Here is a 115,343-nt window from a genome sequence, read left to right on the forward strand (position 1 = left end):
CCAGCGAGTCGTCGACGGCCGCGATAATCGCCGCGGCGGCCACGTTCTCCGTCCGCACGTCGAAGGTGAGGTTGCGAGCCACGAACGCGCCCGCGTCACCCGGCGTTCCAGTCCCGAGGTCGAGGAACTGCGGCATCTCGGGGTTCGTACAGCGGACTCGGGCCCGCGGTTTGCCGACGATGCCGAAGGTGTCGAACGAGCGAAGCGTGACGGGCGTGTTCCACGTGTACGTCCCGTCGGGCAGGTGATAGACGACGCCAGAGACGTCCTCGCGGGCCGCGTGGCGCTGGATGAACGCCCCGAGGTCGGCGTCCGACCCGGGTTCGATGCCCTGTTCCCGCACGTCCACGACCTGCCAGCTATCGACCGAGAGGCCGCCGGTGGCGACAGTCCCCTCCACGTCGAGGGACGGCGCGGTGCGTCCGTCGGCCGTCGGTCCCCTGAGTGGGGCGTTGAACTCGACGGCACCCGGGGTGCCGGGCGTCCCTTCCGTCGCGCGCACGGACCAGTCGTCCGCGGCCGCGTCCCAGATTTCGATGCAGGCGTCCCCGGTTCCCGGCGTCTGGAGGGCCGGCCGGTCGGCGTTCATTCCGATAGTCCCCACGTTCAGGATGCTGTTCCGGTTCAGATTCAGGTCGCCGTCGAGGATGGATGACCCGAGCGACGCCGAGTGGTCCCGTGCGCGCCCGGTACCAGCCAACCATGGCAGTCCGACCAGTCCCGCGAGCGTCAGCACCTCCCGCCGCGTCCGTCCGCCGTCGCCATCCTGTCGCTGTTCGGGTTCGCCACCGTCATCATTGTGGTTAGATGACATGTACCATACGACGGCAAACGTAGTTCTTGTTATTCACAGAGTATCGCTAAATGCGAAATTAAGTGGTCAGAGCGCCCGGAGAAGGCACTCTCATCTCTCCCCGCTCGGGCTACGCTTTCCCCGCCGGTCGGACGTGACTCCGTCGGGCCCCGACTAGAAGCCCGGCCCTCTGGTCGTCCAGTTCACCTGCTCACCGGCCAGCGTGGTCCCGTCCATGAACCTGTTGTCGACGACGATGGCGTTCTCCGTCGTCGCTCTGCCGTACTGGAAGAGTTCGCCGCGCTGGAAGTCGCAGTTTTTGAGTCTGAGAAAGTCCGCGCCGTCGTCCAGGAGGAGGTCGAACCCGTTGTCGGTGTGGTCGAACTTACAGCCGTTGACGTCGACCCACGGGGCGTCGATGATGAGGCCGTGACGTTTGCCGTCGCCGGCCGGGTCGATAGTGACGTCCCAGTTCTCCAGCACGACGTTCGGACGGGCGATACGACCGAGTTGCGCGTTCGACTGGGCACTCCCGGTGTCCCCTATCGTCCAGTTTGCCGCGACGACCTGTCCGGTGGTTTGGCCGCTGCCGGTGAACTCACAGAGGTACTGGTTCGCCTCGCTCTCGATGTCGATGTTCGAGAGGGTGCAGTGGTCGACGTCGGAGTTCACTCGGACCAACTCGGAGGGCGTCCGTTGCCGGGAGACGATTTCGATGCTGTCGGCGACGGCGTGTTCGGCGTTCGTCACCCAGAGGGCGGCGTAGGAGTAGCCCCGGTCCTCGGCGTCGTCGTTGACGAGTTTGCACTTGTAGGCGTAGTCGCCGTCGCCCAGACGGAGCATCCCAGCGCCGCAGTTCTTCACAGTGGTGTTCCGTATCGCGACTTTCCCGTTGTGGCCGGCGGAGTAGATGCCGTTGTTGATGAACCCCGCGATGTCGCTGTTCTCGACGATGAGATAACCCTTGTGAGCGCGTTCGATTGCCAGCCCCATCGGGTGGGACTGTTCGCTCAGACCGGGGTCGAAGAAACTCCCGTCGGTCATGGTGACGGAGACGTACCCCTGCCCGCTCTCGGTCAGGAGGGTGGGAACGAACGAGTAGAACGGCGGGACGATGCGGTCGAGTCGGCCGTCGAGTTCGCAGTTATCGATTTCGAGATACTCGTCGACGGAGGCCAGAATCGCGGAGGCGGCCACGTTCTGCTTCTGGACGTCGAACGTGACGTTGCGCGCGATGAAGATGTCGGCGTTGTTCGCCGTGTCGGTGCCGAGACTGATGAAGTACGGCATGTCGGTGTTCGTACACCGGACTCGGGCCTGTGGCTTCCCGACGATGCCGAACCCCTCGAACGACCGGGACGTGACGGGAGTGTTCCACGTGTACGTGCCCTCGGGCAGGAAGTAGACGGCACTGGAGACGTCGTCCCGGTCGAAGTGGTCGTCGATGACCGCACCGAGGTCGGTGTCAGAGCCGGGTTCGGCGCCGAGTTCGCTCACGTCCACCACGTTCCAGCTATCGATGGACGCCCCTTCGATTTCGGCGCCGCCTCGGATAGTGCCGACGTCCAGTATGTCGTTCCCGTTGAAGTCCACGTCGCCGTCGAACTCCTTGGCGACGCTGGACGACTGCATTCGCTTGGGCCCGTCCGACGGTATCGAGTTGAACACTTCCCCGGAACCGCTGCATCCCGCGAGCATCGAGGTCAAACCGCCCAGACCGCCCATCAACGTTCGTCTGGTCGTCTCTAACCCTTCGGATGGTTGCCCGCCCATGTTCTCCGACTTATTATTTTCATCTGACGACATAACCGACTATTCCTGCTTTCTGGTATTCATTATCTGGTTGCTAAGAATCAAGATTGATATTCGGATGGGGTGGCACGAGACTGAAGGTCGGAAAAAGCGCAAAAATTTGCATTACTGCCCCTCAAATCGGGTCGAATAAATAAAAAGCCGCAGACAGCAACGGTATCAAAGTTGATATCTGGATGCCCTCTCGACGGGATATCTCGACGCCGGGGCGCGGAAGGCTCTGGTCGCCTCGCTGTCGGCCGCTATCTCCTCGCTGGAATCCGCTAGCCATCCTTCTCGATTCGCCTGTGAAAACTGTCCACGAACGTCGATTGTGGGTCATGGACACTATCAGGCGCATAATATAGGGGGCTGTACCGCTACGTGGAGGCACCATGGAACGGCCACGCTCATCCCTCTCGTCCCAGATTCGCCGGGGCGTCCGCGAACCGCATCTCGTCGTCCGCCGACTGAACGAGATGTACTTCGACATGCACCACCAGTACCTCGACAGCACGGACCGCGTCGACTTCTTCGAGGAGGACTGGGACAACCTCCTCCTCCTCGACGCGTGCCGGTACGACACGTTCGCCGACGTGGTCGACCTCCCGGGGCGTCTGGAGTCGCGCCACTCGAAGTCGAGTTCGACCATCGAGTTCCTCGCCAAGTATCTCGACGGCCGCGACCTGACCGACACCGTCTACGTGACGGCGAACCCCCAGCACTACCGCAAGAGCGACCGGGACTTCGTCTCGGTCGACTTCCACGACGTCGTCGAGATTTGGCAGGAGGACGGGTGGGACGAGACGTTCCGCACCGTCCGGCCCGAGACGGTCGCGGACGCGACCGAGCGCGCGGCCGAGAAGTATCCCAACAAGCGACTGCTCGTCCACTTCCTCCAGCCTCACTACCCCTACATCGGTCCGACGGGGCAGGAACACTTCGACAACGACTCGCTGGACTTCTTCAACCGCGTGATGAACGGGGAAGTCGACATCGACGAGCACGTCCTCCGGAAGGCCTACCGGGAGAATCTGGAGGCCGTCGTTCCGAGCGTCGAGCGCCTGTTCGACTCTCTCACCGGGAAGACGGTGGTGAGCGCCGACCACGGCGAGATGTTCGGCGAGCGCGCGTTCCCGCTGCCGATGCGCGAGTACGGCCACCCCTCGGGCATCCACACGGAGGAACTGACGAAGATTCCGTGGCACGTCCACGACGAGGGGCCGCGCAAGGACGTCGTGGCCGGCGAGGCGTCGGCCACGGACACCGAAGACGTCGACACCGACGTCGTCGAGGAGCGCCTCCGCGACCTAGGGTACGCTTGAGAACGCCCTCTCCCGACGGATTCGTCGGGTAGCCCCGCCCTCCACGTCGTCGCGTCGGATGCCGACACTTACCGGCTCTATAATAAACACCCGAGGGTGCGATGGGTCGAGACAGGAGCTCAGTGCCTATGTCTCGCTCGTCCGCCCCGGCCATCAGTCGCACTCTGGACAGCGACGAGGCGGCGACGGGAGCGGCGGGCACACTGACACGACCATACGACAACCCATATGCGACGAAATATCTTGAGCGGCGTCCTCTCGGTCGTCTCCGGGAAAGTGCTGACGCTGCTCGTCACGCTGGTGACGATGCCGCTGTTGTATCGAATGCTCGGACCGTCACAGTTCGGCGAGTACACGACGGTGATGTCCATCCACGCCCTGTTCATGATATTCGTGAGTTCGGGCATCACGAACGGCGTCCGCAAGTTCGTCGCCGAGGACAGGTCGCTCAGCGGATGGGAGGACAACGTCGTCGGCTTCTACTTCCGCATGGCGACGCTGTTGGGGCTGGCTGGCGCGGCGGGGTATCTCGGTGCCGTGCGTCTGGGCCTCGTCTCGTGGTACTTCTCGCCGGAGTTCGAGCGGTACTTCAAACTCATGGTACTCATGGTGGTCGCCGCCCAGTTCTGGGCCTATGCCCGGCGGACGCTCATGGGCTTCGGTCTGGAGCGGTACTCGGAACCGCTGAAGGTCCTCTACCACGTGACCTTCGCGGCCGCGGCGCTCGCACTCGTCCACTTCGGCTACGGCGTCCTCGGTGCGCTGTCTGGACAGATACTCGGGACGGCGGTGGTCGCCGTCATCGGCGTGGGGATGGTCGTCAGACGGGTGTCGATTCGCTCGTTGCTCGTGCCGGCGGGGTCCGAACTACCTCGGAAGCGGATGCTGACCTACAACACGATGGCAGTGGCCCTGACGGTGTTCCAGATGTCGCTGTACCACGTCGACATCATCATGCTCCAGTCGCAGGCCGGGAGCGCACAGGTGGGCAACTACAAGACCGCGCTCACGCTCGCGGAGTTCCTCTGGTTCGTACCCATGACACTTCAGACAGTTTACGTACACTCGACATCGGAATTGTGGTCACAGGACCGGACCGACCGGATCGCGAGTCTCGCCTCGCGGACGACGCGCTACACCCTCCTGTTGACAACCGTGATGGCGCTCGGACTGGCGTCGCTCGCCAACATCGTCGTGCCCCTCTACTGGGGGGCCAAGGCGGCGCCGGCGGTGACGCCGCTCCTGTTGCTCCTGCCGGGTGCGCTCGGCTTCGCCGCCGTCCGGCCCACCATCGCCATCGAGGAGGGTCACGGGACGCTTCGGTACTCGGTCATCGCCACCGGGTCGGCGGCCGTCCTCAACCTGACGCTCAACTACCTGCTCATCCCGCGCTACGGGATGAGCGGTGCCGCAGTCGCGACGAGCATCGGGTACGCGTCGATGTTCCTCTTCCACATCTGGAGTTCGCGCAAACTCGACTTCGACCCGCTGGCGGACGCGCGCCTGTCCAGAATCGCCCTGACGGTCCTGCTGGCCGCCGGGCCGATTCTGTACCTGCCGCGGTACCTCGCCGCGAATCCGATTGCGTCGGTGCCGGGGTTCCTGCCCGAGGGGGCCGTCCAACTCGCAATCGTCCCGCCGGTCGGCCTCGGGGTCTTTCTCACCTTCGCCTTCCTCACGGGGGCGCTCGAACTCAGGGAGTGCGTGGACCTACTGTCGGCGTTCCCCGACCCAATCGGGAGCAACGTCCAGCGCCTGGACAGGCGGGTGAGTAACGTCGCCATGTCTGACTTGATACCGGACGGCGGGCAGTTCTGGTTGCTACTGGTCGGTCTCCTCCTGTTCGCGTCCGGGACGGGTATCGCCGTCGTGGACATGGTGTCCGACGGCAGTGCAGTCGAGATGCCGGGCGGTGGCGGCAACGCCACTGAGACGCCGGCCCAGACAACCGCGACGCCGAACAATAGTCAGTCCCCGACGAACAGCGACCAGTCCTCCTCGACTGGCACCGCGACGCAGTCTCCGACGGGGGGGCAAGCGAGCGAGACCACCGGCGGCGGTGGAACAACCCAAGCCACGCAGACGGACACGTCCACCGGCACGGGTACGTCCACCGACGCGAACGACGGTGGGTCCACAGGGACGACGCAGACGTCGACGCCGACCCAGACGGACGACGGCGACGGTGGCTTCTTCGACGACGACCCGACGGAGACCGAGACGGAGACGACCACCACGACCGAGACCGAGACGGAGACCCAGACGGAGACGACCACCACGACCGAGACGCAGACGCCGAGCGAGACCCAGACGGAGACGACCACGACGGACGACGGAGACGGTGGCTTCTTCGACGACCCGACGGAGACCCAGACGGCAACTTCGACTGAGACGTCGACCACGTCCACCTCGACGACTACGACGACCACCTCGGAGACGACCACCTCGGCGACGACTACCTCGACCACGACGTCGGACAACACCTCCACCACGATGTCCACGTCGGACACGACCGAGACGTCCACTGCGACGACCACGAGTCCCACGTCGACCGAGACGACGACAGACGACGGTCTTCTCAGTCTGAAAGGGATGGCGTTCGGGTTCGTCCCGTTCTCCGCGCTGGCCTCGACGGCACTTAGTGCAGTGTTGCTCGGGCGGAGTCGACGACGGGGTCCGAGTGAATGAGACGAAATATCTGAAAACAGATAGTTAATAACCGCTATGGTGCTGTATAATAAAATTACCCCCCGCCTTGGCCCCGCCTGTGCAACCCAACGACTTAGCGGCAGCACGAATCAGTAGGCGGTCCTTTATGCAGACGGTAGGCGCGGGGGTCGCTGCTTCAGGCATCGTCGGCACAGCAACAGCGGACACGATAGACGACGAATATCGCACAGTAATCGACGTAACTGACGCGGGGGCGGACCCGAGCGGGGACGAATCGGTGAGTAACGTTCTGCAGGACGTCATCGACGACGACACCCTTCTGCGGTTCCCGTCAGGCCGGTACTACATGGACGAGCAGGTCCGGGACTCGGGCGTCTCGAACGTCGGCCTCGTCGGCGACGACGCGACGCTGGTTCCGGCGAACTACCACGACTTCGACGGCCCGCAGTATCGCCTGTTCCGACTGGGCACGCACTACGACCCCGCGCGTGACGTCACCATCAAGAGCTTCGACGTGGACCAGCGAGCCGAGGACACCGGCATCCGGGCGTTCCACGTGAGCGCGGCCGACGGGCTGGAGGTGAAGAACATCGACATCGTCGGACGACACGACAGCGGGACGTGGGGGCCGGCGCTGTTCCGCATCACCGACTCCGACGGGAGCGGGCACATCAACGGCTTCCGAATCTCCGACGGTGCCGACTGGCAGTCCGAGACGCCGGGTGACCTCTGGCGCGGACCGACCGGGATGCTCATCAACAAGCATCAGGGGGCGCTCCGACTGGAGCACTGCATCGTCCGAAACTATCCGGACAACGGGGTGTACGTGACCGGCAACGGGTCCGTCTCGGTCGTCAAGGGCCTGTTCCAGAACAACGGCCCGGTGAACGTCCGTATCGGTGCGGACCGCGCCACCGTCGTCGGCGCGGATTTCGTCACCGACCAGCAGTCGCCGTACTACCTCGCCCAGATTCCGATGCGGTTCGACTACGCAGACCAGGTCGAAGTTCGGGACGTGGACGTCGACCTCTCGGCGCCGAACGGCGACGCGATTCAGATACAGGGCGACGTCGGCCAGACGAGCATCACCGATACGGACATCGACATCGCGGACATTCCGGCCTCGGGTGTCCTCGTCCAGTCGGGGGCCGGCCCGACGTCCCTCGTCAACGTGGACGTCGACCTCGACTGTAGCGCGAACGCGCTCCGGTTCCTCGGAGACGGGGGCGGCGTCGTCGTCCAGAACAGCCGCATCGGCGGCGGGGCGGAGGGCGACAACTTGCGCCACGCCGTCCGGTGTGAGCGGGACAACTGCGAGTTCCGTGACCTGACGGTCGACCAGTGGGGCGGCCAGAAGCGGCGCGGCCTCGCACTCCTCGGCGAGGACTACACCGTCTACCAGTGTCGCATCAGGACCTCGGACCGTCCCGTGAGTGCCAACGGCGACGACATCTGGATAGAGGACAACTACCTCGACTCCTACAGCGGCGACGAGTCCATCCGCATCGGTTCCGGCGCCAACTCGGTTCGCATCAAGAACAACGAACTGCCCGACGGTATCGTAGACGCGGGCGGGAGCGACGTCGTCGTCACCGGAACGACGTACTGAGGCCGGAGGCGGCCGCTTACCCAGCGGGTAATAAACACCCCGTGGGGCATCACGTCGGATATGCCGACAGTCAGCGTCGTCATCCCGACGTACAATCGCTCTGACGTCCTGCCACGCGCGGTAGACAGCGTCCTCGCACAGACGTACGAGGACTTCGAACTGGTCGTCGTCGACGACGGGTCCGACGACGGGACGCTCACGCTACTCGACTCGTACGACGACGAGCGCGTGCGAGTCATCACTCACGGGACGAACAAGGGCGCAAACGTCGCCCGCAACACCGGTATCGAACACGCGAACGGGGAGTTCATCGCGTTCCTCGACTCGGACGACGAGTGGCACCCGGAGAAATTGGGCCGGCAACTGGCCCGCTACGAGTCGGCCCCCCCGGAGTGCGTCGCGGTCTACTGTGACTTCCAGTACGACCTCGACGGGACGATGGGGCACTTGTTGTCGTCGGCGGCCTCCCTCCTCTCGATGGCCGACGACGACGACCGGCCCAAGGAGGGCGGAAAGGAACTATCCGGCGAGATACTCGCCGATTACCTCCACTCCGGCGCGGGGTCGACGCTCCTCGTCGAGACGGAGGTTGCGCGAGCGATAGACGGGTTCGACGAGACGCTCGACCGGTTCCAAGACCCCGACTTCCTCCTGCGCGTCATCCAAGAGGGCTACCTCGGGTACGTCGACCGACCGCTCGTGACGCGCCACGAGACCGGGTCGCCGCCGGCTGAGACGGTCGAACGCGCCGACGAGCAGTTCATCACGAAGCACGCGTCGCTGGTCCGGGCCGCCGAACGGGACGGCTACAACGTACAGGCCGCCCACGACCTCCTCCTGACGAAACTCTACTTACAGGAGGGCGCGTTCCTCGACGCCGCGAAGTACCTCGAGAACGCCCGCCTCGAACCGCGCCACGTCCCGGGGGTCCTCTGGAGCGCCGGGTCCGGCCTGAAGCACACGGCAAGTTCGGCGTAGGCACGAGCAAGTGTCACACGGTCAGCTCTCGTCCCGGTCGCCCGAATCGCCGGCGGGTCGCTTATTCGCCGGATAATAAGGCCACCGGGGGTAGTACGACGTAGCAATGTCACCACTGGACCGCTGGTACGTCGACCTCTCGCTGGTCGCGTTCCTGACGGGATTGGCCGTCCTCACAGTGGCGTCGGGGATAACCGGCGTCGTCAGGACGGCTGTTGTCGTCCCGCTCGTAACCGTCCTGCCCGGATACGCCTTCGTCTCGCTCCTGTACCCGACGGTCGGCAACCACGCCGTGCGCACGTTCGACGAGAACGAACGCGGGTTGCGAAACCCCCTCCCGACCAAGGAAGGAGTGGACCCGCTCGAACGGTTCGTCTTCGCGGTGGTCGCGACGATAGTCATCGTCCCGGTCGTCGCGCTGGTCGCGAACTTCACCCCGTGGGGAATCACCCTGTTGCCCATCCTGTTCGGCCTCACCGGCCTCACGCTACTGTTCACCATCGGCGGTCTGATTCGGCGCTACCGGCTCCCAGCGGAGCGACGCTACACGCCGCAGTTCTCGCAGGTCGTCTCGAACCTGACGTACTCCGACGCGGGGAACGCGTTCGGAACCGGCGATAGCCGACGGCGAGTGTTCAACATCGCGTTAGGCGTGAGCCTCCTCCTCCTCGTGTCGAGCGTCGGGTACGCCGCAGTGAACCCGCCGCAGGCCGGCGGTTTCACCGAGTTCTACGTCAACACCGACAACGTCACCGGGGACACCCAGTCTATGTACCCCTCGCAGTTCGTCTCGGGGGAGACGCGCACGCTGTCGGTCAACGTCACCAACCAAGAACACGAGCAGACGCGGTACGAGGCGGTGGTCCAGATACAGCGGACGAACGGCACCGGCAACGACGCGCAGGTGATAGAGAGCAGTCGCGTCGGCAGTAAACGGGCCACGCTGGACCACGGTGAAACTGCGACGATGAACTTCCAAGTGTCACCTTCGATGCGCGGGTCGGACCTGCGGATGATGGTGTATCTCTACCAGGGCGACGCACCGGCGAATCCAAGTACCGACAGCGCTTACGACACGCTCAGACTCCCGATCACCGTCGCCTGACCTCGCAAAACCATGACGATATCTGCACCTCACTGTGCGGCCGTAGCGACTGATGCACCGCCCCCGACCACCTCGCGGACACGTCGGGCCTGACCACGATGTGGCCGTGGGAACACGTCGCCGTCGGTTACCTGCTGTACTCGGCGTACGTCCATCTCCGGTACGGCGAGTCGCCCGGGCGGCTCCCGGCGCTCGCAGTCGGGTTCGGGGCGCTGTTCCCGGACCTCGTGGACAAACCGCTCGCGTGGACGTTCGATGTGGTCGGTAGCGGCGTCTCCGTGGCTCACTCCGTGTTCACGGCGACGCTACTCACGACGGTCGCCGTGCTGGCCTTCGGTCACTTCGGCCGCCGGGAGGTCGGGACGGCGTTCAGCGTCGCCTACCTCGCGCACATCCCCTCGGACGCCGTCTATCAGGTGGTCCTCGGGAGCCAGTTGCACCTCGAATCGTACGTCTGGCCCCTCGTCACCGTCCAGAGCGCTGCTCAGCGGGGGTTCCTCGACAACTTCCTCTACTACTTCGTGAAGTTCGTCGTCTTCCTCGGGACGCCCCGCGGCCTCGTCTTCCTCACGCTGGAGGTGGCGTTGCTGGGGACCACCCTGCTCGTCTGGTACGCCGACGACTGCCCGGGGCTGGGGATACTGCCGTTCCGTCACTCGGCGCCCTCGTAGTCCCCTCGCCGTCGATTCGGTGGTGGGGATTTCGCCGTCACAGGCGGACGGACGGCCGCGCGGAGTGGTCGACGACGCGCATTACCGCCACAGTAAGTAATCCACGACTGCTCGAAACGGCGGTATGGCCAGACCGTACACGCGCCGTCACGTGCTCGCCGCTGCTGGCGTCGCCCTCACGGGCGCGATTGCGGGGTGCGGACAGTCGGACGACCAGACAGGTACCGACTCGTCGACGACCACGGCAGGCGAGACCGCGACGCCGACGGACGGCACGGAGACGGACGCCGGGACTGCGACACAGACCGGGGCGTCTGGTCCACGAGACGTTTCTTTCGAGTCGTCGAGCGGTGCGACCGTCGAGGGGACGCTCTACGGGAGCGGGTCCTGTGCCGTCGTCCTCGTCCCGCAGATTAACCTCGACCGGGAGAGTTGGCAACCGCAGGCAGAGCGACTGGCCTCGGAGGGGTATCTGGCGCTCGCCATCGACGAGGGCGAGGACCGCGTTTCGGCCGTCCGTGGGGCCGTCGAGTACCTGCGGACCGACCGGGACGCCGCGACTGTCGTCCTCGTCGGCGCGAGCACGGGCGGGGCCGCCGTCCTCGGTGCCGCGGCCGCAGTCCCGGATCGCGTCGACGGGGTCGTGACCCTCTCGGCGGCCGGCGGTGCACAGCATGCCGGGCCACTCACCGGCGAGAAACTGTTCGTGGTGAGCGAGGGGGACGACCAGCGGTTCGTGGACATCGCGTCGGACCTCCACGCGGGGGCATCGGAACCAAAGCGGCATCTGGTGTTCGAGGGGTCGGCTCACGGCCAGCGACTGTTCGAGAGTTCGCACGCTGACACGCTCTGGGCGGCCATCCTCGAACTGCTGGCCCGCACCTGTTGAGGAAACGGGCCGCTCACAGACCATGACGTATCGGTTCGAGGCGGCCTCGTCGAAACGCACAACCAGTGACAGCTCTCGGTGGCCGTGCTGGATGCATCGCGCAAGTCGGTCGTAGGAATTTTCGTATATCTTTGTCAATACTTTGTATGGTCGATTTCGTCCCTGTGCTATTGTTCGTGTTTGGTCTCGTCGCGGTGGGAAAACCAGAATGGATTGCTGCTATCGACCGCCGCCAGAAGGCGACCGGGACAACCCGTAGTCCTGACGAGGTGGGAATGAGCGAGACGTATTATGCCGTTGTCAGACTCGCCGGTGTCGGCTTTACGCTATTTGGACTACTGTTCATCGTCCGAAGTTGGTAAGCCTCTATCTGTTTTCTGCGGGTTTGGTACCAACACGGCAATGCTGTAACAGTACTTTTCCGAGAGCTCTTGCTGACTGCATCCTCTGAATCTTGCACGCCCCTACTGACAGCGCCCCGGTAGTTCGTTGAGCCTTTGCTGCATACACAGCGCGTGTCGGTCAGTCGACGTCCGTTTGGTAAATCCCGTGCATCCACATCGCTGTGCGATTTTTCTTCAGGAAAACCGAGCAAGTCAAACCGGCACGATGACAACAACCGATTCAGTGAAACGATGTCTCTTGAACTGATTGCGCCGGGTGTCTTAATATCGATATTGCTGGGTATCGGGTACCTGTTGGTGTTCCGCGTCGAGAAGGCGATCGCGTTCCAGAGACGATATGCAGAGGCGCTAAGTTCGACCCCACCCTCGGAGAATCCCGAGTTCTACGAGGAAACGTACGACCACCGGAAAGCAGTGTTTCGTCTCGGTGGGGGCGTCCTCCTTGCGGTCGGTGTATTCCTGCTCGCTATAATGGTGTACGGGACAGTTGTTGTCGATTCATCCCCATAGTTGTACGTTCGCTTCTGCATCAGCCGCCCCAGTGACCGGAAAGACTTCGATAACCGATGAACGGTGGATCAGCTAGCTCGAGAGCGAATACATCACTGGCCATCATGCTGGATTTATCCTCTGTATCGGTCACACCACTACTGACAGATGTTGACCAGTTCACAAAAGCTGCTGCAGTCAGGGCACGTATCGGTCACTGGCCAACGTCAACATCAGTAATTTCGAAACGGGCACCACCGCTCTTTCCTTCCCTAGCAGCAATCTCCCAGCCGTGGGTTTTACAGATCCCTTCCACGATGGAGAGTCCATAGCCGGTCCCCTTCTCCTGGGTCGAGAAACCGGACTCGAAGACCAGTTCGCGGTCTGGACCCGGAATTCCAACGCCGTCATCCTCAACGTAGATCCTGCCGTCGGCCACCCCGACTCGGATGGTTGACGCATCTCCGTGATCAAGTGCATTCCAGAAGAGGTTCTCGAACAGGCGACGGAGTTGACTCTCGTGTGCTTCGAACTCCGCATCGTTCTCCATAATAAGTTTCGCCTCGTCGGAGGTAACCGTATCCCATGCAGACTCGGCGATTGTCGCTAACGAAACGTCTGTGAGCGCAAGGTCGTCGCCCCGAGCGACCCGCAAGAGTTCATTGATGAGATTTCGCATCCGATTATGTGCTTGTGCCACCTCTTCAAGATGCTCGAAGTCTCCCGTCTCCTGAGCCAGTTGGAGTCTGCCTTCAGCAACATTTAGAGGATTCCGGAGATCGTGCGAGACCGTGTTCGCAAACGACTCCAAAATTCGATTTCGCCGTTCGATTTCTTGTTCGCGTTCTTTCTCGTCAGTGATTTCACGTGAGTGAACGAACAGTCCTTCCTCGACCGGAAAGACGCGGACGCTGACCCAGTAGCCGTGGGGTTCGTAGTACGTCTCGAATTCTACCGATTCACGGGCTTCCATAGCCTCCCGATAGTGGGCGTAGAGATCTGTTCCCTTTGCTTTGGGAAACGCATTGAGAAATGACTTACCGAGTACACCATCAGTTCGTTGGCCAGTTCGCTTGCTCATCTGCTCATTCCAGTAGGCGATAGTCCAATCTTTGTCAAGAATAAAGAACCCGTCCGTCTGTTCGTAGAGTTCGAGAAGTCGATTTTTCGCCACTTCCGCCCGACGTTCTGACCGTTTATGGCCAACGGCATTTTGGATGCGATTGACGAGTTGCTCGTACACTTCTGTCCCACCTTTTTGAATGTACGACGTCACACCGGCGCTTATCGCTTCAGACGCTACTTCTTCACTTCCTCTACCAGTCAACAAAATGAATGGTAGGTTGGGATACTCTTTCCGTACTGCCTGCAGGAATTCAATCCCGTTCATACCAGGCATCTGATAGTCACTCACGACGCAGTCAATATTCTCCTCCGGGATAATGTCCAGTCCATTACTGGCGCTTGTCTCCGTGACGGTCGTGATATCTCCCCCAAGGCTTTCGAGATACATCGATACTAATTCCCCGAATTGCGGTTCATCGTCAACGTGAAGGACAGTAATCGGACGTGCACCCTCCTCGTGTCCTATTTCGTTCTTCAAAAGGGCCATTTTATGTTAGTTCTATCTCGTTTGGGTCCACCCAGATGAGGAAATCATCGTCTCGTTTGACTATCCCGCGGAAGAAATCGATATCCGTGATTGGGTTCGTTTCCACACATTCTTCCGATATGTGGGTCACTTCAGCGACATCAGAAACTATCCACCCCATCGGCCCGTCGGTCTCAACGGTGTCCGGGTCGAAAATAACGATACGGTTGGAGACTTTTCCACCATCGGAGATCATTTGATTTGGCGTTCCATTTGCGCTGTTGAGTAGGACTTGAGGATCGACAATGGTGGTCGTCCGCCCTCGTAGATCCATCACACCAGCAACGTGGTCCGTGGTGTTCGGAATGGACGTCATTTCCCCGCTATCAACGATTTCAGTCACGTACTCAATTTCGACACAATACTCTTCGTCGCCAAGACTAAACTCTAGTACTTGCACCCCACTTGTGGTTTCGGTGGCGCTCATCGCTCACACCCTGTCATCGGTAGTCTCGCTCGTGGTACTGTTCTTAGAAAACTCAGAGACGAGTCTGTCTACGGCCTGACTGATGTCTGTAACCAGGTCGGTCTGGTCGTCGATCTCGTCGGCGATTTCGGCAGTTTCGGTAGCAATCTCGTCGGCCGCCGTTGTGGTCTGATCGACCATACTCGCGACTTCTTCCGTGGAGGCCGCCTGCTGGTCGGTCGCGGTAGCTACTTCCGTAATTCCCTCGCTGACCTCCGAAACAGCACCGTGGATATCGTCCAGGATCGTAACTGCGTCATCGACGGACTCGATACCTCGCTCGATACGTTTATTATTCTCCTCGAGTGACCCGACGGCGTTCTCCGTGTCCGCTTTTATGCCATCGACCATCTTCTCGATCTCGCTGGCGTGGTTCTGAGACTCTTCGGCGAGCGACTTCACCTCGTTCGCGACGACGGCGAATCCTTCACCAGCTTCGCCAGCGCGGGCTGCCTCGATAGAGGCATTGAGCGCGAGCATGTTCGTTTGGTCCGCGATGTCGTTGATCACCTCCACGATTTCGTCGATTTCAGTAACGCTGTCCTGGATTTGCCCGACGTCCTGTGAGACGTCGTTAGCTGCATCCTGAATCTCGGCCATGGCTTCCCGGACTTCTGTCGCCGATTCCTGACCTTCGTCGGCGAGATTCCGTGCCTCCTCACTGGCAGTCGAAACCTCTTCGGATGACGCAGCGATTTCCTCAACAGCCGCCGAAAGATTCGAGATCTCCTCCGCGACCTGCTCCATTCCTTCGTATTGCTCGGCAGTCCCTTCACGAATCTCGGCGAGACGCCGTGCGATCTCAACAGAGGAATCGTGTAATTCGGCAATCGATGTCTGGATATCGCTTGCAGCCTCGTGATTGTAGCCTTCGTCACGGCTGATATCTTCCTTGATATCGCCGATGTCAGTCTCTAAATCGCCACCGACCTCGTCGCTGATGTCCTGTCCCAGGTCCTTTGTCTCCTCGTATTCGTCATCGCTGTCCTCTGATAGGGATGTCATCCTCTCAAGCGTAAGAAGGGATACATAAAAACACCAGTGTCCAATTATACTCGGTGATAATGGGTATATGTATATCATTAGCCATAAAATACTTCTTTATAATAGTAACAACAGCCCCTGGATGAATATCTGTATATTTATGCTCGCGGCAGATAATCTGTACATGAGATGCATACAGGCCGGGGGGAAAAACAAGCAATAAATAAGTTACAAGAATTGGGCCTCACGGAGTACGAGGCGGAATGCTTCGTTTCCTTATCCCGTATCCCATCCGGAACGGCCAAAGATATCAGCGAAATATCTAACCTGCCACGGACACGGGTGTATGATCTCGCGGAAAGTCTTCAGGAACGAGGATTAGTCGAGATACAGGATGGAAACCCCCGAAAATTCAGAGCTGTTTCAATAGATCTGGCCATCGAGAGATTACAGCAGACGTACAAAGGGAGTCTTGAAAAAGCAGCTGAAGCACTCCGGTCGATTCCTACTCTCGACAAGGGGGAATCGAAGAACGAGATCTGGAGAGTGGAGGGACAGGAAAACGTAATCACAAGGGGGCAGTATATTTCAGCCCGTGCGGAGTCCGAGCTGTTCGGCTTTTTCACCGATAAAGCGACATTTCAGGACAAATGTTTTGACCAAGCGCAAAATGCTATTGACCGTGGTGTTGACGTCGTCTTTGGTTCATCGGACGACGTACTTCGCGATGAACTTCGCTGTCAGCTCCCGGGTGCAACCGTATGGACTCCCTCTCTTGACTGGGACACGTTAGAAAGTCAAGGTTCCCAGTTGAGCCGCCTCATCATGGCAGACCGCAGTATAGTGATGCTTGCGTCTATCGGAACTAGGGGTCCAGATGGTGAATGTGAGGAAACTGCGATCTGGGGCGAGGGAATCGATAGCGAATTAGTCATGCTTTGTCGACAGCTCATCGGCTCACAACTTGATGATAGGGCGACTGACGGTAATGGTACAGAACCACCTTTGTAAGACATCGCCGCTGTTAACGACAGTAGCGAAGACTACCCCCAGGTTGGTCAGCAGTATCACGGGCTGGCGTGAAACATCTGTGTCTGAAGGTGTCTGCTATCCATGTCGGAAACTGGTCGGTCCTTTCGTACGGAGGACGACCAAGGTCAGCGGAATATGAACAGTCGGTTATCGGCGGTTGATGAGAATATCGCGACTTTACTGTACTCATCCTCTGTATGCAGCAGGCCGTTTCTGACAGCTTCTTCATGAATTACCGTAACCGTGCTGAATAGCGCACGCAAGTCTTCCAACCGGAGAGGGCTTTCTATGATGAATTAGAGACGGGTTTTTCCCAGAGAAGAATAACTGCCGAACCAGTAACGAGGACGGCTCCGGCCACAGCCAGCGCAAACATCGGCGACACGACGTCGGAGATGACTCCACTGCCTAGCTGGAACGGGATTACGGTTAATCCACTCACCATCGCCATCGCGCTCAGCACCGTTGCCCGGCCGACTGTCTCAATGCGGTCGTTGACATACTGCCCGGCGAACGACCGTGTGACGTCGGCAAGTCCTCGCGCAACCAGGAACGTCGGAAGAGCCAAGATTGGAACAAAGTACATCCCTATCAATGCGGCACCAACAGCGAACGGAAGGACGAGAAACCACGTTTGGATACCGATGTACTCCTTGATTGTACCCGTATAGTAACTGAGAACTGCGCGAACAGACTATACGCCGCATAGAACCACCCAAGGAGCGATTCAACTTGACCGGGCGAAATTCCTAGATCCACCACGACCGTCTCGAAGATCGGCTGCAAGAACACGAACACGAGATACGTGACAGCAGCATACAGAACGTAATAGTAGAGAATGAGTGCTCGGATGTTTCGCCGTGATAACGTGTCCGTGACGATTTCGAGAATCTGTCCAAAGCTCAGTCCCCCAGTGTCTGTCTTCTTGTAGGTCTCTGGTTCGTCCAAAGTAAGAAGAACGACCGCACCAAGACCGGTGACAGCTGCGGCGACGAACCACGGTAGCGAGAGGTTGATACTACCGAGATACCTCCCCGAGGATAGCAGCACCAGCACCAACGGCCAAGGAAACGGACTCTCCACGTCCACGGACGTGGGCGAACTCACCATCCGAGAGTTCGTCTGTGAGCGTGTCGTACAACCATGCATCTTCACTTCCGGATCGGAAATTGTATCCCATCGACCAGACCGCATACAGAACAGCGAGTGCGTAGAAGGACTCTGAGAGACTGATTCCGACGAGCGTTACAGTGATGAGTCCAGTCCCGATGAGGAGGCTATTGCGTCGGCCAACGCGGTCACCAACGTACCCTGTTGGAATTTCACCTAAGACGGTTGTGAGATTGTAAATTGCCTCAAGTATAGCAATTTGCGTGAAGTTGAGTCCTTGTGCGAGAAAGAAGAGATACATAATTGGCCGGTAGAACTCGACTGCCTTGGTGGAGTTGTAGAGATAATACTTGAGAACGCTCTCCGGTGCCGCCAGAATCCGCCTGTGTGAAGACACGTCCTCCATCAGCAAACAAGTACCACGAGTCGGCTAATTACCTATCGTTATTACATTTCTCACCCAGCGTATCACGGGTCGAGAATCTGGATCAATTACAGAATTCGACCCCTGATCGAGGCATCTCCTTTTCGGGAAGGATTGTCGTCAGAGATGATCGGTCACTGGCAACGTCTGTGACCGATACACCCTCTGTATCGGTCACATCCTTTCTGACAGCGGTCGAGTAGTTGGCGAACACACTGTAGCATTCACGTGCGGCTACCTCGGACGAGCACAGCGTTGTGCATGGGTTCGGATTGAGAACCCAGCGGGTGGTTGCGTCCGTGGTCTGTCACCGACGTCCGGTGTGCGGCCGATTGGCGAGCGCCGACCGACGCGATGACTGGTCGGGGCGTGCGTACGTTTCCGGTCTCGGGTTTCCCTTGGTAGCTATTCTCGTCCTCCTGATGGCCGAGGCCCTGAATCGTTCATATCGTCCCTGGCGTGAATCTTGGCCTGTTCGCGAGCACTGGGATTGACTGACTCCTTGAACGGAACCTTCGCTACCGTCGCATATACGGGCTCGCCGGCCTCCTCGGCGTACTCGTCCGGGAGGTGGACTTCGAACTCCACGTCGACTTCCGCGTCGTATATCGAGTCGTCGAGTGGAACGTCGGTCGCGGCCTCCAGTTTCGCCGACGGCACGAATCCGAGGCCGATATTGGTGTCGAGCTCCGGATTCCACCACGCCGACGTCAGGTAGCCACACTCCTCGCCAGTCTCCGGATCCGAGACGATCCAGAAGTCCGGGGCGTAGTCCTTGATCGGTTCGCCGGCCATCTTCAGGCCGACCAGTTTGTGCGTGAACGGGAACTCGCCGTTCTCGATGGCGTCCTTCTGCTGTTCCAGTTCGCTTTTGCCGATGTAGTCCGCGTCCTTGTCGTCGGGAACCTGATAGCCGAGGTTGACCTGAAACGGTGACGTCTGGTCGTCCATGTCCTGTCCCAGCGACATGATTCCGGCAGCGATACGTCGTTGATGAGAGATTCCCGTTGTCGTACCGCCGTGGGCTTCGACCGTTTCGAGGACTGGGTTCCACACCGCTTCGGCGTTCGTCGTCGCCTCACGGACGTATATCTCGAACCCCGCCTCTCCCGAGAAGCCGGTCTGACTCACTAACACCGGGACGTCGTTGACCGTGGCTTCCATCAGTCCGTAGTACGGGATGTCTTCGACCACGTCCCCGACGAGCGACTCCATCACAGCCGGCGACTTCGGGCCCTGGATTTGCATCGGCGAGACGTCGATCTCGTCGATGTCGACCTCGAAATCGGAGTGGACCGTGACTCCTTGTAGCCACTGTTTCAGGTCGGCGTCTGCGATGGAGAACCAGAACTCGTCGTCGGCGAGTCGCAACAGGACGAAGTCGTTGAGGATACCGCCGTCCTGGTTGCAGCAGATGGCGTACTTCCCACGCATCGGCTCGATATCGGTCGCGTCTCGCGTGATGACGTGGTTGACGAACGCCTCGGCATCCGGCCCTTGGACTCGGATCTGGCGCTCGACCGCGACGTCCATCAGCGTCACCTCGTTGACCAGCATGTCGTATTCGGCGTCTAACCCGCCATCGTCGGGGTCGATGTACGACCGCGGGTGGTACATGTGATTGTAGACCGTCGCCTGCCGACAGCCCGCCTCGACGGAGAGGTGCCAGAACGGCGACTGCCGAACTCGCGTAGAGATCAGAAGGTCGACGTCTGCGTCGCCTGTCTGACGGAGATTTCTGGGGATGGTACGGTCCGATTGGTCGACGTCCGGGTGATTCGGATGCTGTTGGTTACGCGCCATTATTGATCTATTCCGGTCCTCCGGCGTAACGGTCGAACAGCGTCGTACAGATTCCTCTGAACCGACTGGCGTTGAATGCCGTGATGACCCCTTCGGGGAAGGAGAATTGTGATTCAGTAGCTCTGGCTCGCTCGCCGGCATTGGTGTTAAGTACCATACTATTGATTAGCATGGCCGTGACTGCATCACTCTGTAGCTTATTCGTTTAACCCGTTTATACGGGGGCGGAAGACTCCGTGTACCCCTGACCCCTTCCGTACGTCGCTCGATTGGTGCGGTCAGAACAGCGAGGGGAAGTAGTAGCTGACGACTATCGTCACGACGAACGCTCCGAGAATCCTCGGGTGTGCGTCTATCCTCGCTCTGAGTCGGTCTGTCACTGGCTTCGACGGTTCGCTGTCCCCAGTGACCGTCGGATTCGCTACTAACAGACCAGTGCCCGACTGCTGTATACAGCCTCTAAGTTCAGCACGAAGTTTCTCGCAGCCTTCCGTCAGGTCTCTGCGACCGTACTGAATACAGAGCACATAGTCTGTACCCGTCAGGAGCGGGCGAAATACAGCGTGCCCGCTCAGGATATACGTGGAAAGCACTTATTAGTAGGCGGAGACGTCGCCGACATGGACGTCAGCACCCTCCCTCGTCGACGGCCGGTACCGTTCCTTACGACGGTCGCATTCCTCGTCACCTTTGGAGTGACGGCAGCGTACTACGCTGGACTCGTTCCCGGTGTTCGGAAGACGCTTCCCGTCTTCACCCAACTCGTGACGATAACGCTCGTGTCGTTCGTTGCCGTGCTGGTCGCATGGCTACTCTCATTCCTCACCGAGTAGAGCGTAGGTTCGGCATCGCTCCCGATTGGACAGTAAATCTCTAACGGATGTTTAGTCGGACCAGCCTAATCGAATGCGCCTTGACTGAACTCACTCTCTCTATCGCTCACGCCGTTACTGACAGGCGCTGAACAGTTCGAAAAGGCGCTGCCGCATACACGGCGCGTATCGGTCAGCGACCTTCCGTCACGTAGCGGGATGACGGATCCCTCGACCCAGAAGATAGATTCAGTGCCGACCACCGCTCGGATTTCGGCGCACTGGAACCTCTCGCAGCAGTCTCTGTAACGTTCGGAAGGGACAGGAACTCACGGAATATTCCAACTCCGGTAAAAGTATGTTATCCAGTTAACCTGCAGAAAAATACAATTGCGGAGTTTTCTAATTCTTATGGCTGTTGGAGACCTAGTGTTGACGGGGTTGATGGCCGTCCTCCTCGTCGGTATCGCCGCGTTACTCACGCGCATCGAGAACTGGCGGTCGTACACGCCGCTCGCGGGCGGCGGCACGGCGACGGGCGAAACCGTCGTCCACCGGGAGAAGCCCGCAGGTATCGTTCGGTGGCTGACGACAGTCGACCACAAAGACATCGGCATCCTCTACGGCGTCTACGCCGTCATCGCTTTCGCGGTGGGTGGCATCATGGCGCTGCTCATCCGTCTGCAACTCGTCACGCCCGGCGGTGCCTTGCTGGGTGCGAACGCCTACAACTCTATCCTGACGAGTCACGGCATCACGATGCTGTTCCTGTTCGGGACGCCGATGATTGCGGCGTTCGCGAACTACTTCATCCCCTTGCTCATCGGGGCCGACGACATGGCGTTCCCGCGCATCAACGCCATCGCGTTCTGGTTGCTCCCGCCGGCGGCGCTGCTCATCTGGGCCGGGTTCTTCCTCGCGCCGGTCACCGAGAACATGATCGAGCCGGCACAGACCGCGTGGACGATGTACACGCCGCTGTCCGTCGAGCAGGCCAACCCCGGCGTGGACCTCATGTTGCTGGGTCTGCACCTCTCGGGCGTCGCCGCCACGATGGGTGCCATCAACTTCATCGCGACTATCTTCACCGAACGTAGTGAGGACGTCAGCTGGGCGACCCTCGACATCTTCTCGTGGACCATGCTCACCCAGTCGGCGCTCATCCTCTTTTCGTTCCCGCTGCTGGGGAGCGCTATCGTCATGCTCCTGCTGGACCGGAACCTCTCGACGACGTTCTTCGCCGTCGAGGGCGGTGGTCCCCTGCTGTGGCAACACCTGTTCTGGTTCTTCGGCCACCCCGAGGTGTACATCCTCGTGCTCCCGCCGATGGGGCTGGTGAGTCTCATCCTGCCGAAGTTCGCCGGTCGGAAGCTGTTCGGCTTCAAGTTCGTCGTCTACTCGACGCTGGCCATCGGCGTCCTCTCGTTCGGCGTCTGGGCCCACCACATGTTCTCGACGGGCATGGACCCCCGCTTGCGGGCCTCCTTCATGGCTGTCTCCATCGCTATCTCGATACCCAGTGCGGTGAAGACGTTCAACTGGATCACGACGATGTGGAACGGGCGCCTCCGACTGACCACGCCGATGCTGTTCTGTATCGGCTTCGTCTCGAACTTCATCATCGGCGGCGTCACCGGCGTCTTCCTCGCCGCGATTCCCGTCAACCTGGTGCTCCACGACACCTACTACGTGGTCGGCCACTTCCACTACATCGTGATGGGTGCTCTCGGATTCGGTGCCTTCGCGGGCATCTACTACTGGTTCCCGGTGTTCACCGGTCGGATGTACCAGCGGACGCTCGGGAAGGCTCACTTCTGGCTGTCGATGGTGGGGACGAACGTCACCTTCTTCGCGATGCTGGCGCTGGGCTACCTCGGGATGCCGCGCCGTTACGCGACCTACCAGTTCGACGGGGCCATCGCGCCACTGGCACAGGTCCAGACGTACCACCTGCTCGCCACCCTCGGCGCAATCATCCTGTTCGTGGGACAACTCATCTTCGTCTGGAACGTCGTCCAGTCGTGGCTCGAAGGGCCGAAAGTCGAGGACGGCGACCCGTGGAACCTCGAACGCGACGGGATGCTCGACCGCGAGTTCCAGTGGTTCGACCGCAAACTGGAGACGGCCGTCACCGACGGCGGCGAGGACGAGGGGCAATCGGCGCTGACCGACGGCGGCCAACCGACCGACGACTGACGCTGCAGACGTTCTCCTTCGAGTCTTCGGCTTTCACACAGTATATGTTTGAACTGCTCTGCATTCAGAACGCGATTCGTGTCAGCCGTTGCGGATTTCAACAGGGCCAGACGGGTAGGAGAACGAACGAGCCAGAACGGGTGGTCGAACGGCGCGGCGGAACGCCCTCTCAGGCGTTCGACGCCGGCGACTGGGTACACATCTCGACTTGGTCGTTGCTGTAGATTATCGCCTGATTGGGGCGACAGAGTCGCTGTTGGGGGATGTTCCGCGACTCGCCGAAGCCGCGACTGTTGATGAAGTAGGTCGCCGCCTCGGTCTGTTCTTTCCGGTAGACCGTGATGTCGTGGGAGACCGGTTCGCTGTCGTTTATCCGGGCCGTGTCGGCGGGATAGGACCCGGTCCGCTTGAACAGCGTCTGGTACGGGTGGTCGGTGAACACCACTTGGTCGGGCCGGAGGTTGTCTCCGTCTGGGGACCCGGTCATGGCTCCGAAGGTGTAGACGGCCTCAATCTCGGCCTCGGTGTAGGACAGCTGCGCCTCCTGATTCTCGAACATCGGGTTGTCGATGGTCCCGTTGCTCGACATCACCATCGCGCTGGGGAACACCAACACGAAGATGAGGGCCACCGCGGCGATGGTCCGGCGGTCCAGTTCGATGGTGAGGTGCCGGAGGCCGATGACCGTCAGGAGCGCCAGCGGCGCGTAGAGGAACGCGAACCACCGCTGGGGGATGAAGTTCCGGATGCCGAACATCGGCAGGCCGAGGACGAACACGAGCATGACGGCCGACGCCAGCAGGAGCGTGAACACGGACTGCTGTGCCCGCCGCCGGTTGACGACGTAGAGACACCCGACGAAGGTTCCGAACAGGAGTAGGAGGAACCCGGTCGTGTCGATGTAGGTCGCGATTTGCTGGATGAGGGTCGGGCCCTGACTCGCGGCGGCCCCGGACGAACTACTGGACGACGGCCCGGCGAGGTCCAACACCCCAGCGCTGGAGGCCAGCGTCTCCTGTAGGTAGCTCAGCACCGTCACGAGGAACGAGTTCCCGTTGTACGGCGTGAACGACCAGAGGAACGTGATGAACCCCGCGTCGAACGCGAGCAGTCCCCCGATGTTCATCGGGTTGCGCACCCTGAAGACGTCCGAGTCGAGCGGCGACTGGCGGAAGATGCTCAGTTTGAGCACGAGGTACGAGAGCAACCCGGCGCCCAGCAACACCAGCATGATGAACGACGACACCTGGTGGGTGAGGATGACCGCGGCGCTGGCCAAGACGAGCAGCGCGAACTCGCGGAGTCCGTAGTCCGTCCGCATGACCCGGAGGAGGAAATAGAGGACCGTGAGGAACAGTATCAGCCCCATGCTGGTCGGGATGATGTGGATGCCCCACTCGATGACGTAGTCGCCGAACGAGAACAGGAGCGCGGCCAGCGCTGCCCACCGCGGTTCGACGAGCAGGTTCGCCATCGCGAACACGACGAGTATCGCGACGGGCATCGCCAGTCCCAGCGAGAGGTACAGCGCCAGTCGCAGGGGGACGTCGGCCAGCAGCGACGTGGCGACGACCAGCAGGTGGTACAGCGGCGACGTGTAGTGCTTGTTGGTCGAGATGGCCTCCAGCGTGCCCTGTGCCTTGATGCTACCGGCCAGTTGGGTTATGTGGGTCCAGATGTCGATGCCCACGAGGCCCGGCGTCACGTACAGCGCGCTCAACCGGACGACGGCCGCCAGCAGCACTATCTGGAACAGTATCTGCGTCCGGTTGAACGACTTCTCCCCGGAGAACAGTATCTGGGCCATCAGGAGCGTCCCGGCGACGCCGGCGAGGTCGTAGAACAGCACCGACCGCTCGCCGGCCTCGACGGCGATGATGACCAGCGCGGCCGAACAGAGCACTACCAGTATCGGTAACAGTCTGAGGATGTCCCGAGACAACGTCGGGAGGCCATTGATGGTGCTGTCGTCGCGGACGCTGGCGATGAGATACAGGATACAGGCCAGTCCCAACACCAGCGGAATCGTCTTGATGTATATCTGTGAGGCGAAAAACCGGAGCGGGAACAGTGCGAGGGCCATGAGCAGGCCCGCGACCGCGGCACCGGTGTCCAACTGCGTCGGGAGCCACCGACGAGCGGTTCGCTGCGGGTTCATGGCAGACCTCCCGTGCCGTTCAGCGTCGCGTCGTACACCTGTTCGAGGCGTCGGCCGAAGTCGTCAGGGTCGAGGCCGTCCAGTTGCCGGCGTGCATCGGGTCGCCGGTCGTTCTCGAGGATGACTTCGAGCGAACCGACCAGTTCGATGTCGGACCTGCAGACCGCCGACTGCCCGACGTTCTCCAGCGTCTCGCGGACGAAGCCCACGTCCGTCGAGACGACCGGGACGTTACAGGCCGCGGCCTCGCGGACTACCATCGGCCCGCTCTCGCGCTCCGAGGTGACGAGGACGACGTCGCTCGCGTTCAGGTAGTACGGCATCTCCGAGTAGGGCTTGCCGGTCAGCGTCCTGAGTTCGGCGTCGACGTCGGCGGCGCTGACGACCTTCTCGGCTCGCTCGTAGTCTTTTTCGGGACGACTCGGGTCGTAGGGGAACAACACGATTGTCTCGTCGTGGTCCCAGCCGACGTGTTCGCGTGCGGCCGCCCGGTCCATCGGTTCGAACCGGTCGGTGTCGACGGGGAACGGGACGTGCGTGTGTTCACAGTCGATGTAGTCGGACATCGCTTGACTGGGGAGTATGACGCGGTCGGCCAGCGAGGCGCTGTGCCTGCTCATCCCGGCGACCACGCCGTGGTCGCCCATGAGGTCGCTCCCCCAGTAGGTGACCACGATGGGTCGGGTCGGCTGGCCGAGCGCGAAGGGAACTGTCAGTCCGTGGTTCGCGTGGACGAGGTCGTACTCGCCCAGACTGTGCTCTAAAACCTGCGGATAGTACTTCAGGTAGTCCGTCACGGTACGGGGGTCGTCGGCCGAGTAGTCTCCCGGCACGTTGAGGACGGTACAGTCGACGCCTCGGGAGCGGAGCGACTCGATTTGCTGGTCGAAGAACGACCGTCGACCCGTCGTCAGGTGTAGTGTTCGCATGTCATCACCCCACGTTCCGTGCCGGTATCTCGCGTGTCTCTGTGGCGTCGGGCGCGGCGTCCTGCCCGCCGGTGAGTTGGTCGATGATGAGGTCCGTCGGGTTGACCTTCTCCGTCAGCAGGTGCATCCGACGGCGCTCGAACTCCTCGGCGGGTTCGGACAGCATCGACCGGGCGGCCTCGGTGGCCGTGGCCGTGTCGCCGTCGCCGGCGCAGTTGACGACGAGGCCGTACTTCGATTCGAGTTCGTCGAGGTAGCCCAGCGTGAGGTCGCTGACGTAGACGGCCGGCGTCCCGAGCGCCGCACACTCGGCGGCCGTCGTCCCGCCTTCGCCGACGTAGAGGTCGATGGCGGCCAGCAGGTCGTGGAACCGGTCGGAGTCCAAGTCGAAGCCGTGTGACTCCAGTCCCGAGGGGAGGTCGCCCTCGGTGCTGAGCAGCACCTCCGCGCCGTCGGCCTCCAACTGCTCGACGAGTTCGACGGGGTCGTCGATGCCGCTGACGCCGACGTCGTGCGAGGAACTCCAGTCGCCGAGTCGGACCAGCACCACGTCGTCGTCTCGCTCCAGCCCCACGTCTTCGAGCACCGTCTCGTCCGGTTCGAAGAGGTCGGGGTGGAGGTAGGCGAGTTCGTGGTACGCCGGGTAGCGGACCTGCTTGGCCCCGATGTCGTCGTGGAAGCAGTCCGGCGTGCAGACGGTGTCCGCGAACGGGAACGCCAGTCGACGGATGATGGTCGCGTGCTCGGTGTCGTAGAAGACGACGCTCTGTGCCCCGACGAGCGAGGCGACGTGCGAGACGGCGACGCCGCCGATGGCCGTCATCACGTCCGGGTCGAACTCGACGGCGCGACGCAGGAGACGGGCCTCGTAGACGCCCTGCGCCGCCGCGAGCGACAGCAGGGAATCGGAGGACCCTGCGAGCACCTCGTAGTCGATGTCACAGGCCTCCAGCAGGTCGATGGAGGCCTCGTTGTCCCGGGCGAACACCCGGACGTCGTGACCGCGAGCCGTCAACTCGTCGATGGCGTGCTTGAAGAAGTGGACGTGCCCGGCGTGCTGGACTGTCACGATGACGTTCATTCGCGAATCACCTCGGCGTCGTTCTGTCGGTCGGTGCCGAGCGCCAGTACGAGTGCGACCAGTCCGCCCACGAGGGGCAGGGTCGACTCCGGCCAACTGACGGAGAGCGCGTCCGGAAGTAGCCCGGCGAGTGCGCTACTCAGTGTCGAGAGCACGCCGACGACGACGCCCAGCGCGCCAACCGAGTACAGCGCCGGCAGGTGGGCCCGGCCGCGGTCGCTCGCCGTACGCAGGCGCCAGAGAAACGCCTGCAGTATCGTCGTGGAGGTGCGCTTGACGAAGTCCGTGAACTGGATGGTGCTCTCCTCGTCGCCGTAGATGGCCTCCATCGGGACGTCCGCGACGCGGACGCCGGCGGCGTTCAGGCGGGCCAACAGGTCGTTGGGGTAGTCGTGGTCGTCCGGGATGGCTTCGATGTTCACCGCAGCGAGCGCCTCCTCGGAGATGGCGGTGTAGCCGTTCTGTGGGTCGCGGAGGCGCCAGTAGCCGCTCGCGGGCTTCATCATGAGCGTCAGCATCCAGTTGCCGAGCAGACGGAACGGCGGCATCCCGCCCGCGGCGTCGCTGTCGGCGAGGCGGTTGCCCTTCGAGAACCCCGCCCGGCCCTCGACGATGGGGTCGAGGAGACGGTCCATCTGGCCGGCGTCCATCTGGCCGTCGGCGTCGATGGTGACGGTGGCGTCCATCCCGTCGCGCGCCGCGAGGAGATAACCGGTCTTGAGCGTCCCGCCGGCACCCTGGTTCACGCGGTGCTGGACCGGGACGACGTCCGGGAAGTCGCTGCCGTGGCCGTCGGGAATCATCACCTGTTCGGCAGCCTCGCCGTCGGCGGCCCCGACCTGTCCGACCGTCTGGTCGCTCACCGTCGCGTACTCGCAGATAACGTCCCACGTCTCGTCGGTCGAGCAGTCGTCGATGGCGTACACCCGGTCGACGTACGACGGCAGTGACTCGATGACAGACCCGATGTGCTCGGCCTCGTTGTACGCCGGCAGGACCACACCGACCGTCTGGCCACGGTACATCTCAGACCCTCCTGTACGCGACCTCGTCGGGGAGTGCCGCCTCGTCGAACGCGCGGTTCACGTCGACGATGGCCGGCGGGTCGGACAACTCCGCGGCGACGATGTTGGGGTTGAGGTTCTGCAACTCCTCGTGAGCGGCCCCGAGCAACAGGCCGTCGAACCCTTCGAACGTCAGCTTCTCTTGGGTCTCGATGCCGAGGTAGTCCGTGATGGTCTCGTCGTCGAGCAGCGGGTCGAAGCCGACGATTTCCATCCCGTACTCCTGCAGTTCCTCGATGACGGCGGCAATCTTCGCGTTCCGGATGTCCGCCACGTCGGCCTTGTAGGTCAGTCCGGCCACCAACACGCGACAGTCTGCGAGCGGACGGTGGGCCTCTGTCAGGGCTTTCACCATCAGGTCCGAGACGTGCTTGGGCATGGACTCGTTGACGGACCGACTCGCCTCGACGAGCTGCGGCGTCGCGCCTTCCTTGTTCGCGCGGTGGATGAGGAAGTACGGGTCCACGGGGATGCAGTGCCCGCTGACCAGTCCGGGGCTGTAGTCGTGGAAGTTCCACTTCGTGCCGGCGGCGTCGAGGACGGCCTCGGTGTCGATGTCCATCTCTTCGAAGGTCATCGCGAGGTCGTTGACGAGACCGATGTTGACGTCGCGTTGGACGTTCTCGACGACCTTCGCGGCCTCTGCGACCTCCATCGAGGGCGCGCGGTGGACGCCGGCCTCGATGACGTGGCCGTACAGCGCCTCGACGGCCTGACCGACGGCCTCGTTCTGGCCGCTGACGATTTTCATCACGTTCTGGAGGCCGTGTTTCTCGTCTCCGGGGACGGCGCGTTCGGGAGAGTAGCCGACGTAGAAGTCCTCACCGCAGTCCAGACCGGAGGAAGATTCGAGGGCCGGGACGAGCACCTCTCGGGTCGCTCCCGGGTAGACGGTCGATTCGAGGACGACGGTCGTCCCCGGCGTCATCTGCTCGCCGACCGTCTCCGCGGCGCTCTCGACGAAGTCCATCTTCGGGTCGTGGTTCTCGTCGATGGGCGTCGGGACGGTCACGAGGACGTAGGACGCCTCCGCGATGGCGCCCGGTTCCGTGGTGAACTCCACCTCGCCCTCCTCGATGGCCTCGTCACCGAGGTCACCGGTCGTGTCGGTGCCATCGGAGAGGCGTCCGACCGTCTCCTCGGAGATGTCGTAGCCGATTACGTCGTATCCCGATTCGTCGAACCCGACAGCCAGCGGCAGCCCCACGTAGCCGAGGCCGACGACGCAGACCGTCGTCTCTCTCGGTGTGATGTCTTGGGGCGCTTGTATCGGGCTTATTCCGTCGAGTGCGTCGTTGCTTGGGAGTGAATTCATAGAGGTTCACCGGTTCAACCAGCCCTCAGCGACCGATACGGGCTGTTCTCGTCCACACAACGACGCTGTGGGGTCATTCCTATACGGCGGCTAAGCGATTCACCTCCTCAGAACGGCGGAAAACCGATGGATGGGTGCCTGAAACGCCTGAATCTTCCCGAGCAACCGCAGCCCTTCGCAGGTGCCTAAGGATTTGACGGTGTACCACGGTACGAATACCCGTGTCCGGGGAGTTGACACGACGGCCACCTACGCCCGCGTATCGGACGTAGCGCGCGTCTACACGCGAGATTGGAGTAATTCGGCAGTCAGAACTCGCGCCAGCAGTCGGGCAGACGGGATTAAATCTCTGTTAAAAGCAGTTCACGACTGTTTCACGCGGTGTCTCGGCGCTCCGGCGGACCGTCGTTACTCGTCGGCGGCCGCCTCCAGTTGCTCGCGCGTGCTCTCGATGTCGATAGTCGGGGCGGTCACCTCGCCGTCGTAGACGACGCGGGGCACCGTCCAGATGTCGTTCTCGTTGGCGGCGGTGAGCGTTCGCTGGATGCGGTCGTTGTACGCGTTCTGCTGGTTGGCGGCTTCGCGAATCTTCCCGGGGCTCTCGACGTCCGCGGCTCCCGCGAACCGCGTTAGCAACGGCGCCTTCGCCCAGCGGTACTGCTCGTCTGGCTGGTTGGCGAACACGTAGGAGAAGTACGACCAGAACGACTCGGGGTCGGTCTCCCAGACGGCGAGTCCCGCGCGAGTCGCCCGCGGCGCGTCCACACCGAGGAACGGTTCCCCGCTCCGGTACGCGACGGCGCGGAACTCCATCGATACGTCGCCCGGACGCACGAACTCGTCGACGAGGTCCGGCATTTGCTGGAGGACGAACTCTTGCGTGTACGGGCACTTCCAGCTACCGTAGACGGTCACCGTCTCGTCGGCGTCGCCCATCGTCGGGTAGTCGGGCTTTTCGTCGGGCAGCGTGACGGAGGAGAGCGATAGCGACGGTTCCTCGATGGTGACGTCGTCGATCGACCACTGCTCGTCGGTCTGGGTCTCGGAGGACTGCTGTGAGCTGTTCGTCGGCGTGTCCGTCGCCTGCCCGGACAGTTGTGAACTGTTCGAGTCGGTCGATTGGGGCGTCTCCCCGCTCGACGAACCGGAACTGTCGACTGCGTCGACGATACTTGCACAGCCCGAGACAGTGACTGCCGAACCGGCCGCCAGCGCCGCTAGGAACCGCCGTCGTGAGGGTTTCTCAGACATTATCGGACACACGGACTATCACCGGTTCATTATTCAGCCGGTAATGACCGTGCTCTCGACGGTGGGTTGCTCTCCGTCGACGCTCCGTATCGCTGGACGATACCGGCACTCTACCCCCGCCTCGCTTAGTCCCTGTATAGGAATGCCCTACAAAGCCGTGCATACCAACGAGTCCATCCCGTCGAATCGGGATCAGGGTGAGAACACATGTACGTAAGAACAATGTCGGCAGATTCCATTGCCTCCACGAACGGAACGCCCGCGTCGACCGCAGCCGCAGTCACCGCCAGTATCGACGGCCGACGTGAGGTGTGTCGCTGATGTGTGGTATCATCGCACAGGCAGGGGCAGACGACGCTGTCGGGACCCTCATCGACGGGTTAGAGCGTCTCGAGTACCGTGGCTACGACTCCGCAGGTGTCGCCGTCCAGAACGGGTCTGGCATCGCGGTCCACAAGCGGGCGGGCGACGTCGCCGAGGTCCGCGACGAGATTCAGACCGCCTCGCCCTCCGGCGAGGTCGGCATCGGCCACACCCGCTGGAGTACCCACGGGCCGCCCACTGACGCGAACGCTCATCCCCACACCAGCGAGACCGACTCGGTGGCAGTCGTCCACAACGGTATCATCGAGAACCACGCCGAACTCCGCGAGTTCCTCCGAGAGGAGGGGTACGAGTTCACGAGTGACACCGACACCGAGGTCATTCCCCACCTCATCGACCACTTCCGCCGACAGGAGTCGACGACGACGGGGGCCTTCCGTCGCGCAGTCGAGGAACTCGAAGGGAGCTACGCGATTGCGGCGCTGGTCCGTGACGAAGGGCGCGTGTACGCGGCCCGCGCCGGGTCGCCGCTCATTCTCGGCCTCGACGACGACAGGTACTACCTCGCCAGCGACGTCCCCGCGTTCATCGAGCACACGCGCGAAGTGACGTATCTAGAGGACGGCGACGTCGTCGTGCTCGAACCCAACGACGCCCAGATTCTCGACGAGAACGGCGTCCCGGTCGAGCGGAGCAGTGAGCGCGTCGACTGGAACCCCGAGGAGGTCGGCAAGGGTGCGTTCGAGCACTACATGCTCAAGGAGATTCACAACCAGCCCAGTTCGCTCTCGAAGACGATTCGCGGGCGGGTCGACCCGGAGAACGGCCAGGTGACCCTCGAAGAACTCGACGCCGAGGTTCTCGACGGCGTCGAGGACGTCCACATCGTCGCATGTGGCACCTCGTACCACGCTGCACTGTTCGGGGCACGTATGCTCACCGACGCCGGGGTCAGGACCCGAGTGTTCCGGGCCAGCGAGTACGCGAAGACGGCGGGGCCCACCTCCGACGGGACGCTGGTCATCACGGTCACCCAGAGCGGGGAGACGGCCGACACGCTCTCGGCACTCCGCACGGCGACCGAACGCGACGCGACGACGGTGACGGTCACGAACGTCGTCGGGTCGACGGCGGCCCGCGAGGCCGACGAGAGTGTGTTCATCCGTGCGGGGCCGGAAATCGGCGTCGCCGCGACGAAGACGTTCACCTCGCAGGTGGTCACGCTGGTTCTGCTCTCCCAGAAGATGGCGGCGGAACTCCCGCAGGCCTCGCCCCGCGAGGACCTGTCGGACCTGCTGCGCTCGCTCGAACAGATTCCCGACCACCTCGACCAAGTCGTCGAGACGAGTCGAGCCGAGGACTTGGCGGCCCGACTGCTGGACTACGACGCGTACTTCTTCATCGGGCGTGGGATGAGTCGCCCGGTGGCGCTCGAAGGCGCGCTGAAGTTCAAGGAGATTACCTACGAGCACGCCGAAGGGTTCGCGTCGGGGCAACTGAAACACGGTCCGCTCGCGCTCGTGACCTCTCAGACCCCGGTGTTCGGTCTATTCACGGGTGAGGAGGTCGAGAAGACGGTCACCAACGCGAAGGAAGCACAGACACGCGGTGCCGACATAATCGGTGTCGGTCCGGCCGGCGGTCCCGGAGAGGCCGAGTCCGACGCGTACCTCCGCGTACCCGACACGCACCCCGTGTGTCAGAACCTGCTGGCGAACGTCCAGCTCCAACTCGTCTCGTACCACACGGCCAAACAGCTCGACCGCTCGATAGACAAGCCACGCAACCTCGCCAAGAGCGTGACAGTCCAGTAATGTCCGTTCAGATGAGACAACTCGACCGGGACATCCGTCCCATGAACAAGGAACTGTTCGGCGTGTTCGGGGACAGGGACACCTTCGAGCAGTTCCGGTCCGCGGACGAGTTCGACCGCGTCGTCACTGGACCGGACCTGACCTTCGGGATTCGGAGTTCGGAACTCGACATCCCCGGTCGAACCACCGTCTATCAGGGCGAGGACGGCGCGTGTGCCCTCTGGGGCGAAGTGTACCCTCGCTCCATCGACGGTCTCGACCCCGCGGAGTGGTTGCTCTCGGAGTACGCCGAGCGCGGCACCGAGGCGATGACCGGTTTCAACGGGTCGTTCATCGCAGTCGCCGACCACGAGGACCAGAGTGGGGTCGTCGCGACCGACAGCGTCCGTAGCCGTGAGTGTTACTACGCGGACACGCGAGGGACCCGCGTGTTCGGTACCGACCCGGCGACGGTCGCCGGCGCGATTCCGGACCCCGACGTGAACTACGAACCGCTCCTCGAGTTCCTGCACTTCGGCGTCGTCTTCGGGAACCGCACGGTGCTCCAGCAGGTCGAGCGGATTCCGTTCGATAGCTGGCTCACCGAGGCCGAGACGAGCGAGTTCGGCCGGTTCGTCTACGAACCGCGCGAGTTCGACTACGCCGCCGAACTCGCCGAGCGGATGCGCCGGGCGCTCGAACGCCGAAACGACCTGCCGGGGAAGAAGGGCGTCCTGCTGAGCGGCGGGTACGACTCCCGGACCATCCTCGCCGGCATCTCCGACATCGACAAGGGGTTCACCGTCGGCGAGTCCGACAGCTCGGAACTCACCGTCGCGAAGAAACTCGCGAACCAGTACGGCATCGAACATCAGCCGCTGTCCGTCGACGAGCGGTACCTGAACACGGACCTCGAGACGGTCAAGTACGGCCACGGTATCATGGAGTCCCTGCACATCCACCACGCGGGCTACATGGACCAGATGGACGTCGAGACCATCTACCACGGCGGACTGGCCGACACGATGCTGCGCGGACACTTCCAGCCCATAACCGGCGTCGAGGTGTTCGACCGGAAGTGCCCGCCGTACCGAATCGACCCAGACCCCGACATCGCGGAGCACTTCGCCCAGAAGTTCGGCTACCTGCCGGCTTCGGAGAACCTCTCTCGCGCGCTCACCGTCTTCGACGAGTCCGGGAAGGAGTTCCTCCGTCGCCGCGTCGACGAGGTGCTCGACGACTGGGACCACCGATTCGACAGGCTCTACGACGGGATGGCGCTGTTCGGTATCCTGAATCAGCCGTCTCGGCCGTTCCGGTTCCAGTTGAACGACCAGTTCATCGAGTCGTGCGTCTCGCTGGACGCGGAACTCATCGAGTGGCACCTCGCCACGCCGCCGGAACACCGGAACACGCAGACCTACCTCCGGGCGCTCCGGAAACTGGACGACGACATCCTGCACCACCGGCCCCCTGACAGGCCGTACGACTCGTACACCTTCAACCAGATAGACAACTTCCTCCGGCGAGCCGTCCCGTTCGTCTCCGGGTACGAGGGGCCGTGGCCCGACCGGTCGAAACTGTACGCCGAGGCCGGCATCGACCAGCAGGTGTTCCCCGACTCGCCGTGTGTCCACAAGCTTCCGTGGCGACTCAAACTCCGAATCAACGACATCACGACGTGGCTCGAGTCGACGACGGGCGGCGACTCCGTCGACCCTTCGGACCTCGTTCAGTACGAGCAACCGTGCGAGCCAACGCCCGAACGGCCGCTTCAGTGACGAACAGTTACTTCTGAACGAAGTATTGTTTTACCGCGCACGTGCGTAAACTACCATTAACAATTGTCGCAACAGTGCCCACGTGACTGCCTCGCACATTATTGGGGTGCTATGGCCATCGTGTTGGACGACCGACAATCCGTCCTCTGAACGGCAACTCGAATTGGAAGATTTTCGCCATTGAGTCGACTTAAGGCAAAATTAACGAGCAAACTCTCCTTTTTGGAAGAAATACGCTAAATCCACCAACTTGATTTAAAACGTCCGACGAATGTCGGACGGGCCGTAAAGGCTATCAGTAATTGTGCGCATTGAACGCGCAACATGAACAGGCGTCAGTTATTGAGTGTCTTCGCGGTTATCCTCGCTTTAACGGGGGTAATGGCGTTCTCCGTCGGCGCCGCGGCCGGCGCGGAGGCCTCTCGAGACCCCGCGGGGAGCATCGTTGGTGTGAGCCAGACCCACGCTGTCGGCTCGACAGGGAACACGACGTACGTCTGGGGACACACGGCGCAAGGGCAGGCGGTCAACGCGTATCTCGTCAGCGTCCAGACCGAGGGCGCGGGCCCCGGGACAGAGCTGTGCCTGCGCCAGAACGGAACGACCACGTGTACGTCGCTCGCCGACACTTCCTCTGCGACTCTCTCTATGGCGGCCAACGACAGCGACGCGACGCGAGAAGTGAACCTGACTCTGCGGAACGCGGAGACTGGCGCCATCGTCGACGCGACCACCATCACGCAACAGGAGATTTCCCGCAGCGGGGACCTCGACGACGACGGTCTGACTAACGAGAACGAGGTCAACCACGGGACGAACGTCAGCGACGCGGACACGGACGGCGACGGCCTCGCGGACGGCGAGGAGGTCGAAGAGTACGGCACCTCGCCGACTTCGGCGGACACCGACGGAGACGGACTCACGGACAAGGCGGAGATTAGTGTGGGTGCAGACCCGACGATGGCAGACACGGACGGCGACGACGTCCCCGACCAGCGTGAACTCGAACTCGGGACGAACCCGACGGTGGCGGACACGGACGGCGACGGCGTCGCTGACGGCCGCGAACTGGCCGAAGGGACGAACCCGACGGTGGCGGACACGGACGGTGACGGTCTCTCGGACAGTGTGGAACTGTCCGTGGGGACGGACCCGCTCGCGTCCGACTCCGACGGGGACGGACTCACGGACGGACGTGAGCGAAAGATCGGCAGCGACCCGCTCGCGGCCGATTCTGACGGCGACGGCCTCACGGACAGCGAAGAGGTCGAGGCGGGGACGGCACCGACCATCGCGGACACGGACGGTGACGGCCTCGCGGACGGCCGCGAACTGTCGGTGGGGACCGACCCCAAGGTCGGCGACACGGACAGTGATGGACTCGCGGACGGGGCCGAACTGCAGGAAGGGACGGACCCGACAGAGGCCGACACCGACGGAGACGGCATCGTGGACGGTCGCGAGGTGCACCAGCTAGGCACGAACCCCACGCAGGCAGACTCCGACGGCGACATGCTGAGCGACCCGCTGGAGGCGATGCTCGGCACGAACCCGACGAGCCAACTCACGCCCGCGTGGCTGACGAGTACGTTCCTCGGGTTCGTCGTCGGCATCGGCCTCTCCGTGACGGCGATTCGCAGCGGCCGCGTCATCGAGATGGTCGACCGCGTCCGCGCGTTCGAGTACAGCCTCGTCCGCGAGGAGGAGACCGTACTCGGCGTCTCCGAGACGACTACAGAGGACGTTGTCGACGACGAGACGGACGTCGAGGAGATTCCCGACTCCGCGCAGGCGGTCGTCGAGCAACGCGAGAATAGCGACCTCCTCGCCGACGAGGAATTGGTCACGGAGATGCTCACGGCCGAGGCGGGCCGGATGAAGCAGAGCGAGATTGTCGAGGCAACCGACTGGTCGAAGGCGAAGGTGAGCCGTCTCCTGACCCGGATGGCCGAGGAGGACGAAGTCGTCAAACTTCGTCTGGGCCGTGAGAACCTCATCTGCCTCGAACAGGCGAAGCCAGAGTCGATGCCCCCGGACCGCGACACCGACAGCAGGCCCGGGCCAATCGATAAGGCTGGCTCAGGGGCCGTCTCGTAGCCGACCTGACTCGCCGTCCGACGCCCGGCGGCCGATAGCGGCCGCGCTGTCCTGACTGGCTCTCTCCCGCCGTGCGTGTGTGTTCTGCGGGGCCCGACCCCAACCCTATCGGGGCCAGGTGGGCCCCTCGACACCGCTCGAGTAGTCGCAGAGACCCCTCCAACCGGGCCGTCTCGGTCGGTAAGTTCGCCTTATTCTCCCGAAATGCGCCTCACAGCGCCTTCTGCCGTCACGGAACGGTCTGCCCACCGGTGAGCGACCTAGGCGTCCGAAACTGACTGCCGAGCGACTGTTCCAGCCGTTGCAGACGGACGGAACCGGATTCACGAACCGGCGTACGCGGCTCTCCGGCCACGAATCGACGATTGGCGCTTTGAGCGCCTGAGCCGAGGTTTAACAACTGTTTAGCACGCTCGGAAAACCGGTGAAACAGTCGCGTTCGGCGGAAACTAACGGAACGTTCGCCCCTTTATATGGGGTGATGGGCTGTAGGCAAGGTTGAACATGCCCGAAGCATCACTCCGTGACGAGACGACAGATAGCGGTCTCGACGAGACAGACGCGGACGCCGAGACGGACTCGGACGCCGACTCGGAGCAGGAGCTAACGCGGGACGACATCTTCCACGTGCTCCAGTGCCGTCGGCGCAGGCTCGTACTCAAGTATCTGCAGGAATACGACGGTGAGGAGCCGGCGCGGATGGGCGACATCGCCGAACACATCGCCGCGCTCGAACACGACACCACCATCGACGCACTGCGCTCCCAACAGCGCCAGCGCGTGTACATCGCGCTCTATCAGTCCCATCTGCCGAAGATGGACAAAGCCGGCGTCCTCGAGTACAACCAGAGTCGGGGCTACGTCGAGACGACGGGTCTCGCCGGCCGCTTCGACGCTTACCTCGAAAACGAGCCCTCGCTGCTGGGCGACGCGGACGAGGGGGAGGAGACGATGGGCGAGGAACCGACCGCGACTGGCACGCCCGCGGCGGACGGCCAGGCGGACGCTCACGCGGACGTGGACGTGAGTTGGCACAAGCGCTACCTCTACGCCGGTGGTGGCTCTCTCATCGTCGCGTCCGCACTGTCGAGCGGCCTCATGTCCGCGCCGCTCCCCTCCCAGATTGGCGTGGGCATCCTCGTGAGCGCGCTGTTCACGCTCCTCGCGGCGAGCCACTGGCTGACCGAGTCGTCGTGGTCCGACGGCCCGTGGAACACCGCGAACGCTAACCAGTCGAACGAGTGAGTGTCTCGATGAACCAGACACGGATACAGACAACCGCCGCACGCGTTCGAGGAGGGACCTCGTAGACTCACGATGCCAGCATCTATACTCTCATCACGACCTATGTGGTTCCAATCCGACGACGAGTCGGATTCTGAGCCTGACCCGGACCGGCCGGAACTCGACGAGGACGCGGTGTACGACCTCCTGGGGAACGAACGGCGTCGGGTCTGTCTGAAACTCCTCTCCGAGGACGAGACGGTGTGGTCGGTCAGCGACCTGAGCGAACGGGTCGCGGAGATAGTTGCCGACCCGTCGACCTCACCCGACGACATCTACAACAGCGTCTACATCTCGCTGTGTCAGAACCACCTCCCGAAACTCGACGAGGTCGACCTCGTCGAGTACGACTCTGACGAGAAGACCATCAGCATCGGCCCGGCATTCGAGGACATCGGTCGACACTGGCTCGCGGAGGAACAGTCCTCGGAGCCGTCCGCCCCGGCCTACACGCTCACCCTCGCGGCCAGCGCGGTGACCGTCGTCTGTCTCGCGGCGCTGGTCGTGGTTCCGTCGCTCCAGGGCGTCGTGGTGCCTGCCTTGCTCGCCTTCCAACTCGTCGTCCTCGCCGTCGAGGCGGGTCGACGCAACTTCTAGATTCGCCGATTGCGACCCGGTACCTGAGAGCCGACCACAGCGGCAAGTAGGCGCTGTCCCGTCGTCACGACCAGCACCGGCGATGGCAATGGCTGACGGCGTCGCCGTCGGAGAAACGAGAACAGGACGCGACGTTACTGCGAGTTACTCGGGAGCAGCGACGACTATCGACCCACTCTCGTCGACGGTCACTTCACAGCCGGCGAACGGGAACGTGACGCGACAGCTCTCTCCCCCGCCACCACCTCCCGTATCCGGGTCGAAGAACATGTCGAGTGCGTCGGAATCGATTGTCTCTTCGAGTGGTTCGAGGTCCGTCGGTTCGCTGTCGACCGCCGCCGCGACCGCGCTCACTACTGCCGTGCTCGTGTGTGTGTCTTCGCCTGCGTCCCGCTGAAAGCGGTACGTGTTACTCCGGGCGTCGTATTCGACGTTGGTTCCCAGGTCGCTGTGAATCATCGACGGTTCGGTATCATATCTGAAGGTATGAACTTATCCTGTTACTAAAGACCGCTACGTTGGTGAATTGTTGTCACTCTCACTCGTCGTCGGGTTCGAAGAGGAGGACGAGCAGTTTCCTGAGTGCGACCCGCAGATGCCGGTTGAACGTCGGCTGAGAGATGTCCAACAGACTGGCCACCTCCTCGGCGGTGTGTTCGCGGGGCCACTCGAAGTAGCCGCTCACCAGCGCGGTCCGGAGCGCCTCGAACTGTCGGTCGGTCAGGCGCTGTTCGAACGCCACTCGGAACGGTTGGTCGCCGCGCGACGAGCGAACTCGTTGGGTCCGGGAGTGCAACCGAACGTCCGGAGAGACCCGCTCGAGTGACTCGACGAACCGGCGCACGTCCGTCTCTGCCGGCAACGTGACGAGGAGGTTGGTCGTGTCGCCGTCGGCGTCGAGGTTCCTGAGGGTGCCGCCCTCCTCGAGAATCTCGTTGACGAGCGACACCGGTTGCAGTTCGACTTCGAACAGTTCACCGTCCCCGTGGGCGACGTGGTCCACGCTGTCGACGAGCGCCGCCGACTCGAAGGCCTCTGCCACATCGTCCGGGTCTGTCTCAGTCACGACGAGAAACAGCACGGCCGCTCGCTCGCGTGCGAGGACGCCTTCGAGTTGCAGTCGGCCCCCAGTCTCGCTGGCGACCCGACTGAACAGGTCCGTCCCGTCGGTGAGCGTCAGTTCGAGGTCGATGACCCGGTCGGCGAGGAGCGCCCGCTTGCGCTCCAACACGCCGATGCCGTAGGTAATCGCGTCGGCGATGTCGCCGAGAACCTCTCGGACCGCCTCGTCGAAGGCACCGGGAGTGGTCGCGTGGATAGTGAGGACGCCCCGAAGCCTGTCGTCCAGCGAGAGGGGGACGCTCACGACAGACTGGAACCCCCGGGCCAACGCCGTCTCGCGCCACGTGTCTTGCCTGAGGCCAGACGTGACGTCGTTGACGACGGTCTCGGACCGGGTCCGGGCCGTTCGGACCGCCGGTTCGTCGACGCCGTCAGCTATCGCGAGGTCCACGGCGTCGAGGTAGCCCCGTTCACTGCCGGCCCACGTCTGGGGCTCGACGCGTTCGCGGGAGCTATCGACGGACCCGATGCGCACGAACTCGAAGGCGTCGACGGATAGTAACTCGTCGCAGACGCGCCGCTCCAACTCTTCACGGTTCTCCGCCTCGATGGTCGCGCGCTCGATGCGTAACAGGGTGTCCACGAGCTCCGTCCGCTGGTCGATGCTGGCCGCGCGCGCTTCGAGCTCTCGCTCTTGGTCTTCGAGCGATTCGGCGTGGTCTAACTGTTCGAACGCCGCGGTCGCCGCCGTAGCGAGGTTGGTCACCCGTTCCCGCGTGTGCTCGTCGAAGCGGGACGGGCGCTCGGCACCGACGTGCAGGACCCCGAACTCGCCGATGGGGACCGTCAGTACCGCCTCGTCGGTCGCTACGCTGGCCGTCGTGTCTCCGTCGACGAGCGTCGTCGACTCGTGGTGGTCGAGCGTGCGGAGGTCCCCGGAGACGTACGTCTCCCACAGGAGCGTCCCGTACCCGGCGCTCACGTCGTCTGCGTCCTCGTCGGTGGATGCGACGCGACGGAGGCGATGCTCGTCGTGGTCGAAGAGGTACACCGACGCGCTGGGGAGGTCCAGCACCGTCGTCGCCGCAGTCACGACGCCGTCTGCAACCGCCGCTCTGGAGGTCGCCTCGAACAGCGAGCGGACAGTCGCGTGCGCGCCGCCCAACAGCCGTCCGGAGGCGTCGGATTCGGTCGGGTCGGTGTGTCGACCTCGGGGTTTCGACGACTCCAGCACCCGCTGGACGCGGGCTTGCAGGACGCCCTCGCTCGAGGGGTCGTCCGGGTCGAGGCGAACCACGTCGGTCGCCCCGGCTTCGAAGGCCTCTCGCTCGTCCGAGAGCGAGACGTCGGCCCCGGCCAACACGAACGGTAGGTCGGGGTACTCCGCTCGGACGTGGCGAAGCAACTCGACGCCGCTGCCGTCGGCGACGTGCTTCGCGCTCACGACGACGTCAGCGTCACCTTCCGATTCGAGATGCGCAGTCGCCTCTCGCGCACACTCGACCGAGACGACGCTGGCGTCGTCGTGGCCGTCGCCGAGCGCCGACAGCGCGCCGCGCAGGCGTTCGCTGTCGCCGACGACGACGATAGTCGCGGGCCAGTCGAGTGTGACGCGGGTGTAGCCGGACGACATTAGTCGATGTGGTGGACCGTGGACGATTGCGCTGCGATACTGTGGGGGGAGAGAGACGACATCGTCACCCCTCCGTTCGCTCGATGGTTATCTCGACGTCGTCGCCGTCTTTGAGGTAGTACTCGCTGGGGGTGACCTCGTCACCGTTCACCGCCACGGTGACCGTCGTGTCGGACTCGCTGTCGTCGTAGGTCGTGCCGTTGATGGTGATGCCGTCCTCGGTGGCGTTGACGCCGTCGAGCGAGTCGAGTGCGTAGTCGAGCGTGACGCTCCACGAGTGGGCGTGCCAGTACTCGCCGTCGCCGCCCTCGAAGTGGAAGTACCGGTCGTTGGTCTGGTACCTCGACTGGCTGAAGTCGACTTCCTCGCCGTCGACGGTGACGTTCATGTCACCGTGGATGTGTTGCTGTTCGTTGTCGATGTAGTTGCCCGGCGTCGAGGCGTTCATGGTCGCCGTCTCGACGGTGACCCAAATCTGGTCGCCGTCCTCGACGGTCGCCTGTCCGGGGTCGACTTCCTCGCCGTTGACGCGGTAGGAGATGGTCGTCCCCTCGGTGGACTCCCGATAGGTCTGGCCGTCCACAGTGAGGGAGTCGGTCTGCGCGTCGACGTCGAAGCGGGAGAGCGCCTCGGAGAGCGTCAGGTTCGACGAGGTGGCCCACGTGTGCGGGTCCTCGGCCATCCCGAAGCCGTCACCCGACTCGCCGCGGGACTGGAGGTCGAGTTCCTCGGCGGCGACGGCGACGGTCAGCTTGCCCGTAGCCGTCCCGTCGGTGCCGTCGGCGTCGGACCCCGACGACGTGGACGTCCCGGTCTCGGTGTCGCCGTGACTGTGGTCGTGCCCGTCGCCGCTCCCACTCGTCGTCTGCTCTTCGGCGGTCTGCTCCGCGGTCGTCTCCTCTACGACGGTCGTCTGCGCTTCGGTGGTCGTCTGCGCTTCGGTCGTCGTCTCCGTCGCGTTCGCGCCGCCCTCGCCCGCACCGAGGCCGGCACAGCCCGCGCCGAGGACGAACAACCCGGCGACGAGCAGTGCCAGTAACCGCCGCTTCGATGTGCTAACCATCAGTATCGGGTAGACGAAGGACTCACGTGCGGTTTATTACCGGGCTGATAGACGCGCTTATCTGGTGTATAATAACGCCACCGACCGCAGAGGCGCTAGACAGACAATGCGTTCTACGTCCGCGACTGCTGAGACGACGTTAGACCCAGAGACGCGACCGGTGTGGGAAGGGCGTCGCCCGCCGACCGAGGACCCTCGCGGGCACGGTGGCCACCGCCTCGGGGAGCAATGAACTATCAAAACGTTCTCACCCTCCTGTTCGCCGGCTGTTGTCTGTTCGCGGTCGTGAGCATGGCCGCGTCCCTCCAGACGACGGTCCCGGGGAAACCCGACGACGTCATCGACGTCGACACGGAGTCGCTCCCGCTGCCGTCCGAACAGGCCGACCAAGTGACGAACGCTCTGCAGTCGAGCGGAGAGCCCACCCAGCAGGGCGGGTCGGGAACCACGACCCGCGACTCGCCCGACGGTGACAGGGAGGTGCAGGACTCGAAGGAGAGCGGTAGCAGCGAGTCCCAGCAATCGAGTACGAGCCCCATGGACGGCGTCGGCGAGAGCGCTGGACAGGAACCGTCCGACGACGGCTCTCGGAGCGGGTTCAGCGAGAAGGCCGGCCTCGGCTCCGGCCCCGGGCAGAGTCTGCTCGACATGCTGCGTCAGTTGTTCGAGCAGTTGCTCTCCGTCTTGGCCCTCCTCCTGCTTCTGGGGGGCGTCGCGCTGGGCGTCCACAAGCGCGACTTTCTCCTCGCCCGCCTCCGTGCGCACCTCGGACGCGACGGCGGGACCGGTGGTGCCCGCGAGGCCACGGCGAAGGTGCCCACTCGCTCGCCGGACAACGAGATTGAGCGGACGTGGCTGGAGATGGTGTCCCGGGCGGACGTGGCCGACGACCCGTCGTTGACGCCGCGGGAACGCGCCGAGGCCGTGGCGCAGGCCGGACTGCGACGCGAACCGGTTCGGCAACTGACCGACCTCTTCGAGGACGTCCGCTACGGCGAGAAACCGGTCACGACCAGCGAGGTCCGCGCGGCCTCGGACTACCTCCGACAGTCGACGGGGCGGACCGATGACTGAGGCGACCGACGACGCTCGGCGATTCCTCGAGGACGTCCCGTGGGTGCGTCTCGTCCTCGGCGGTGTCGGCTTCCTCGTCATGGCCGGGGCCTTCCTCACGGCCGGTGACCTCGCGGCGGGTCTCATCGACACGCTCCGGGACTCCATCGAGAACGACTACCTGCTGGTGATGGCCTTCGGCGGCGTCGCCGTCGCGCTGGCGGCGGTGTTGCTGCTCGCCAGCCGCGACAGCGTGCAGGTCCGCGAGATGCCGGAGGTCGAGGGACCGACCCCGGCACCGACGCCCGGTGACGCCTTCGAGGAGCAACTCGGGAACTGGCGGACGCTGCTGCCGCTGGTCGGCCGAGAGGCCCGGACCGACGTCCGTGACCGACTGCGCGACGCCGCGGTGCGGACCGTGGCGGCAGAACACGGGTGGGCCCGACAGCGGGCGGCAGCGGCCGTCGCGGACGGGTCGTGGACAGACGACTCGGTGGCGTCGTCGTTCCTCTCGTCGGACGACGGGGGCGACTTCGTCGACACCACGCTGTCGGCGCTCGCACACGGCGAGACGCCGCTCCAGTACCGCGCCCGTCGCACGCTGGCGGCCATCGCCGAGGCCCACGAGCGGTCCCGGGGGCGGTCCAGATGAGCGACCCTCGACGGACCCACCGCTGGCGGGGCGTCGTCGTCCTCACGCTCGGGGCCGCCGGCGTGGGACTCCTCGCGAAGCGACCGCTCCTGTTGCTCGTCTCGACGCTCGGCGTGGTCTACGCGGTGTACCCGCACCTCTCCTCGGTGTCAGAGCCGCAACTCGAAATCGAGCGGCGCGTCAGCGAGGAGAACCCCCGCGCGGGCGTCCCAGTCGAGGTGACGACCACGGTGCGCAACGTCGGTAACCGACCGATATTCGACCTCCGCGTGGTCGACGGCGTGCCGCCTGCACTCGGCGTGACCGAGGGGACCCCGCGCTTCGGGACCGCGCTCCGCGCCGGCGAGAGTGCCTCGTTCTCCTACACGATGGAAGCCAAACGCGGCCGCCACCGCTTCGAGGCCGCGACGGCCATCGCTCGGGACCCGAGCGGGGACCACGAGGTCGAGGTGCAGGTCGAGACGGACACCGAAGTCGACTGTACGACCGACGTGGCCGCGGCACCGCTCCGCTCACAGACGCTCGACGTGACGGGACAGAACCCGGCCAACTCCGGCGGGAGCGGCACCGAGTTCCACCAGACCCGCTCGTACCGGCGGGGCGACCCGGTCGCCCGCGTCGACTGGAACCGCTACGCCCGGACGGGCGAACTGACGACCATCGAGTTCCGGGAGGAACAGACTGCGAGCGTCGTCGTGGTGGTCGACGCGACGCCGTCGGCCTACCGGGGCCGGGAGGGCGAACCCCACGCCGTCGTCGCCGGCGTCGGGGCGGCCCAGCAGCTGTTCGAGACGATTCTCGACGACCAGAACCACGTCGGCCTGTCGGTGTTCGGACGGGAAGACGTCTGGTTGGAGCCCAGCAACGGCCGCAGACACCGACTGAAGGCGCAGGAACTGCTCGCCACGCACTCGGCGTTCGCGGCCCGGCCGCCGGACCCGGACACGGAGGTGGCCATCGAAGAGCAGGTGAAGACGCTCCGCGCCCGGCTCACCGACAACACGCAACTGCTGGTCGTCTCGCCGCTTCTGGACGACCGCGTGGTCGATGCCGTCCGGCGCTTCGAGGCCGAGCGCCATCAGGTGACGGTTATCTCGCCCGACGTGACGGTCATGGAGGGCGACGCCGACGGCCGCACCCTCGCCGCAATCGAACGCGACACGCGCCTGCGTCGCCTCCGCCAGACGGACATCTCGGCGGTGGACTGGTCGCCGTCGGAACCGCTCGCGGCGACGCTTCACCGTCGCATGGAGGTGATGCACGGATGACCACGCGACACGCGAACGCCCGGCCCGCACCGGTGAGTAGCGTCGTCGCGGTTGCCGCCGCCGTCGGTGTCCTCCTCGCCCTCGCTGGGAGCACCGGGTTCGTCGGGAAGTGGCTGGTCGTGGAACTCGTCGGTCTCGGTGCCGTCGCCCTCGGGGCCGTCGGCTACCGTGCGGGGTATCGGGTTTTGGGCCTGTTCGCGGCAGTCGTCGGCGGCGCAGTGTGTGCGGTCGCTATCGCCGGATTCGGCGGACAGAGCGGCCCGCTGAGCGAACTACTCCGCCTCCTTCCCGGGTTCCTCGGCCTCGCGGTTCTCGCGGCCGCACTGGTGCCGGTCCGGGGCGACGGGTCGCGGTCGCTCGTCAAACTCGGCACCGGAGGTCTGTTCGCCTGCGTGGTCCTCGCGGGCCTGTTCCAGACGGCGGACCTGCCGCTGTTGCTCGGGTCCGCTGTCGGGACGATTCTCGCGTGGGACGCGGGCGAACACGCCATCGGCGTCGGCGAACACCTCGGCCGCGAGGCGACGACGTGGCGGCTCGAAGCGACTCACGTCCTGAGTACGGCGGCGGTCGGTACCGCCGGGGCGCTGTTCGTCGTCTTCGCTCGCGGGTTCGCCAACGACGCCCTCTCTCTCCCCTCGTTCGCCATGGTGTTCGTCGCGGTGGTACTGCTGACCGCCGCCCTCCGGTGGTGACCGGTCGACCTACTGGTAGCCGACGCTCGGGACCGGCACGTCGTCGAGCACGTCCTCGATGATGTCTCTGCTGGTCGTCTCGTCGATGGTCGCGTCGGCGGTCAGCACGATGCGGTGGGCCAACACCGGGTCCGCGATGGCCTTGACGTCGTCGGGCGTGACGTACTGCCGGCCCGAGAGGGTGGCGTAGCCCCGCGCCACCTCGAACAGGCGTTGACAGCCACGCGGGGAGATACCGACCTCGACGCGGGGGTCCATCCGCGTCTCGCGGACCACCTCGACGATGTAGTCTTTCAGGTCGTCGTGGACCGTGATTTGCTCGGGCACCTGTTGCCACTCTCGAACCGCCGCCGTCGTCAACACCTGATTGGCACTCGGCGTCTGGTCGTCGCGGGCGTCACGCCGGTCCAGCAACTCCCGTTCGCCTGACTTGGCGGGGTAGCCGAGACTCGTCTTGACGAGGAAGCGGTCCTTCTGGGCTTCGGGAAGCGGGAACGTTCCCTCGCCGCGTTCGACCGGGTTCTGCGTGGCGATGACGAAGAACGGGTCCGGCAGGTCGTGAGTCTCGCCTTCCATGGTGACCTGCCCCTCCTCCATCGCCTCCAGCAGGGCGGCCTGTGTCTTCGGAGAGGCGCGGTTTATCTCGTCGGCGAGGATGACGTTCGCGAAGATGGGGCCGCTACTGAACTCGAACTCGCGGGTCTTCTCGTTGAACACGTACGTCCCGGTGATGTCCGTCGGCAGGAGGTCTGGCGTGAACTGGATGCGGTTGAAACTCAGACCCAGCGTCGTCGCGAAACTCCGCGCGGTCAGCGTCTTCCCCGTCCCCGGAACGTCCTCCAACAGGACGTGGCCGCGCGAGACGACGCCCGTCAGAATCATCCGCAGGACCTCCTCGTCGACCACGACGGCGTTCGATACCTCGTTCAACACGGCCGTTGCTCGGTCGCCGGCCTCGGTGACGTTCATACGCGCAGGTCGGCTAGCGAACCCATTATTAACGGAGTGCTAATCCGGGCACACTCGACGGACCTGACCGGCCCGACCGTCAACAGAGCTGGAAATCAACGAGCAGTTGGTCCACGACCGCTCGGTGCCAGCGGACGCGCTGGTCGAGCGACGGCCCGTCGGACAGCGTCTCTACGAGGAACGCCGAGCCGTCGGTGTCCCGGGCGAACTTGTGGGTGAGCAGACCCGTCGGGTCGTTGTTCGGACCCGAGAAGTTCCCCACCTCGAAGTCGTACTCGGGGTTCGAGTCCGGTATCGTCTCCTCGTTGACGCGTGCGGCCGTCCGCTTGGCGACCGTCGTCGCGCGGTCGTCGGCGGAGTGGAAGATAGCCTGTCCGTAGCCCGAGTCGGCGTCGTCGGAGTCGTCCTGGTCGTAGAGCCCCTGTGACTCGTGGAGGTCGATGAGCGCCTCGGGGTCGTACCGCTCCACGACGTCCCAAATCGCCCGGGCGAGTTCCGTTTCCGGGGTCTCGCCGGTCGGGAACTGCCGGTTCAGGTCCACGCCGTCCACGCCGCGCGCGTCGGCCTCGATAGCGGGGACGTTCGCCCTCGGAAGAACGACGAGAGTGCCCACGTCTATGGACCCCTCGGCGATGGCGTCGGCCGCTTGGAACCCCGCCGTCTCGTTCCCGTGCATGCCGCCGACGACCATCGTCGTGTGTCCATCCTCGTCTCCATGAAGGACGTATCCAGTCGTCTCGTACTCGGTTCCGCCCATGATGGTGAACGTCTCACGCTCTGGGGAGCTATCCATCTGCGCGGCAGACGAATCCATCTCTACGGACTCGCTCCGGGCCGCGGTCCCGCCGTCGCGGCCCGCGCCGACGCCGACGACACCTGTGAGCGCTACTGTACCGATACCAGCGAGTACCGACCGTCGCGTTTCGGAGTCTTCCGTCATCTCAGGTATCGATGCACGGTAACCACGGCTTATTATTCAGCAGATAAGGCGTCGAACCCTGTTCAGACGGATGCTACTGCACCGTTAACGTGCACAAACCCTGCCAGTACCCTGCTATCTGTCCTCGAGGGTCCGACTTTATCGGAGATTTACCGCCCGAGTAATAAGAACGGTAAGGGACCGAGTGGGACTCGCATGTCACTCAAACTGTCGCGTTCGCAAATCTCAGCGGTGCTCGTCGCACTGCTGGTCCTGATGGCAGGGTGTTCCGCCCTCGGCGGTTCGGACTCCGGAACCCCGACCACCACGGACGAACCGACTGAAGAGGAATCGACCAGCGAGGAATCGAACGGAGAGACGACAGACGAGACGAGTTCGGGTGAGAGTAACGAGTCCGCCATCTCGGGCCGGATGCTCGTCCTCGTCGACGGCGCGGACACGCACCTCGACACGCCGTCGGACGCGAAGTTCTCGTTCAACGAGTCCAACGAACACTCGTGGGAGGCCGAGGAACCGATGACCCTCGCCGCCGCCCTCGAAACGGCGAACGTCACCGCCGAACCGGACTCGCTGACTATCGACGGCACGACGTACAACGAGAGTGGGAACACGACCATCACGTACATGGTCGCCGGGACGGACATCGAGGACCCCTCCGAGTACGAACTGCGGGACATGAACCCCGAGCACGAAATCGTCGTCCGGGTCGACGACCACTCCCAGGAGACGCCCGGCCGACTCTACGAGCAGGCCCACCCGCACCCGCACGGCCAACTGAACATGACGGTCGAGGGTGAATCTGTCGACTTCACCCAGGAGAAGTACATCGAGGCCTCCGAAGCGTTCCACTTCCACGGTGACGAAGGAGCCGCCCGCTGGCACGCTCACTCGGTCAACGTTACGGCCGCCTACGCGCTCTCGACGTTCCCCGGCATGAACGTCTCCGATGACGCGATGACCTACGACGGGACGGTCTACATGGAGAACGGCACCGAGAGTTCCTTTACCGTCACCGTCGACGGCGAGACGGTCGACCCCGACACCTACGTCCTGAAAGACGGCGACTCTGTCCAAGTCACGCTCAACGAGTCGTCCGACTCGACGGCTAACGTGTCGACCAACGAGACGTCGTAATCCACGTTCCGGCCCTGACGACTGGATTCGGCGCTGACAACGCCGAACGGACGACGTACTGCGGTTCGCCGCCGCCGACACCCTCCCGGTGTCGTGACGTATCCGCGACGCCGTCACGGTTGTGAGACGGCGCACGGTCGCCTCTTTTCGTCGCGTCGGCGTAGAAGGCCCGTATAAACGGTCTATACGCCAATTTGGCTGAATTCAACTGCTCGTTAGTCTGTGTATAGTGAGGGGACTTCCAGTACATGGTGTCTCCATGGTCGACTACTTCACCATGCAGAAGGCGATACGCGAGACGAAGGACGACGAGACAGAACCCCTCGACCGGTTCGAACAGCGGTCCGACCACGAACTGTGGCACGAGGCGACACATCACCCGGAAAACGAGGTATACTGAGTCACTGCTATCTACCTTGGTACTGCGGATTAATTTTCCACGCACTCATCGTTCAGGTGCCTCGCTACCGGTGCGAAACCCACTAATTAGAGGTGTACGGGTTGGCCCGTTGGGCCGCTCTCGGTCCGGTGAGTGTCGGCACCAGGACCGACGTGCCGTCAGTTCACGACCAACTGGTTGTCGACGACGCGCACGTCCGCCCGGTCGAAGACCGACTGCATCTCCTCGCTCAACGAGACGTCGGTGATGAACACGTCGATGTCGTCTACGCTCGCGAACTCCCGAAAGCTCTGCCGTTCGAGTTTGCTCCCGTCGGCGACGAGGACGACGCGGTGGCCGCCGTCGACGAGGAGCGACTTGATGCGGGCCTCGTCCTCGTTCGACACCGAGAGGCTACCGTCGGCCTGTATAGCGTCCGTCTCCAAGAACACGATGTCGAAGTTGGTCTTTCTGAGGTAGGACTCGCCGCTCGGTCCCACGAGCGCGTCGGAGGTGGGTCGAAGGGAGTCCCCGACGACTTTCACCTCTCCGCAGGCCTTCCGGAGTTCGAACGCCGTCTCCGGGGAGTTTGTCGCCACGAGGAGCGACACCGAGTCGGGTATCTCTCGCGCCACCTCCATGGCCGTCTGGCCGGTGTCGAAGAAGACGGCGTCGCCGTCACTCAGTTCCTTGACCGCCCGTTCGGCTATCGCGCGCTTGCCGTTGGGGTTTGTGACGCTGTCCGCCGTTCGGTCGTCGCCGTCGGCTTCGTCCGAGGCGGGGAGCGCTCCGCCGTGGAACCGCTCGATGAGGCCGTCCTCGGCGAGCGAGGCGAGGTCCCGCCGAATCGTCGCCCCAGAGACACCGAACTCCTCCGTGAGTTCCTCGACTGTCACCCGGTCAGTTCGGTTTACTTTTCGAACTATCTCTTCTCGTCGTTCGTCAGGCAACATAGTCACGAGTTATCCCATGTCGGGCGGGCCAGCCGTCTGGGACGACATAGACCCACGGTGCGTATATCTCTGTCTATGATGTTCATTATTGATACATATGCGTCACGAACGCACGACAGCGCCCGAGTCGGGTGAGTATCACCAGTCATACCGGTTAGCGACGTCTTCAGTCGTGTCGACGAGCGTCGTAATCATCGTGTTCGTGTCGGTGGTAAAAACGCACATCCCAAACTATTCGGTGAGGACGCCGAGGAGCGTCGCGACGATGGTCCCGATGCTACTGACGATGGCTCCGCCGTGGACGCCGGCGACGTAGTTGGCCACGGCGATAGCCGCCAGTAGAGCGGCGACGGCGAACGCCGTCAGCGAGACGCGCGACAGGCCACGAGCGGTGTCTATCCCCATCGTCAAGCGGTCACTTTCTGTTCGGACTTCGATTCGTAGGTCAGGGACTCACCGGTCTCGGGGTCGAAGTACTGGAGCGAGTCACGGTCGAACCGGAGGTTGACGTCGTCGCCCATCTGGACGCTCGTGTCGGGGTCGACGGCCGCCTTGATGGTCTGACCGGTGTCCAGCGTGAGTTCGAGGACCGTCTTCTCGCCCTGCGGTTCGACGACCTGTACGGTCGCCGGGTGGACGTTGGCGGCGATGCCGTCCTGGTTGAGCGAGATGTTCTCGGGCCGGATTCCGAGGACGACTCGGTCGTCGAGATAGGGCGACAGCTCGTCGTCGAACTCGTCGGGCACGTCGTGGGTGTCCGTCCCGAGGTCTAACTGCAGTTTCTCGGCGGAGTCGCGTTCGAGCGTTCCCTCGATGAAGTTCATGCTCGGGGACCCGAGGAACCCGGCGACGAACATGTTCCGGGGGTTCGAGTAGACGTGCGTGGGCGCGCCGACCTGCTGAATCTGACCGTCGTCCATGACGGCTATCTGGTCGGCCAGCGTCATCGCCTCCACCTGGTCGTGGGTGACGTACACCGTCGTCGTCGAGAGCTCTTCGTGCAGTTTGTTCAGTTCGGCGCGCATCTGTACGCGGAGTTTCGCGTCCAGGTTCGACAGCGGTTCGTCCATCAGGAACACCGCCGGGTCGCGGACGATGGCCCGACCGAGGGCCACACGCTGTTGCTGGCCGCCGGAGAGCTCCGCGGGTCTGCGGTCGAGCAAGTCCTCGATTTGCAGTAGCTCCGCGGCCTCGCTGACGCGCTCGGTGATGACGTCTTCGGGGGTGTCGTGCTGTTCCAGCCCGAAGCGCATGTTCTCGCGCACGGTCTTGTGGGGGTACAGCGCGTAGTTCTGGAACACCATCGCGATGTCCCGCTCGTACGCTCGGCGGTCGTTGACGACTTCGTCGCCGATGCGAATCTCCCCGTCGGTCGCCCGTTCGAGGCCGGCGATGAGACGGAGGGTCGTCGTCTTGCCACATCCCGAGGGGCCGACGAAGACGGTGAAGCTCTCGTCGGGGATGTCCAGTGAGATGCCGTCGACCGCGGTGACGTCGTCGAATTGCTTTACCAAGTCGTTGAGTTCTACGTGTGCCATTGTTGTTACTCCTTGACTGCTCCTTGCGTCAGTCCGCTCACGATGTACTGTTGGAAGAACAGGCCGAACAGGATGCCGGGGAGCGCCGCAATCATCCCGCCGGCCGCGAGGTGTGCCCAGTCCACGAAGTCGTCGGCCACGAACAGCGAGACGGCGATGGGCAGGGTCTGTGCCTGCTCCGAGGACGTGAGAACGAGCGCGAAGACGAACTCGTTCCACGAGAAGATGAACGCCAGAATCGCCGTCGCGGCGATGCCCGGTTTCGCCATGGGCAGGATGATTTTGACGAACCCTTCCCACCGCGAACACCCGTCGATGCGGGCCTGTTCGTCGAGCGATTCGGGGACGCCGTCGAAGTAGTTCTTCATTATCCAGACCGCGAACGGGAGGTTGAAGAACGTATACGTCAGGATGAGCGCTATCTTCGTGTCGTAGAGGCTCCCAGTGAGGCCGCCGATGAGCGGCGGGTTCGACATGATGCTGAAGAACGGCACGATGAGCGCGATGGGCGGAATCATCCGCGCACCGACGATAGACAGCAACAGCGTCTTGTTGCCGATGAAGTCGTACCGCGAGAACGAGTACCCAGTGACCGTGCCGAGGGTCACGCAGATGATGGTGGTGGTACTCGCCACGACGAGGCTGTTCAGCGTGTACAGTTCGAAGGGTCTGTTCTGGAAGATTTCGACGTAGTTGCTGCCCGTCGGCTGGGTCGGGAGGAAGGAGATGGGGATGTCCAGAACCGCCGACGTGGGTTTGATGCTGGTGATGAAGATGAAGTAGATGGGGAACCAGATGACGAAGACGTACACGCCCAGCAGCGCGTACGCGACGAGTCGCTCACGGACGACGTGTGACCACTCGTTCTCGGTGTCCAGTCCCAGCGCCGCGATCAGTTGCCCGAGGGTCGATTGTTTCGTGCTCATTGTTAGTAGGGTGACTCACCGAAGACTCTGTACAGCAGTGCCACGATCATGAACGTGACCGCGAGCAGGACCACGCCGAGTGCTGCACCTTCTCCGGGGCGGTTGAATACCTGTGCGGTGCGGTAGAGCCACGAGGCCCAGACTTCCGTCGACTTCCCCGGGCCACCTTGGGTCATGACCCAGACGAGGTCCAACGCACGGATGTCGAAGATTATCCGGATGGTCAGCGCGACCAGGATGGACGGCTTCAGGAAGGGGTACGTGACGTTGACGAAGCGCGAAATCCGACCGGCCCCGTCGACTTCGGCGGCGTCGTACAGTTGCTCCGGAACGTTCTGCAACCCGGCGAGCAGGATGATGATGATGAAGGGCGTGAACACCCAGATGTCGGCGATGACGAGTGCCATCATCGACAACGTGCCGTCCGAGAAGAACGCTATCTTGTTGGACAAGAGGCCAGACTGGGTGAGTATCCCGTTGATGGCGCCGTATTCCGAGTTGAACATCCAGCGCCACATCAACCCGCTCATCACGTAGGGGAGAATCCACGGCACGATGACGGCGGTACGGAACCAGCCCCGCCCCTTGAGGTCTTTGTCGAGGAGGAGCGCGATACCCAGTCCGAGCGCGAAGGAGATGCTCACGCTCAGCCCGACGTACACTATCGTGTGCCAGGTAATCGAGACGAAGTCCGGTGCGAGTCCGAGGAACGCCCCACTGCCCCCCTCCGCGAAGATGAGCCGTTTGAAGTTTCGGAGACCGACGAACTCCTTCTGGCTGTTGATGGGGTTCGTCCAGAAGAAGCTGCTCCAGAGCAACTTCAGGGTCGGGTAGACGATGATGCCGGCTATCCAGAGCATCGTCGGGCCGACCGTCAAGGGGACGAACAGCCGGTCGAGTTTGCGTCGCAGTGATTGTTTTTCTGTCGACATTGTGAAATACGCAGTGCGGTTAGATGGCGATTCTTGACGGCGGTATCAGAGCAGGCCGATGTCCTGATACAGACTCGTGATGTTGCTCTGTGCCGTTTCGAGCGCCTTTTGCGGGTCCTTATCGCCCAGTAGTGCGGGCGTGATCTGCTCGGAGAGGTAGTCGTCGACCTGCGGTTGGGCGAGGTACGTCTCGCTCTTCGCGTTTTCGAGGTTGAACTTCATGTCCTCGAGCAGCCACGACGGATACTCGCTCTGGATTTCCTCGGAGTCGTACACCGAGGGGATGACTGCGGGGTTGCCCTCGACTTTCATGTTGGTCTTCGAGGACTCCGGCGTGGTCATGAACTCGGCGAACTTCTTTGCGGCTCGCTTCTTCTCCGAGAAGGCAGAGACGCTGATGCCGTTCGTGTCCTGGAACGTCGCGCGGGAGTCGGGCCCTTTGGGGGGTTTCGCACTGCCGACTCGCTCGGCTCCCCAACCGTCGGCACTCAGCGCACGGGCGCCCAGCGGCGTCCACGACTCCACGGTGGCGAGTTGGCCCGCGATGAACGTGTCGCCAGCGCCACCCTCGCCCATGCTGGAGATGCCGTCGGGAATCAGGTCGTTCTCGCGGAGTCGGGTGAAGAAGTTCATGACGTCCATCCCCTGGTCCACGAAGACCGGTTCGTTGCTGTCGTTGAACAGCTGGCCGCCGGCCTGATACAGGAACTGCTTGAACGTGAACACGTCCTTGTTCGACCACGTGAACGCGAACGGCGACGTGTTCTCCGTCTTGAGTTGCTTACCCTTGGAGACGACTTCGTCCCACGTCTGGGGCGGTTCGCTCACGCCTTGTGCTTCGAAGTGTGCCGAGTCGTAGAGGAACGTGCCCCACTTCCCGAACTCCGGCGCCATGTACGTCTTCCCGTCGAGCGTGACGAGGTCCTGCAGATTGGACGGGAAGTTCGACATGTGACTGTCGCTGAGTTCGAGCGGCTCGAGCCAGTCCGAGGCGACGAAGTCGGCCAGCCACCAGGTCGGGCCGTTGAACGCGTCGACCGTCGCGTCTTTGTTCCGCCAGATGGTGGTGAGGCTCGTCTTGAGGTTGTTCCACGGGACTTCGTTCACCTTGACGGTGATACCCGTCTCCTCCTCGAACCGGTTGATGTTCTCTTCCGTACCGGGGTCGTACTTCAGGCTGCCCGCGTTGTAGAAGACGATGCTGTCGGCCATCGACTCCGACCCCGTTCCGGTGGTCTCGCCGGACCCGTCGGAGTTGTTCTCTCCGCCGGACCCGTTCTCTCCGTCGGACCCGGAGTTGCCCCCGCACCCCGCGAGTGCGACAGTACCGATTGCCCCTGCGCCCTTGATGAACCGTCGTCGGGTTCGTCCTGATTTGTGCTGCATGCAAATGAGCACGAATTGGGCATGGGTAATAAATCATGTGGATGATTGTTCGCTAATGTGCATGAGGAAATAGTACCTAATTCACTCAAAATAGACGTTTTAGGTGGCTATATGTGCGAAACAACTGCTCTATCTGGTAGATAGCTTGCAACTTCGTTTCGTCACCCGGTGACAAACGCCGTGAACAAAATCGTTCAATCACTCGGTTCGGTTCGAACAGATGAGCGATTCGCACGTATCGGCTGTTCCCGGGTACTCGTCCGCTGGTCACCTACCGGGCTTGGTTTTGACGGCTCGCCTCTCTCGTATAGTTTGTCCTATTTTTATAGTTTGGACAGTTTGTAGTACCATCTAAAACCCTTGCCCGACGGTGGTTCTGTGATTTCTACGGGGTCCGTCTGACGTAGAACTAAGTAGTTCGCATAGTTTGTATCGTTCGTATGGCCGAACCAGTCAAGATGGCGGTGAGCAATCAGAAGGGTGGCGTTGGCAAGACTGCGGTCGCAATCAACGTCGCCGGCGCACTGAACGACCGAGGGCGCGACGTCCTCCTCGTCGACCTCGATCCGCAGGGCAACGCCACCGAGAATCTCGGGCTACGGGACGCGTACGACAGCGAGCCCCCGTCGCTGTTCGACGTGTTGAGCGACGCCCAGCAGCGCGACCGCATCGGGGAACTCGTCCGCGAACACGAGGAGATGTCGGTCATTCCGTCCAACATCGACATGACCGCCGTCGAACCCGAACTCACGCTCTCCCGCCGGTCCGGGGAGCAGTTGGGCCTCGCGCTCGAACACGTCGAGGACCAGTACGACTACATCATCATCGACTGCCCGCCGTTCCTCGGCAACCTGATGGACAACGCCATGTACGCGGCCCAGAACGTCCTCATCCCCGCGTTGGCCGAGGACACGAGTAAACGAGCCTTCGAATTGCTGTTCGACCACATCGACGCGCTGGAACGGGACTACGAGATAACCATCGGGGAGCGAGGCGTCGTCGTCAACCGCATCGACGTCCGCAAGACGCAAGCCAACGACATGATCGACTGGATAAACGACGCCTTCGCAGACACACCGGTCTGGGAGGTGCGCGAACGGGCCGCCGTCCAGCGAGCCCTGGCCAACGGGGCGTCCATCTTCGTCGAGGAACCCGAATGCGACCAACTCGAAGTGTTCGAGAACATCGCCGCCAACTTGGACGAGCAGTTCGACCTCGCGGAGGTGCCGGCATGAGCGACGACCGGTCCGAACGACTCAGACAGCGACGCAACCGATCACAGGAGCGAGTGCGTGGCGGGGCCCAGTCCCAGGCGACCGAAGTGGACGAACGGAACGAACCGTCCGAACAGTCAAAATCGTCCGAACAGTCAAAACCAGACGAACTATCAGAACCGGAAGAACAGGAAGACGACAGTTCGGTGAAAGACGAGCAGGTCGGGACGTACATGTACCTCCCGCAATCTCAAAAGAAAGAGATAGAGCGCCTTTACAACGTCTTCAAAGCGGAGTACGAGTACGAGTTCGACGAGGAGTTCGAGAAGAACCGCGCGTTCTACCCGCTGTTGGTTGAATACGGTTTGGACGGCTTGGATGGTTTGGACGCTTCGGACGTCCGAGATAGATTGGACGAATTGTAGGGTTCTCACCTCTCGTCGTCAGTCGATTGCCGGCGCGTCGTCACGGCTCGACGTACTCGGTCAGGACGGAGGCTTCCGCTTTCCGCAACAATTCCCCGGCGGTACTGTGTGCACAGTCGAGTCGCTCGGCCACGTCTTGGACGTCCCCGGTCCGCGGGACGTCGTAGTAGCCGACGTCGGCCGCCGCTTCGAGCGCCGCTCGTTGCCGAGCAGAGAGGTTCGCGGGTGCCTTCGCGCGTTCGAAATCCCGAACACGCTCGATGCGAACCGGCGCCAACGTCCGGAGGTCGTCGTAGAACTCGCTGAGTGCGGCCGACTCGCCGACGGCCTCGAACTCGACGTCGCCCGACGCCTCGAAGGAGACCGGTGGAAGGAAAATAACGCGCGAACGTTCGACGACGGCCATGAGTTCGTCCGCGAACTCGAACTCCCGTTGTCTGAGGAACGCGTAGGTTCCACCGTCTCCCGCGACCAGACTCACGTCGGTCGCCGAATCGACGGCCTGGAGGACGGTTCGAACCGTTGCGGGTGGTCCGTCGTACCAGAGGAGAGTCGTGACGTCGTCCGTCGGACCCCACATCAGTAGCTCGGCACGTGTGAGGCGGCGCTCTGTCAGTAGTCGGCGGTGCATTGGGTGCACCAGTTCGTCGTCGGTAGACAGAGCGAACGTGATTCGCTTCACGTTCGACTGTGCCGGTTGCACATTTAAAATACCGTATCAATCCGGCAGAACACTCCCCGGGGAGTGGCCCGAAGATGCACTCGAATGACCGCGCGCGCGAGGGTGACACAAGAACTGGCAAACCACACTGCCAGAGGGCACCGGGAGACGACGACGGCGGGACGGAAACTCGCGTACGCCGAGTACGGCACGCCAGCGGGGACACCGCTCGTCTTCCTCCACGGAACTCCGGGGTCGCGCTATCTGGGTGCCCTGTTCGACGACGAAGCAACGCGAGCAGACGTTCGGGTGCTGGCGGTCGATAGGCCTGGATTCGGCGCGTCGTCGGAGTGGCCTGGGCGCACCCTCGCGGAGACGGGCGAGTTCGTCGGTGCCGTACTCGACGACGCGGACGTCGCTCGTGCTGGCGTCGTCGGTTTCTCAGGCGGTGGTCCGCACGCACTGGCCGCGGCCGCTACAATGCCGGACCGTGTGAACGCAATCGACGTCGTCGCCGGTTCGACGCCACCGTCGCTGAGGGACGGGACGCCTCTGGTCCAACGGTCGCTAGGGACGCTTGCGGACCACGTACCGGGCCTTCTCGGGGGCCTGTTCAGAGCGCAGGCGTGGGTCGCAGAGCGGGCGCCCCCGTCGTTCGTGGTCGCTCAGTACACGACTAACGGACAGAGTGAGGTTCCGGACGACGTAGCGACACTCGTCAAGGCGGATTTCCTCGAAGCCGTCCGGAACCATCGTAGCGGTGTAGTCCACGAGTTCGGTCTACTCGAGGAACCGTGGCTCGATACCGTGGCCGACCTCGATACTCCGACCCGGTTCTGGCACGGTGACGCGGACACGAACGTTCCGGTGGACGGGGCGAGGCGTCTGTGTGACCGCCTTCCAGACGCGGAGATGACCGTCTTCGAGGGGGCTGACCATCTGGCGACGCTCGTTCGGTCCCAGTCAGATATCGTAGACCGGTATCGGTGACGGCGGCGGGTGGTGACCGCTCGCACCTGCCTCCGCTTTCCGAGCCAGTCGAACTGGCAAATCCCTCCCAATTGTACAAACGAGTTGTGATAGTTTGGACGTCTTTTACTGAATGGCTATCAGAGCCAGCTGGTACTTCCGTCGGTTGTGGCCGTGGACGCCCCCTCCCATCTGACGTACAATCGTTCCGAATTGGTTTTGCTGTCTCGCTCGTCTCGGAGGGCTGTGATAGTTTGGATGGTTTTGATGAAGTGGTCCCTGGAGTTTAGCCGGCACTTTGGCCTGATGTACTTCGCATCTGGTATCGAGCCGGTCCTAAGTGGTTCTACTGTCTCGCTAGGTTTGGACGGTTGTGGTGGTTTGTATGCATCTGACACGCGCTGTTCGTAGCATTTGGATAGTTTGTATGTCCGAACCCACTTCGCTCGTTCAGAGCTGGGAAAGGCGGGGGACAGTCGTCGGGGAACTAGAAACCGATGTCCGCGTCGGCCCGCGAGTCGGCGTTGACGTGTGCGAACGCCGCGATGGTGATGACTGCCGACGGGGCGAGCGAGAACGAGAGGAAGGTCGGGCCGACTGATGGACTGAGGACCACGTACGTCGGCACGATAGCCAACAGGACCGAGCAAAGGACAACGAGGGCGTCGAGTCGGCGCCGGAGGGCGGTGTCCATAGCTGTGAATCACCTAACGGACGGGAAAAAGGAGGTAGAGCTTCGAATTTCGGGGTAGAGGCGGATTCGGCCTGCACCGTTTACTTCCGCTCCGAGGCGACGACCTTTTAGCCCGCCTCCCGAACCTCCGAGACCGACTAGTGACCGACGGACCAACGTACGACAGGGTTCGACAGCGAGCGTTCGCCGCGGTCCATCAGGGCCGTGAGAGCGCCTTGCTCGACCGAGCGGCGAGACGGGACGAGGCGACCGACGTCGTACTGACGCCTGAGCAGTTGCACAAGCGAAACCTCACACGTCGGCTGGCGGCGTCGAACCGTCCCCGAACGTCCCTGCGGCTACTGACACCGGTCGCGCTGGCGATGCAAGTGGTCGAGTCACGGACTGGGACGGAACCGGACGTGCTCGACCGCATCGACCGGCTACGACAACTCGAGGAGGTAGTAGGGTCGGAAGTCGACGGAGCGGCCCAGTTACGGGCGGCTTTTGGGTCACCACTCGAGGCACACCTCGAGACAATCGAAGCGACCCGGGCGGAACTGGCGACAATAGCCGGCACGGGCACCGACCGGACGGAGGCGCTTCGAACGGTCTGCGAGGGATTGGAAGGGCCGGTGGCCGACGACACCCTCGCCCTCGCCGAGGCTGTCCGGGGCCTCGATGCCGCTCTCGAAGACCGCGTCGAGTCCGCGTTGCGCTCCGAGGCGGCACTCTTCGAGGCGGCCCGCGAGGCGGTTGCGACGACCGACGGGGGAGCGTGGACGGCGGCGTTTCCGAGCATCGAGCGCGTTCACCTCGCCGGGGTCAGTACCCTCGGGACGCCCTTGCTCGACTTTCTGTCGGCACTCGACGAGAAGACGGACGTCGTGGTCCACCTGCACCTCCGGGCCGGCACCGGTCCGAGAATCGCTGCGAGACTTCTGCCCCGGACGGGGGGACAGGAGGAGGGGGTGAGGCCAGCGGAGGCCGAAAGGACGTCGTTGAGCGGCGAACACGTGCCACGAGCGGTTCCGACGACTGAAATCGTCGCACAAACCAGACACGAGGAGGCCCGGGTCGCGGCTGCCATCGTGGCCGGACTACTCGACGAGGGGGTCTCGGTGAGTGACGTCGCGGTGGTCGCTCGCGACGTCGACGAGTACGAACGGCCGCTGACCCGCGCCATGCGGGTCCACGGCCGGCACCTTTCCGTCTGGACCCAACTCGAACTCAAGCGGACCCTCCCGTACCGACTCGTCACGGCGACCTGTGCTACGCTCGCCGGAATCGCCGCGGAGCGTCTCGACGCCGAGACCCTGTTCGAACCGTTAGAGCTGCTGTGGACCCATCCTACTGGAGAGGACTACTGGCCGCTCGAACCGGCCGACGTGGCCGCCGTCCGACGCGCCGTTCGAACAGACGGGGAACACGCTCTTCACACCTGGCAGAATAGGGTAGCTGAGGCAGATTCTCTCGAAGGCACCGAAAGGCGTGCGGTCGTGGGATACCTCAACTGGTGTCGACAGCAAGCGGCGGCACCCGTTGGCGACGAGATGCTCGCCACTCTCGGCCCCGTAGTCGATGCGTTCGACGACAGAACTCTCCCGGAGCTAGCTGCGAGAGACGGGCCCGCTTACGCTGAAACCGCCCGGACTGCCCGGGCAGTAGAACGCGTGGCAGGCGAGGTTGGTAACGAACACCTCCTGCGGGAGACGAGGGCCAAGTACGACGACTGGGTCGACAGGGGGTATCTCGACCGCTCGTGGGAGGCGATACGAGACGTTCTGGACGCCATCGCCACGGTCCGACCCGGGCGCAGAGAGCACGACAACGCCGAGCGAATCGACGTCCTCGACGCCACCGACACGTGGTTGCGCTCGTACCCGTACGTCGTCGCGGTGGGATTGGTCGACGGTGAGTGGCCACAGCGCCCCGACGGAGCGTTCCCGGCCGAGTTCCGGGCCGCGGTCGTGGACGGCGACTCGAGGGCGTCGCGCCGCCTCGGCGTCCGCGGTGCGTGGACCGAGGCGCGTGAGTACGACCACTTCGCCGACGCGGTGCGGACTGCGGGTGACCACCTCATAGTGACGCGGTTCACCGAGGACGTCGAGGGGGTTCGATACGAGCGGTCACCGCTGTTGTCGTCGCTCGATACGACGACGGTGGACGCGGACGGACGGAATGCGCTACTCGGTGCGCCGACGACGCTGCCGCCGACCCTACTCAGGAGCGTCCCCGGGAACGACAAGCGGACGGGAGGAACACACGGATGAACGACGGGGGTCACGAGATGAAGGCAGACGAGAGCCACGGAGACGACGACGTTCACCCGCTTAAAGGGGCCCAGTCGGCTATCCGTGACAAGTTCTTCGCCCACGACACGGGCCTGTTCGTCCTGGACTGCAAGCCCGGGTTCGGGAAGTCGACCACGGTCGAACAGATAGCGGCCGAGGCGCTGGTCCGGGCGGACGCCGCCGGGGCGAAGTGTCCCGAACAGCGTCTCGCCGTCGTCTCGTTCTCCCGCGACGACGCTGCGAGTCTAGAACCCGGGATTCGGCAGACTTTGGACGCATACGTCGAGGCGGACGGGGACGAGTGGCCGGTCGACATCGACCGCGAGACGGCTGACCGTCTGCAACGCCGCCTCCGCAACGCCGACCACGTCGGGACCATCGACAGTGTCCTTCGTGGCGTCTTCGCAGACGTCGCGACGGAGGTCGGATTCGACGGGATGCCCACGGTCGGTAACGAGGCACTCCTGTCCTCGCTCAGGGCCGACTGTCTGGACGACCTCCGGTCCGAAGAGCGATACCGTGATGCATTCGGGGTACTCGACGCCGCCTACCCCGGAGCCGAGGACGACCCGACCAGCGAGGTAGACGACCTGCTCGAACGGGCGAGACGAGAGAAGCGCTCTCGGCGGCTCTCACTCGAGACGGTGCGAGAGCGACTCAGGGCCGTCGTATCGGATGTCTACCCCGACGGACCACCTTCGTCGTTCGGCGACCTGTGTGCAGATGTCGCACGGTTCTACGACGCCGACCGGGCCGAGGCGTTCGAGGCGGCCCACGCAGGCGACGAAGAGCCGGTCGTCACTGCGGACCGGGAGTGTTACGAGTCGTGGCTGACCTGTCTCGACCACTTCTGTACCGTTCTCGACGCCTACGAGACGGCGTACGACGCAACGTGTCGTGAGCGCGGCGTCGTGGCGCACCTCGACGTCCCGTACTGGGTGGCAGAGTTCTTCGACGAGGACAGCGACGCACTCGCCGCCCACGGGAACACGGTCACGTCCGGGTTCCGTGACCGGGTCCGCGACAGATACGCCGCACAGTTCCAGACCCTCGTCGTCGACGAGGCACAGGACGTCTCCCTCGTACAACACGACGCACTGGGTGCGTTCGTCCCCGAGGACGCTCGGGTACTGCTCGCCGGTGACGCCGACCAGTGCATCTACGCGTGGCGGAACGCACGGCCCGAGTTGTTCAGAAATGCCTTCGAGAGCGGAGAATATTTCAGTCGACAGTGGTCGGTCCACGAGAGCGAGACAGGGGACCGGACCTACCGGATGCGACCGGCCATCGCCGACGCCGTGGACACGGTGTTCGAACAGGTCCTCACCGACCCTACGCGAGGGGCGTCGGAGGTGGGCCAGTCCGAGTATACGCGGTTCACAGCCGAAAGGAACGCCTCTGACGGCCCTGCCGTTCACGTAGCCCAGTATCGCGGCTCGGGGGTTCCCGGGACGAGGACGTGGTTCGAGCAGAGCGGTGAGGCGGACACGCTCGGAACGTATCTCTATAGTGCCTTCGAGGGAGAGGGGTTCGAGAGGGACGGAAACACCTCGGAGACGGCCACAGTGCTGTTCCCGACGCGAGAGAACATGGCCGCGCTGGCCACACGTTTGGAGAACCGCGGGTTGTCGGTCGCTCACGCGAGCGAGCGGTTGTTCGAGGTCGAACCCGTCGAGGTGGCCTGCGCCGTCGTCAGGTGGCTCGTCGACCCGACCGACCCGGAGCGGACGCGGACGCTGGTCTGCGACGATGCGATTCCCCTGGCGGTGACTGCGTTCGAGGAGTGGGACTACGACGTACAGCGAGCGGCGGAATCGACCGCCTTCGAAGGGGCGAAAGCGGCCTTCGTCGATGGGCTCTCGGCGCTTACGGAACGGCGCGCTCGCCACGTGAGCGACCCGGGGACGTTGGTGGTCGAAGACGTCGTCGAAACGCTCGCACTCGTCACGGACCCGTTCGGACAGGTCGGAGACGAAGGACAGTGTCTGGCGGCGCTCGACGCGCTACTCGAACACGTCAGAGCGTGGGAGGGCGACGACAGATACTCGCTCGGCGAACTCGCGGCGGTGTTGGAACAGTACCGCGAGAACCCGCGGGACGGGCCGACCGCTCCGGTCGCACGCCCCGAGTCCTACGACGTCGTCTTCCGGACGATACACGACGTGAAGGGCGACGAGGCTGACGTGGTCTGTCTCGCCGACCTAAGCCGCTCGGTCGGGGCCTTCGGTCCGCACGGGCAGACGTTCCTCGCCCACGGTGAGACCCTCGCGCTCGCACCGCCAGCGACCGTCTCGTGGACTCCCGTTGGTGGGGACACCGACGGACGCCGGGCCAGCGACGCGACCAATCCACTTCGCTGGGCGACGAACGAGTGGGTCGCCGACGCCTCGGACGACAGGCTCGCCGGAGCACCGACGCTCCGCGACGTGGCCGACGCGCACCGGGCCGAACGTTGGCGACTGCTGTACGTGGCGATGACGCGGGCCCGTGAGCATCTGGTGCTCTCGCTACCCAGCGTGGACTTTCGCCACTCGGCGCGCGACAGTTGGGTTGGGACCTTACAGGAGACGCTACCAATCGGGGACGCTCACAGGGAGTCCGAAGACACGCAGGGACACTCGGGCAGGGCTTCGGCGGTCGATATAGCGGTAAACGATGTATCGATGACGACGGGGCACCGGACGACGAGCGAGCCACAGACGCCGAAAGCGGCTCTCGCCCCTGACGCGACGAAGACTGGCTGGACGCCTCGATACGTGAACGGCAGTACGCTCTATCCCCTCGCTAGCGACCTCGAGTCCCACAGACTCGCGCATATCGAGGGCCGCGCGCTCCACTCCGAGCGCCCACAACCGGCCGCCTCGCTGCCGCTCTCGTTCGATGCCATCGGGCCGGACGCACTCGGGCACGTCGTCCACGACGTGCTCACAACTGCGGTGTCAGAGGGCGTTCAGACCGACACGCTACGGCGCTGTGAGGGTGTTCTCGCCGGCGAACTAGAATCCAGCCTCGTGGCCCACGCACCAGCAGCCCCGTCGCACGAACGGGAGGACGTAGCGGCGTACGTCCGAGAGATTGTCTGTCCGCAGTTCGCGGAGACCGACGCGTGGCGGCGGCTTCGTCAGAGCGACGAGACGTACGTGGAGTATCCGCTCGACGCCGTCCTCGACGTCGACGGCGTCACCATCGAGACGCAGAACCACGTCGACGTCGTTTCGCGAATCGACGGCACGTGGTACGTCGACGACCTGAAGCTGATGCTCGCGACGCCGGAGCAGCGTATGTGGGACCGATACGCCCTTCAGACGGCGTTCTACGGCTGGCTACTCGACCGGCAACTGTCGGAGGACGCCGAGGTGGTCGAGACGCTCACGTACCTCGGTGTCGCGTCCGGTTCCCGGGGAGTGGACCCGCCACAGTGCGACGTCGCGTCGTGGTTGGCGTCGTTGGTGTCCGAGAACCCGTAGCGGTCGACGTCCGGCGCTGTCTCCCGCACTCAGTGGTCGATTTCCTCTAGGGCTTCGGTAGCCACGTCGCCGAGTTCCCCGGCCTCGATGTGCGAGTAGCGCTCGCGCACCATCTCCTCGGAGTTGTCGAGGTACCGGGCCGCGACGGTGTAGCCGAACGCCCTGACGAGGACTTCACCCATCCCGCGACGCCCGCCGTGTGGCGCTAAGTACTCGTGTTTCGGGTGGTCTACGTCGACGTCCGCCTCGGCGGTCACCCGCTTGAGGACCGTTCGAGCGCCGTCCGTCGTCAGTGACTGTGGTCTGATGTCCTCCTCGACTGCCAGCAAGAGGTCGCGTGCGTGCTCTGCGCGCCGCTTTTGGATTTCCTCGGGGCGCAGTCCACGGTCGGCCAGCTCCGTTCGGACGCACTCCCCGAGCGTTCGCTGGTCGAGGGTCGGAAACACCGGCCAACGGTCGCTCGGTGGGTCCAGTAACCGACGATACGTCCGTAGTGGCGTGACGACGGGGTCGGGGAGGCTGGCCGCGTCCCACTGCTGTTTCTTCCGGTAGACGTCCATACTCCCGTCCTCGAGGTCGATTTCGCCCCAGCGGACGCCCCGCCGCCGCGGGTCGTCCGGGTCGCGGAGGAGTTCGCCGACCCGGACGGCCGTGTAGGCGAGCACGAACACGAGCGCTCTGTCACGTGCGGCCCTGAGCGCGGCGTATCGGGCACGCTGACGGTCTTGTGAGCCGTCCACTACAGGGTGGTCAGACAGCGTCTCGATGGCCTCGCGGGCCTGCTGGTCCACGTATTGGGTGAGGGCGTGTCGCTGGTCGGGCGTCCACGCTTGTTGGTCGCCCGGCTTGCGGCCGTCGTCCTCCGGGAGCGGTGCCGTCGCGCTCGCTCGTTGCGCGTAGTGTGCCTCGAGATACCCCTCGTTGACGCACCACCCACACCACGCCGAGACGTAGGCGTAGTAGGTCTTGACCGTGTTCTGCTTCAGTCCCCGGTCGCCGGCGAGGTGGCGCGCGTAGGCCCTGAACGTCCGTTCGTCGAGGTCGTCGAACGTCGGGGCTCGGTCGGCGTCCGGCGGGACGATACCGTCCCCGTCGGCCGTCTCACCGGCGGCCCACTCGACGAACCGCTCGAGTTCGCGTTCGGCGTTCCGTCGGTAGTTCCCACCGTCTCTGCCCCGCCCTTTCCCCTTGTCTTGGAGGTAGCGGCCGAACGTCTCGCGGAGTGGGACTGCCCGTGAGCGGTCAACCATCGTCGGACTCTCTCCTGCGACGGCGATGCGCTCTCGTCGGCGTTTCCCGGGGGTACGGACCGGAATTCGGCGGGTGCAGCATTCGTGCTTACCCGACGGCGTGGGGGTACTTGAAACTGGTCGTGATTATCAGAGTAATCGCGACCAGTACTCGACGAGCCAGAATTGCTCGTAAAATCGGCTTAGAGTCATTCTACTCGGCGAATACTTCCCCTGAGTCTGTCTATAAATCATATAGTGCTATATTGAATTAGTTGATTTGGAAGTTCCACAGTTTCGGAGGATAGGCCAGTTTTAGGTAGAATCCCCGTCGGTTCGTGGTGCTTCTCACCAATCAAGCATCGGCTGTGACCCCTCGTGGTCGTACCTGTCGGGTGAGTGTAAGAGATTGCGTTGATTCTGGCGCTGCTGAATAGTGTTGCCACTCCCAACCGGTGGACTCAGCGAGAGCTCAGCCGGTTAGTCAGGCGGGATCAACGCCGAGGCAACGAGTTCGACACACTCGCCTGCGGTCAGCACGGCCTATAGTTCATCTCGCCGTCAACGCCAGCTTTCAGCAGGAAATCTGTGAGTCGCCAGATGTTGTAGAGCAAGACCGCGAACACGAAGTAGAACGATCTCACTCTGTAGTCCTTCGAGGAGGTCTTCGCGAGGAAATCGTTCTTGATGCTCTTGTACTCGTTTTCGATTTGCCAGCGCCGACTGTAGCGGCGGCAGAACGATTCTGCCCCTTCCGGGCCGACTCGTAGATTCGTGGCGAAGACGGTCGTGCCCTCCCCACTCGTCGACGGGACGTAGAGGAATTGCATCGAGTGGGTGCCCGATTCGACGTGAACAGACGCTGATTCCACTGCCACACCTTGTCCATCGGTATCCATCGTCTCGATAACCTCGCGCTCAGTGCTGTTGATCCGTGTGGGAAAAGGTAGTTCACCCCGAGATTCGAGAGCGTCTGGTAGATTCGCTTCGAATCGAACTCACGGTCACACAGGACCGTCTCGACCGGGACATGATCTTTCGCTCGCGTCACGAGTCGCCGGACGACGCGATGCACCTGATTCGACTGATTGTCGTCCCAGGCAGAGCTCTCACGGACGGGTTCGATTGACAGGATGAGCGGCACGTTCTCACCGAGATGGACAGCGTCGCGAACTTGAACGCCCGTTCCTCCTCGCCTCCCATTCCACTGACCATTGGCATTCCCTCGACATCGCCGTAATAGGGGACGGTCGTGATATCGATCGCTGCAGTCACCGGACGTCGAAACGACGCCTCAGCAGCGATCGCAGACAGCAGACGGTCACTGGCCTGATCGAACCCCTCGACGAGTTCTGCGGGCTCGAATTGTTTGACCGCCCGCAGATGTGTGTCGCCGTGTGGACCGTGTTCCTCGCCGCGCCGGAATTGGAAGCGAGCGGCCCCCTGGGCGGTTCCACAGCCTACCATACCCATGAACGTCTGTAACTCGAAGAACTGCGTATCCTCGTAAGAGGCGTTCTCTGCCCGTCCAGAGTCGAAGCCGTCGAAGCCATGATTACGGGCAAGGCGTGTCGTCCGATAGATCCGTTCGTCCGAAAACGCACGGCTCTCTGTTTCATCGTCAGCGGCCGAGTCAGCATCTGACTCGATGACGTCCTCTTTGGGTCGAACAGCGGAGACTGTGGGGCCGTGGTCGTGGATCTCTTTGACGACGAAGTGGGCGGCGACGGTCACGTACTCGCGAACACCATCATTAAATCGATTGCGCCAAGTCCGCGAGAGGACGGATTCGTCGGGGACACACTCTAACCCGAATGGCTCGGCCAGCTCTTGGTACGTTTCGAGCGCCCGATAGCTGTCACCCGTAATCTCCCGGTAGATGAACAGCCGAAGCATTCCCTCGAACGAATGGGGTACTGGGTGCCAGTCTGGATACCCGTCCTTGAGATGGTGACTTCGCTCACCGCAGTCCGGAGACATGCTCCCTCCCGTAGGTCTCACTGAGCTCGATTCCAGTCTTGTAGGCGTGGGTCATCCGGCAGGCACGGTCCGAGAGCGGATCCAGCATCTCCGACATCAATTTCCGATTCCACAGGCACGATGGAAGTGATCGCGGTCTCTCTGCACCAATATCGTCTGTCGATAGAACTCCCCTGGAGAGAGCTTACGAGCCAACGTACAATCACTTGATTGAAACGATTGGTCGTGAAAACCACGCACATCTCGAGGACTATCGTCCGTCTGTTTCGTCACAGATGGAGACGTGGCCGTTACTGCTGACGACGACTCGGTACCCCGTCGCGCTGAACGCCACGCCTGTCTGGGATTCGTCGCCGATCACCGGGTCGCCGAGAAGTGAATCGAGGGCTTCGGGGTCGATGAAGTCGTACAGGAGATCGAGTTCGGTTGGTTCGACGCTCTTCGCCGCTGCGAGCGCTCTGATGACTACTTCACTTCGAGACTCACCAGTGGAGTAGCGCGTCTCGACCGTTGGTTCCGAATCCACGTGTGAATCTCTTCCCTCGCTCATCTCATCGTCTCGGTTTGGATCCCCCGTCGCATCTTTCGGAATGCCATAGTATCCGGTTACAGGAGTGGTCTATCGTCACGAGACGCGAAGGAGTGGAACGGGACACTTCAGTCACCTGTTCACTTCTGGTTTGCGTCCTGTGCCAATAACTGGCTCGGTCGTTCGCAGATCGCGGTTCTATCGACAGAATGCTTTTGACCGTTCTTGACGAAGTTCTCCTATGACAACGGCCTCACCAGCACCCACCGACGTGCTGGAGAAAGTCGACATCCTCGGTCCCCCCGGGACGCCGGTGACGACGCCGGAGGTTGCCGAGGGGTTCGACTGCACCCAACGAACCGTCTACAACCGGCTGGAGTCACTCGTCGAAGACGGCATTTTACAGACGAAGAAGGTGGGGGCAAACAGCCGTGTCTGGTGGCGACCCGCCGAGACAGAGACACGGCAAGACGGGACGACATGGGACCGGGAGAGAATTCGCTCTCACCCGGTCTTCGAGTCCGAGATGGTCGGTGTCATCGTCTGGGGACGCGATGCCACGAGCGACGACCCGGCTGACCTCGTCATCGAAGACGCAAACGACGCGTTTCTGGAGATGGCTGGCTTCGAGTACGAGGCGGCATTGGAGACCTCGTGGCGAGACCTCACCCCGGAGGAGTTTTACGAAGTTTCCGAACACCACATCGAGGAGGTCGACGCGACCGGCAGCGGGGTCTCGTACGAGAAGCAGTACTACCACGCAGACGGCTCTCAGTGGTGGGGGCTTTTCGAATCACAGAAACTGGACGACAGCACGTACGTCGAGTTCGTCGTCGAGATCACCGAGCGCAAAGAGATGGAGGAGGCGCTTCGCCGGAGCGAGGCACGCCTGCAGACCGCGACGAACGCCGCCGAAATCGGCGTGTGGGAATTGGACCTAGAAACCGGGGAGGGCCTGTACGTCTCGGACCGCTACGCCGAAATCCTGGGCTACGACGAGATTCCGGCGGACTGGGACCTGGAATCTGCCCTCGAACACTACCACCCCGAGGACAGCGAGCGCTTGCGGGACTACCTCGAAAACGGTCTCGGCGAACGATCCTTCAAGAGCCGGATCGTCCGAACTGACGGGAAACAGCGGTGGATTCTGGTGGAGACCGAACTGTACACTGGCAAGGACGGAGAGTCGGAACGGGCCGTCGGCACCATCCAGAACATCACCGAGCGCAAGCACCGCGAGTTGAACACCGATTTACTCGTCGAGATCAGCAACGACCTGTCTCGCCTGTCCACGCCCGACGATATCATCGACACGGTCGGGACGCGTCTCGGCGAGTTCCTCCACGTCTCAACCTGCATCTTTGCCGATGTCGACGAAGCCAACAACGAGGCCACCATCCATCACGGCTGGAATACTGCAGACGTTCCGAGCCTCAAGCAAACCTTCCAGCTGGAGGAGTATTTCGGCGATGAGTTCGCCCGCGCCGGTCGCGCCGACGAAACGGTCGTCGTCCGCGACACCGCGCTCGATGAACGCGCGAACACGGAGGAGTACGCCCGGCTGAATATCGGCGCGTTCGTCACGGTTCCGTTTCAGTGGCAGGGACGCTGGGTGGCAAACATCACCGTGACGAGCAAGGAGCCCCGCGACTGGCGACGCGACGAAATCGAGCTGTTGGAGGACATTGCGGCCCGCGTGTTCCCGCGCATCGAACGCGCCCGCGCCGAGCAGGCACTGAACCGGACCAATCAATCGCTCGAACGGCTCAACCTCGCGACTCGGGAACTGCTCGACACCGAGTCGGAGACGATAGCCGACCGCGTCGCGGGGCTGGTCCGGGAGGTCCTCGACGTCGAGTACGCCGCACTCTGGCGGTACGACGAGCAGCGCGGCGACCTCAAAGAAACCGTCAGCGACACGGCCTCGGACGTGGACCTCGGTGGGGTCAGCCTCTCGACGGAGATCTCTGACCCGGTCTGGCAGGCGTTCGTCGGGAGTGATGTCGACGTGGCGACCGACCCCGAGGGTGACGAGGACACGTGGGGCGCGCTCGAAAGCCGCGCCCTCGTTCCCTTGGGCCGCCACGGCGTCGTCTGTCTCGGCTCCACCCGGGTGGACACCTTCGACAAGCGAACGGTCGACCTCGTCGAGACAGTGGCCGCAACCGTCGAGACCGCGTGGGACCGAGCCGAAAGCAAAGAGGAGCTAGAGCGACGAAACGAGAAACTGACCCGGCTCGACCAGCTCAACACGCTCATCCGGGAGATAGACCAGGCGCTCGTGGCCGCCGACACCCGCGAGGATATCACCGAAGCCGTCTGTGAGCGGCTGGCCGATTCAGACCTCTACGAGTTCGCCTGGGTCGGTGAGTTCGACGCCGACGACGACGCCATCAGGCCGCGGTCGTGGGCTGGCGTCGACAGTGCGACCGTCGAGGACCTCGCGACGGTCCGCGACGACGCGGACACGGACCAAGATCCGTTCGTAACGGCGCTCCGGACCCGCGAGTTGCAGGTCGTCAGGGACATCGCGACCGATCCGCAGGCAGGACCGTGGCGGGAAGTCGCACTCGAACGGGGGGCACGCTCGTGTCTGGCTATCCCGCTCGTCTACGACGACTCCGTCTACGGGTTGCTCGTCGTATACGGCGGGACGCCGTCGCGCAACCACCGCGATACCGACGTGCTCTCTGAACTCGGGGGGACGATCGCTCACGCGATCAACGCTCTCGAAACTAGGGCGACCTTCCAGGCCGACAGGGTCGTCGAACTGACCTTGCGCTCGACGGCGGCGAACGAACCGCTCTGTCGCCTCTCGGAGGAGATAGACGGCGAACTCGTATTCGACGGACTCGTCCCACGAGACGACGGCGGAGCGACCGTCTTCTTCACGGCCGAGGGCGTGACCGTCGAGGAACTGTCGACGGCTATCGAAGACGTGCTCGGCATCGCTGACCTGGAGTGTCTCGGCGACTGCGAAGCAGGAGCAATGTTCAAAGCGCTGGTGAAGGAACCGATACTCGCCGGCCACGTTCTCGACCGAGACGCGACGATTCGCTCGCTCCGACACGACGCCGGGACTGCGACGATGCTCATCGATCTTCCGGGGACGGCGGACGTCCGCGAGTTCGTCGAGGGCCTCGGCCGGGCGGTCCCCGACCTCGAACTGCTCTCTCGTCAGACCCGCCAGCGCGAACCAGGACAGACGCTCCAGGCCGCCGTGCTGGACCGGTTGACGCCGCGCCAACAGGAGGTGCTCCAGCTGGCCTACCGGAGCGGCTACTTCGAATCGCCCCGAGTGCAGACGGGCGAAGACCTGGCCGAAGCCCTGGGAATCGTCCCCTCGACGTTCACGAGGCACATTCGGGATGCCCAACGGACTGTACTCGACGTGGTCTTCGCTAACGGGGAGCAATGAGAGATTGCGAAATAATTGCAGTACACTCGATCACGTCACAACTATTTCGAGAAGTGCGTTTTCCCGTTCGGTGTCGAACGGAGAGTATGACCATCGATCGAACGGGAGGCGAAGCGGTGGAAACCACCGACTCCCGTAGCGTCTCTCCACAGGCCGGTCCGACTTCGCTCTCGGACGTGCTGGACGTACTCAGCGGTCGTCCCGAGCGACGCATCCTGTTTCACCTCCTCCGTGCGGACGGACCGGTGAAAGTCGAGACGCTCGCCGAACAGGTCGCTGCGAACCCAACGCCACTGCCTTCGAGCAGAGGAGAACCCCCGACCCAGGAGCCACACGACCATGACTGATCGCACCGCCTCGTCAGCGCCCGACATGGACGCGATGCTCGACGTGCTGGCCAATCGGTATCGTCGAGGGGTACTGGTCGCGTTGCTCCGGCACAATCCACAGGACGACGACGACCCCCAGATTCCCGACGATGTCGAATTCGATTCGGAGGACCTGGAAACGCTGATGGTACACATGCGCCACACCCACCTCCCAAAACTGGAGGAATCCGGGTTCATCGAGTGGGACCAAGAGACGAACACTGTACGGAAGGGCCCCCAGTTCGAGGAGATCCGGCCGCTCCTGGAGTTGATGCAGAACCACGCCGACGAACTGCCCGACGAGTGGCTCTAAGCGGTCGGGATTGTACCGTCGAAATCGATCGTATGGGCCACTCCCGGGAGTGTCCGAGAACGTATTCTCTTAGTGGATCGTGGAATTAAGGCACGCATCAAAATCATCCTCCGAGGTTGTGGGAGTTCTGATAATATATACGCACATGACGCATTCTTATTTTGAGTATCGAGTTATAGAATGTCTGTTCTGTGTGTGATTAGTCTGCTCCAACTCAACTAAACCCCTGCACTCGACTCGACAGCGTCGGTTCGGCTTTCCACCGGTGAGAATTGCGGGTTATCGTGCTCGTAGTCCACCGCCGTGGGGTGGGCAGCAATGGTTTTAATACACCATCACACACAGCTCTACCTGTCATGCAAATAGGCGTGTTAACCGTCCCGTTAGCCACCGAACCGCTTTCAGATGCTTTGTCCTATCTCGACGACATCGGCGTCGGGGCGGTGGAACTCGGCTGTGGCGGGTTCCCGGGCGATGACCACCTCCCGCGTGGGGCGTATCTGGACGACGAGGCGGCACAGGCCGACCTCCGTGACCGCCTCGACGAGTACGACATGGACGTGAGCGCGCTGGCGACGCACAACAACCCGCTCCACCCCGACGAGGAGCGGGCCAGCGAGGCCGACACCGAACTCCGGGAGGCCATCGAACTGGCCGACCAACTCGACGTGGACGCCGTCACCTGCTTCTCGGGGCTCCCCGCCGGCGGCCCGAACGACGAGGTGCCCAACTGGGTGACCGCGCCGTGGCCCGGGGAACACGCCGACGCCCACGAGTACCAGTGGGAGGTCGCCACGGAGTACTGGTCGGACCTCGCAGCACACGCCGACGCGCACGGCGTTGACGTCGCCATCGAGATGCACCCCAACATGCTGGTGTACGAACCCCACGGGATGCTGGAACTGCGGGAGGCCACGAACGACCGCATCGGCGCGAACTTCGACCCTTCGCACCTCTACTGGCAGGGCATCGACGTCACCGCCGCCATCCGCTTACTGGGAGAACACGACGCCATCCATCACGTCCACGCCAAGGACACGAAAGTCTACGAGGAGAACGCCCGCGAGAAGGGCGTCCTCGACACGTCGGGTTACACGGAGGAGGCGGACCGCTCGTGGCTGTTCCGCTCCATCGGCTACGGCCACGACGAGAGCCACTGGAAGGACGTCGTCTCCACCCTGCGAATGGTCGGCTACGACGGCGCACTCTCCATCGAACACGAGGACTCGCTCACGAGTGCGCGCGAGGGACTGGAGAAGGCCGTCGACGTCCTCGACCGCGCCGTCTTCGAAACGCAACCCGGCGACGCCTACTGGGCCGAATAACCATTCCCGACAATGACCACAGAACCACTCGACGTCGGCGTACTGGGGTATCGCTTCATGGGCAAGGCGCACGCGAACGCGTTCGCGCGCCTGCCCATGTTCTTCGAGGACGCGCCTGCAGTCAACCGGGACGTGTTGGTCGGCCGCGACGAGGACGCGCTCGCGGACGCCGCGGACAGCCTCGGGTTCCAGCGGACGGCGACGGACTGGCGCGAGGTAGTGGACGAGGTGGACGTCTTCTACAATCTGGGGCCGAACCACGTCCACGCCGAGCCCTCCATCGCGGCGCTGGAGGCCGGGACGCCAGTGTTCTGCGAGAAGCCGCTGGCTCCCACCCTCGACGACGCCGAGGCGATGGCCGACGCGGCCGCCGGTGCGGACGTGCCGGCGGGCATCGCGTTCAACTACCGGTTCATCCCGGCCATCCAGTACGCGAAGAACCTCATCGACGCCGGGGAGTTGGGCGAGATTCGCCACTTCCGCGGGCGGTACTTGCAGGACTGGCTGACCGACCCCGAGGCGCCGTGGTCGTGGCGCAACGACGCGGAGATGGCCGGCAGCGGCGCGCTCGGCGACTTGGGCGCGCACACTATCGACCTCGCACGGTTCCTCGTCGGCGACGTCGAGCGCGTGAGCGGGCACCTGCGGACGTTCGTCGACGAGCGGCCAGTCGAGGGCGGTGAGGAGACGCGGCCGGTCACGGTGGACGACGCGTATTCGGCGCAGGTCGCCTTCGAGAACGGCGTGATGGGCACCCTGGAGGCGTCGCGGTTCGCCAACGGGCACAAGAACGACCACACGATAGAGATAGAGGGGACGACGGGGAGCCTGCGGTTCTCGCTGGAACGGCTGAACGAACTGGAACTGCTGCGGGAGGACGGACGCGGGTTCGAGACGATACTGATGACCGACGCCGAGGACCCGTATCTCGACCACTGGTGGCCGCCGGGGCACGTCATCGGGTGGGAGCACACGTTCGTCCACGAGAACTACGAGTTCCTCTCGGCGGTGGCCGAAGGGGTCGACTACGAGCCCAGTTTCGCCGACGGACTCGCGGTTCAGCGGGTGTTAGACGCCGTCGAGCGGAGCGACGACCGCCGCGAGTGGGTCGACTTAGCGTAAGCGAGAGAGCAACTGTTGAAAAATTTTTAATAGTTGGAGGGTTGAGAGAGGAGTGGACACTCAGCACAAGTGTCCACGGTGACGCTACCCCCGACATGTCAGTCATGGGTTCGGTGATGTCAGTCCACCGTCCGTCACCACACTACCACCCCCCTCACCCACCGTTTTCAGTGAGTTACGGCACGAGCGACTGCTCCCTGTTCCGAAGCCAACCGCGGGGCGATATCGTATCGGCGAACCGTAAGCCGGAACGCGTCGAAGAAGCGGTGATACGATGGGGGTAGGCGGGCAGAGCTCCCCAATCGATCGTCGTGGACGGTCACTCCTTGACTGCTCCTTTGGTCAATCCGGAGATGATGTACCGCTGAGTCACCAACAGAAACACCGCGACGGGTGCGATAGTGATGACGATACCGGCCGAGAGTTCGTTCCACGCGATGTTGTACTGGCCGACGAACTCGGTAGTAGCGACGGGCAGAGTCTTCGCTTCGGTCCGGGTCAGTACGAGCGCGAAGAAGTACTCGTTCCAAGTCAGGATGAAGCTGATGATGGCGGCGGCGCCGATGCCCGGTTTGATGAGCGGGAGGTAAATGTGATAGAACGTCTGGAGGTGGGTCGCGCCGTCGACCTCCGCGGCTTCGCCGAGGCTGTCGGGGATGTCGTCGATGAACCCACGGGTGAACCAGACGATGAGCGGCAGCGTGAACACGGCGTACACGAGGCCGAGCCAGAGACTGCTATCCAGCGACCCGAGTGCGCGGAAGATGTTGAAGTACGGGATGGTCGCGACGATGGGCGGGAGCATGAAGATAGAGAGGAAGAAAAATCCCAGGTGGTGGTCGAGGTTCAGTCCGAAATCGTACCGGACGATGACGTACGTCGCGGGGATTCCCAGTAGCAAACCGACGACGACGGCGATGAGCGTCGCGACGAGACTGTTGACGACGTAGTCGAAGTACGCGCCCTGAATCAGGATGGACTCGTACGCGTCGAGCGTGACCGTCTCCGGAATCCAGATGGGTGGCAGTCGGAACGAGGCGCGTGTCGTCATTACCGACCGGGTGAGTATCCAGTAGATGGGGAACAGCGCCACGAGCGTCGCGAGTGCGACGAACAGCGTTCCGATTCTATCGAGCAGTGCGTCCGTATCGAGTGGGGATGTCGTACTCATAGTTATCTGGCCTCGTTGACTCGTGAGAGTGCGGCGATGAACACGTTGCTCACGAGGATGATGAACACCAGGAACAGGAACGACATCGCGGCCGCGTTCGCGGTGTTGAGGAACGAGAAGGCGTTCTCGTAGATAAGCATCGTGAGCGTCTTCGTCGACCCGCCGGGGCCACCGCCGGTCATCGCGAATATCTTGTCACCGCCCTTGAAAGCCATGATGAGGCGGATGAGCGCCGTCACCAGCAAAACGGGGTACAGCTGCGGAAGGATGATGTATCGGAACCGCTGGAGGCGGGTCGCCCCGTCTATCTTGGCCGCCTCGATGAGGCTCACCGGAATCGTCTGGAGGCCAGCGTATACCAGCACGAACACGAAGGGCGTCCACTGCCAGATGTCGGCAACGACGACGGTCACCATCGCCAGCTGCGGGTCACTGAGCCACACTGGTTCCGGCAGACCGATAGTGCCGAACAGGTAGTTGACGATACCGAGATTCGAACTGAAGAACCACCGGAACATCAGCCCGACGGCGAACGTACTCAGCACCATCGGCAACAGAAGGACGGTCTGGACCGATCGCTCGAACCGGTCGACGGAGTTGTACGCCATCGCGAGCGCCGTCCCGAAGAGGAGTTCAAGGCTGACCGACGGCACCGCGAACAGTAGCGTCGCGACGACGGCGTCGTGGAACGAGGGACTGAAAATCACGCCGACGTAGTTCTCAAGTCCGACGAACGCGCCGCCGACGCCCTCCGAGAGACTCAGTCTGAGGAGGAACACCATCGGGTAGACGATCCACGCGACGGCGTAGAGGAATGCCGGCAGGACCATCCCGTACTTGAATACGGTCCGACGGTCGACAGACTGCCACGTGAGTCCGCCAAGCGACGGGAGTGTGCGTGTCGACATCGACCTCAGTAGCCCTGTTCTTCTAGGAGCTGGCGGGTGTCGTCGGCGGCGTTCGACAGGGCCTTCTGTGGGTCCATGCCCTGGGTGATCGACCGGGTCAGCCACTTCTGCATCGTGCTGGACCACTCGAAGTATCCCTTGATTTTCGGTCGGCCGATGCCGTACTCCGTGAGTCCCTCGTACAGTGCCTGGAAGAACGCGGGCGAGGTCTGGAACACCTCGTTGCCGGACTGGGTGAGGTGGTCGTACGCGGACTGACGACTCGGCTGAGCCCCGTAGCGAGCGCGCTCTATCTGGACGTCCGTGCTGGAGAGCCACTCGATGAACCGCCACGCGGCGCGTTTCTTCTGCGAATTCTTCGGGATAGAGAGCGACCACGTCCCGTAGTGTGGGCGCCGGAGCATGGTTCCGGAGACATCTGACCCGGGGTACGGGGCGTACCCCACCTTACCCGCGACTTCCGACTGTTCGGGGTCGTTCGCGACGCGGGCGGTACTGGAGAACGCCTGTCCGGTGGCGAGACGTCCCTGAATGAAGTTCTGCGTGACGTCCGTCCAGTCCCAACTCGTTACGCCGTCGGGCGTGTAGTCCGCTTCGACGAGTTCCTTGTAGTACTTCAGGGTATCCACGGCGGTCTGGTTGTCGAAGACGGGGTTCCATGACTCGCTGATACCGAAGGGTGCGCCCTCGATTGTTTCGCCCTCGAAGAAGCGACCGCCGCGGGCGTACAGCATGCTCTTCCACTCGACGAGGAGCGATTCGTGCTCTTTGGCCATCATCGCCATACCGTAGCGGTTCTGGTCGGGGTCGGTCAGTTCTCGTGCGACCCGCTGGTAGTCTGCGAGGGTCTGTGGCGGCGAGAGTCCGGCCCCGTCGTACAGGTCTTTCCGGTAGTACAGCGTGAGGACGTTGGGCTGATACGGGATGCCCATTACGTTGCCCGCGTCGAGGTTCAGGTAGTCGTCGGGGGTCCCCCAGACGACGGTGTCGTCCCAGACGCGCTGGAGGAAGTCCGACTGGGGCAGGTCGCTCTGAGCGAGGCGGTCGTTCAGCGGCTGGATCCAGTCGTTACTGACGAACGCGGGCCAGTACGGGACGTCGACGTCGATGACGTCGTAGCTCCCGGAGGAGCCTTCCAGCGACGTGAACTGTTTGGAGATGAGGTCGCCGTAGGGTGCCGTCTCCAAGTTGACGGTGATGCCCGTCTCTTCCTCGAACTGTGGGAGGACCTGCCGGGTCGCCTCCGCCTGCGCGGCGGCGTACTCCAGCATGTTGATGGTCGTCCCTGCGAGGTCTTCGTCGCCGCCGTCGGTAACGGTTCCGCCCGTCTCCGTCCCTCCATTGCCGCCACCGCTCCCGCCGTCTCCCCAACCGATACACCCCGAGAGGAGTGCTGCCGCGCCAGCGGCGCCGCCTTTCAGAAACGTCCGGCGGTGGCTGGCGGTAGTCCGCGTCGTACTCTCTACTGTGTGCTGGCTGTCACTGCGACGCATACCATATTGGTGCAAGTATTAGTATATAATCGTTTGGGTACAATTCTGACCATTGGCAAATATTTAAATATGATGAGTTAGCATCTCATACGTGCGATGGTTCGACTAGGCATCAACACCTGGCTGTACGCTAGTTTCCCAGTGTGGACACCGAGTTACACGCTGGAAGACGCGATCGACCACGTCGACGACGCGGGGTTCGACTCTATAGAGTTCGGCGCCGCGTCGCCACACGCGTGGCCGCAGTACATGAACGACGAACGAAAGGCATCGATTCAGGAACGACTGGACGCGAGTGACCTGACGGTTTCGAGCATCTGCCCGGCGCTGGGCGGTGGGCCCGGTCCCAACCCGGCCAGCCCGCTCGAAGAAGAGCGGGAGGCGGCCCGCGAGCACTACATGGGTTGTCTCGACGTCGCCGAGGCCTTCGATAGCGACACGGTCATCTGGGTCGGCGGGTGGCGGCTGCAGGGCCAACGGTTCGAGGACGCGTGGGCCAACCAGCGTGCGATCCTCGAAGACGTCCTCGAAGCCGCCGAGAGTAGCGGCAAAACGATCGCGATCGAGGCCAACGCCGCCGACGTCAACCTCATCGAGACGACTCAACAGCAGTTACGACTGTTAGACGAGGTCGACTCCCCCAGCGCGGCGGCGATGATGGACACCGCACACGCCGCCCACCGCGGGGAATCCCCGGCCGCGTACGTCGAGGAACTGGGCAGCGACCTCGCACACCTGCATCTCGCCGACACCGACCGGCTCCCGCCGGGCGAGGGCGATCTCTCCTTCCGTGCGATGTTCGACAAGTTGGACGACGTCGGCTACGACGGTCACTACACGGCAGAGATATTCGGCGGCCATCTCGACCCCGACGAGGCGGCACTGACCACTCGCGAGAACCTCTCGGCGATGCTGGAGTGACCCATGGCGTCTGTCACTGTCGACCGGATGACGAAAGTGTACGACGACGACGGTGCAGACATCGTCGCCGTCTCCGACCTCGACATCGAGATACGTGACGGTGAGTTCCTCGTCCTCGTCGGGCCGTCGGGCTGTGGGAAGTCGACGACCCTGCGGTGTATCGCCGGCCTCGAATCCGTGAGTGAGGGGACCATCGCTATCGGAGACGACGTGGTCACGGGGAAGAGTCCTCGTGAGCGCAACATCGCGATGGTGTTCCAGAACTACGCGCTGTACCCTCACATGACCGCTCGAGAGAACATGTCGTTCGGCCTGAAGATGTCCGGCGAGTACACTGACCGCGAAATCGCAAACCGCGTCGAGTCCGCAGCCGAGTTGATGGGCATCGAACCGTTACTGGAGAAGCGGCCGGGCGAACTCTCCGGCGGCCAGCAACAGCGCGTCGCGCTCGGACGGGCAATCGTCCGCGACCCGGCGGTGTTTCTGATGGACGAGCCGTTGTCGAATCTGGACGCGAAGCTCCGGACACAGATGCGGACCGAACTCCAGAGCCTCCAGTCGGAACTGGGGACGACGACCATCTACGTGACCCACGACCAGACGGAAGCGATGACGATGGCGGACCGAATCGCCATCCTCGACGACGGCGAACTGCAGCAGATAGGGTCACCGCTGGAGTGTTACTACGCGCCGGCGAACCGATTCGTCGCGGGGTTCATCGGGTCGCCGTCGATGAATTTCCTCGACGTGACCGTCGACAACGAGACGCTTCGACACGATTCGTTCACCTTGCCGGTCACGCCGTCGCTCACCGACACGGTCGGTGGGATGCAGTCAGTCACGCTCGGTATCCGGCCCGAAGACGTCACCCTGGAGACGGGGCCGGCCGAGGATGCCGACGCTATCGAGGCGACGGTGGACGTCGTGGAACCGATGGGTGACCTCTCGTACGTCTATCTGACCGTCGGCAGGACGGCGATTACCGCCACAGTCGAGGGCGAACGGGTGTTCGCCGCCGGAGAGACTGTCACGATGCGGTTCCCCGACGACCGACTCCACCTCTTCGAGACGGAGACGGGCGAGGCGGTGCGGACGCGGGCCGTCCCCGAGGACAGGTCGGTTCAGGGCGGCGGAATCGCAGGCTGACCCACATCGGTTTTTTATGCCCTCACGTAATCCGTAGCGACGCAGATTCCCGGTGCGCGCGCAGTTCGTCTAACGGACTGCACGAGGAACGCCAGCCGCAGCTTCCCCTGAGACGGAACAGCCGGCCCGCACAACCTGATAGAGCAGGGGTTCGCGAGCAGCGAACCGGAGCCAGGGGGACTCATAGCCACCGGAACACGTGACACGACCGGAGGCCTCCGTGATACGACACCGATCCGGTGAAACTACGCCTCGACGAACCGTGCTAGTCGTTTCCTCGCAGAGAACGCTGTCGTGTCGTTGACTCCGAGTGGAAGGCGGTGAGTCGAGGGAGCGATGAGTATCACTGCCGTCTCAACGATGAAGAATAACGCAAGTACATATGTTAGTACAACTGTCGAACCACACTCGAAGTCGGATAACGAACGTACCACTGTTACAGTGAGGGTAGGACACGGCGTTCGCTGGGAGGAAAAACGGTAGCAGACGGTTCAGAAGAGGGCGTTACTGGTCGAAATAGGCCGCAATCTCTTCTGGGGGGTCGGTCTGGAAGTACGTCGGATACAGGTCGAGTAGGTTGTCGCGGTGGATAGGGAGGACACCAGACGCGATGAACGGAGGGGTGCTGTTCGCCAGCAGCGAATTCGCGATCATGTCTGCCTCGATTCGGCCCTGTTGATACGGGAACTGTGCACCAGTCGCTTTGATGGGACCGTCTTTAGCGATGTTCGTCGCCATATCCTTACTCAGCCCCGTTGTGGTGATGACGAGGTCGTCCATGCCGCGGTCGAGTGCCGCGTCGGCCGCCTGAATTCCCGGCGGGTCACCCCAACTGACGAACAGCCCGTCTAAATCCGGGTTCGTCGAGAGGAGGTCGCTGGCGACGTCGTATACCTCGTCGGGGTCGGTGAAGCCTCCCCTGGCGACGATGGCCACGTCCTCGGCGGGTTCGAGCACGTCACGGACGCCCTGTTCGCGCGCCGACGTAACGTAGAAGGGTGCGTCGAAGGTGATGAGCCCGACAGTTCCGGCGCCGACTCTGTCACGGAGGTGTCGACCGGCGAAGATGCCGAGCCCCTGATTGTCCGAAGATACAGTCCCTGCGTAGTCCCGGGGGTGTTCGAACCCTTGCGGGACATTGTCGATGAAGACTATCGACGTCCCGGCAGCGGCAACGTTGCGGTACGCGTTGGCGGTTGCAACCTGGTCAATGGGGATAGAGACCAGTGCGTCGACGTCTTTCATAGCGAGCCGATTGAGGATATCCACCTGTTTGCTCGCATCGAACTCCGACCCGTATATTCCCTCGACGTGGATGTCGAGTTCCTCAAACCGTTCTGTGAGTCCGTCCAACTGTAACCGGACGTAATCCGTCTTGAGGTAGTGGAAGACGATGGCGACGTTGTGGTCCGCCGCCCGAAGGCGCTCGATGTCCCGGTCTGAGAGGACCACATCCTCTGCCGGCGACGGGTCGTCACCCGTCGGACCTTTCCCGACTGGGTTACCAGACAGAATTGTTTTCATTGTCACACACCAGTTCGTCGTCGGTAATAGTATTTGTGGACGGCCGAGTCCTGAGCGGGGAGGTGGGTCTCGACGTTCCCGCGTAGCCGCCTGTACGACAAACTGGAAGATGCTACACGTGGCGGAACAATAATTATAAATATGAGGGGCAGAAACAGGTGGTTGGAGTGCCAACATGACAAGTCAGAAGAACCGTCGAGCGTTTCTGAAAGGGATCGGAGCGGCCGGTCTCGGTATCGGTCTTGCGGGGTGTAGTGGTGATGGCGGCGGTGGTGGCGGAAGCAACGGTACCACGGGAGATAGTAACTCGGGCACCACTTCCGATGGCGGCAGTTCCAACCAGGTCCCGCCGTTCGATCTCGATACTATCGATCCCGATGGACTCGTCGGGCAGGGGCCCTACGGAGAAGAGGCGGCCGCTCCCGAGTCTGTCGCACTTTCGGATGCTGAAGTTTCGGAGGTTAAGAACCAGGGCTTCAACGTGGAAATCGTGTTCCACTACAAGGGCGACACGTGGGTCCGACTCCAGCGCGAGGCCATCAAGAAGCGGGCCGGCGAGCTGGGAATGAACATCACGGGCATCCATTATCCCGATTTCTCCGCACAGAAGCAGAGTAACGTTCTCGAAACGGTCGCCGAGAAGGACAACGTCGACGGCGTGTTCTCGATTCCGGTCGACACGGCGGCGACGACGGACGCGTATCAGGCAGTCCTCGATGCGGGTAAGGAAATCGTCTTCATGGACAACGTCGCCGAGGGGTTCCAACACCCCGACGACTACGCCGGCCTCGTCGCGGCCGACAACCGGGGCATGGGAACCATTGGCGGTCGGATGATGACTGAACTCGTCGACTCGGGGAAGATAATTTTCCTCGAGTTCGACGTGCCGTTCTACGTCGTCGACGAACGTGAGACCGGAGCCAAACAAGTCCTGGAGGAGAGTGGGAATTACGACGTGAAGACCTACGGGTTCACCGACCCGGGGAAAGTCTTGCAGGTCGCACAGGACGCGCTCACCTCGAACCCCGACGCCGCAGGACTCTGGGCACCGTGGGTGGACGCACCGGGCGCACAGGCCATCCAGGCCATCCGACAGTCGAACATGAACATCCCGGTCACGTCCTGTGACCTCGGAGAACGGAGTGCCGTGTTGATGGCCGAGCAGTCACCGCTCAAGGGCGTCGGTTCCCAACAACCGTACGCACAGGGACTCACCGAGGTGGACGTGATGGCCAAAGCCCTCCTCGGGAAGGAGACGCCACCGTACATCGGCCTCCCCTCTCCACCAGTCGCACGGCAGAACCTGCTCGAGATGTACCCCGAGATACTCAAAGAAGAGCCACCGGAGACGGTCACATCACAGTTCCAGTGAGTACATACTGATGGCGACAACATCAACCTCGGACATCGGGCAACTGATCAGCGATCGGATCGGCCGGTTCGGCGAACTCGCGCTCCTGACCGGCGCTATCGTGCTCCTCGGAGCGCTCTTCACTGCGACGAGTCCAGTGTTCTTCTCCGTCGGGAACTTCGTGAACATCATCCGGCAGACGGCCATCGTCATCGTTCTCGGGCTTGGGATGACCTACGTCATCATCAGTGCGGAGATAGACGTCTCTATCGGTGGCGTGATGGCCCTGAGTGCTGTCTCGGCCGGGCTGGTCATCAACGCCGTCGGCCCGCTCGCGGGGGCCGTCGTCGGGTTGCTGGTCGGCTTCGGGTTCGGGATAGCGAACGGTCTCGTGACGATTCGATTCGGCATCCCGTCGTTCATCGTGACTATCGGGACGCTGGGTATCGCACGCGGGGCCGCGTTCATCGTCTCTCAGCAAAAGCCTATCATCGTCAGGAACGCCGCTTTCGAGTCGGTGTTCGGAGGGATGGTCGGTCCGGTTCCCGCACTCATCCTGTGGGCGCTGGGTCTGGCGATCGTCGCCGGAATCGCACTCTGGCGAACCCGGTTCGGCCGACACGTCTACGCGACCGGGGACTCGGAGCAGGCAGCTCGATACTCGGGTATCAACACCGACCGCGTGAAGATAATGACGCTGGCGCTGGCGGGACTGGCCGCCGGTATCGCCGGTCTGCTGTTCATCGGTCGACTCGGTGCGGCCCGTGCCGACATGGCGTCGGGCATCGAACTCGCGGTCATCGCTGCGGTTATCATCGGTGGGACCTCACTGTTCGGTGGCCGTGGGAGCATCGTCGGGACGATACTCGGTGCGTTGCTCATCAGCGTCATCGACAACGGCCTCACGCTACTGGGCTTTGGCTCTAGCTGGCAACAGCTAATCCGTGGCGTCGTCATCATCGCAGCCGTCGCGCTCCGCGACAGAGACGAGGAGGGGAGCTTCCTATGAGTTCCGTCATCGAACTAGAGCACATCTCGAAACAGTTCGGACAGATTCAGGCGCTGGAGGACGTCTCGTTCGGTATCGAGGAGAACGAGGTCCTCGCACTCGTCGGCGACAACGGCGCCGGCAAGTCGACCCTCATCAAGATAATCAGCGGCGTCCTCCAGCAGACCAGCGGAAGCATCTACATCCGGGGCGAGCAGGCAGACATCGGGAACTACAACGATGCCGAGGCTCGTGGCATCGAAACAGTCTATCAGGACCTCGCCATCGCCCCGAACCGGACGGTCGCACAGAACATCTTCCTCGGCAACGAGATACTTGAGAGTGGCCCGTTGGGCAAGTTACTCCGGTTCGTCGACGACGACGCGATGGAGCGTGAGGCGTCGGAACTGCTCGCACGTCTTGAACTGGACCTGAACCCGGGCAGTGCAGTCAAGAACTTCTCCGGCGGTGAGCAACAGAGCGTCGCCATCGCACGTGCGCTCCAATCAGACCCGGACATCGTCATCCTCGACGAGCCGACCAGCGCGCTCTCGCTGGACGCGACCCAGCGCGTGCTGGACCTCATCAAACGCCTCAACGAGCAGGACGTGACGATCATCTTCATCAGTCACAACCTCGAGGCGGTGTTCGACGTGGCCGACCGGGCCGCGATTCTCGCGTCCGGCCGACTCGTCGGCGTCGAAGACCTTACCGACGTGACCGAGGACGAACTCGTGGGGATGATGATGGGGCGCGCCCGTCAGTCGGCCGACTAACAACGAATCGACACGTAACAGAACTATCAAAAAACTAATAAATATGTACACGAAACACGAAGGTGACTACCTATGAAAGGAGTCGTACTACCAGGCGATAAGGAAGCACACGTACAGGACTGGGACAACCAACCGCTCGGCCCGGACGAGGTACGCGTCGACATCGGTGCGGCGGCGCTCTGTCGGAGCGACATGAGCCTCTACAACGGAAACCCGCTTGTTGGGAGTAAGCCCGCGGGTGCGGTCGTCCCCGGCCACGAACCTGCGGGTACAATCTCGGAAGTGGGCGACAACGTCGACCACCTCTCCGAGGGCGACCGCGTCGCCATCAACTGCTTCGCGGGGTGTGAACACTGCGAGTACTGCCTGCAGGGCGAACCGAATCTCTGCCCAGACGTCGAGATTCTGGGGTTCGACCGCCACGGTGGCGACGCCGAGGAACTCGTCACGCCAGCCTCGACTTGCCACCCGATGCCAGACGAGATGAGTATGGGGGTCGGCGCCATCGCGACGGACGCTCTGGGCAACCTCTGGAGCACACTCAACGAGTGCAACGTCAACGGCACGGATACCGTCGGCATCATCGGTCTCGGACCGATGGGCCTCGCCGGCGTGCTCAACGCCGACGCGATGGGGGCCGACGTCGTCGCGTACGAACTCGTCGACCATCGGCGGGAGAAAGGCCTGGATCTCGGTGCCGAGTACGCCGTCGACCCCGGGGAGGAAGACGCGCAGGAACGGACCGACGAAATTACGAACGGGCGCGGACTCGATGTCGTCGTCGACTGTTCGGGCGCGCAACCGGGTATCGAGATGGGCTTCGGTCTGGTGAAGAAACACGGTACGTTCGCCCAGATCGGCGAGACGGACGAAGTGACGCTCAACCCCAGCGAGGACCTTATCCACAAGAAGGTCGACTACATGGGGTCGTGGTACTTCCGAAGCTACGAATGGCCCGAAATCGCGGAGTTCATCGTCGAGAAGATCGGTAACGACCGCGCAGAAGAGATAATCTCCCACGAGTACCAACTCGAGGAGGAGAAGGTCCAAGAGGCGTTCAGGAAGTTCGACAACCACGAGACTCAGAAGGTCATCTTCACGCCGTAATCGACGGTAGGCCGCTCTGGGCGGCGGTACCGTGTCGCCGTAGAAGTTCGTAGTGTGGCGATCCGGTTTCGAATTCTCGACCGGCCACGGACCGAACGTGTTTTTGTGGTGCCATCTCGCACGGTATAAGGTCACACAGCGCTAACAGTGGACCAGATACGGTCCCAGACGACGTAGTGACGCTCGAACAGGACGACAGCGTGTGGTGGTTCGTCGGCCCCGACGGAGACCGATTCGTCTCTCTCGGGGTCAACCACGTCGAGCCACATCTGTGGCTCGGGTCGTACAGCGAGCGCGAGACGGTCGAACGGACGATACTGACGGCACTGGTCGGGGTGGCAGGGTCCGAACGCAACCCGTCGCAGATCTGCTAGCGGGCAGATATTGCCCTCGAAACCGTCTACGAACACGTCGACACACTGGAGGACGCCGGTCTAGTTCGCTATACGTACGTTGTCGGTAACAGTTCATTGTACGAGGTTGAACAATCCACCCTCGCCGATGGACTGCGTACGCTCGTGACGGACGACTTCTGACGGATATGATCACGTTTCTCTTCCTGTCCACCGACACCGTCCGGGGTATAGACGACCGACGGCGACCACGACAGACCCGTCAGTAGAGGTCTTCGGGGATGTGTGACCCCTCTTCGAGTGGGTCACGAGATTCGAGCGAGAACTTGACTTCGACGAAGTTCTTCGTCTGCCTGACCAGCGCCGGAACCTCTTCGGTGAAGTGGTCCTCTGTCAACAAGGAAAGGGGGCCAGAGACGGCGACGGCGCCGACGACGCCGCCGTTCTCCGATAGGATGGGAGCACCGACGCCGCGCATCCCCGGAACGTTCTCCTCGTCCTCGAACGCGATGCCTTCCTGTCGAATGGTCTGGAGTTCGTCCTCCAACGTCTCTCGGTCCGTAATCGTGTTCTCGGTTTTCCCGGTCAGCGTACCGTCTAGCAACCGGTCACGCTTCGCGTCGGACAGCCGGGAAAGGATTGCTTTCCCCGCGGCAGAGCTGTGGAGCGTAATCTGCTTCCCGACGCTGAGGTTCGGCACCACGGAATCTTCACCGTCGGCGGTGTGGATACAGTACGCGTACTCCGAGTCCATCGCGGTGAGGTAGGCGAAGTAGTTGCTCTTCTCGGCCAGTTTGTCCACTTCGTCGGCCCCGATGGCGTACAACTGGCTGTTCGTCTTGACGTACTCACCCAGCAGGAGGAATCGGAAACTCAACCGGTATTCCGTCTGCTGTTTCGTCACCATCCCCGTTTTGACCAGTGTCGAGAGCTGTTTGTAAACGCCGCTCTTAGACATCCCCAGATACTCCGATAGTTCTGTGACGCCCGCTCCGTCAAGATCTTTGAGCGCGTTGAGGACACCGACCGCCCGCTCGACGGCTTCGACCGTTTCAGCGGGCCGCGTGTCGTTGTCCATGATGTATCGAAATTTGACTGCCGGACTACTTAGACGTTCGGGACTTAGGGGTGTACGGTACCACGTCACTGGCTACTGACACACTGGTCTTCAAGTACTGATTATCGCAGGAGTGATTCCTCTCGAACGACTCGACGAGATACGTTGCTAAAACTCCGCTATTTATGGTAATAATTGCCCAAGATGAGCCCATCTATCGTACTTTATAGACATAGAGACGAAATTATAGATAAATATTTGCATCACACCCGATTTTCTTGCCGCTTCTGGTATAGACAGTCTCAAATAAATTGTGCGTCTAGCGGCTTGGCGGACCAGAGCGTCGTGAGGGTGGATTTCCCGCCGTCGTTCGAGGGCTTGATTGAACGACTCGTGGAGCGTAATCGCTGTCAAGCACGTGATTGCCGTGGCGGCAACTGACGGACTGCGAGACGACCCTGCGGCACAGTAAATCGAGACGCACTGCTCCTCGTCATAGTGTGCCAGTACCGTCCGGACAGCCTCGGCAACTGTCTGGTAGCCGTTCTGGGACCCGTCGACCACCGGTACGTCGACACGCGTTACATCGCCTGTCTTCGTGCCCCTGTGTATGAGCGAGACGACGTCGTCGATGCCACGTGTCTGTAGCAGTGACTCGTCACTCGCGTCAGTTTCCCTCCCAACGAAAACTCCTTTCGCTACCTCGTCCATACTTACGCTGTCAAAGATAGCTACGCGGATGAACCGTGGAAACCCTTACTGCACCGGTCCCAGACCGCAGAAGAACTGGCTTCCCTATGGAAACGAAATGTCTACCATGGGCGATACCGGCAGTGCAGCTACTGTTGCAGAACTGGTGGACTATTGCCAGACACAGGCGCGACTGCTTCGCGGACGGATCGAAACCCTCGACGAGGAAGCGTCCACGCTACTGTCTGAAATCGACGAAGAACTAACCGCCGTGCGTGCACAGTTGGACGACCATGGTGGCGTCGCCAGCTCCCAATCGCCACAGAAACCCGAGATTGGCACTGATGAGGACTTGATGGCTCTCGAAGAGCTGGAAGCTGATCTCGCAGAGAAGCAAGCTGTGGTCAAAGCGAAGCAAACTCGGCGCGATGCCTTCGAGGAGTTGGCGGTCGGATATCTCGAACTCGCCGACCAGCTGCAGGCCGAGACGCCAAAGCTGTCGGTGGCTCTGGAACGTCTCGTTCAGTTCGAACGCGATCAGGACGCGCCAGCCTATTTCGACGACCGTGTAACAATGCTCGAAGCCGCGACTGAGGGCAACGCTTCGAACGAGTGACTATTCCTTCTCAAACGGACTCACAGGCAGTCGCGACCACAAAAACCGTCACTAAGGACATATACGGGGCGTAGAGTGTCACGACAATTCGAAAAACTGCGACGGAACTACCCCTTCATCCCCGAGAGACTCATCCCGCGGATGAAGTAGTTCTGCGCCGCGAGGAACACGAGGATAACGGGCGCGACGATAATGAGCGCCGCCGCCATCATCAGGCCCCACTCGGCGAAGTACTGGTTCCGAACCGCGAACAGCGCGATGGGGAGCGTGTACATCTCCGTGTCGTTGGCGATGATGAGCGGCCACTGGAAGTTGTTCCACGTCCCCATGAACGTAAAGATACCCAGCGTCGCCAGTGCGGGTTTCGCCAGCGGCAGGTAAATCTTGTAGAACGTCTGGAACTCGTTGCAGCCGTCTATCTTCGCGGCGTCGCCGAGGGCTGACGGCAGGCTCTTGAAGTGTTGACGGAGCAGGAAGATACCCAGCGGCTGGGCGACTAGCGGCGCGATAAGTCCCTGATACGTGTTCACCCAGCCGAGTTCGACGAGGATGAGGTACACCGGGATGAGGGTCACCATCCCCGGAATCATCATCGTCGAGATGAACCCGAGGAACAGCTTCTCGCGACCCCAGAAGTCGACTTTCGCTAGAGCGTACCCCGCAAGCGAGTCGAACGTGAGGTTGAACGCCGTCACCGCGCCGGCGAACAGGACGGTGTTGAGGAACCACCGGACCAGCGGGATGTCCGGACGTTCCCACAGCGTCACGAAGTTCTCCAGCGTGAACTCGGCGGGAATGAACGACACCGTCGCTGCGGTAGGCGTCGCCGACAGCGACGTGGTGAGAGTCCACCAGAACGGAAGCGTCATCCACAGCGCACCGGCCGTGACGGCGGCGTACAGCAACGCCGTCTTCGACCAGTACGCTGGCCCTGAGCGCTTGTAGCCGGGGTATTCGTAGTCCGACCGGGCCATCAGTAACTCACCTCCGCTTGGTCGCGATAGCGATACTGGTAGTAACTGAAGGTGAAGATGATGAGGAAGAGAACGAACGCCATCGCCGCTCCCTCACCGAAGGCACCTTCCTCGAAGGCACGCTGGTAGATGAGCAAGACTGTCGTCGTCGTCGCGTAGACCGGACCCCCCTGAGAGAACACGAGTGCGATGCCGAACACTTGGAAGGCCGAGATGATGGCCATCACGAAGACGAAGAAGTTCGTGTTGCCGAGGCTGGGCCACGTGACGTGCCGGAATCGGTGCCATTGGCTAGCCCCGTCTATACGGGCGGCCTCGTACAGTTCCTCTGGGATGTTCTGTAACCCCGCGAGGAAGAAAATCATGTTCGACCCGATGCCGCCCCAGATGGCCATCAGCATCACGCCACCCAGGGCCGTCTGGGGGTCACCGGCCCAGTTGTGTTCGAGAAACGAGGGCAGGAGCCCGTTGATGACGCCGTCGCCGGCGAGGAACCAGCGCCACATCACCGCGGACGCGGCCCCCGAGAGCATCACGGGCATGAAGTACGCCGCCCGGTAGGTCTTCTTGAACCGAACGCGCTTGTCGAGCATCAGCGCGACGGCGAGCCCACCGAATATCTGTAGCGGGACGGTGCCGATGGCGTACACGAAGGTGTTCTTCAGTGAGTACCACCAGAGGCTCGCCGAGGGGTCGGTGAACACCTCCGGTTGCCACACGATACTGCCGCTCTGGTACGTCAGTGGTAGCGGCTGGAGGACCTCGAAGTAATTCGCGAGTCCGACCCACTGTCCCGCTCCGGCGAGGATGCTCCACTCCTGAAAGGAGATGTAGAACGCGTACAGCACCGGGCCGAGCAGGAACGCCGAGAAGACGACGATGTTCGGCGCGACGAACGCGAAGCCCATGAGGTTGTTCTGGTCGTCGCGGATGCCGATTCGGCGCTTGGCCACCCCGAGGAAGTGCCTCGCGTTGGCGAGAACGTCCGCGAGTCGAGACTGCTGGCTCTCGGTCGCCATGGCGGGGTTACAGGACCTCGGAGTTGATGGATTCTTGTGCCGTCGAGAGGGCGTCGGACGGGGATTTCTCGCCGAGCATCGCGGCTTCCAACTGGGGGCGAACTCGGTTGACGATTGCCTCGCTGTTGGGACCGAAGGAGAAGGGGTGTGACCACTCGCCCGCTTCCAGCAGGGCTTTCCGACGAGGATGGTTCTGGTAGTACTCGAGGTCCGCATGCGACTTGCGGGCGGAGAGGGCGAGTCCCTTGCGTGCCCAACTCGCCATCCCCTCGTCGTTGGTGAGACTGCCGACGAGTTCGCGAGTGGCTGCTGGACTGTCTGTTTGGGCCGACGCGCTGTAGGAGACGGTGTACGCGATAGTCGCCTTTTGGCCATCACTCGGTGTCGGCAGGTGTGCGACGTCGACCTCCTCGTTGATAGACGGGTCGTCCTCGTATCCCTCGACGAACGGCAGGCCCCACGGTCCGAGGATGGCGACGCCGACCTCGCGACTGGCGAGTGCGGCACCGTGCCACCCGGCCCCGAGGTCGCTCGGCACGGCGAGCAGACCGTCCTCCTTGAGGCCGACGAGATACTCGAGCGCCTCGACACCGGCATCGGAGGCGAAGACGGCCTCGCTGCCGTCGTCAGAGAGCACTTGACCGCCGTTCTGATAGAGGAACGCCCACCACGACCGGCCGTTGGCGTACTCTATCATGGGGGCTTGGAAACTCTCGGCGCTTACGTTGTCCTTCAGTGCGGAGAGTGCGTCTTCGAGGTCCGACCACGTCTCGGGTGGCTCGATACCCGCTTCCTCGAACATCGCGGTGTTGTGAAACAGTCCCAGCGTCGAGAAGTCCTTGGGAATGCCGTACAGTGTGCCGTCGAACCGGAACGCGTCGAGCAACGGTTGGAAGAAGTCCTCGGTGTTGAACGACTCCGAGTTCGCTAGCGACTCCATCGACAACAACACACCAGCGTCTGCGAACGAGGGGAAGTACGACGAGTCGACGTAGAACGCGTCCGGTGCGTTGCCCGCCCCGAGTTGGGTCTTGATTTTCTGTTTGTACTCCGATTGAATCGGGTTGTAGTCGACGGAGATGCCATCGTGACTGGATTCGAACTCCGAGACGAGGTCCTGCAGGAGCGCAGACTCCTCGTTGTTGGCCGCCCACCCAGAGAGGGTGATGTCGGCGCTGATGGGGGTCGACGTCCCGTCGGTCGTCTGTTCGCTCCCGCCACTCCCACTACCGCTTCCCGAGTCGCCACCACCGTCGTTGCTACAACCGGCCAGCAGCGCTGCTGCGCCTGCGCTACCGACTCCACCGACGAACCGTCGCCGGGTCAACCGCTGACTGTCGTTACGTTCTGGCATGGACGTTCGTGCAGAACGTTTGGAGGGTGCATATTAAATCTACCGCTGTTCCCACTACTCCAGTAGTAATAGACTCGGGGTTTTATATGCCCCCTCGAGTAATCCGGGAACGATGAAGACCGATAGCACGGTGGTCACAGGTTCGACCTTCCTCGTCACCGACGAGGACGGACGACCGACACGGGACCACGACGGGTTCTACCATCGGGACGTCCGGCACCTCGACCGGTACGACGTGTCACTGTCGGCGGACCTCGAATCGTTGGAAGTAGTCGACGTGCGACCCGGTGAACGGTTACTGCACTTCGGGACGCCGTTAGAAGTCGGTGCACGGCGGCTCCACGTTAGCCGTCGCCAGTTCGTTACTGACGCACTCTACGAACGTCTCACAGTATCGAATCTGACGAACGAGCTCGCGGAGACGACGCTGACACTGTCGTTGGGCACGCAGTTCGACGACCTCTTCGAAGTCAGAGGGATGTGCGCCGACGTCGACCGAACCATCGACCACGTACCGCACGACTCGGGCGTCGTATTCCGCTACGAACCCGACGACGTCGACTTCTCCCGAACGGTGGGCATCAGCGTCGACGGCCCTGACGAGATGGCCGTCTCGACGACGACGGGAGACCGGGGCTCGGCGACACTCGAGACGACGCTTACGCTCGCTCCGGGTGAGTCACGGGAAGTAGCGGTCGCCGTTACGCCGTCGATGCCGGTCGACGACCCTAGGAACGCCCTCGAATCAGCGGCGCAGTCAGTTCGGACCCGCGAACAAGAGTGGCGGGCTGGCACGAACCTCCCCGCCCGCGACGAGGCATGGGCGGACGTTCTCGTCGAGAGCCGTGAGAACCTGTTGGAACTGTGCCTCGATACCGAGCACGGACCCGTATTCTCGGCAGGTGTCCCGTGGTTCGCCACCGCATTCGGCCGTGATTCGCTCATCGCCGCCTATCAGGCACTCCCACTCACGACGGACGTTGCGAAGGGGACCTGCCGGTATCTGGCGACCCACCAGGCGACTGAACTCGACCCCGAACGGGACGCCGAACCGGGGAAGATACTTCACGAGATTCGCCACGGCGAACTCACCGCGCGCGAACTCGTCCCACACCGACCCTACTACGGGACTGTCGATGCGACGTTGCTGTTCGTCGTCCTCGTACACGAGACGTGGCGCTGGACCGGTGACGACGAGTTCGCCGCCGAGATGTGGCCCGCCGTCGACCGCGCCCTGACGTGGCTCAACAGGTACGGGCAGGGCGACGACGGCTTCGTCGACTACGAACTCGACACCGAGGGTGCCGGGAGCCTCCGCCACGTGGCCTGGAAAGACAGCGGCGACGGTATCGTCTATCCCGACGGTGCGCATCCGACTGGGTCGCTTGCCGTCGCCGAGGTTCAGGGGTACGCCTACGACGCGATGCGTCGTGGAGCGGAACTGGCCAATGCAGTCGGCGACAGTGACAGTGTTGCACCGTTGGTCGAGGCGGCCGATAGCCTGCAGTCGCGGTTCGACGAACGATTCTGGCTCCCCGAGGAATCGTTCTACGCCGTCGGCGTCGACGGGGACGGGACGCCGATTCCGGCGGTGACGACGAACCCTGGCCACTGCCTGTGGAGCGGTATCGTTCCCGAGGACCGTGCTGATGCCGTCGTCGACCGTCTGTTGGAACCCGACATGTTCACCGGGTGGGGCCTTCGGACGTTCGCCGATTCGCACGACGCGTACAACCCGCAGAGTTACCACCTCGGGAGCGTCTGGCCACACGACAACTCGGTAGTGGCGCTCGGGATGGCCCGCTACGGACGTGAGAACGCCGCTGAGAAGATTGCGGAGGGACTAGTCGCCGCCGCTCGTTCTCGCGGGAACGACCGGCTTCCGGAACTGTTTGCCGGGTTCGACCGGACCGAGACGGACGTACCGGTGACGTACGGCGAGGCGTGCGAACCGCAGGCGTGGGCCGCTGCCGCACCGCTGGCCTGTCTGCGTGCCGTCCACGGTCGGCCAGTAGACCCGTCTCTCGTCGTGGAGTAACGGCTTTACGAATACCGAATACAGGGGATAGACAGAGCCCATGACTGACCGACCACGACTGAACCCCGCCGGAGCGCTCGCAGCCTTCGGGAGAGCGACGTATTCGGACCTCGTGAGCGTCGTCCTCCTGAGCGTCGCCTTCTGGGTAGTCAGCCTCCCTGTCGTCACGCTCGGCCCCGCAGTTCTCGCATTGGTCGCCGCTATGACAGAGGGAGTCACGGGTCGGACCGACGGGCGAAAGGTGACCGAACGAGACCGACTCCGGCGGTTCCGGCAGACGTTCACCGAAGAGTTCAGGCGCGGTCTACCGCTCGGCGTACTGCTGGTCGCCGTCGTGGTGACGACGCTCTGGTACGCACAACTGGCTGTCAGCACTGGGAACGGCGCGCTCCTCGTCGGGACTCTCGTGGGGCTGTACGGGATAGTGCTCGCTGTCGTCGTCGTGTTCCGAGCGGCGACGCTATTCGTCCGTGAGGGGGCTCCCTCGGCACGTCTCGCCCTCTGGGACGCGGCCAAACACGCGCTCTCGACCCCGTCGTTCACCGTGTTGCAAGCTTCGTTCGCCGCGCTCTTGGGCGTGATTTGTATCGGTCTCGGTATCGCCGTCCTCCTCCTGTTGCCGGGGTTGCTGGCGGTCCTCGAAGTCGTCGCCTACGAGGAAAGTACTGGCGGCGGTGCGCTTCGGGTCGTTCGAGCCTATCAGGGCGAACTCCACGTCGGAGGGGACTCGTGACTCGTCTGGAACAGCACGTGGCGAGCACGGTGCCCGTGGCTTTCGTCGCCGTCGCCGTGGGCCACCATCCGGTGGTGGTCGTCCCACTTCTGGCAGGAACGCTCTTACCCGAACTGGATGCGCTCGCAGAACGGTATCACCGGTCGTGGGTGCTACACACGTTCCTGGTACCGGCGCTGGCGTATGCGGGACTTCAGCGAGTCGGCCTGCTCACACCATCGATAATGACGGGCATACACTTCGTCACGGTCGGGATGGCGCTTCACTTCCTCGCGGATTATGCCTATCCCCGCGAATCGACACACACTGGCGCACGCTGGCCGGTTCGTCCCGTCTTCTTTTCCGCCCCGTGGGGGCTCCTCTGGCTCGGCATCGCGTGGACCGTCCAGTGGTTCCTCTATCTGTCTCCAGCGTTTATCCCGTGGTTAGTGGGATTGACGGGCTGAAACGCTATCACTACTGGAGTAGTAACAACTAAGTCGCGGGAGTGTGACCGTAGTGGTAGAACATGGCGAGTGCTGAAGAGACACACATGGCCGTCGAGTACGATGGCGTCACCAAACGGTTCGACGCCGACGATGGCGACGTCATCGCGGTCGACGACCTCGACATCGCGGTCAGAGACGGGGAATTTCTCGTCCTCGTCGGCCCGTCGGGATGCGGGAAGTCGACGACGCTCCGGCTCTTAGCCGGCCTCGAAGAGGTGAGCGATGGCGAGGTCCGCATCAGCGACACCGTCGTCAACGAGCAGAAGCCCAAAGACCGGGACATCGCGATGGTGTTCCAGAACTACGCGCTGTACCCGCACAAGACCGTCGAGGAGAACATGCGATTCGGCCTCGAGATGGCGACGGACCTGCCGGACGACGAAATAGGTCGGCGGGTCGAGGAAGCCGCCGGAATGCTCGGCATCACCGACCTTCTCGACCGACGGCCGGATGCACTCTCGGGCGGCCAGAAGCAGCGCGTGGCCCTCGGACGCGCCATCGTTCGGGAACCAGAAGTCTTCCTGATGGACGAACCGCTGTCGAACCTCGACGCGAAACTCCGCACAGAGATGCGGACCGAACTCCAGCAACTCCACGAGCAACTGGGCGTCGCCACCGTCTACGTCACCCACGACCAGACGGAGGCGATGACGATGGGTGACCGAATCGCCGTCCTTAACGACGGGCAACTTCAGCAACTCGGCACGCCACTCGAGTGTTACCACGAACCCGAGAACCGATTCGTCGCGGGGTTCATCGGCTCTCCGTCGATGAATTTCCTCGACCTTTCGTACGACGCGCGGTCGGGCGTCGGTACCGCCGACGGTATCGAGTACGCGTTCACAGACAGACAACAGACGAGACTCGGCGACCACGACAGAGACGTCGCTCTCGGTATCAGGCCCGAAGACGTCGAACTCGCCACCGAATCCGGACCGGACACCGTCGAAGCGACCGTCGACGTGGTCGAACCGATGGGCCGGGAGAACCTGCTGCACGTCACCGTCGGCGAGACAGACGTGGTCGCATCCGTCTCCGGAGAGTACGACATCGAGTTCGGACAGCGCGTCCGCCTCCGATTCCCACGTGACCGAACCCACGCCTTTGACGGCGACACCGGCACTGCCGTCTTCAACCGTGCCGTCTCGACGGAATCCCTTCCTGAAGGCGTCACGCTTTAGCGACGCCACAGCACAGGTTTCGGTAATGGACACGGAGACGCTCCGAACGACGCTCGAAGACATCGGGTTGACGCAGTACGAAGCCGAGGCGTACGTCACCGTCCTCGAACTCGGGAGTGCGTCCGCGACAGAGATTGCCGACGCGAGCGGCGTTCCACAGGCCCGTATCTACGACGTGTTGCGTAATCTGGAGGGGCGCGGCTACGTCGAAACCTACGAACGCGGCAGTCTGCACGCCCGAGCACGTGACCCGGAGGAGGTCGTCGAGAAACTCGACGCCTACGCCGATACCGTCACCGAGGCAGGAGCAGAACTGCGCGACCGTTGGGAGGCACCGACTGTCGAAAACCACCAAGTGAGCGTCATCAGGCCCGTCTCGACGATATACGACCGAGCGGAAGAACAGATTGCCGACGCGGTCAACGAGATAGAGATTGCGCTCACACCCGCACAGTTCGAAGAACTCAGAGAGCACCTCGTGGCTGCCCGTGAACGGGATGTCGTCGTGAAGGCAACTCTGACGGGTGTCGAAGAACTCCCCGACCTCGATTTCGAAGGCGCGGTGACGGAAGCCCGACATCGGCGCCTCCCCACGCCGTTTCTCGTCCTTGTCGACCGCATGGCGGTGAGTTTCACGCCCGAGGAGTCACTCCATCCTCAGCAGGAATACGGTCTCCTCGTCAACGATTATTCGCTCTCACGGATGTTCGACTGGTACTTCCAGACCGCCTTCTGGGAGCCGTGGCCTCAGGTGTACAGCGAACGCGATAGCGGTCTTCCGCGGACCTACACGAACATTCGCGAGTGCATCCGGGACATCGTCGACGACGTCGACGCGGGCAGCGAGGTCGTCCTGACGGTTCAGGGACAGGCCCGCAGGGACGGCGTCGAACGTGAACTCACGGGCCGCGTCCTCGACATCCGCTACACTGCCGGTCAAAACGGACCCGCGCTAGCGACTTTCACGGATGAAGCGACGATAACCCTCGAAACGCCCGAGGAAACGTTCGCGGTCGGTGGTTGGGGTGCGATGCTGGAAGACATCGAGGCACGCCGATTCGTGGTCGAGGCGATAGACTAAGGGCGCGCTTCTGTGTGCGAAATATGGGTCACAGACTTTTCTCAGTTGTACACTCCTGTAGCCGAGACATCGTAGCCCCGCTCGACGAGTGCTTGACGCTCGCAGCGAAACTCAACGGGGTGAGTCTTGAACCCCATAGAGACGTCCGTTGGTCATTGGACGGAAGTATTACGATGACCGCGGTGGGGCTGAGTCTGGCGTGAAAGACGACCGAATTGAAGACATCTCCTTCTGAGGCAAGGGCGACCAGTTCCCATTCCCGTCCCTACCACCACTCCTGTGACGCTCAGTCAACGTGCGTAGGTATCGAATCCTCAGAACCGGTAAGTCCGCCGTACAACTACTAAGTTGGTCATAGTCTTCACCGGAACGAACAGAGAAGCTGGGTATGGCACCCGTGGTCCGAACAGTCCTTATCGCCGTGAGTATCTCTCTCGTCACCGTAGCTGGGATCACCACGGGCGGACTGCCGATTTCTCCTCCGGCAACCGCTGAAACACCGACGACGCCACTCCGGTCCGAGCTATCGGGAGAATTTGGGCCCGATACTGCTACGTTCCCACCCGGGACCTCCAAAGACGGAATCGAGAACGGGACCCGCCTCGTCAAAGTTCATCAGGCTGCCTTGCGCACTGCCTCGTATCGAGAACGATCGGTGTGGGAAGACCTCGTTACGGTATACACGAATGGAACGCTCCGTTATCCGGCGGTTCGGCAGTACACAATCTCGGTCAGAGACGGCACTAACGGCACCGAAGTCCGTATCGCCAACGGCAACGAATCGTTCTCGTACTGGTTCACCCGAGAGGCGACGATGGTGGAACTCTATCAGGAAACGTGGGGGCCCGAGACTCTGTACGAATACAGACGCGGGGACGACGAATCTTACGGACAGTCACGGTATCTCCCCGAGTTCGGCTCGAGTACTCTCGATCAATACCTGCGTGATCTGGACTACGAGTTCGTTGGTACCGTTCCAGTGGACAACAGGACGCTCTACGTCTACTCGTCGACGGGTATCAATGAGACGGTGCAACCGAACATCGGGGATACGCCAGTGGTCGCTACGACCGAGACGATCCACGCGACCGTCGTGGTAAGTGAGGAAGGGATCATTCGGGGGTTTGCTGCCCAAGAGACACATGTCGTCGAGAACGAGACAGTGACACTAGCTCACCAGTACTGGGTCGGGGGAATCAACGAAACAGTCACGACGACCCCGAGCTGGGTCACAAATGGGATTGCCCAGTATAACGCATCGTTGACTGCCAACGGGTCAATGGTTGCACTCACCCATCTCGGTGGGCCGTCGGTATCAGACCCCGCGATCTTCCTCGATACACCCACCGATTACGGTCAAACGGTATACGACGGCACGATCTCCCCTGGAGAGACGATCTATCTCTCGCTCGTCAAGAACGAGTCGAATCGAACGGATTTGGCTGTCACAGACGAGCGTCCAGAACTGAACCGTTCATTCGTGTCCCTCGGTTCGGGAGAGCTGTCAGTCACTGCGCTGCGGTACATCTTTGGCTTACCAGACCCGAGTAACACGATTCAAATCACAATCCGCGAGCGATCGAACCCATCACGATGAAACGTGGCGACGTCCACCGACATTTCGGCGCCACGACACCAGCTATGTCCAGTCCGAGCCACACACCGCCCGCATCGCGTCGCCTAGCCACCGCCGGCGAACCCTACGACTACTACCAGAACGGAAACCTACAGGAGTTCCGCCGCAAGGTCCAGATAATCTTTCAGGACCCGTTCGACTCGCTGAATCCCCGTCAGACCGTCCGGAAGTTGGTCGGCGAACCGCTGACCATCCACGACTACCGGACCGATGAGCGGGAACGAGCTATCGTCGAGACGCTGGAGAAAGTGGGCCTGACCCCCGCCGAAAAGTTCCTTGACCAGTACCCGCACGAACTGTCGGGGGGGCAGCGCCAGCGCGTCGCCGTCGCGAAGGCACTGGTGCTGGACCCGGATTTCCTCATCTGTGACGAACCAGCTTCGATGCTGGAGTCTCGCTGAAGGTGAACCTGCTCAACCTGCTTCGGGGACTGGCCGACACCGAGGACATCGGCATCGTCTACATCTCCCACGACCTCGCGAGTCTGGTGCAGGTGTCGGACCGACTGGCTATCATGTACCTCGGCCGAATCATCGAGGAGGGCGACGTCAACCACATCGCGAATCAGCCGAAACACCCCTACACGACGTCACTGTTGTCCGCGGCCCCGGAGAAAGATCCGACAGCCGACCGGACCCGGGTCCTCCTGGACGGGGAACCGCCGGATCCGGTCGACCTCCCGTCGGGGTGTGCGTTCGCACCGCGGTGTCCCAAAGCCGAGGAATCGTGCCGGGAGGCCGAACCGGGCCTCGACGAGGCCGGTATCGACGACCACCGGGCGGCGTGTTACTTCCCCGACGACGAGAGCGAGTCGGCCGTCTCGAACGGGACTGCCGGCGACGGTGGCTTCGAGACGCCGGTCGACGCCGACTCGCTGAGCGACTGACGCCATGACAGGGTTCGAGGCGAGCGTCGTGATGGTCGTCGGAAGCCTCTCTACAGACGTCGCCACGGCCCTCGGCGTCGCGTTGCTCGCCGCCTTGCTTGCTCTGTCGGGCTTCTTCTCCTCCGCGGAGATAGCGATGTTCTCGCTGGCCCAACACCGCGTCGAGTCGCTGGTTTCGGACGGCGCGTCGGGAGCGGCGACCGTCGCGTCGCTGAAGGCCGACCCCCACCGACTGCTGGTGACCATCCTCGTCGGGAACAATCTCGTCAACATCGCTATGTCCTCCATCGCCACGGGACTGCTCGCGATGTACCTCACACAGGGACAGGCCGTGCTGGCGGCGACGTTCGGCGTCACGGCAGTCGTCCTTCTGTTCGGCGAGAGCGCCCCCAAGAGCTACGCCATCGAGAACACCGAGTCGTGGGCGCTGACCGTCGGTCGCCCGCTCAAGTTCTCGGAGTACCTACTCTATCCGCTGGTGGTCACGTTCGATAAGTTGACCCGCGTCGTCAATCGCCTGAGTGGCGGCGGTACCGCCATCGACTCCTCGTACGTGACCCGCGACGAGATACGCGAGTTGATTCAGACTGGCGAGAGCGAGGGCGTTATCGAGCGTGAGGAGCGCGAGATGCTCCAGCGGGTGTTCCGCTTCGACGACACCATCGCCAAGGAGGTGATGACGCCGCGACTGGACGTGGCTGCCGTGCCCCGGACGGCGACCGTCGACGACGCGGTCGCCGTCTGCGTCGAGAGCGGCCACTCTCGTCTGCCCGTCTACGAGAGCGACCTCGATAGCGTGGTCGGCGTCGTCGAACTCCGTACCCTCGTCGGTGGCTACGACGACGCTGTCGACGAGCGAACCGTGGTGGTCGACGGAGCCGTCGACATCGAGGCTGTCAACGATATCGTCGGCGTCGACCTGCCAGACGGCGAAGAGTTCGAGACGATCGCTGGGTTCGTCTTTAATCGCGCCGGCCGACTGGTCGAAGCTGGGGAGATCATCACCTACGACGGTGCCGAACTGACCGTTGAGGCCGTCGACAGGACCCGAATCGAACGAGTGCGCATCACCGACCCCGAACCGGTGGACGGCTCAAGACGCGAAACAACTGCAGTGAGTTGATCAGCGAACCGTGTGCCGAGACAACCCTCAGTCGTCCTGTATCACGATGGCGACCGGCCGGTGGGCTCTAGCAAGACTGACGGGGTCATGCTACCGAACAAGGTTTTGGCCGTTGGGGAACGCCTCCGGCGGCCGCCGTCCCAGACTGGGCAGCAGTACGCGATGACGACAGTGTCGGCCGATAGCTACCCGACAATCACTCTGTATCCAGCCGGTTGTTGGGTAGCTAGTCACCGAGCCATTTCCGGAACGTCGTTTCTTGTTGGGAATACAGCTCAAAACAACTGCTCAGTAGAGGTGCATACTGGGAATCTTCAGGGAGAGAAAACACATGACGAATTTATGTCCACGAGGGAGAGATTTATAGGACGGAGAAAACGGGCAATGGGAAGCATACATAACCAAGCATTTCGAGAGGCCGTCGAAGCCGCTGGGCATTCGGTCTACTTCACCGACGAAAACGGCGTGATAGAATACGTCAATCCAGCATTCGAGATCATTACTGGCTACTCTAAAGATGAAGCTGTCGGACGAACCCCACGTATCCTGAAGTCCGGGGAACACGACCAAGAGTTCTATCAAGAGTTGTGGGAAACTATCACAGCTGGCGACGGTCCGGTACCAGCCGATGTCGTTCGTATCGTCGACGCGGTGCGGGCCACGGCCGGTCGGACGCTGGTCACCGCCATCTGCGATCCGGAGAAGCAATCCGTGGCTGACCCGGCTCTTTCCTCACCGGACCGATATTGGTAATAATGAACAATACTCTTGGCTGTTCCATCACCTGAACAGGAGTTCGAAGACCGATGTGGCCGAGACACAGGCGATTGAGAACATCAGGCGCTCCAGTCCTGTTCATAAACCCTGTTATCTCACATCCTGTCTGATGCAGTATTGTGGGAGTAATGCAAAACAAATATGTCGGTGCTGTTCAAACGGTCAACTAATGGCTGGAGATATCGAGGAGATCCGACGACAGAAAGTAGCGGAACTCCGGGATAGGGCTGAAACGGGCGATTCTGAAGAATCTGGCCCGAAGAGTCTGTCTAAGCCGACCCACGTCAACGGAGGCGCCGAGCTATCAGAAACTGTCACAGAGTACGACCTCGTGCTAGCCGACTTCCACGCCGATTGGTGTAGCCCGTGCCAGATGCTCGAACCAATCGTCGAAACGATCGCGACCGATACCAGCGCGACCGTGGCGAAAATCGATATCGACGCGAACCAGCAACTCGCCGCCGAGTACGATGTTCGCGGAGTCCCAACACTCGTCCTGTCCGCTGACGGTAAGCCGGCAGAACGGCTCGTCGGAATGCAGGATGAGGCTCAGCTTCGCTCCGCAATCGAAACGCACGCTTGAAACAAATATGACCGATGGATCTGCTGGCGCGGACGGACCACACTCAAATGACCGCTCACTTGCGAATATCGCTCACCATCTCGAATCGACACTGAATGATAAACTCCGTGACACGCTGGTCGGCCTCGCTTCTTACGAGGACGGCGAGTACGATGTCGTCTACCGAGACGAGGCGGCGTCCTCACAGTACACTGTTTCGGACATCCGTGCGATTCTGGAGCACATCCAGCTGGAGGCTATCGGCAGCTCGGTCTACGAGGAGTATCACGGGGAGTCGTTGCACGCAACTGTTCGCGTGTACGATACGCTGGTCACCGTCGCGGTGCCAGTCGACGAGACGGCCGGGCTCGTTGTCGTGGTGCGAAATGATGGCTCACACGACCCGTATTCAATAATTGAGACAGTCGAAAACGCGGTGTAGGGTCCCTAAAGAGGAAGATTGTGGTTTTCAACCAACGGACCACAACGTCTATCAGACGACGAAAAGTGGTATTGGACAACGATGGACGACAGGGGCAATATCACTCGTCGGCGAGCCCTTCTCGCTGGCGGCGGAATACTCGCACTCGGGGGCGGTGTCGCGTATGTCGCGTCACAGTCCGGATCGAGCGAGCATCACTACGTTCCCGCTACCTCCCACAGCAGCACCACGACGACAGAGTTCGGCGTCGAACTCGCTGGACGACCGATTGCGGGCCAGCGTGACGCTGCGGTGGACATCTACTACTGGACGGACTACCTGTGTCCGTTCTGCAAGAAATTCGAGACGGAGACGTTCCCTGAAATCGGTCGCAACTACCTCGACACCGGCGACGCCCGCCTGGTAGTGTTGTCCTATCCCAATATTGGGGAGTACTCGATGCCAGCGGCGATATGGGGGCGGTGCGTGTGGGCACAGGTTGCCGACAGTAATCCTGACGCATTCTGGAACTGGCACTCGGCGGCCTTCGACGAACAGCCTCGTTCCGGAACGGACTGGGCTGACGAGGAGACGTTCACCCAGGTTACCGAGCGGACAACTGGCGTTGACGTATCCGCGGTCGATAACTGCCGTGAGAAACGAGGGAACCCGATTCGTGAGAGTATGGATCCAAATATCGACGTGGCTCAGGCGGCGAGAATTCAGGGTACACCAGGTTTCGTTATCTACAACCGCGAGTCTGGGGCTGCTGGGAAGCTAGTTGGGGCCCACCCCTACGAGAACTTCGCGGAGGCAATCGACCAGGTGATGGACTCGTGAGCGGGAACAGTACTCCTGCGAGTCGCGACTGGGCTCGCAGTCTCCGCGGCGCGCTCGTCTACCCGCTTACGTCCGATCTACGCCTGTTGTCGACCGCCCTCGGCACAGTCGTCACGTACATCGTCTTGGTCTTGAGTTCGTTTCTCCAGTTCTCGATTCAGGTGCTTGCAAACGACCCGCGCACCGTCGTCTATGCCGTTACCGCACTCACTCGAGAAGTATACCTGAGCACCGGTGCAGTCGGTCTCGCACTGGTCGCTGGATACGCAGTCTTAACCGGTATTGCGACGACAAACGCACTGGCGTTGGTACGACGCGCGCGTCGTCGAGGGACTGCAACTGTCGTCAGCGTCGTGCCCGGAGTGGTTGCCGCCGGCTGCGCGAGCTGCGGTGCGGGTGTGCTCGGAGCGCTGGGGTTCGTCGGTGCGATGGCGGCGCTGCCGTACGACGGCAACCTTCTCCGCGTAGGCGGCATCGCCCTGCTTCTCTATTTCCTCGGGCGCGCAGGTGATCCACAGACGTGTTCGATCGATTCAACGTGACTATGCGACAGACCAATCGACCTCAGACGGTTGAGACACAGAACGCATCGAATAACCGAACGGATGGCGCTTGGCGAGGGGAGGTGGGGCAGTGACGGACCTCCCGCGCCCCCGGCTTGTGAAGAGCGCCGGCGTCGGCATCGGAACCTTCCTGCTGTTCGGGGTCGTGACAGGACTGATACCGAACCCCATCTACGTTCGCATGGTGGAGCGTACCTTGGCAGACTACCTATTTCTGCTCGCCACGGCAGCGTTCGCAGCCATCTTCGTCTACCAACGGTCGCTGACTGAAGATCCGATCGGCGACCGCTACGCCGCCGGCGGCATCGTCGGCGGGTTCCTGGCGTTCGGTTGCCCGATCTGTAACGTCGTGCTGCTGACGCTATTCAGTTCGTCGGCGCTCATGACCTACTTCGACCCGCTGCGGCCGGCGCTCGGCGCAGTGAGCGGCGTCGCCTTCGGCGGATTGCTATACTATCAGCGACAGCGTTGCGAGGCGTGCGGACGGTAGCGCTCGGATCAGGCGTCGCAGCTCTCGTCGCCGGTCCGAAGTCGAACGAAGCCTACCAGAAGCGCCACGGTTACGGCCGTCACGATAATCTGAACCAGACTCCCACCGAGAGCGGCGGTGCCGCCGCCAGCGATGGCGCCGGCTGCACCGGTCGACGCTGGGGCCGCGACTAGACAGCAAAGACTCAGCGCGCCGCCCAGTCCGAATAGTGCCCGATACGACTGTGTCGATTCGGCGCTTCCATCCGAGTCGGCCATTCCTCGAGTGGTACTACCGCTCCGTATCGCTTGTTCTTTTGGGCTGTTCTTCTGGGAGTTCTATGCGGCGGGCGACTGCGCGGAGGCACGCCACGTCGTGACCGGCGAGCCCGACCATGTGCCCCTAGCGCTGACCGCCAATCGCGCCGGCCGGGCGATCGGCCAGACGGTTACAGGTACACCGACGCCGGTCGGTGACATCGCGGGGACCGCAATCGTGAAGGCGTTCGACCTGGGTGCGGCGCGCACTGGAATCATCGACGAGGCGCGGGCTCGGGAAGCCGGCTTCGAGCCCGGCAATGTGACGATCACCGACGAATCACGCCCTGGTTACTACCCCGGCAGCGAAGCGATTCAGGTCACCCTCGTCGCAGATCGGGGCTCCGGACAGCTACTCGGCGGTAGCGTGGTCGGTGCTGAGGGGGCCAAGCGAATCGACACGGTTGCGATGGCCCTACACGCCGGCATGACGGCTACAGAACGCCGACCTGGCGTACGCCACGCCGTTCAGCCCCGTATGGGACCCGGTGCTGACGGCCGCGAAAGCACTCGCCGGTAAACTGGGGTGAGTGTGACCGGCGCAGTTCCCGAGGAGTACGTCCGGACCTCCGAGAGGAGCTCGTGGAACTGGCGCTCGACGTGCTCCCAGTGGGACACGTCGAATCCGCACGGTGACACGTGCGAAAGCGTCGACCTGCTCGAGGCGGTACTGGGGCCGCTCTCCCTCGACATCGAGCGGTTCGCCGTCGACCCGGGGAAGCCTGAACCCACTCTCGTTCGTGGCCGGCGAGCGCGACTTGGCAGGGGAAGTCCCGACCGCCGAGACGTAGTCGTCGTCTGCAAGATGGACGTCGTCGCCAAGCGAGCGACGAGGGTACTGAGAGACGAAGGGGACGATGCGTCGGATGCCGACTGTCGAGGACGGTAAGCCGGAACCTTGCCAACCGACAAATCGCTCTCTAAGTGTAGTCCGTTGTTTAGCCCGTGTCTCGGTCGGTTTCGTGTCCCCCCTCCGCGGAAGGAGACGATTCCAATGAGCGACCACAAAGATGTCAGCTTCGAGCAGTACGCGTTCGACGACGGAGACCGAGCACAGGACGACGACGATACGCAGATCCCCGACGACAGGCTCTGAGTCCTCAGTGTCGTCGTCTCTGAAAAACCGCGAGCGCGTACAGCAAACTCCGGTAATTGCCTCATCGAGCGTGAGGGTGAATCCGTTACTACAGTGCTCGGAATCACGGCACACGTCAAAATCATCTCCCGAAGTTGCGACTGGTCGACTGGCTCCCTCGACGCATATGGTCCCAACTACCGACGTCCATCATACAAGTGGAGTTGTACTATATCAATTAAATTGGGGAAGGTTTATATGATAGCTCCCACCACCAGATATTGCGGTCGAAACCGACAGACCCCACATATGGGGTTATAGAGCTGGAGGGTCGACGAGTGACAACTATGGACTGCCCGGACTGCGGGAACGACCGAACACGCGTCATCGATACCGAGAGCAGTGCCGACGGAGCTTCCGTCCGACGGCGACGCGAGTGTCAACGGTGTACGTTCCGCTTCACCACCTACGAACGTCCGGAGTGGGATTCCCTCCAGGTGAAAAAACGCGACGGAACCATCGAACCCTTCGACCGTGCGAAACTTCGCGCGGGTATCGAACGCGCTGTGGAGAAGCGCGACGTGTCCGAGACGCGCGTGACGAGCCTCGTCGACGACGTCGAGAGCACACTTCAAGATCGAGAGACACGCATCGTCTCCTCGAGCCTCGTCGGCGAACACGTCTCCGACCGATTACGCGCCGTCGACAAGGTCGCGTATATTCGATTCGTCTCGGTCTACAAAGCCTTCTCCGAACCAGAGGAGTTCCTTCGCGAACTCGATGCGGTCCTCGATGCGGAAGTCGACGATTTCGAACCAGCGATAAACGACGATCAATCGCCTAACACATGAGCCAGCAATCCAATGGGACGGCACCTGATATCCGTCCGATCCTTGACCGAGCACGTACCGACATCGAGACGAATCTAACCTCGGCAGACTGGAACGACCTCGTCACCGAGATCGAACGCAATCTCTACGATGATGCACCCGTCGACGAAGTCTACCAGGCTGTCATTCAAGCCCTGACCGCACGTGTAGAACGTGAGCCGAAGCTCAAACGCGTTGCAGCAGCGGTCTTCCGACAGCGATACTACCGGGAGATACTCGGCGAAAACCTAACTGGATTTGAACTTGACCGTGCATACCGGGAGGCGTTCGTCACGAACCTCCAACGTGCTGTCGATCTCGCCCTCCTTGACGAGCGCCTTACCGAACGTTTTGACCTAGATGACCTCGCTGCATACCTCGAACTCGGTCGCGACCAGAAGTTCGAATACATGGCGATGGAGACGCTGTACCAGCGGTACTTCCTCAAGATCGAGCAGAACGGGGAACACCTCGAACTCCCGCAGGCGTTCTGGATGCGGGTCGCGATGGGGCTCGCAATCGAGGAGGACGATCCGCAATCACGAGCCAAGGAGTTCTACGACGTGCTCTCGAAGCTAGAGTTCACTCCATCGACGCCGACGCTGTTCCACAGCGGTTCGACGCACCCTCAGCTTTCGTCGTGTTACCTGACGACAGTCCAGGACGACCTGGAGAACATCTTCGACTCGTACAAACACCACGCACAGCTTTCGAAGTGGAGCGGTGGGCTTGGCAACGACTGGACGAATCTCCGGTCGGCCGGTGCGCTCATCGAGAGCACTGGCGTTGAGTCGACTGGCGTCGTACCGTTCCTCCGTATCAGCAACGACGTCACGGCGGCGATCAACCGCTCTGGAAAACGGCGCGGGGCTGCGTGTGCGTACCTTGCCTGCTGGCACCTCGATTTCCCTGCCTTTACCGACCTCAAGCGCAACACGGGGGACGAGCGTCGCCGCACGCCGGATATGAACACGGCCGCGTGGATTCCGGATCTCTTCATGAAGCGCGTGAAAAATGGTGAGCAGTGGACACTCTTCAGCCCCGACGAGGTGTCCGACCTCCACGACCTCTCTGGTGAGGCGTTCGAAGAGCGGTACCGCGAATACGAACAGCAAGCCGACGAAGGCGAACTCAGACAGTACGACCGCGTCGACGCCGAGGACCTCTGGCGGAAGATGCTCACGCGACTGTTCGAGACGGGTCACCCGTGGCTGACGTTCAAAGACCCCTGTAACGTTCGCTCCCCACAGGACCACGTCGGGACAGTCCACTCTTCGAACCTGTGTACGGAGATAACGCTCAACACGACCGCGGACGAACACGCCGTCTGCAATCTGGGGAGCGTCAACTTCGCGACGCACGTCACAGATGGTGAACTCGACCGGGAATACCTCACGGAGACCATCGAGACGGCGATGCGGATGCTCGACAACGTCGTCGATCTCTGTTTCTACCCGACCGACGAGGCCGAACGCTCGAACATGCAACATCGTCCGGTCGGCCTGGGGACGATGGGCTTCCACGACGCCCTGATGCAACTGGAGATACCGATGGACTCCGAAGAGGCGGTCGAGAAGGCCAATCGCTGGCAGGAGTTCGTCTCCTACCACGCGCTTCTCAATTCCTCGAAGCTCGCGGCGGAACGCAACCCGTACCCCTCGTATGAAGGTTCGAAGTGGGACCGCGGCCTACTCCCACAGGACACCGTTGACCTCTTGGAGGACGAACGGGGCCGTGAGATTCCGACCGAGCGGGAGGAGACGCTCGACTGGTACGTCGTCCGCGAACACATCGAAGAACACGGGATGCGGAACTCGAACACGATGGCCATCGCCCCGACGGCGACCGTCTCGACCATCAACGGGACGACGCCGTCGATCGAGCCTCTCTACTCTAATCTGTACGTGAAGTCGAATATGTCGGGCGATTTCACGATCATCAACGACCAGCTCGTCGAAGACCTGCGAGAACTGGACCTCTGGGAGGAGGCGATGATCGACCGCATCAAGTATCACGACGGGTCGGTTCAGGAAATCGAGGCCATCCCAGACGACCTGAAGCGACTGTACCGAGGGGCCTTCGAGATCGATCCGCGTCATCAGCTTCGGCTGACGGCACACCGACAGACGTGGATCGACCAGTCTGTCTCGCACAACGTCTTCTTCCCGTCGACAGACGGTTCCCTCCTTACCGATGTGTACGAGACGGCGTGGGAACTGGGTCTGAAAACGACCTATTACCTCCGAACGCTCGGGGCTTCCCAGATCGAGAAGTCCACGCTGGACATGTCCGAGTACGGGAAGACTCAGCGTCGCGATGGGTCTTCGTCTGAGGCCCTCGAATCCGATGGTGGTCGTCCCACCGACGAGGGCGACCTCTGCAGAGTCGAGGATTCCACCTGCGAGGCTTGTCAGTAACACACGCAAAGAACGTCCGCTCAATCACTACGACGATGCCCATCATCAACAACGACGCCGAACACGACCCGAACAAGATACTCCCGATCGACTACGACTGGGCCCGCGAGTACTACGAAGCCGGTGTGAACAACAACTGGGTGCCCGAGGAAATCCCGATGCAGGACGACGTCACCCAGTGGAACGGCGAGGCCCTCTCAGACGCCGAACGACAGCTCGTGGAGTGGAATCTCGGCTTCTTCTCGACGGCCGAGTCGCTCACCGCGAACAACATCGTCCTGGCAGTGTACGATTACGTCACAGCCCCCGAATGCCGTCAGTACCTGCTCCGGCAGGCCTACGAGGAAGCCATCCACACGGACACGTTCATCTACTGTTGTGACTCGCTCGGGTTCGACCCAGAGTACCTCTATGGAATGTACGACCGCGTGCCGTCCATCAAAGAGAAAGACGAGTTCGTGGTCGACTTGACGCGGGTAATCAATAGAGAGGGCTTCACCATCGAAACGGACGAAGACCTCCGCAACTTCCTCCGTGACCTCGTCGGATTCTACGTCATCATGGAGGGGATTTTCTTCTACGCTGGGTTCGCGATGATGCTCGGCCTGAAACGCCAGAGCAAGATGGTCGGCGTCGGGCAACAGTTCGAGTACATCATGCGTGATGAGTCACTCCACCTCGGGTTCGGCGTGGACCTCATCAACCAGATTCGGACTGAGAACCCGGGTGTCTGGACCACCGAATTCGGTGACGAAGTGGTTGATCTGATCACCGAAGCCGTCGAATTAGAGAAAATCTACGCCTACGAGGCCTGCCCTGACGAGATTCTCGGAATGAGTGCCGAACAGTTCGCCGAGTACGTCGAACACATCGCCGACCGGCGCCTTGGACAACTCGACTTACCGGAACAGTACGGGACCGACAATCCGTTTCCGTGGTTGTCCGAGCAAGTCGACCTGAACAAGGAGAAGAACTTCTTCGAGACGCAAGTGACTGAATACCAGAGTGGAGGGAGCCTCGACTGGTAGTGTTCGACCGCGATCCGCAAAGCGAAGGGAACGTCTTTCGAACTATCGCACAGTGGCACCACGCCGAATGGACAGCTTACCGTCCCGCTGAAGCCGATGTAGTCTCAACTCCCCTGAAGATTGGGGCGAAATAGCGGTAGCCGCGCGCCCGCCCGGGGAAACAGTCGGTGAAAGCGACATACCTAACTGCGACCCCGGCAAATCGAGCCACGAGTTAGCAATGATGCATCACGACGTCGCCATCGTCGGTGGCGGTTGCGTCGGGCTGTCTGTCGCGAAGCATCTCGCGGCACAGACGGACCTCGACGTCGCCGTCCTCGAGAAGGAACACCACCTCGCGGAGCACCAGAGTGGCAGGAACTCTGGCGTCCTCCACCCGGGGTTCAACTACCCGCCCGACTCGAAGAAAGCCCGCTTCGCCACCGAGGGGACCAGACGGATGAAGGAGTACTGCGCGGACAACGACGTGCCGTGCGAGGAACTGGGGGTCCTCGTCGTGGCGAAGACGGACCGCGAAGCGGCCCATCTGGAGACGCTCGCCGAACAGGCCGAGGCCAACGGCGTCGAGTACGAACTGCTGGAGTCCGAGGAGGCGATTCACGAGCACGAACCGCACGCCGTCGGACAGCGTGCCCTCTACGCTCCGGAAGCCGCCTCGGTGGACTCACAGCAGTACGTGTACGCGCTCGCGCGCGACATTCAACGGGCCGGCGTCTCGCTGTACACCGGTCACGCCGTCACACAGGTCGAACACACCGCGGGCGGCTATCGTCTCACGACGAGCAACAGCGACATCGAGGCGTCGTATCTGGTGAACGCGGCGGGGTTGCACGCCGACACGTTGGCTCAACAGGTCGGCGTCGGTGAGGGGTATCAGGTCGTCCCGTTCCGCGGAGAGTACTACGAACTCACGCCCGAGAAGGCCGACCTCTGTCGGACGATGATTTACCCGACGCCCGACCCGGACCTCCCCTTCCTCGGCGTCCACTATACGCGCCGAACCGACGGGAAGGTCATCGTCGGTCCGAACGCGGTGCTGGCCTTCGGCCGCGAGGCGTACGACAACACCGACGTGGACCTGGCCGACCTCGCAGAGACGCTCACCTACGAGGGATTCAGGAAACTCCTCGCCTCCAAGACGATGCTGTCGGTCGCGTGGGAAGAACTGAACAAGTCCTACCGCAAGCAGAAGTTCGCCGAGGCGTCACAGCGCCTCGTCCCGGAGGTATGCGCGGAGGACTTAGAGAAGAGCTACGCGGGTATCCGCGCCCAACTGGTCAGCGCGGATGGCGAACTGGTGAAAGACCCGCTGTTCATCGAACGCGAGAACGCGGTGCACATCCTCAACGCGGTGTCTCCGGGGCTGACCTCCTCGCTTCCCTTCGGCGAACACATCGCCGAGACGCTCGCCGCGAAGGTCTGAGGTCGCGCGAGAAATTCGTCGACCGGGCCTATCGTTATGTGGGTTGCCCGTCACCCTCGGGTATGGAGTCAGCCGAGAACTTCGTCGCTGGAAGGTGGGAGGACCCGCACAAGACCGAACAGGCCTACGACGGAATCGAACGGCGTGTGCTCTGCTACGACGACGAGACAATGCAGGTCCACTACACCGTCGATGAGGGTGCGGTTTTCCCCGAACACGAACACGAGGAGACGAAACAGACGGTGTACGTCGTCGAGGGGGCCATCGAACTGTTCGGGGACCACGAGCAGACGCTGACGGCGGGCGACTCGTTCATCGTTGGGCCGGGCGTGCGTCACGGCGTTCGGGGCGTCGCCGAACGAACCGAACTGCTAGATACGTTTACCCCCCGCATCGAAGCCTACACGGAGTGAGTCGACCGGCCAGACGCGCCCCGGCAGGCGAATCCGACAATTTATCACGGTTTATCCGGAAGGCTAGCGTGATGCAAACCCTGACTGCGGAGCAACGGGAGTACGCTGAGCGTGCGGAGTCGGTCGCGGCGGAGTTCGCCGACGACGCCTACACGTGGAACGGCGACGTCCCGTGGACGAATCTCCAGCGACTCGCCGAGGCGGACCTCTACTGTCCGTCCATCTCAGAGGAGTACGGTGGCCAAGGGCTGTCCGACGTGACGGCCATGCTCCTGACTCAAGCGGTCGGACGCGAGTGTCCGGACACGGGGTGGTTCACCTACATGCAGAACATGGTCGCCCCGCGGGCCATCGACCTGTTCGGGTCCGAGACGGTGAAAGAGGAGTTCCTCCCGGCCGTGACGACCGGCGAGAGCTTCGTCTCTATCGCCATCTCGGAACCCGACGCCGGGTCCGACGTCGGGTCGATGACGACGGAAGTCACCGAGGAGGACGGGCAACTGGTCTGCAACGGCGAGAAGACGTGGGTCGGGGGCGTCCCGTTCGGCGACGCGGCGGTGACGTGGGTCCGGTTCCCCGAGGGACTCGGGTCGGTGGTCATCCCCTACGACGACCCCGGCGTCGAAATCGAAGAAGTCTACACGAACATGGCCGGCTACGCCCAGACCCACTTCACTATCGACGACGTCGTCGTGCCAGAGAGTTACGTGCTCACGCGGGGCAAGGAGGCGTTCAAGGAGCAACTCGTCTCGCTCAACTGGGAGCGACTGGGGAGTTCGATTCTCACGGTCGCCTGGGCGGAGGCGGCACTGGAACAGGCGCTGGCCTACGCGGAGGAGCGAGAACAGTTCGGCCAGACGCTCGACGAGTTCCAGGGCATCGAGTGGAAACTCGCCGAGATGTACCGACAGGTCGAGACCGCCGCCTCGCTGGCGTACATGTCTGCGGCGGGGGCACAGGGTCACGACCAGCCACCGTCCCGCCTCCAAACGTCGACCGCGAAACTCCACTGCTCGCAGATCGTCGAAGACGTCGTCAGCGAGGCCGTCCAGATAGTCGGGGCCCGCGCCTATCAGCAAGGGCACCCGCTGGAACACCTCTACAGGTTCGCCCGCAGCAGACGCATCGCCGCGGGCACCGACGAGATGCAGTTGAACACCATCGCCCGCGCGCTGAAGGCGGACGGTCTCCCAGCCGTCTCTGACCGGTAACGTTCCGTCTCTCGCCGCCTGACTCGCTCAGCGGTCGTACTCGGGTTCTCGACCCTCGTTGAACGCGGCCACGGCTTCCTTGTGTTCGGCGTCGACGACGCAGTCCCACTGGTACTCGGCCGCCTTGCGGCAGTAGTCGTCGAAGCTCTGTTGGGGGTCCACGAGGCGGTTGGTGTGTTGGACCGCCGTCGCGGGTTTGTCCCGAATCTCCGCGGCGAGGTCGCCGGCCGCCGCCAGCGCGTCCTCGGCCTCCTCCACAGCGAGACCGATGTCCACGGCGTCCTCCGGAGTGATGTCCCGCCCGGTGAGGAGGTACTCGCGGGCCTTGGACTCGCCGACGAGGCGGGGCAACAGCCACGCGCCGCCGTCGCCGGGCACCAGTCCGACGTTGACGAACCCCTCGCGCATGACGCCCTCCTCGCCTACGACGCGCAGGTCACAGGCCAGCGCGAAGTCACAGCCAGCGCCGATGGCCGGCCCGTTCACGGCGGCGATAGAGGGGGTCGCCATCGTCCGGAGGTTCCACACGAACTGCTGGATGAGCCAGAGGAACGCGCCGTACTCCTCCGGGGACTGCTCGTCCCAGTCGGGCATCTCCGTGGTGTCGGCACCGGAACAGAAGCCCTTGCCTGCGCCGGTCAACACGAGCGCGTACACGTCGTCGTCCGCTTCGGCGGTCCGGGCGGCGTCGTTGAGTTCGAGGACGGTGTTCCGTGTGAAGGCGTTGTACACGTCGGGGCGCTCGATGGTGATAGTCGCGATACCGTCGGTCACGCCGTAGCTGATGTCGTCGTACGCTTCCATGGCCGTCGTATCGGTCCGTCCCCTCATATAACTGGCCGGTTCGCCCCTCGTCGGCTACCCCACGATTTATTATCTCAGACGCGGATACACGAGTAGC

Annotated in this window: 97 protein-coding genes and 6 pseudogenes (1 of these 103 cut by a window edge); 63 read left to right on the forward strand and 40 right to left on the reverse strand. The window is 62.5% G+C overall.

Annotation, left to right across the window (positions count from 1 at the left end; translation table 11 throughout):
- Both Hhyl6_RS19545 and Hhyl6_RS19550 read right to left on the reverse strand, forming a co-directional pair.
- Window positions 1–814, reverse strand: the 5' end (the start) of a protein-coding gene (locus tag Hhyl6_RS19545) for a hypothetical protein (RefSeq protein WP_483740929.1). 983 nt of this gene lie to the left of the window's left edge; 814 of the gene's 1,797 nt are visible here — the first part of the coding sequence; it begins with the start codon at window positions 812–814; the stop codon falls past the left edge of the window.
- A 153-nt stretch (window positions 815–967) separates the two neighbouring features.
- Window positions 968–2,425 (reverse strand): hypothetical protein, encoded by a 1,458-nt coding sequence (locus Hhyl6_RS19550; protein ID WP_483740930.1) that lies wholly within the window; start codon window positions 2,423–2,425, stop codon window positions 968–970.
- A gap of 554 nt (window positions 2,426–2,979) precedes the next feature.
- Between Hhyl6_RS19550 and Hhyl6_RS19555 the strand changes: the two genes are divergently transcribed.
- From Hhyl6_RS19555 to Hhyl6_RS19595, 9 genes are all read left to right on the forward strand, one after another.
- Window positions 2,980–3,909, forward strand: a complete 930-nt coding sequence (locus tag Hhyl6_RS19555; RefSeq protein WP_483740931.1) for an alkaline phosphatase family protein — start codon at window positions 2,980–2,982, stop codon at window positions 3,907–3,909.
- Between the two features lie 228 nt (window positions 3,910–4,137).
- Window positions 4,138–6,597 carry an oligosaccharide flippase family protein gene (locus Hhyl6_RS19560; RefSeq protein ID WP_483740932.1) on the forward strand — a complete coding sequence of 820 codons (2,460 nt, stop codon included), beginning with the start codon at window positions 4,138–4,140 and terminating at the stop codon, window positions 6,595–6,597.
- Window positions 6,598–6,724: 127 nt separating this feature from the next.
- On the forward strand, window positions 6,725–8,188 hold the full coding sequence (locus tag Hhyl6_RS19565; RefSeq protein WP_483740933.1) for a pectate lyase family protein: 1,464 nt from the start codon (window positions 6,725–6,727) through the stop codon (window positions 8,186–8,188).
- Window positions 8,189–8,248: 60 nt separating this feature from the next.
- Entirely contained in the window at window positions 8,249–9,166 is a 918-nt protein-coding gene (locus Hhyl6_RS19570; protein ID WP_483740934.1) for a glycosyltransferase family 2 protein, read from the forward strand.
- Between the two features lie 106 nt (window positions 9,167–9,272).
- Window positions 9,273–10,271, forward strand: coding sequence for a DUF1616 domain-containing protein (locus tag Hhyl6_RS19575; protein WP_483740935.1), 999 nt, complete (start codon window positions 9,273–9,275; stop codon window positions 10,269–10,271).
- Between the two features lie 98 nt (window positions 10,272–10,369).
- Complete coding sequence (locus tag Hhyl6_RS19580) at window positions 10,370–10,942, forward strand: metal-dependent hydrolase (protein ID WP_483740936.1); 573 nt, start codon at window positions 10,370–10,372, stop codon at window positions 10,940–10,942.
- A gap of 124 nt (window positions 10,943–11,066) precedes the next feature.
- Window positions 11,067–11,831: an alpha/beta fold hydrolase gene (locus Hhyl6_RS19585; RefSeq protein WP_483740937.1), complete on the forward strand. Its 765-nt coding sequence runs from the start codon at window positions 11,067–11,069 to the stop codon at window positions 11,829–11,831.
- Window positions 11,832–11,977: 146 nt separating this feature from the next.
- A complete protein-coding gene (locus Hhyl6_RS19590) occupies window positions 11,978–12,193 on the forward strand; it encodes a DUF6199 family natural product biosynthesis protein (protein WP_483740938.1) in 216 nt (71 codons plus the stop codon).
- Between the two features lie 273 nt (window positions 12,194–12,466).
- A complete protein-coding gene (locus Hhyl6_RS19595; protein ID WP_483740939.1) occupies window positions 12,467–12,745 on the forward strand; it encodes a hypothetical protein in 279 nt (92 codons plus the stop codon).
- A 193-nt stretch (window positions 12,746–12,938) separates the two neighbouring features.
- Here the strand turns inward: Hhyl6_RS19595 and Hhyl6_RS19600 are convergent, their stop codons facing one another.
- The 3 genes from Hhyl6_RS19600 to Hhyl6_RS19610 are packed head-to-tail and all read right to left on the reverse strand — an operon-like array spanning window position 12,939 to window position 15,846.
- The gene (locus Hhyl6_RS19600; protein ID WP_483740940.1) at window positions 12,939–14,336 is read right to left on the reverse strand and encodes a response regulator; all 1,398 of its coding nucleotides are present in this window, start codon (window positions 14,334–14,336) and stop codon (window positions 12,939–12,941) included.
- 1 nt (window position 14,337) lies between these two features.
- Window positions 14,338–14,802, reverse strand: a complete 465-nt coding sequence (locus Hhyl6_RS19605; protein WP_483740941.1) for a chemotaxis protein CheW — start codon at window positions 14,800–14,802, stop codon at window positions 14,338–14,340.
- A gap of 3 nt (window positions 14,803–14,805) precedes the next feature.
- On the reverse strand, window positions 14,806–15,846 hold the full coding sequence (locus Hhyl6_RS19610; protein WP_483740942.1) for a methyl-accepting chemotaxis protein: 1,041 nt from the start codon (window positions 15,844–15,846) through the stop codon (window positions 14,806–14,808).
- Between the two features lie 168 nt (window positions 15,847–16,014).
- On the opposite strand from Hhyl6_RS19610, the gene Hhyl6_RS19615 reads away from it, so the two are divergent.
- Window positions 16,015–16,836 carry a TrmB family transcriptional regulator gene (locus tag Hhyl6_RS19615; protein WP_483740943.1) on the forward strand — a complete coding sequence of 274 codons (822 nt, stop codon included), beginning with the start codon at window positions 16,015–16,017 and terminating at the stop codon, window positions 16,834–16,836.
- A gap of 307 nt (window positions 16,837–17,143) precedes the next feature.
- On the opposite strand, the pseudogene Hhyl6_RS19620 reads toward Hhyl6_RS19615, so the two are convergent.
- Window positions 17,144–18,268 (reverse strand): annotated as a pseudogene (locus Hhyl6_RS19620) (MFS transporter).
- A gap of 528 nt (window positions 18,269–18,796) precedes the next feature.
- Window positions 18,797–20,194, reverse strand: a complete 1,398-nt coding sequence (locus Hhyl6_RS19625; RefSeq protein WP_483740944.1) for a glycine cleavage T C-terminal barrel domain-containing protein — start codon at window positions 20,192–20,194, stop codon at window positions 18,797–18,799.
- Between the two features lie 620 nt (window positions 20,195–20,814).
- On the opposite strand from Hhyl6_RS19625, the gene Hhyl6_RS19630 reads away from it, so the two are divergent.
- Together Hhyl6_RS19630 and Hhyl6_RS19635 are read left to right on the forward strand one after the other, a co-directional pair.
- A complete protein-coding gene (locus Hhyl6_RS19630; RefSeq protein WP_483740945.1) occupies window positions 20,815–21,027 on the forward strand; it encodes a hypothetical protein in 213 nt (70 codons plus the stop codon).
- Window positions 21,028–21,417: 390 nt separating this feature from the next.
- Window positions 21,418–23,202 carry a cytochrome c oxidase subunit I gene (locus tag Hhyl6_RS19635; protein WP_483740946.1) on the forward strand — a complete coding sequence of 595 codons (1,785 nt, stop codon included), beginning with the start codon at window positions 21,418–21,420 and terminating at the stop codon, window positions 23,200–23,202.
- 169 nt (window positions 23,203–23,371) lie between these two features.
- Here Hhyl6_RS19635 and Hhyl6_RS19640 read toward each other — a convergent pair whose 3' ends face one another.
- The 6 genes from Hhyl6_RS19640 to Hhyl6_RS19665 all read right to left on the reverse strand — a co-directional run bounded on the left by Hhyl6_RS19640 (window position 23,372) and on the right by Hhyl6_RS19665 (window position 31,000).
- Window positions 23,372–25,360 (reverse strand): hypothetical protein, encoded by a 1,989-nt coding sequence (locus tag Hhyl6_RS19640; protein ID WP_483740947.1) that lies wholly within the window; start codon window positions 25,358–25,360, stop codon window positions 23,372–23,374.
- Complete coding sequence (locus Hhyl6_RS19645) at window positions 25,357–26,289, reverse strand: glycosyltransferase family 4 protein (RefSeq protein ID WP_483740948.1); 933 nt, start codon at window positions 26,287–26,289, stop codon at window positions 25,357–25,359. The genes Hhyl6_RS19640 and Hhyl6_RS19645 overlap by 4 nt, the downstream gene beginning before the upstream one ends.
- A 4-nt stretch (window positions 26,290–26,293) precedes the next feature.
- Window positions 26,294–27,370: a DUF354 domain-containing protein gene (locus Hhyl6_RS19650; RefSeq protein ID WP_483740949.1), complete on the reverse strand. Its 1,077-nt coding sequence runs from the start codon at window positions 27,368–27,370 to the stop codon at window positions 26,294–26,296.
- A complete protein-coding gene (locus Hhyl6_RS19655) occupies window positions 27,367–28,395 on the reverse strand; it encodes a glycosyltransferase family 2 protein (protein ID WP_483740950.1) in 1,029 nt (342 codons plus the stop codon). The genes Hhyl6_RS19650 and Hhyl6_RS19655 overlap by 4 nt, the downstream gene beginning before the upstream one ends.
- 1 nt (window position 28,396) lies before the next feature.
- Window positions 28,397–29,749: a nucleotide sugar dehydrogenase gene (locus Hhyl6_RS19660; RefSeq protein ID WP_483740951.1), complete on the reverse strand. Its 1,353-nt coding sequence runs from the start codon at window positions 29,747–29,749 to the stop codon at window positions 28,397–28,399.
- Window positions 29,750–30,157: 408 nt separating this feature from the next.
- Entirely contained in the window at window positions 30,158–31,000 is an 843-nt protein-coding gene (locus Hhyl6_RS19665; RefSeq protein WP_483740952.1) for a DsbA family protein, read from the reverse strand.
- Window positions 31,001–31,320: 320 nt separating this feature from the next.
- Between Hhyl6_RS19665 and glmS the strand changes: the two genes are divergently transcribed.
- The 5 genes from glmS to Hhyl6_RS19690 all read left to right on the forward strand — a co-directional run bounded on the left by glmS (window position 31,321) and on the right by Hhyl6_RS19690 (window position 38,876).
- Window positions 31,321–33,138, forward strand: coding sequence for a glutamine--fructose-6-phosphate transaminase (isomerizing) (gene glmS / locus Hhyl6_RS19670; protein ID WP_483740953.1), 1,818 nt, complete (start codon window positions 31,321–31,323; stop codon window positions 33,136–33,138).
- A gap of 11 nt (window positions 33,139–33,149) precedes the next feature.
- Window positions 33,150–34,898: an asparagine synthase-related protein gene (locus Hhyl6_RS19675; RefSeq protein WP_483740954.1), complete on the forward strand. Its 1,749-nt coding sequence runs from the start codon at window positions 33,150–33,152 to the stop codon at window positions 34,896–34,898.
- Between the two features lie 381 nt (window positions 34,899–35,279).
- The gene (locus Hhyl6_RS19680) at window positions 35,280–36,995 is read left to right on the forward strand and encodes a helix-turn-helix transcriptional regulator (RefSeq protein ID WP_483740955.1); all 1,716 of its coding nucleotides are present in this window, start codon (window positions 35,280–35,282) and stop codon (window positions 36,993–36,995) included.
- Window positions 36,996–37,499: 504 nt separating this feature from the next.
- On the forward strand, window positions 37,500–38,240 hold the full coding sequence (locus Hhyl6_RS19685) for a DUF7344 domain-containing protein (RefSeq protein ID WP_483740956.1): 741 nt from the start codon (window positions 37,500–37,502) through the stop codon (window positions 38,238–38,240).
- Window positions 38,241–38,342: 102 nt separating this feature from the next.
- A complete protein-coding gene (locus Hhyl6_RS19690) occupies window positions 38,343–38,876 on the forward strand; it encodes a DUF7344 domain-containing protein (RefSeq protein ID WP_483740957.1) in 534 nt (177 codons plus the stop codon).
- A gap of 144 nt (window positions 38,877–39,020) precedes the next feature.
- Here the strand turns inward: Hhyl6_RS19690 and ddfA are convergent, their stop codons facing one another.
- From ddfA to Hhyl6_RS19705, 3 genes are all read right to left on the reverse strand, one after another.
- Window positions 39,021–39,335 carry a DdfA family disk-determining factor gene (ddfA, locus tag Hhyl6_RS19695; protein WP_483740958.1) on the reverse strand — a complete coding sequence of 105 codons (315 nt, stop codon included), beginning with the start codon at window positions 39,333–39,335 and terminating at the stop codon, window positions 39,021–39,023.
- A gap of 79 nt (window positions 39,336–39,414) precedes the next feature.
- Window positions 39,415–41,571, reverse strand: a complete 2,157-nt coding sequence (locus tag Hhyl6_RS19700; RefSeq protein WP_483740959.1) for a bacterio-opsin activator domain-containing protein — start codon at window positions 41,569–41,571, stop codon at window positions 39,415–39,417.
- Between the two features lie 64 nt (window positions 41,572–41,635).
- Window positions 41,636–42,634: a hypothetical protein gene (locus Hhyl6_RS19705; protein ID WP_483740960.1), complete on the reverse strand. Its 999-nt coding sequence runs from the start codon at window positions 42,632–42,634 to the stop codon at window positions 41,636–41,638.
- Between the two features lie 228 nt (window positions 42,635–42,862).
- On the opposite strand from Hhyl6_RS19705, the gene Hhyl6_RS19710 reads away from it, so the two are divergent.
- From Hhyl6_RS19710 to Hhyl6_RS19725, 4 genes are read left to right on the forward strand one after another with little or no spacing between them, the layout of a single operon-like run.
- Complete coding sequence (locus Hhyl6_RS19710; protein WP_483740961.1) at window positions 42,863–43,708, forward strand: DUF4129 domain-containing protein; 846 nt, start codon at window positions 42,863–42,865, stop codon at window positions 43,706–43,708.
- Window positions 43,701–44,339, forward strand: coding sequence for a DUF7269 family protein (locus tag Hhyl6_RS19715; RefSeq protein WP_483740962.1), 639 nt, complete (start codon window positions 43,701–43,703; stop codon window positions 44,337–44,339). Before Hhyl6_RS19710 ends, Hhyl6_RS19715 begins: the two co-directional genes overlap by 8 nt.
- The gene (locus Hhyl6_RS19720) at window positions 44,336–45,607 is read left to right on the forward strand and encodes a DUF58 domain-containing protein (RefSeq protein WP_483740963.1); all 1,272 of its coding nucleotides are present in this window, start codon (window positions 44,336–44,338) and stop codon (window positions 45,605–45,607) included. The genes Hhyl6_RS19715 and Hhyl6_RS19720 overlap by 4 nt, the downstream gene beginning before the upstream one ends.
- Window positions 45,604–46,299, forward strand: a complete 696-nt coding sequence (locus Hhyl6_RS19725; RefSeq protein ID WP_483740964.1) for a DUF7519 family protein — start codon at window positions 45,604–45,606, stop codon at window positions 46,297–46,299. The genes Hhyl6_RS19720 and Hhyl6_RS19725 overlap by 4 nt, the downstream gene beginning before the upstream one ends.
- A gap of 9 nt (window positions 46,300–46,308) precedes the next feature.
- Here the strand turns inward: Hhyl6_RS19725 and Hhyl6_RS19730 are convergent, their stop codons facing one another.
- The gene (locus Hhyl6_RS19730) at window positions 46,309–47,268 is read right to left on the reverse strand and encodes an AAA family ATPase (protein WP_483740965.1); all 960 of its coding nucleotides are present in this window, start codon (window positions 47,266–47,268) and stop codon (window positions 46,309–46,311) included.
- 79 nt (window positions 47,269–47,347) lie between these two features.
- Window positions 47,348–48,208 carry a M14 family metallopeptidase gene (locus Hhyl6_RS19735; protein ID WP_483740966.1) on the reverse strand — a complete coding sequence of 287 codons (861 nt, stop codon included), beginning with the start codon at window positions 48,206–48,208 and terminating at the stop codon, window positions 47,348–47,350.
- A gap of 195 nt (window positions 48,209–48,403) precedes the next feature.
- Between Hhyl6_RS19735 and Hhyl6_RS19740 the strand changes: the two genes are divergently transcribed.
- Both Hhyl6_RS19740 and Hhyl6_RS19745 read left to right on the forward strand, forming a co-directional pair.
- On the forward strand, window positions 48,404–49,342 hold the full coding sequence (locus Hhyl6_RS19740) for a hypothetical protein (protein WP_483740967.1): 939 nt from the start codon (window positions 48,404–48,406) through the stop codon (window positions 49,340–49,342).
- Window positions 49,343–49,601: 259 nt separating this feature from the next.
- Entirely contained in the window at window positions 49,602–49,742 is a 141-nt protein-coding gene (locus Hhyl6_RS19745) for a hypothetical protein (RefSeq protein WP_483740968.1), read from the forward strand.
- Window positions 49,743–49,900: 158 nt separating this feature from the next.
- Here Hhyl6_RS19745 and glpR read toward each other — a convergent pair whose 3' ends face one another.
- The 6 genes from glpR to Hhyl6_RS19775 form a co-directional block, all read right to left on the reverse strand.
- A complete protein-coding gene (gene glpR, locus Hhyl6_RS19750) occupies window positions 49,901–50,674 on the reverse strand; it encodes an HTH-type transcriptional regulator GlpR (protein ID WP_483740969.1) in 774 nt (257 codons plus the stop codon).
- A 231-nt stretch (window positions 50,675–50,905) separates the two neighbouring features.
- Window positions 50,906–51,079 carry a hypothetical protein gene (locus Hhyl6_RS19755; protein ID WP_483740970.1) on the reverse strand — a complete coding sequence of 58 codons (174 nt, stop codon included), beginning with the start codon at window positions 51,077–51,079 and terminating at the stop codon, window positions 50,906–50,908.
- Window positions 51,080–51,081: 2 nt separating this feature from the next.
- On the reverse strand, window positions 51,082–52,212 hold the full coding sequence (locus Hhyl6_RS19760) for an ABC transporter ATP-binding protein (protein WP_483740971.1): 1,131 nt from the start codon (window positions 52,210–52,212) through the stop codon (window positions 51,082–51,084).
- A 5-nt stretch (window positions 52,213–52,217) separates the two neighbouring features.
- Window positions 52,218–53,138 carry a carbohydrate ABC transporter permease gene (locus tag Hhyl6_RS19765; RefSeq protein ID WP_483740972.1) on the reverse strand — a complete coding sequence of 307 codons (921 nt, stop codon included), beginning with the start codon at window positions 53,136–53,138 and terminating at the stop codon, window positions 52,218–52,220.
- 2 nt (window positions 53,139–53,140) lie between these two features.
- Entirely contained in the window at window positions 53,141–54,070 is a 930-nt protein-coding gene (locus tag Hhyl6_RS19770) for a carbohydrate ABC transporter permease (RefSeq protein ID WP_483740973.1), read from the reverse strand.
- A gap of 45 nt (window positions 54,071–54,115) precedes the next feature.
- Window positions 54,116–55,456: a sugar ABC transporter substrate-binding protein gene (locus tag Hhyl6_RS19775; RefSeq protein ID WP_483740974.1), complete on the reverse strand. Its 1,341-nt coding sequence runs from the start codon at window positions 55,454–55,456 to the stop codon at window positions 54,116–54,118.
- Window positions 55,457–55,896: 440 nt separating this feature from the next.
- Between Hhyl6_RS19775 and Hhyl6_RS19780 the strand changes: the two genes are divergently transcribed.
- Window positions 55,897–56,691, forward strand: coding sequence for a ParA family protein (locus tag Hhyl6_RS19780; protein WP_483740975.1), 795 nt, complete (start codon window positions 55,897–55,899; stop codon window positions 56,689–56,691).
- Window positions 56,688–57,095 carry a DUF8160 family protein gene (locus Hhyl6_RS19785; RefSeq protein ID WP_483740976.1) on the forward strand — a complete coding sequence of 136 codons (408 nt, stop codon included), beginning with the start codon at window positions 56,688–56,690 and terminating at the stop codon, window positions 57,093–57,095. The genes Hhyl6_RS19780 and Hhyl6_RS19785 overlap by 4 nt, the downstream gene beginning before the upstream one ends.
- Before the next feature lie 40 nt (window positions 57,096–57,135).
- On the opposite strand, the gene Hhyl6_RS19790 is transcribed toward Hhyl6_RS19785, so the two are convergent.
- Complete coding sequence (locus Hhyl6_RS19790; RefSeq protein ID WP_483741157.1) at window positions 57,136–57,357, reverse strand: helix-turn-helix domain-containing protein; 222 nt, start codon at window positions 57,355–57,357, stop codon at window positions 57,136–57,138.
- Window positions 57,358–57,399: 42 nt separating this feature from the next.
- Window positions 57,400–57,726: pseudogene (locus Hhyl6_RS19795) on the reverse strand (helix-turn-helix domain-containing protein); the annotation flags it as partial.
- 135 nt (window positions 57,727–57,861) lie between these two features.
- On the opposite strand from Hhyl6_RS19795, the gene Hhyl6_RS19800 reads away from it, so the two are divergent.
- Window positions 57,862–58,746 (forward strand): alpha/beta fold hydrolase, encoded by an 885-nt coding sequence (locus Hhyl6_RS19800; protein ID WP_483740977.1) that lies wholly within the window; start codon window positions 57,862–57,864, stop codon window positions 58,744–58,746.
- Between the two features lie 466 nt (window positions 58,747–59,212).
- Here Hhyl6_RS19800 and Hhyl6_RS19805 read toward each other — a convergent pair whose 3' ends face one another.
- Window positions 59,213–59,419 (reverse strand): hypothetical protein, encoded by a 207-nt coding sequence (locus Hhyl6_RS19805; protein ID WP_483740978.1) that lies wholly within the window; start codon window positions 59,417–59,419, stop codon window positions 59,213–59,215.
- Window positions 59,420–59,559: 140 nt separating this feature from the next.
- Here Hhyl6_RS19805 and Hhyl6_RS19810 point away from each other — a divergent pair, with 140 nt between their 5' ends.
- Both Hhyl6_RS19810 and Hhyl6_RS19815 read left to right on the forward strand, forming a co-directional pair.
- A complete protein-coding gene (locus Hhyl6_RS19810) occupies window positions 59,560–61,671 on the forward strand; it encodes a PD-(D/E)XK nuclease family protein (protein ID WP_483740979.1) in 2,112 nt (703 codons plus the stop codon).
- Window positions 61,668–65,159 (forward strand): UvrD-helicase domain-containing protein, encoded by a 3,492-nt coding sequence (locus tag Hhyl6_RS19815; protein WP_483740980.1) that lies wholly within the window; start codon window positions 61,668–61,670, stop codon window positions 65,157–65,159. Before Hhyl6_RS19810 ends, Hhyl6_RS19815 begins: the two co-directional genes overlap by 4 nt.
- A gap of 29 nt (window positions 65,160–65,188) precedes the next feature.
- Here Hhyl6_RS19815 and Hhyl6_RS19820 read toward each other — a convergent pair whose 3' ends face one another.
- The 3 genes and pseudogenes from Hhyl6_RS19820 to Hhyl6_RS19830 all read right to left on the reverse strand — a co-directional run bounded on the left by Hhyl6_RS19820 (window position 65,189) and on the right by Hhyl6_RS19830 (window position 68,894).
- On the reverse strand, window positions 65,189–66,409 hold the full coding sequence (locus Hhyl6_RS19820; RefSeq protein ID WP_483740981.1) for a site-specific integrase: 1,221 nt from the start codon (window positions 66,407–66,409) through the stop codon (window positions 65,189–65,191).
- Between the two features lie 459 nt (window positions 66,410–66,868).
- A pseudogene (locus Hhyl6_RS19825) lies at window positions 66,869–68,335 on the reverse strand (transposase); the annotation flags it as partial.
- Between the two features lie 283 nt (window positions 68,336–68,618).
- Window positions 68,619–68,894, reverse strand: a complete 276-nt coding sequence (locus Hhyl6_RS19830) for a HalOD1 output domain-containing protein (RefSeq protein ID WP_483740982.1) — start codon at window positions 68,892–68,894, stop codon at window positions 68,619–68,621.
- 244 nt (window positions 68,895–69,138) lie between these two features.
- Here Hhyl6_RS19830 and Hhyl6_RS19835 point away from each other — a divergent pair, with 244 nt between their 5' ends.
- The 5 genes from Hhyl6_RS19835 to Hhyl6_RS19855 all read left to right on the forward strand — a co-directional run bounded on the left by Hhyl6_RS19835 (window position 69,139) and on the right by Hhyl6_RS19855 (window position 75,443).
- Complete coding sequence (locus Hhyl6_RS19835) at window positions 69,139–72,315, forward strand: GAF domain-containing protein (RefSeq protein WP_483740983.1); 3,177 nt, start codon at window positions 69,139–69,141, stop codon at window positions 72,313–72,315.
- Between the two features lie 86 nt (window positions 72,316–72,401).
- A complete protein-coding gene (locus Hhyl6_RS19840; protein ID WP_483740984.1) occupies window positions 72,402–72,662 on the forward strand; it encodes a hypothetical protein in 261 nt (86 codons plus the stop codon).
- Entirely contained in the window at window positions 72,655–72,996 is a 342-nt protein-coding gene (locus Hhyl6_RS19845; RefSeq protein WP_483740985.1) for a DUF7344 domain-containing protein, read from the forward strand. The genes Hhyl6_RS19840 and Hhyl6_RS19845 overlap by 8 nt, the downstream gene beginning before the upstream one ends.
- A gap of 356 nt (window positions 72,997–73,352) precedes the next feature.
- Window positions 73,353–74,321 (forward strand): sugar phosphate isomerase/epimerase family protein, encoded by a 969-nt coding sequence (locus Hhyl6_RS19850; RefSeq protein ID WP_483740986.1) that lies wholly within the window; start codon window positions 73,353–73,355, stop codon window positions 74,319–74,321.
- A gap of 12 nt (window positions 74,322–74,333) precedes the next feature.
- Window positions 74,334–75,443 (forward strand): Gfo/Idh/MocA family protein, encoded by a 1,110-nt coding sequence (locus Hhyl6_RS19855; RefSeq protein WP_483740987.1) that lies wholly within the window; start codon window positions 74,334–74,336, stop codon window positions 75,441–75,443.
- Between the two features lie 319 nt (window positions 75,444–75,762).
- On the opposite strand, the gene Hhyl6_RS19860 is transcribed toward Hhyl6_RS19855, so the two are convergent.
- From Hhyl6_RS19860 to Hhyl6_RS19870, 3 genes are read right to left on the reverse strand one after another with little or no spacing between them, the layout of a single operon-like run.
- A complete protein-coding gene (locus Hhyl6_RS19860) occupies window positions 75,763–76,614 on the reverse strand; it encodes a carbohydrate ABC transporter permease (RefSeq protein ID WP_483740988.1) in 852 nt (283 codons plus the stop codon).
- A gap of 2 nt (window positions 76,615–76,616) precedes the next feature.
- Window positions 76,617–77,522, reverse strand: a complete 906-nt coding sequence (locus Hhyl6_RS19865; protein WP_483740989.1) for a carbohydrate ABC transporter permease — start codon at window positions 77,520–77,522, stop codon at window positions 76,617–76,619.
- 5 nt (window positions 77,523–77,527) lie between these two features.
- Window positions 77,528–79,015, reverse strand: coding sequence for an ABC transporter substrate-binding protein (locus Hhyl6_RS19870; protein WP_483740990.1), 1,488 nt, complete (start codon window positions 79,013–79,015; stop codon window positions 77,528–77,530).
- Window positions 79,016–79,111: 96 nt separating this feature from the next.
- On the opposite strand from Hhyl6_RS19870, the gene Hhyl6_RS19875 reads away from it, so the two are divergent.
- Window positions 79,112–79,936: a sugar phosphate isomerase/epimerase family protein gene (locus tag Hhyl6_RS19875; RefSeq protein WP_483740991.1), complete on the forward strand. Its 825-nt coding sequence runs from the start codon at window positions 79,112–79,114 to the stop codon at window positions 79,934–79,936.
- A 3-nt stretch (window positions 79,937–79,939) separates the two neighbouring features.
- On the forward strand, window positions 79,940–81,082 hold the full coding sequence (locus Hhyl6_RS19880; protein WP_483740992.1) for an ABC transporter ATP-binding protein: 1,143 nt from the start codon (window positions 79,940–79,942) through the stop codon (window positions 81,080–81,082).
- Between the two features lie 504 nt (window positions 81,083–81,586).
- On the opposite strand, the gene Hhyl6_RS19885 is transcribed toward Hhyl6_RS19880, so the two are convergent.
- A complete protein-coding gene (locus Hhyl6_RS19885) occupies window positions 81,587–82,606 on the reverse strand; it encodes a substrate-binding domain-containing protein (protein ID WP_483740993.1) in 1,020 nt (339 codons plus the stop codon).
- Window positions 82,607–83,087: 481 nt separating this feature from the next.
- On the opposite strand from Hhyl6_RS19885, the gene Hhyl6_RS19890 reads away from it, so the two are divergent.
- From Hhyl6_RS19890 to Hhyl6_RS19910, 5 genes are all read left to right on the forward strand, one after another.
- On the forward strand, window positions 83,088–83,978 hold the full coding sequence (locus Hhyl6_RS19890; protein ID WP_483740994.1) for a substrate-binding domain-containing protein: 891 nt from the start codon (window positions 83,088–83,090) through the stop codon (window positions 83,976–83,978).
- Between the two features lie 10 nt (window positions 83,979–83,988).
- On the forward strand, window positions 83,989–84,966 hold the full coding sequence (locus Hhyl6_RS19895; protein ID WP_483740995.1) for an ABC transporter permease: 978 nt from the start codon (window positions 83,989–83,991) through the stop codon (window positions 84,964–84,966).
- Entirely contained in the window at window positions 84,963–85,721 is a 759-nt protein-coding gene (locus Hhyl6_RS19900) for an ATP-binding cassette domain-containing protein (protein WP_483740996.1), read from the forward strand. Before Hhyl6_RS19895 ends, Hhyl6_RS19900 begins: the two co-directional genes overlap by 4 nt.
- A gap of 72 nt (window positions 85,722–85,793) precedes the next feature.
- A complete protein-coding gene (locus Hhyl6_RS19905; RefSeq protein WP_483740997.1) occupies window positions 85,794–86,828 on the forward strand; it encodes a zinc-dependent alcohol dehydrogenase in 1,035 nt (344 codons plus the stop codon).
- 176 nt (window positions 86,829–87,004) lie between these two features.
- The gene (locus tag Hhyl6_RS19910) at window positions 87,005–87,202 is read left to right on the forward strand and encodes a hypothetical protein (protein WP_483740998.1); all 198 of its coding nucleotides are present in this window, start codon (window positions 87,005–87,007) and stop codon (window positions 87,200–87,202) included.
- A 241-nt stretch (window positions 87,203–87,443) separates the two neighbouring features.
- Here the strand turns inward: Hhyl6_RS19910 and Hhyl6_RS19915 are convergent, their stop codons facing one another.
- Both Hhyl6_RS19915 and Hhyl6_RS19920 read right to left on the reverse strand, forming a co-directional pair.
- Window positions 87,444–88,259 carry an IclR family transcriptional regulator gene (locus Hhyl6_RS19915; RefSeq protein ID WP_483740999.1) on the reverse strand — a complete coding sequence of 272 codons (816 nt, stop codon included), beginning with the start codon at window positions 88,257–88,259 and terminating at the stop codon, window positions 87,444–87,446.
- A 162-nt stretch (window positions 88,260–88,421) separates the two neighbouring features.
- On the reverse strand, window positions 88,422–88,949 hold the full coding sequence (locus tag Hhyl6_RS19920) for a dual specificity protein phosphatase family protein (RefSeq protein ID WP_483741000.1): 528 nt from the start codon (window positions 88,947–88,949) through the stop codon (window positions 88,422–88,424).
- Between the two features lie 106 nt (window positions 88,950–89,055).
- On the opposite strand from Hhyl6_RS19920, the gene Hhyl6_RS19925 reads away from it, so the two are divergent.
- Complete coding sequence (locus Hhyl6_RS19925; RefSeq protein ID WP_483741001.1) at window positions 89,056–89,544, forward strand: hypothetical protein; 489 nt, start codon at window positions 89,056–89,058, stop codon at window positions 89,542–89,544.
- A 107-nt stretch (window positions 89,545–89,651) separates the two neighbouring features.
- Here the strand turns inward: Hhyl6_RS19925 and Hhyl6_RS19930 are convergent, their stop codons facing one another.
- Genes Hhyl6_RS19930 through Hhyl6_RS19940 form a run of 3 tightly spaced genes read right to left on the reverse strand, consistent with a single transcriptional unit; the run spans window position 89,652 to window position 92,891 of the window.
- On the reverse strand, window positions 89,652–90,518 hold the full coding sequence (locus Hhyl6_RS19930; protein WP_483741002.1) for a carbohydrate ABC transporter permease: 867 nt from the start codon (window positions 90,516–90,518) through the stop codon (window positions 89,652–89,654).
- Window positions 90,518–91,537: a carbohydrate ABC transporter permease gene (locus Hhyl6_RS19935; protein ID WP_483741003.1), complete on the reverse strand. Its 1,020-nt coding sequence runs from the start codon at window positions 91,535–91,537 to the stop codon at window positions 90,518–90,520. Before Hhyl6_RS19935 ends, Hhyl6_RS19930 begins: the two co-directional genes overlap by 1 nt.
- Window positions 91,538–91,544: 7 nt before the next feature.
- On the reverse strand, window positions 91,545–92,891 hold the full coding sequence (locus Hhyl6_RS19940) for an ABC transporter substrate-binding protein (protein ID WP_483741004.1): 1,347 nt from the start codon (window positions 92,889–92,891) through the stop codon (window positions 91,545–91,547).
- A 112-nt stretch (window positions 92,892–93,003) separates the two neighbouring features.
- Between Hhyl6_RS19940 and Hhyl6_RS19945 the strand changes: the two genes are divergently transcribed.
- The 22 genes and pseudogenes from Hhyl6_RS19945 (at window position 93,004) to Hhyl6_RS20050 (ending at window position 114,442) form a co-directional block, all read left to right on the forward strand.
- Window positions 93,004–94,929, forward strand: coding sequence for an amylo-alpha-1,6-glucosidase (locus Hhyl6_RS19945; protein ID WP_483741005.1), 1,926 nt, complete (start codon window positions 93,004–93,006; stop codon window positions 94,927–94,929).
- 40 nt (window positions 94,930–94,969) lie between these two features.
- The gene (locus tag Hhyl6_RS19950; RefSeq protein ID WP_483741006.1) at window positions 94,970–95,662 is read left to right on the forward strand and encodes a DUF624 domain-containing protein; all 693 of its coding nucleotides are present in this window, start codon (window positions 94,970–94,972) and stop codon (window positions 95,660–95,662) included.
- Window positions 95,659–96,108 (forward strand): hypothetical protein, encoded by a 450-nt coding sequence (locus Hhyl6_RS19955; protein ID WP_483741007.1) that lies wholly within the window; start codon window positions 95,659–95,661, stop codon window positions 96,106–96,108. The genes Hhyl6_RS19950 and Hhyl6_RS19955 overlap by 4 nt, the downstream gene beginning before the upstream one ends.
- A gap of 62 nt (window positions 96,109–96,170) precedes the next feature.
- Window positions 96,171–97,331, forward strand: a complete 1,161-nt coding sequence (locus Hhyl6_RS19960) for an ABC transporter ATP-binding protein (RefSeq protein ID WP_483741008.1) — start codon at window positions 96,171–96,173, stop codon at window positions 97,329–97,331.
- Between the two features lie 25 nt (window positions 97,332–97,356).
- Window positions 97,357–98,412 carry a TrmB family transcriptional regulator gene (locus Hhyl6_RS19965; protein WP_483741009.1) on the forward strand — a complete coding sequence of 352 codons (1,056 nt, stop codon included), beginning with the start codon at window positions 97,357–97,359 and terminating at the stop codon, window positions 98,410–98,412.
- Between the two features lie 388 nt (window positions 98,413–98,800).
- A complete protein-coding gene (locus Hhyl6_RS19970) occupies window positions 98,801–100,009 on the forward strand; it encodes a hypothetical protein (RefSeq protein ID WP_483741010.1) in 1,209 nt (402 codons plus the stop codon).
- Between the two features lie 92 nt (window positions 100,010–100,101).
- Window positions 100,102–100,934: pseudogene (locus Hhyl6_RS19975) on the forward strand (ABC transporter ATP-binding protein); the annotation flags it as partial.
- A 4-nt stretch (window positions 100,935–100,938) separates the two neighbouring features.
- The gene (locus tag Hhyl6_RS19980) at window positions 100,939–102,057 is read left to right on the forward strand and encodes a hemolysin family protein (RefSeq protein WP_483741011.1); all 1,119 of its coding nucleotides are present in this window, start codon (window positions 100,939–100,941) and stop codon (window positions 102,055–102,057) included.
- A 402-nt stretch (window positions 102,058–102,459) separates the two neighbouring features.
- A pseudogene (locus Hhyl6_RS19985) lies at window positions 102,460–102,669 on the forward strand (PAS domain-containing protein); the annotation flags it as partial.
- Window positions 102,670–103,003: 334 nt separating this feature from the next.
- The gene (locus tag Hhyl6_RS19990; RefSeq protein WP_483741012.1) at window positions 103,004–103,417 is read left to right on the forward strand and encodes a thioredoxin family protein; all 414 of its coding nucleotides are present in this window, start codon (window positions 103,004–103,006) and stop codon (window positions 103,415–103,417) included.
- Window positions 103,418–103,424: 7 nt separating this feature from the next.
- The gene (locus Hhyl6_RS19995) at window positions 103,425–103,838 is read left to right on the forward strand and encodes a DUF7522 family protein (protein ID WP_483741013.1); all 414 of its coding nucleotides are present in this window, start codon (window positions 103,425–103,427) and stop codon (window positions 103,836–103,838) included.
- Window positions 103,839–103,919: 81 nt separating this feature from the next.
- The gene (locus Hhyl6_RS20000; RefSeq protein ID WP_483741014.1) at window positions 103,920–104,657 is read left to right on the forward strand and encodes a DsbA family protein; all 738 of its coding nucleotides are present in this window, start codon (window positions 103,920–103,922) and stop codon (window positions 104,655–104,657) included.
- Window positions 104,654–105,199 (forward strand): hypothetical protein, encoded by a 546-nt coding sequence (locus tag Hhyl6_RS20005; protein WP_483741015.1) that lies wholly within the window; start codon window positions 104,654–104,656, stop codon window positions 105,197–105,199. Before Hhyl6_RS20000 ends, Hhyl6_RS20005 begins: the two co-directional genes overlap by 4 nt.
- Window positions 105,200–105,290: 91 nt before the next feature.
- Window positions 105,291–105,710: a hypothetical protein gene (locus Hhyl6_RS20010; protein WP_483741016.1), complete on the forward strand. Its 420-nt coding sequence runs from the start codon at window positions 105,291–105,293 to the stop codon at window positions 105,708–105,710.
- Window positions 105,711–106,028: 318 nt separating this feature from the next.
- A pseudogene (locus tag Hhyl6_RS20015) lies at window positions 106,029–106,536 on the forward strand (FAD-dependent oxidoreductase); the annotation flags it as partial.
- 2 nt (window positions 106,537–106,538) lie between these two features.
- A complete protein-coding gene (locus Hhyl6_RS20020; protein WP_483741017.1) occupies window positions 106,539–106,895 on the forward strand; it encodes a hypothetical protein in 357 nt (118 codons plus the stop codon).
- A 533-nt stretch (window positions 106,896–107,428) separates the two neighbouring features.
- A complete protein-coding gene (gene nrdR, locus Hhyl6_RS20025; RefSeq protein ID WP_483741018.1) occupies window positions 107,429–107,932 on the forward strand; it encodes a transcriptional regulator NrdR in 504 nt (167 codons plus the stop codon).
- The gene (locus Hhyl6_RS20030) at window positions 107,929–110,367 is read left to right on the forward strand and encodes a ribonucleoside-diphosphate reductase subunit alpha (protein WP_483741019.1); all 2,439 of its coding nucleotides are present in this window, start codon (window positions 107,929–107,931) and stop codon (window positions 110,365–110,367) included. Before nrdR ends, Hhyl6_RS20030 begins: the two co-directional genes overlap by 4 nt.
- Before the next feature lie 35 nt (window positions 110,368–110,402).
- Window positions 110,403–111,395, forward strand: a complete 993-nt coding sequence (locus tag Hhyl6_RS20035) for a ribonucleotide-diphosphate reductase subunit beta (RefSeq protein ID WP_483741020.1) — start codon at window positions 110,403–110,405, stop codon at window positions 111,393–111,395.
- 220 nt (window positions 111,396–111,615) lie between these two features.
- The gene (gene lhgO / locus Hhyl6_RS20040; protein ID WP_483741021.1) at window positions 111,616–112,818 is read left to right on the forward strand and encodes an L-2-hydroxyglutarate oxidase; all 1,203 of its coding nucleotides are present in this window, start codon (window positions 111,616–111,618) and stop codon (window positions 112,816–112,818) included.
- 62 nt (window positions 112,819–112,880) lie between these two features.
- Window positions 112,881–113,231: a cupin domain-containing protein gene (locus Hhyl6_RS20045; protein WP_483741022.1), complete on the forward strand. Its 351-nt coding sequence runs from the start codon at window positions 112,881–112,883 to the stop codon at window positions 113,229–113,231.
- Between the two features lie 71 nt (window positions 113,232–113,302).
- The gene (locus Hhyl6_RS20050; RefSeq protein ID WP_483741023.1) at window positions 113,303–114,442 is read left to right on the forward strand and encodes an acyl-CoA dehydrogenase family protein; all 1,140 of its coding nucleotides are present in this window, start codon (window positions 113,303–113,305) and stop codon (window positions 114,440–114,442) included.
- 27 nt (window positions 114,443–114,469) lie between these two features.
- Here Hhyl6_RS20050 and Hhyl6_RS20055 read toward each other — a convergent pair whose 3' ends face one another.
- On the reverse strand, window positions 114,470–115,246 hold the full coding sequence (locus Hhyl6_RS20055; protein WP_483741024.1) for an enoyl-CoA hydratase/isomerase family protein: 777 nt from the start codon (window positions 115,244–115,246) through the stop codon (window positions 114,470–114,472).
- Window positions 115,247–115,343 lie beyond the last annotated feature (97 nt).

It is taken from the genome of Haloarcula sp. H-hyl6 (assembly GCF_056934455.1).

Excerpts from the sequence above, each read along its gene's own strand:
- Hhyl6_RS19680 (WP_483740955.1), top strand. The coding sequence starts at position 35,280 with ATGGCGTTCTCCGTCGGCGCCGCGGCCGGCGCGGAGGCCTCTCGAGAC.
- Hhyl6_RS19600 (WP_483740940.1), bottom strand. The coding sequence starts at position 14,336 with ATGGCCCTTTTGAAGAACGAAATAGGACACGAGGAGGGTGCACGTCCG.
- Hhyl6_RS19770 (WP_483740973.1), bottom strand. The coding sequence starts at position 54,070 with ATGTCGACAGAAAAACAATCACTGCGACGCAAACTCGACCGGCTGTTC.
- Hhyl6_RS19840 (WP_483740984.1), top strand. The coding sequence starts at position 72,402 with ATGACCATCGATCGAACGGGAGGCGAAGCGGTGGAAACCACCGACTCC.
- Hhyl6_RS19645 (WP_483740948.1), bottom strand. The coding sequence starts at position 26,289 with ATGCGAACACTACACCTGACGACGGGTCGACGGTCGTTCTTCGACCAG.
- Hhyl6_RS19745 (WP_483740968.1), top strand. The coding sequence starts at position 49,602 with ATGGTCGACTACTTCACCATGCAGAAGGCGATACGCGAGACGAAGGAC.
- Hhyl6_RS19925 (WP_483741001.1), top strand. The coding sequence starts at position 89,056 with ATGGGCGATACCGGCAGTGCAGCTACTGTTGCAGAACTGGTGGACTAT.
- Hhyl6_RS19635 (WP_483740946.1), top strand. The coding sequence starts at position 21,418 with ATGGCTGTTGGAGACCTAGTGTTGACGGGGTTGATGGCCGTCCTCCTC.
- Hhyl6_RS19755 (WP_483740970.1), bottom strand. The coding sequence starts at position 51,079 with ATGGGGATAGACACCGCTCGTGGCCTGTCGCGCGTCTCGCTGACGGCG.
- ddfA (WP_483740958.1), bottom strand. The coding sequence starts at position 39,335 with ATGATTCACAGCGACCTGGGAACCAACGTCGAATACGACGCCCGGAGT.
- Hhyl6_RS19740 (WP_483740967.1), top strand. The coding sequence starts at position 48,404 with ATGTCACTCAAACTGTCGCGTTCGCAAATCTCAGCGGTGCTCGTCGCA.
- Hhyl6_RS20030 (WP_483741019.1), top strand. The coding sequence starts at position 107,929 with ATGAGCCAGCAATCCAATGGGACGGCACCTGATATCCGTCCGATCCTT.
- Hhyl6_RS19585 (WP_483740937.1), top strand. The coding sequence starts at position 11,067 with ATGGCCAGACCGTACACGCGCCGTCACGTGCTCGCCGCTGCTGGCGTC.
- Hhyl6_RS19575 (WP_483740935.1), top strand. The coding sequence starts at position 9,273 with ATGTCACCACTGGACCGCTGGTACGTCGACCTCTCGCTGGTCGCGTTC.
- Hhyl6_RS20035 (WP_483741020.1), top strand. The coding sequence starts at position 110,403 with ATGCCCATCATCAACAACGACGCCGAACACGACCCGAACAAGATACTC.
- Hhyl6_RS19950 (WP_483741006.1), top strand. The coding sequence starts at position 94,970 with ATGACTGACCGACCACGACTGAACCCCGCCGGAGCGCTCGCAGCCTTC.
- Hhyl6_RS19855 (WP_483740987.1), top strand. The coding sequence starts at position 74,334 with ATGACCACAGAACCACTCGACGTCGGCGTACTGGGGTATCGCTTCATG.
- Hhyl6_RS19965 (WP_483741009.1), top strand. The coding sequence starts at position 97,357 with ATGGACACGGAGACGCTCCGAACGACGCTCGAAGACATCGGGTTGACG.
- Hhyl6_RS19730 (WP_483740965.1), bottom strand. The coding sequence starts at position 47,268 with ATGAACGTCACCGAGGCCGGCGACCGAGCAACGGCCGTGTTGAACGAG.
- Hhyl6_RS20045 (WP_483741022.1), top strand. The coding sequence starts at position 112,881 with ATGGAGTCAGCCGAGAACTTCGTCGCTGGAAGGTGGGAGGACCCGCAC.
- Hhyl6_RS19845 (WP_483740985.1), top strand. The coding sequence starts at position 72,655 with ATGACTGATCGCACCGCCTCGTCAGCGCCCGACATGGACGCGATGCTC.
- Hhyl6_RS19820 (WP_483740981.1), bottom strand. The coding sequence starts at position 66,409 with ATGGTTGACCGCTCACGGGCAGTCCCACTCCGCGAGACGTTCGGCCGC.
- Hhyl6_RS19995 (WP_483741013.1), top strand. The coding sequence starts at position 103,425 with ATGACCGATGGATCTGCTGGCGCGGACGGACCACACTCAAATGACCGC.
- Hhyl6_RS19945 (WP_483741005.1), top strand. The coding sequence starts at position 93,004 with ATGAAGACCGATAGCACGGTGGTCACAGGTTCGACCTTCCTCGTCACC.
- Hhyl6_RS19940 (WP_483741004.1), bottom strand. The coding sequence starts at position 92,891 with ATGCCAGAACGTAACGACAGTCAGCGGTTGACCCGGCGACGGTTCGTC.
- Hhyl6_RS19880 (WP_483740992.1), top strand. The coding sequence starts at position 79,940 with ATGGCGTCTGTCACTGTCGACCGGATGACGAAAGTGTACGACGACGAC.
- Hhyl6_RS19765 (WP_483740972.1), bottom strand. The coding sequence starts at position 53,138 with ATGAGCACGAAACAATCGACCCTCGGGCAACTGATCGCGGCGCTGGGA.
- Hhyl6_RS20055 (WP_483741024.1), bottom strand. The coding sequence starts at position 115,246 with ATGGAAGCGTACGACGACATCAGCTACGGCGTGACCGACGGTATCGCG.
- Hhyl6_RS19900 (WP_483740996.1), top strand. The coding sequence starts at position 84,963 with ATGAGTTCCGTCATCGAACTAGAGCACATCTCGAAACAGTTCGGACAG.
- Hhyl6_RS19805 (WP_483740978.1), bottom strand. The coding sequence starts at position 59,419 with ATGGACACCGCCCTCCGGCGCCGACTCGACGCCCTCGTTGTCCTTTGC.
- Hhyl6_RS19610 (WP_483740942.1), bottom strand. The coding sequence starts at position 15,846 with ATGACATCCCTATCAGAGGACAGCGATGACGAATACGAGGAGACAAAG.
- Hhyl6_RS19800 (WP_483740977.1), top strand. The coding sequence starts at position 57,862 with ATGACCGCGCGCGCGAGGGTGACACAAGAACTGGCAAACCACACTGCC.
- Hhyl6_RS19915 (WP_483740999.1), bottom strand. The coding sequence starts at position 88,259 with ATGGACAACGACACGCGGCCCGCTGAAACGGTCGAAGCCGTCGAGCGG.
- Hhyl6_RS19710 (WP_483740961.1), top strand. The coding sequence starts at position 42,863 with ATGAACTATCAAAACGTTCTCACCCTCCTGTTCGCCGGCTGTTGTCTG.
- Hhyl6_RS19550 (WP_483740930.1), bottom strand. The coding sequence starts at position 2,425 with ATGCAGTCGTCCAGCGTCGCCAAGGAGTTCGACGGCGACGTGGACTTC.
- Hhyl6_RS19565 (WP_483740933.1), top strand. The coding sequence starts at position 6,725 with ATGCAGACGGTAGGCGCGGGGGTCGCTGCTTCAGGCATCGTCGGCACA.
- Hhyl6_RS19885 (WP_483740993.1), bottom strand. The coding sequence starts at position 82,606 with ATGAAAACAATTCTGTCTGGTAACCCAGTCGGGAAAGGTCCGACGGGT.
- Hhyl6_RS19690 (WP_483740957.1), top strand. The coding sequence starts at position 38,343 with ATGTGGTTCCAATCCGACGACGAGTCGGATTCTGAGCCTGACCCGGAC.
- Hhyl6_RS19920 (WP_483741000.1), bottom strand. The coding sequence starts at position 88,949 with ATGGACGAGGTAGCGAAAGGAGTTTTCGTTGGGAGGGAAACTGACGCG.
- Hhyl6_RS19815 (WP_483740980.1), top strand. The coding sequence starts at position 61,668 with ATGAACGACGGGGGTCACGAGATGAAGGCAGACGAGAGCCACGGAGAC.
- Hhyl6_RS19650 (WP_483740949.1), bottom strand. The coding sequence starts at position 27,370 with ATGAACGTCATCGTGACAGTCCAGCACGCCGGGCACGTCCACTTCTTC.
- Hhyl6_RS19580 (WP_483740936.1), top strand. The coding sequence starts at position 10,370 with ATGTGGCCGTGGGAACACGTCGCCGTCGGTTACCTGCTGTACTCGGCG.
- Hhyl6_RS19980 (WP_483741011.1), top strand. The coding sequence starts at position 100,939 with ATGACAGGGTTCGAGGCGAGCGTCGTGATGGTCGTCGGAAGCCTCTCT.
- Hhyl6_RS19860 (WP_483740988.1), bottom strand. The coding sequence starts at position 76,614 with ATGAGTACGACATCCCCACTCGATACGGACGCACTGCTCGATAGAATC.
- Hhyl6_RS19605 (WP_483740941.1), bottom strand. The coding sequence starts at position 14,802 with ATGAGCGCCACCGAAACCACAAGTGGGGTGCAAGTACTAGAGTTTAGT.
- Hhyl6_RS19615 (WP_483740943.1), top strand. The coding sequence starts at position 16,015 with ATGCATACAGGCCGGGGGGAAAAACAAGCAATAAATAAGTTACAAGAA.
- Hhyl6_RS19785 (WP_483740976.1), top strand. The coding sequence starts at position 56,688 with ATGAGCGACGACCGGTCCGAACGACTCAGACAGCGACGCAACCGATCA.
- nrdR (WP_483741018.1), top strand. The coding sequence starts at position 107,429 with ATGGACTGCCCGGACTGCGGGAACGACCGAACACGCGTCATCGATACC.
- Hhyl6_RS20050 (WP_483741023.1), top strand. The coding sequence starts at position 113,303 with ATGCAAACCCTGACTGCGGAGCAACGGGAGTACGCTGAGCGTGCGGAG.
- Hhyl6_RS19970 (WP_483741010.1), top strand. The coding sequence starts at position 98,801 with ATGGCACCCGTGGTCCGAACAGTCCTTATCGCCGTGAGTATCTCTCTC.
- Hhyl6_RS19895 (WP_483740995.1), top strand. The coding sequence starts at position 83,989 with ATGGCGACAACATCAACCTCGGACATCGGGCAACTGATCAGCGATCGG.
- Hhyl6_RS19640 (WP_483740947.1), bottom strand. The coding sequence starts at position 25,360 with ATGAACCCGCAGCGAACCGCTCGTCGGTGGCTCCCGACGCAGTTGGAC.
- Hhyl6_RS19875 (WP_483740991.1), top strand. The coding sequence starts at position 79,112 with ATGGTTCGACTAGGCATCAACACCTGGCTGTACGCTAGTTTCCCAGTG.
- Hhyl6_RS19595 (WP_483740939.1), top strand. The coding sequence starts at position 12,467 with ATGTCTCTTGAACTGATTGCGCCGGGTGTCTTAATATCGATATTGCTG.
- Hhyl6_RS19930 (WP_483741002.1), bottom strand. The coding sequence starts at position 90,518 with ATGGCCCGGTCGGACTACGAATACCCCGGCTACAAGCGCTCAGGGCCA.
- Hhyl6_RS19735 (WP_483740966.1), bottom strand. The coding sequence starts at position 48,208 with ATGACGGAAGACTCCGAAACGCGACGGTCGGTACTCGCTGGTATCGGT.
- Hhyl6_RS19630 (WP_483740945.1), top strand. The coding sequence starts at position 20,815 with ATGGACGTCAGCACCCTCCCTCGTCGACGGCCGGTACCGTTCCTTACG.
- Hhyl6_RS20000 (WP_483741014.1), top strand. The coding sequence starts at position 103,920 with ATGGACGACAGGGGCAATATCACTCGTCGGCGAGCCCTTCTCGCTGGC.
- Hhyl6_RS19665 (WP_483740952.1), bottom strand. The coding sequence starts at position 31,000 with ATGTCTGAGAAACCCTCACGACGGCGGTTCCTAGCGGCGCTGGCGGCC.
- Hhyl6_RS19655 (WP_483740950.1), bottom strand. The coding sequence starts at position 28,395 with ATGTACCGTGGCCAGACGGTCGGTGTGGTCCTGCCGGCGTACAACGAG.
- Hhyl6_RS19760 (WP_483740971.1), bottom strand. The coding sequence starts at position 52,212 with ATGGCACACGTAGAACTCAACGACTTGGTAAAGCAATTCGACGACGTC.
- Hhyl6_RS19720 (WP_483740963.1), top strand. The coding sequence starts at position 44,336 with ATGAGCGACCCTCGACGGACCCACCGCTGGCGGGGCGTCGTCGTCCTC.
- Hhyl6_RS19865 (WP_483740989.1), bottom strand. The coding sequence starts at position 77,522 with ATGTCGACACGCACACTCCCGTCGCTTGGCGGACTCACGTGGCAGTCT.
- Hhyl6_RS19780 (WP_483740975.1), top strand. The coding sequence starts at position 55,897 with ATGGCCGAACCAGTCAAGATGGCGGTGAGCAATCAGAAGGGTGGCGTT.
- Hhyl6_RS19775 (WP_483740974.1), bottom strand. The coding sequence starts at position 55,456 with ATGCAGCACAAATCAGGACGAACCCGACGACGGTTCATCAAGGGCGCA.
- Hhyl6_RS19835 (WP_483740983.1), top strand. The coding sequence starts at position 69,139 with ATGACAACGGCCTCACCAGCACCCACCGACGTGCTGGAGAAAGTCGAC.
- Hhyl6_RS19555 (WP_483740931.1), top strand. The coding sequence starts at position 2,980 with ATGGAACGGCCACGCTCATCCCTCTCGTCCCAGATTCGCCGGGGCGTC.
- Hhyl6_RS19625 (WP_483740944.1), bottom strand. The coding sequence starts at position 20,194 with ATGGCGCGTAACCAACAGCATCCGAATCACCCGGACGTCGACCAATCG.
- Hhyl6_RS19725 (WP_483740964.1), top strand. The coding sequence starts at position 45,604 with ATGACCACGCGACACGCGAACGCCCGGCCCGCACCGGTGAGTAGCGTC.
- glpR (WP_483740969.1), bottom strand. The coding sequence starts at position 50,674 with ATGTTGCCTGACGAACGACGAGAAGAGATAGTTCGAAAAGTAAACCGA.
- Hhyl6_RS19990 (WP_483741012.1), top strand. The coding sequence starts at position 103,004 with ATGGCTGGAGATATCGAGGAGATCCGACGACAGAAAGTAGCGGAACTC.
- Hhyl6_RS19905 (WP_483740997.1), top strand. The coding sequence starts at position 85,794 with ATGAAAGGAGTCGTACTACCAGGCGATAAGGAAGCACACGTACAGGAC.
- Hhyl6_RS19675 (WP_483740954.1), top strand. The coding sequence starts at position 33,150 with ATGAGACAACTCGACCGGGACATCCGTCCCATGAACAAGGAACTGTTC.
- Hhyl6_RS19560 (WP_483740932.1), top strand. The coding sequence starts at position 4,138 with ATGCGACGAAATATCTTGAGCGGCGTCCTCTCGGTCGTCTCCGGGAAA.
- Hhyl6_RS19570 (WP_483740934.1), top strand. The coding sequence starts at position 8,249 with ATGCCGACAGTCAGCGTCGTCATCCCGACGTACAATCGCTCTGACGTC.
- Hhyl6_RS19870 (WP_483740990.1), bottom strand. The coding sequence starts at position 79,015 with ATGCGTCGCAGTGACAGCCAGCACACAGTAGAGAGTACGACGCGGACT.
- Hhyl6_RS19590 (WP_483740938.1), top strand. The coding sequence starts at position 11,978 with ATGGTCGATTTCGTCCCTGTGCTATTGTTCGTGTTTGGTCTCGTCGCG.
- Hhyl6_RS19715 (WP_483740962.1), top strand. The coding sequence starts at position 43,701 with ATGACTGAGGCGACCGACGACGCTCGGCGATTCCTCGAGGACGTCCCG.
- Hhyl6_RS19700 (WP_483740959.1), bottom strand. The coding sequence starts at position 41,571 with ATGTCGTCCGGCTACACCCGCGTCACACTCGACTGGCCCGCGACTATC.
- lhgO (WP_483741021.1), top strand. The coding sequence starts at position 111,616 with ATGATGCATCACGACGTCGCCATCGTCGGTGGCGGTTGCGTCGGGCTG.
- glmS (WP_483740953.1), top strand. The coding sequence starts at position 31,321 with ATGTGTGGTATCATCGCACAGGCAGGGGCAGACGACGCTGTCGGGACC.
- Hhyl6_RS19850 (WP_483740986.1), top strand. The coding sequence starts at position 73,353 with ATGCAAATAGGCGTGTTAACCGTCCCGTTAGCCACCGAACCGCTTTCA.
- Hhyl6_RS19960 (WP_483741008.1), top strand. The coding sequence starts at position 96,171 with ATGGCGAGTGCTGAAGAGACACACATGGCCGTCGAGTACGATGGCGTC.
- Hhyl6_RS19705 (WP_483740960.1), bottom strand. The coding sequence starts at position 42,634 with ATGGTTAGCACATCGAAGCGGCGGTTACTGGCACTGCTCGTCGCCGGG.
- Hhyl6_RS19685 (WP_483740956.1), top strand. The coding sequence starts at position 37,500 with ATGCCCGAAGCATCACTCCGTGACGAGACGACAGATAGCGGTCTCGAC.
- Hhyl6_RS19935 (WP_483741003.1), bottom strand. The coding sequence starts at position 91,537 with ATGGCGACCGAGAGCCAGCAGTCTCGACTCGCGGACGTTCTCGCCAAC.
- Hhyl6_RS19660 (WP_483740951.1), bottom strand. The coding sequence starts at position 29,749 with ATGAATTCACTCCCAAGCAACGACGCACTCGACGGAATAAGCCCGATA.